At 69.0% G+C, this 111,829-nt stretch carries 100 protein-coding genes (2 of these 100 running past the window's edge); 46 read left to right on the top strand and 54 right to left on the bottom strand.

Annotated features, from left to right (window positions below; all coding sequences use genetic code 11):
• Positions 1-329: the beginning of a site-specific integrase gene (locus tag AC1RGU_RS22630; RefSeq protein WP_492697910.1), read on the bottom strand. The gene continues 802 nt to the left of window position 1, outside the view; the window shows 329 of its 1,131 coding nt (coding positions 1-329); its start codon is at positions 327-329; its stop codon lies beyond the left edge, outside the window.
• Positions 330-402: 73 nt separating this feature from the next.
• Between AC1RGU_RS22630 and ilvA the strand changes: the two genes are divergently transcribed.
• The gene (ilvA, locus tag AC1RGU_RS22625) at positions 403-1,968 is read left to right on the top strand and encodes a threonine ammonia-lyase, biosynthetic (protein ID WP_240531311.1); all 1,566 of its coding nucleotides are present in this window, start codon (positions 403-405) and stop codon (positions 1,966-1,968) included.
• 37 nt (positions 1,969-2,005) lie between these two features.
• On the opposite strand, the gene AC1RGU_RS22620 is transcribed toward ilvA, so the two are convergent.
• On the bottom strand, positions 2,006-2,635 hold the full coding sequence (locus AC1RGU_RS22620; RefSeq protein WP_492697911.1) for a type II secretion system protein N: 630 nt from the start codon (positions 2,633-2,635) through the stop codon (positions 2,006-2,008).
• A 50-nt stretch (positions 2,636-2,685) separates the two neighbouring features.
• Between AC1RGU_RS22620 and gspG the strand changes: the two genes are divergently transcribed.
• The 19 genes from gspG (at position 2,686) to AC1RGU_RS22525 (ending at position 25,532) form a co-directional block, all read left to right on the top strand.
• The gene (gene gspG / locus AC1RGU_RS22615) at positions 2,686-3,126 is read left to right on the top strand and encodes a type II secretion system major pseudopilin GspG (protein ID WP_492697912.1); all 441 of its coding nucleotides are present in this window, start codon (positions 2,686-2,688) and stop codon (positions 3,124-3,126) included.
• The gene (locus AC1RGU_RS22610; RefSeq protein WP_492697914.1) at positions 3,101-3,607 is read left to right on the top strand and encodes a prepilin-type N-terminal cleavage/methylation domain-containing protein; all 507 of its coding nucleotides are present in this window, start codon (positions 3,101-3,103) and stop codon (positions 3,605-3,607) included. The genes gspG and AC1RGU_RS22610 overlap by 26 nt, the downstream gene beginning before the upstream one ends.
• A complete protein-coding gene (gspI, locus tag AC1RGU_RS22605) occupies positions 3,604-3,984 on the top strand; it encodes a type II secretion system minor pseudopilin GspI (RefSeq protein ID WP_492697915.1) in 381 nt (126 codons plus the stop codon). Before AC1RGU_RS22610 ends, gspI begins: the two co-directional genes overlap by 4 nt.
• Positions 3,984-4,664, top strand: coding sequence for a PulJ/GspJ family protein (locus tag AC1RGU_RS22600; RefSeq protein ID WP_492697916.1), 681 nt, complete (start codon positions 3,984-3,986; stop codon positions 4,662-4,664). Before gspI ends, AC1RGU_RS22600 begins: the two co-directional genes overlap by 1 nt.
• Positions 4,661-5,695 (top strand): type II secretion system minor pseudopilin GspK, encoded by a 1,035-nt coding sequence (gene gspK, locus AC1RGU_RS22595; RefSeq protein ID WP_492697918.1) that lies wholly within the window; start codon positions 4,661-4,663, stop codon positions 5,693-5,695. Before AC1RGU_RS22600 ends, gspK begins: the two co-directional genes overlap by 4 nt.
• A 131-nt stretch (positions 5,696-5,826) precedes the next feature.
• Entirely contained in the window at positions 5,827-7,038 is a 1,212-nt protein-coding gene (gene gspL / locus AC1RGU_RS22590; RefSeq protein WP_159278469.1) for a type II secretion system protein GspL, read from the top strand.
• Positions 7,035-7,586, top strand: coding sequence for a type II secretion system protein M (locus AC1RGU_RS22585; protein ID WP_062472615.1), 552 nt, complete (start codon positions 7,035-7,037; stop codon positions 7,584-7,586). The genes gspL and AC1RGU_RS22585 overlap by 4 nt, the downstream gene beginning before the upstream one ends.
• A 23-nt stretch (positions 7,587-7,609) precedes the next feature.
• Positions 7,610-8,413, top strand: a complete 804-nt coding sequence (gspN, locus tag AC1RGU_RS22580; RefSeq protein ID WP_492697919.1) for a type II secretion system protein N — start codon at positions 7,610-7,612, stop codon at positions 8,411-8,413.
• A 7-nt stretch (positions 8,414-8,420) separates the two neighbouring features.
• Complete coding sequence (gene gspD, locus AC1RGU_RS22575; RefSeq protein WP_492697920.1) at positions 8,421-10,754, top strand: type II secretion system secretin GspD; 2,334 nt, start codon at positions 8,421-8,423, stop codon at positions 10,752-10,754.
• A gap of 27 nt (positions 10,755-10,781) precedes the next feature.
• Positions 10,782-12,173 (top strand): GspE/PulE family protein, encoded by a 1,392-nt coding sequence (locus tag AC1RGU_RS22570; RefSeq protein ID WP_062472610.1) that lies wholly within the window; start codon positions 10,782-10,784, stop codon positions 12,171-12,173.
• A gap of 9 nt (positions 12,174-12,182) precedes the next feature.
• Positions 12,183-13,427 carry a type II secretion system inner membrane protein GspF gene (gspF, locus tag AC1RGU_RS22565; RefSeq protein WP_492697922.1) on the top strand — a complete coding sequence of 415 codons (1,245 nt, stop codon included), beginning with the start codon at positions 12,183-12,185 and terminating at the stop codon, positions 13,425-13,427.
• Positions 13,428-13,449: 22 nt separating this feature from the next.
• Positions 13,450-14,349, top strand: a complete 900-nt coding sequence (locus AC1RGU_RS22560) for a 5'-nucleotidase (protein WP_070060017.1) — start codon at positions 13,450-13,452, stop codon at positions 14,347-14,349.
• A gap of 456 nt (positions 14,350-14,805) precedes the next feature.
• Positions 14,806-16,863, top strand: coding sequence for a LamG-like jellyroll fold domain-containing protein (locus tag AC1RGU_RS22555; protein WP_492697923.1), 2,058 nt, complete (start codon positions 14,806-14,808; stop codon positions 16,861-16,863).
• Between the two features lie 51 nt (positions 16,864-16,914).
• Positions 16,915-17,091 carry a hypothetical protein gene (locus AC1RGU_RS22550; protein WP_159273959.1) on the top strand — a complete coding sequence of 59 codons (177 nt, stop codon included), beginning with the start codon at positions 16,915-16,917 and terminating at the stop codon, positions 17,089-17,091.
• A gap of 32 nt (positions 17,092-17,123) precedes the next feature.
• Positions 17,124-19,343, top strand: a complete 2,220-nt coding sequence (locus AC1RGU_RS22545) for a phosphocholine-specific phospholipase C (protein WP_492697925.1) — start codon at positions 17,124-17,126, stop codon at positions 19,341-19,343.
• 15 nt (positions 19,344-19,358) lie between these two features.
• Positions 19,359-21,602 (top strand): phosphocholine-specific phospholipase C, encoded by a 2,244-nt coding sequence (locus AC1RGU_RS22540; protein ID WP_492697927.1) that lies wholly within the window; start codon positions 19,359-19,361, stop codon positions 21,600-21,602.
• 48 nt (positions 21,603-21,650) lie between these two features.
• Entirely contained in the window at positions 21,651-22,553 is a 903-nt protein-coding gene (locus AC1RGU_RS22535; RefSeq protein WP_492697929.1) for a LysR substrate-binding domain-containing protein, read from the top strand.
• A 127-nt stretch (positions 22,554-22,680) separates the two neighbouring features.
• The gene (locus AC1RGU_RS22530) at positions 22,681-24,096 is read left to right on the top strand and encodes a nucleobase:cation symporter-2 family protein (RefSeq protein WP_101491079.1); all 1,416 of its coding nucleotides are present in this window, start codon (positions 22,681-22,683) and stop codon (positions 24,094-24,096) included.
• Positions 24,093-25,532 (top strand): 8-oxoguanine deaminase, encoded by a 1,440-nt coding sequence (locus tag AC1RGU_RS22525; RefSeq protein WP_492697931.1) that lies wholly within the window; start codon positions 24,093-24,095, stop codon positions 25,530-25,532. The genes AC1RGU_RS22530 and AC1RGU_RS22525 overlap by 4 nt, the downstream gene beginning before the upstream one ends.
• Before the next feature lie 21 nt (positions 25,533-25,553).
• On the opposite strand, the gene AC1RGU_RS22520 is transcribed toward AC1RGU_RS22525, so the two are convergent.
• From AC1RGU_RS22520 to AC1RGU_RS22510, 3 genes are read right to left on the bottom strand one after another with little or no spacing between them, the layout of a single operon-like run.
• Entirely contained in the window at positions 25,554-26,852 is a 1,299-nt protein-coding gene (locus AC1RGU_RS22520) for a c-type cytochrome (RefSeq protein ID WP_492697933.1), read from the bottom strand.
• A gap of 7 nt (positions 26,853-26,859) precedes the next feature.
• The gene (locus AC1RGU_RS22515; RefSeq protein WP_492697935.1) at positions 26,860-27,582 is read right to left on the bottom strand and encodes a c-type cytochrome; all 723 of its coding nucleotides are present in this window, start codon (positions 27,580-27,582) and stop codon (positions 26,860-26,862) included.
• Entirely contained in the window at positions 27,582-27,770 is a 189-nt protein-coding gene (locus AC1RGU_RS22510; RefSeq protein ID WP_056573062.1) for a DUF2970 domain-containing protein, read from the bottom strand. The genes AC1RGU_RS22515 and AC1RGU_RS22510 overlap by 1 nt, the downstream gene beginning before the upstream one ends.
• A 99-nt stretch (positions 27,771-27,869) precedes the next feature.
• Here AC1RGU_RS22510 and AC1RGU_RS22505 point away from each other — a divergent pair, with 99 nt between their 5' ends.
• The gene (locus tag AC1RGU_RS22505; RefSeq protein ID WP_492697937.1) at positions 27,870-29,288 is read left to right on the top strand and encodes an aminotransferase-like domain-containing protein; all 1,419 of its coding nucleotides are present in this window, start codon (positions 27,870-27,872) and stop codon (positions 29,286-29,288) included.
• A 47-nt stretch (positions 29,289-29,335) separates the two neighbouring features.
• Here AC1RGU_RS22505 and AC1RGU_RS22500 read toward each other — a convergent pair whose 3' ends face one another.
• Entirely contained in the window at positions 29,336-30,859 is a 1,524-nt protein-coding gene (locus tag AC1RGU_RS22500) for a tripartite tricarboxylate transporter permease (RefSeq protein WP_492697939.1), read from the bottom strand.
• A 10-nt stretch (positions 30,860-30,869) separates the two neighbouring features.
• The gene (locus tag AC1RGU_RS22495; protein WP_354345540.1) at positions 30,870-31,292 is read right to left on the bottom strand and encodes a tripartite tricarboxylate transporter TctB family protein; all 423 of its coding nucleotides are present in this window, start codon (positions 31,290-31,292) and stop codon (positions 30,870-30,872) included.
• Positions 31,293-31,516: 224 nt separating this feature from the next.
• Between AC1RGU_RS22495 and AC1RGU_RS22490 the strand changes: the two genes are divergently transcribed.
• Positions 31,517-31,906: an energy transducer TonB gene (locus tag AC1RGU_RS22490; RefSeq protein WP_492697941.1), complete on the top strand. Its 390-nt coding sequence runs from the start codon at positions 31,517-31,519 to the stop codon at positions 31,904-31,906.
• 138 nt (positions 31,907-32,044) lie between these two features.
• Positions 32,045-32,785 (top strand): hypothetical protein, encoded by a 741-nt coding sequence (locus AC1RGU_RS22485; RefSeq protein ID WP_492697943.1) that lies wholly within the window; start codon positions 32,045-32,047, stop codon positions 32,783-32,785.
• Between the two features lie 14 nt (positions 32,786-32,799).
• Here the strand turns inward: AC1RGU_RS22485 and AC1RGU_RS22480 are convergent, their stop codons facing one another.
• Positions 32,800-34,068: an MFS transporter gene (locus tag AC1RGU_RS22480; RefSeq protein WP_492697945.1), complete on the bottom strand. Its 1,269-nt coding sequence runs from the start codon at positions 34,066-34,068 to the stop codon at positions 32,800-32,802.
• Between the two features lie 98 nt (positions 34,069-34,166).
• On the opposite strand from AC1RGU_RS22480, the gene AC1RGU_RS22475 reads away from it, so the two are divergent.
• On the top strand, positions 34,167-34,619 hold the full coding sequence (locus tag AC1RGU_RS22475) for a GNAT family N-acetyltransferase (RefSeq protein ID WP_492697947.1): 453 nt from the start codon (positions 34,167-34,169) through the stop codon (positions 34,617-34,619).
• 40 nt (positions 34,620-34,659) lie between these two features.
• Here the strand turns inward: AC1RGU_RS22475 and AC1RGU_RS22470 are convergent, their stop codons facing one another.
• The 6 genes from AC1RGU_RS22470 to AC1RGU_RS22445 form a co-directional block, all read right to left on the bottom strand.
• Positions 34,660-34,809 carry a hypothetical protein gene (locus AC1RGU_RS22470; RefSeq protein WP_167394971.1) on the bottom strand — a complete coding sequence of 50 codons (150 nt, stop codon included), beginning with the start codon at positions 34,807-34,809 and terminating at the stop codon, positions 34,660-34,662.
• 81 nt (positions 34,810-34,890) lie between these two features.
• Positions 34,891-35,724: a phosphonoacetaldehyde hydrolase gene (phnX, locus tag AC1RGU_RS22465; protein WP_492697949.1), complete on the bottom strand. Its 834-nt coding sequence runs from the start codon at positions 35,722-35,724 to the stop codon at positions 34,891-34,893.
• A gap of 40 nt (positions 35,725-35,764) precedes the next feature.
• Positions 35,765-36,898: a TIGR03364 family FAD-dependent oxidoreductase gene (locus tag AC1RGU_RS22460; protein WP_492697951.1), complete on the bottom strand. Its 1,134-nt coding sequence runs from the start codon at positions 36,896-36,898 to the stop codon at positions 35,765-35,767.
• Positions 36,898-38,607, bottom strand: a complete 1,710-nt coding sequence (locus tag AC1RGU_RS22455) for a putative 2-aminoethylphosphonate ABC transporter permease subunit (protein WP_492697953.1) — start codon at positions 38,605-38,607, stop codon at positions 36,898-36,900. The genes AC1RGU_RS22460 and AC1RGU_RS22455 overlap by 1 nt, the downstream gene beginning before the upstream one ends.
• Before the next feature lie 327 nt (positions 38,608-38,934).
• Complete coding sequence (locus AC1RGU_RS22450; RefSeq protein WP_070060031.1) at positions 38,935-40,008, bottom strand: ABC transporter ATP-binding protein; 1,074 nt, start codon at positions 40,006-40,008, stop codon at positions 38,935-38,937.
• Between the two features lie 22 nt (positions 40,009-40,030).
• Entirely contained in the window at positions 40,031-41,065 is a 1,035-nt protein-coding gene (locus AC1RGU_RS22445) for a putative 2-aminoethylphosphonate ABC transporter substrate-binding protein (RefSeq protein WP_062481319.1), read from the bottom strand.
• 207 nt (positions 41,066-41,272) lie between these two features.
• On the opposite strand from AC1RGU_RS22445, the gene AC1RGU_RS22440 reads away from it, so the two are divergent.
• Positions 41,273-41,833: a phosphonate degradation HD-domain oxygenase gene (locus AC1RGU_RS22440; RefSeq protein WP_492697955.1), complete on the top strand. Its 561-nt coding sequence runs from the start codon at positions 41,273-41,275 to the stop codon at positions 41,831-41,833.
• A gap of 113 nt (positions 41,834-41,946) precedes the next feature.
• Positions 41,947-43,758: an ABC transporter ATP-binding protein/permease gene (locus tag AC1RGU_RS22435; RefSeq protein ID WP_492697957.1), complete on the top strand. Its 1,812-nt coding sequence runs from the start codon at positions 41,947-41,949 to the stop codon at positions 43,756-43,758.
• On the opposite strand, the gene queC is transcribed toward AC1RGU_RS22435, so the two are convergent.
• The 4 genes from queC to AC1RGU_RS22415 all read right to left on the bottom strand — a co-directional run bounded on the left by queC (position 43,740) and on the right by AC1RGU_RS22415 (position 48,048).
• Positions 43,740-44,444, bottom strand: a complete 705-nt coding sequence (gene queC, locus AC1RGU_RS22430) for a 7-cyano-7-deazaguanine synthase QueC (RefSeq protein WP_095743689.1) — start codon at positions 44,442-44,444, stop codon at positions 43,740-43,742. The genes AC1RGU_RS22435 and queC overlap by 19 nt on opposite strands.
• Positions 44,445-44,494: 50 nt before the next feature.
• Positions 44,495-45,208: a hypothetical protein gene (locus tag AC1RGU_RS22425; protein WP_492697959.1), complete on the bottom strand. Its 714-nt coding sequence runs from the start codon at positions 45,206-45,208 to the stop codon at positions 44,495-44,497.
• Between the two features lie 69 nt (positions 45,209-45,277).
• Complete coding sequence (locus AC1RGU_RS22420) at positions 45,278-45,760, bottom strand: cyanophycin metabolism-associated DUF1854 family protein (RefSeq protein ID WP_095743688.1); 483 nt, start codon at positions 45,758-45,760, stop codon at positions 45,278-45,280.
• Entirely contained in the window at positions 45,760-48,048 is a 2,289-nt protein-coding gene (locus tag AC1RGU_RS22415) for a cyanophycin metabolism-associated ABC transporter (protein WP_492697961.1), read from the bottom strand. Before AC1RGU_RS22415 ends, AC1RGU_RS22420 begins: the two co-directional genes overlap by 1 nt.
• A 139-nt stretch (positions 48,049-48,187) precedes the next feature.
• Here AC1RGU_RS22415 and AC1RGU_RS22410 point away from each other — a divergent pair, with 139 nt between their 5' ends.
• The 5 genes from AC1RGU_RS22410 to AC1RGU_RS22390 all read left to right on the top strand — a co-directional run bounded on the left by AC1RGU_RS22410 (position 48,188) and on the right by AC1RGU_RS22390 (position 54,667).
• Positions 48,188-50,431, top strand: a complete 2,244-nt coding sequence (locus AC1RGU_RS22410) for a cyanophycin synthetase (protein ID WP_260685188.1) — start codon at positions 48,188-48,190, stop codon at positions 50,429-50,431.
• An 87-nt stretch (positions 50,432-50,518) separates the two neighbouring features.
• Positions 50,519-53,086: a cyanophycin synthetase gene (gene cphA, locus AC1RGU_RS22405; protein WP_307695525.1), complete on the top strand. Its 2,568-nt coding sequence runs from the start codon at positions 50,519-50,521 to the stop codon at positions 53,084-53,086.
• A 207-nt stretch (positions 53,087-53,293) separates the two neighbouring features.
• Positions 53,294-53,710 carry a hypothetical protein gene (locus tag AC1RGU_RS22400; RefSeq protein WP_492697963.1) on the top strand — a complete coding sequence of 139 codons (417 nt, stop codon included), beginning with the start codon at positions 53,294-53,296 and terminating at the stop codon, positions 53,708-53,710.
• Between the two features lie 47 nt (positions 53,711-53,757).
• On the top strand, positions 53,758-54,249 hold the full coding sequence (locus tag AC1RGU_RS22395) for a hypothetical protein (RefSeq protein ID WP_095747442.1): 492 nt from the start codon (positions 53,758-53,760) through the stop codon (positions 54,247-54,249).
• A gap of 148 nt (positions 54,250-54,397) precedes the next feature.
• On the top strand, positions 54,398-54,667 hold the full coding sequence (locus AC1RGU_RS22390; protein WP_062480564.1) for a hypothetical protein: 270 nt from the start codon (positions 54,398-54,400) through the stop codon (positions 54,665-54,667).
• A gap of 48 nt (positions 54,668-54,715) precedes the next feature.
• On the opposite strand, the gene AC1RGU_RS22385 is transcribed toward AC1RGU_RS22390, so the two are convergent.
• The 10 genes from AC1RGU_RS22385 to AC1RGU_RS22340 are packed head-to-tail and all read right to left on the bottom strand — an operon-like array spanning position 54,716 to position 67,259.
• Positions 54,716-55,633, bottom strand: coding sequence for a dihydrodipicolinate synthase family protein (locus tag AC1RGU_RS22385; RefSeq protein ID WP_369631308.1), 918 nt, complete (start codon positions 55,631-55,633; stop codon positions 54,716-54,718).
• A gap of 9 nt (positions 55,634-55,642) precedes the next feature.
• Positions 55,643-57,379 (bottom strand): IlvD/Edd family dehydratase, encoded by a 1,737-nt coding sequence (locus tag AC1RGU_RS22380; RefSeq protein ID WP_492697966.1) that lies wholly within the window; start codon positions 57,377-57,379, stop codon positions 55,643-55,645.
• Between the two features lie 10 nt (positions 57,380-57,389).
• A complete protein-coding gene (gene yjfF, locus AC1RGU_RS22375) occupies positions 57,390-58,412 on the bottom strand; it encodes a galactofuranose ABC transporter, permease protein YjfF (protein WP_492697968.1) in 1,023 nt (340 codons plus the stop codon).
• Positions 58,409-59,443 (bottom strand): ABC transporter permease, encoded by a 1,035-nt coding sequence (locus AC1RGU_RS22370; protein WP_354345578.1) that lies wholly within the window; start codon positions 59,441-59,443, stop codon positions 58,409-58,411. Before AC1RGU_RS22370 ends, yjfF begins: the two co-directional genes overlap by 4 nt.
• On the bottom strand, positions 59,440-60,960 hold the full coding sequence (locus AC1RGU_RS22365) for a sugar ABC transporter ATP-binding protein (protein WP_492697970.1): 1,521 nt from the start codon (positions 60,958-60,960) through the stop codon (positions 59,440-59,442). Before AC1RGU_RS22365 ends, AC1RGU_RS22370 begins: the two co-directional genes overlap by 4 nt.
• A gap of 4 nt (positions 60,961-60,964) precedes the next feature.
• Positions 60,965-62,173, bottom strand: coding sequence for a multiple monosaccharide ABC transporter permease (mmsB, locus tag AC1RGU_RS22360; protein ID WP_492697972.1), 1,209 nt, complete (start codon positions 62,171-62,173; stop codon positions 60,965-60,967).
• The gene (gene mmsA / locus AC1RGU_RS22355) at positions 62,160-63,686 is read right to left on the bottom strand and encodes a multiple monosaccharide ABC transporter ATP-binding protein (protein WP_487848138.1); all 1,527 of its coding nucleotides are present in this window, start codon (positions 63,684-63,686) and stop codon (positions 62,160-62,162) included. The genes mmsB and mmsA overlap by 14 nt, the downstream gene beginning before the upstream one ends.
• Before the next feature lie 32 nt (positions 63,687-63,718).
• Entirely contained in the window at positions 63,719-64,789 is a 1,071-nt protein-coding gene (gene chvE / locus AC1RGU_RS22350) for a multiple monosaccharide ABC transporter substrate-binding protein (RefSeq protein WP_487848033.1), read from the bottom strand.
• 12 nt (positions 64,790-64,801) lie between these two features.
• Positions 64,802-65,767, bottom strand: coding sequence for an ABC transporter substrate-binding protein (locus AC1RGU_RS22345; protein ID WP_062480580.1), 966 nt, complete (start codon positions 65,765-65,767; stop codon positions 64,802-64,804).
• A gap of 37 nt (positions 65,768-65,804) precedes the next feature.
• Positions 65,805-67,259 (bottom strand): aldehyde dehydrogenase family protein, encoded by a 1,455-nt coding sequence (locus AC1RGU_RS22340; protein ID WP_062480581.1) that lies wholly within the window; start codon positions 67,257-67,259, stop codon positions 65,805-65,807.
• A gap of 147 nt (positions 67,260-67,406) precedes the next feature.
• On the opposite strand from AC1RGU_RS22340, the gene AC1RGU_RS22335 reads away from it, so the two are divergent.
• The gene (locus AC1RGU_RS22335) at positions 67,407-68,366 is read left to right on the top strand and encodes a LysR family transcriptional regulator (protein ID WP_062480583.1); all 960 of its coding nucleotides are present in this window, start codon (positions 67,407-67,409) and stop codon (positions 68,364-68,366) included.
• On the opposite strand, the gene AC1RGU_RS22330 is transcribed toward AC1RGU_RS22335, so the two are convergent.
• Entirely contained in the window at positions 68,367-69,167 is an 801-nt protein-coding gene (locus tag AC1RGU_RS22330) for an SDR family NAD(P)-dependent oxidoreductase (RefSeq protein ID WP_492697974.1), read from the bottom strand.
• Positions 69,168-69,275: 108 nt separating this feature from the next.
• Between AC1RGU_RS22330 and AC1RGU_RS22325 the strand changes: the two genes are divergently transcribed.
• The gene (locus AC1RGU_RS22325; protein ID WP_492697976.1) at positions 69,276-70,220 is read left to right on the top strand and encodes an SMP-30/gluconolactonase/LRE family protein; all 945 of its coding nucleotides are present in this window, start codon (positions 69,276-69,278) and stop codon (positions 70,218-70,220) included.
• Here AC1RGU_RS22325 and AC1RGU_RS22320 read toward each other — a convergent pair.
• A complete protein-coding gene (locus AC1RGU_RS22320; protein WP_307638423.1) occupies positions 70,217-71,122 on the bottom strand; it encodes a LysR family transcriptional regulator in 906 nt (301 codons plus the stop codon). The genes AC1RGU_RS22325 and AC1RGU_RS22320 overlap by 4 nt on opposite strands.
• Before the next feature lie 236 nt (positions 71,123-71,358).
• Between AC1RGU_RS22320 and AC1RGU_RS22315 the strand changes: the two genes are divergently transcribed.
• Positions 71,359-71,604, top strand: a complete 246-nt coding sequence (locus AC1RGU_RS22315) for a DUF2798 domain-containing protein (RefSeq protein WP_070060049.1) — start codon at positions 71,359-71,361, stop codon at positions 71,602-71,604.
• Positions 71,605-71,611: 7 nt separating this feature from the next.
• On the opposite strand, the gene AC1RGU_RS22310 is transcribed toward AC1RGU_RS22315, so the two are convergent.
• The 4 genes from AC1RGU_RS22310 to AC1RGU_RS22295 all read right to left on the bottom strand — a co-directional run bounded on the left by AC1RGU_RS22310 (position 71,612) and on the right by AC1RGU_RS22295 (position 79,361).
• Positions 71,612-72,670: an aldose epimerase family protein gene (locus AC1RGU_RS22310; RefSeq protein WP_492697978.1), complete on the bottom strand. Its 1,059-nt coding sequence runs from the start codon at positions 72,668-72,670 to the stop codon at positions 71,612-71,614.
• Positions 72,667-73,617, bottom strand: coding sequence for an alpha/beta hydrolase family protein (locus AC1RGU_RS22305; RefSeq protein WP_492697980.1), 951 nt, complete (start codon positions 73,615-73,617; stop codon positions 72,667-72,669). Before AC1RGU_RS22305 ends, AC1RGU_RS22310 begins: the two co-directional genes overlap by 4 nt.
• The gene (locus tag AC1RGU_RS22300) at positions 73,614-78,401 is read right to left on the bottom strand and encodes a CapA family protein (RefSeq protein WP_492697982.1); all 4,788 of its coding nucleotides are present in this window, start codon (positions 78,399-78,401) and stop codon (positions 73,614-73,616) included. The genes AC1RGU_RS22305 and AC1RGU_RS22300 overlap by 4 nt, the downstream gene beginning before the upstream one ends.
• An 81-nt stretch (positions 78,402-78,482) precedes the next feature.
• On the bottom strand, positions 78,483-79,361 hold the full coding sequence (locus tag AC1RGU_RS22295; RefSeq protein WP_369631297.1) for a LysR family transcriptional regulator: 879 nt from the start codon (positions 79,359-79,361) through the stop codon (positions 78,483-78,485).
• Between the two features lie 143 nt (positions 79,362-79,504).
• Here AC1RGU_RS22295 and AC1RGU_RS22290 point away from each other — a divergent pair, with 143 nt between their 5' ends.
• Positions 79,505-80,479: a DMT family transporter gene (locus AC1RGU_RS22290; RefSeq protein ID WP_492697984.1), complete on the top strand. Its 975-nt coding sequence runs from the start codon at positions 79,505-79,507 to the stop codon at positions 80,477-80,479.
• Positions 80,480-80,482: 3 nt separating this feature from the next.
• On the opposite strand, the gene AC1RGU_RS22285 is transcribed toward AC1RGU_RS22290, so the two are convergent.
• The 3 genes from AC1RGU_RS22285 to AC1RGU_RS22275 are packed head-to-tail and all read right to left on the bottom strand — an operon-like array spanning position 80,483 to position 82,048.
• Entirely contained in the window at positions 80,483-80,866 is a 384-nt protein-coding gene (locus AC1RGU_RS22285; protein ID WP_307638430.1) for a PaaI family thioesterase, read from the bottom strand.
• A 46-nt stretch (positions 80,867-80,912) separates the two neighbouring features.
• Entirely contained in the window at positions 80,913-81,443 is a 531-nt protein-coding gene (locus AC1RGU_RS22280) for a GNAT family N-acetyltransferase (RefSeq protein ID WP_492697987.1), read from the bottom strand.
• Between the two features lie 2 nt (positions 81,444-81,445).
• Positions 81,446-82,048, bottom strand: coding sequence for a helix-turn-helix domain-containing protein (locus tag AC1RGU_RS22275; RefSeq protein WP_492697989.1), 603 nt, complete (start codon positions 82,046-82,048; stop codon positions 81,446-81,448).
• 159 nt (positions 82,049-82,207) lie between these two features.
• Here AC1RGU_RS22275 and putA point away from each other — a divergent pair, with 159 nt between their 5' ends.
• Positions 82,208-85,948 (top strand): trifunctional transcriptional regulator/proline dehydrogenase/L-glutamate gamma-semialdehyde dehydrogenase, encoded by a 3,741-nt coding sequence (gene putA / locus AC1RGU_RS22270; RefSeq protein WP_492697991.1) that lies wholly within the window; start codon positions 82,208-82,210, stop codon positions 85,946-85,948.
• 6 nt (positions 85,949-85,954) lie between these two features.
• Here the strand turns inward: putA and AC1RGU_RS22265 are convergent, their stop codons facing one another.
• The gene (locus tag AC1RGU_RS22265) at positions 85,955-86,347 is read right to left on the bottom strand and encodes a carboxymuconolactone decarboxylase family protein (RefSeq protein WP_062481171.1); all 393 of its coding nucleotides are present in this window, start codon (positions 86,345-86,347) and stop codon (positions 85,955-85,957) included.
• Between the two features lie 166 nt (positions 86,348-86,513).
• Here AC1RGU_RS22265 and AC1RGU_RS22260 point away from each other — a divergent pair, with 166 nt between their 5' ends.
• Positions 86,514-87,983, top strand: a complete 1,470-nt coding sequence (locus AC1RGU_RS22260; protein ID WP_492697993.1) for a YadA family autotransporter adhesin — start codon at positions 86,514-86,516, stop codon at positions 87,981-87,983.
• Between the two features lie 53 nt (positions 87,984-88,036).
• Positions 88,037-88,444, top strand: a complete 408-nt coding sequence (locus AC1RGU_RS22255; RefSeq protein WP_260685193.1) for an outer membrane protein assembly factor BamE — start codon at positions 88,037-88,039, stop codon at positions 88,442-88,444.
• Here the strand turns inward: AC1RGU_RS22255 and AC1RGU_RS22250 are convergent, their stop codons facing one another.
• A complete protein-coding gene (locus tag AC1RGU_RS22250) occupies positions 88,445-88,876 on the bottom strand; it encodes a YbaN family protein (RefSeq protein ID WP_492697995.1) in 432 nt (143 codons plus the stop codon).
• Between the two features lie 118 nt (positions 88,877-88,994).
• Between AC1RGU_RS22250 and AC1RGU_RS22245 the strand changes: the two genes are divergently transcribed.
• Positions 88,995-89,507, top strand: a complete 513-nt coding sequence (locus AC1RGU_RS22245) for a bacteriohemerythrin (protein ID WP_492697997.1) — start codon at positions 88,995-88,997, stop codon at positions 89,505-89,507.
• A 29-nt stretch (positions 89,508-89,536) separates the two neighbouring features.
• On the opposite strand, the gene AC1RGU_RS22240 is transcribed toward AC1RGU_RS22245, so the two are convergent.
• From AC1RGU_RS22240 to AC1RGU_RS22220, 5 genes are all read right to left on the bottom strand, one after another.
• The gene (locus AC1RGU_RS22240) at positions 89,537-91,048 is read right to left on the bottom strand and encodes a tripartite tricarboxylate transporter permease (RefSeq protein ID WP_070060062.1); all 1,512 of its coding nucleotides are present in this window, start codon (positions 91,046-91,048) and stop codon (positions 89,537-89,539) included.
• 33 nt (positions 91,049-91,081) lie between these two features.
• Positions 91,082-91,570, bottom strand: coding sequence for a tripartite tricarboxylate transporter TctB family protein (locus AC1RGU_RS22235; RefSeq protein ID WP_062481184.1), 489 nt, complete (start codon positions 91,568-91,570; stop codon positions 91,082-91,084).
• 138 nt (positions 91,571-91,708) lie between these two features.
• Positions 91,709-93,082, bottom strand: a complete 1,374-nt coding sequence (locus AC1RGU_RS22230) for a sensor histidine kinase (protein ID WP_492697999.1) — start codon at positions 93,080-93,082, stop codon at positions 91,709-91,711.
• The gene (locus tag AC1RGU_RS22225; RefSeq protein ID WP_159274070.1) at positions 93,079-93,762 is read right to left on the bottom strand and encodes a response regulator transcription factor; all 684 of its coding nucleotides are present in this window, start codon (positions 93,760-93,762) and stop codon (positions 93,079-93,081) included. The genes AC1RGU_RS22230 and AC1RGU_RS22225 overlap by 4 nt, the downstream gene beginning before the upstream one ends.
• Before the next feature lie 227 nt (positions 93,763-93,989).
• Positions 93,990-94,376: a hypothetical protein gene (locus tag AC1RGU_RS22220; protein WP_492698001.1), complete on the bottom strand. Its 387-nt coding sequence runs from the start codon at positions 94,374-94,376 to the stop codon at positions 93,990-93,992.
• 315 nt (positions 94,377-94,691) lie between these two features.
• On the opposite strand from AC1RGU_RS22220, the gene AC1RGU_RS22215 reads away from it, so the two are divergent.
• Both AC1RGU_RS22215 and AC1RGU_RS22210 read left to right on the top strand, forming a co-directional pair.
• Entirely contained in the window at positions 94,692-95,213 is a 522-nt protein-coding gene (locus AC1RGU_RS22215; RefSeq protein ID WP_492698002.1) for a hypothetical protein, read from the top strand.
• Between the two features lie 3 nt (positions 95,214-95,216).
• Positions 95,217-96,023 (top strand): DUF1266 domain-containing protein, encoded by an 807-nt coding sequence (locus tag AC1RGU_RS22210; RefSeq protein WP_492698004.1) that lies wholly within the window; start codon positions 95,217-95,219, stop codon positions 96,021-96,023.
• Positions 96,024-96,268: 245 nt separating this feature from the next.
• Here AC1RGU_RS22210 and glmS read toward each other — a convergent pair whose 3' ends face one another.
• Entirely contained in the window at positions 96,269-98,149 is a 1,881-nt protein-coding gene (gene glmS, locus AC1RGU_RS22205) for a glutamine--fructose-6-phosphate transaminase (isomerizing) (RefSeq protein ID WP_062481190.1), read from the bottom strand.
• 141 nt (positions 98,150-98,290) lie between these two features.
• Between glmS and AC1RGU_RS22200 the strand changes: the two genes are divergently transcribed.
• Positions 98,291-98,773, top strand: coding sequence for an Lrp/AsnC family transcriptional regulator (locus tag AC1RGU_RS22200; RefSeq protein ID WP_139705322.1), 483 nt, complete (start codon positions 98,291-98,293; stop codon positions 98,771-98,773).
• Between the two features lie 18 nt (positions 98,774-98,791).
• Here the strand turns inward: AC1RGU_RS22200 and otsA are convergent, their stop codons facing one another.
• From otsA to AC1RGU_RS22180, 4 genes are all read right to left on the bottom strand, one after another.
• Complete coding sequence (otsA, locus tag AC1RGU_RS22195) at positions 98,792-100,177, bottom strand: alpha,alpha-trehalose-phosphate synthase (UDP-forming) (protein ID WP_062481194.1); 1,386 nt, start codon at positions 100,175-100,177, stop codon at positions 98,792-98,794.
• Positions 100,174-102,096: a glycoside hydrolase family 15 protein gene (locus AC1RGU_RS22190; RefSeq protein ID WP_492698006.1), complete on the bottom strand. Its 1,923-nt coding sequence runs from the start codon at positions 102,094-102,096 to the stop codon at positions 100,174-100,176. The genes otsA and AC1RGU_RS22190 overlap by 4 nt, the downstream gene beginning before the upstream one ends.
• The gene (gene otsB / locus AC1RGU_RS22185) at positions 102,093-102,884 is read right to left on the bottom strand and encodes a trehalose-phosphatase (protein ID WP_492698007.1); all 792 of its coding nucleotides are present in this window, start codon (positions 102,882-102,884) and stop codon (positions 102,093-102,095) included. Before otsB ends, AC1RGU_RS22190 begins: the two co-directional genes overlap by 4 nt.
• A gap of 73 nt (positions 102,885-102,957) precedes the next feature.
• The gene (locus tag AC1RGU_RS22180; protein ID WP_492698009.1) at positions 102,958-104,229 is read right to left on the bottom strand and encodes a multifunctional CCA addition/repair protein; all 1,272 of its coding nucleotides are present in this window, start codon (positions 104,227-104,229) and stop codon (positions 102,958-102,960) included.
• Between the two features lie 165 nt (positions 104,230-104,394).
• Between AC1RGU_RS22180 and AC1RGU_RS22175 the strand changes: the two genes are divergently transcribed.
• The gene (locus AC1RGU_RS22175; protein ID WP_062477953.1) at positions 104,395-105,132 is read left to right on the top strand and encodes an OmpW/AlkL family protein; all 738 of its coding nucleotides are present in this window, start codon (positions 104,395-104,397) and stop codon (positions 105,130-105,132) included.
• Positions 105,133-105,148: 16 nt separating this feature from the next.
• Here AC1RGU_RS22175 and AC1RGU_RS22170 read toward each other — a convergent pair whose 3' ends face one another.
• The 3 genes from AC1RGU_RS22170 to AC1RGU_RS22160 form a co-directional block, all read right to left on the bottom strand.
• Entirely contained in the window at positions 105,149-105,835 is a 687-nt protein-coding gene (locus tag AC1RGU_RS22170; protein ID WP_159278522.1) for a glutathione S-transferase family protein, read from the bottom strand.
• 109 nt (positions 105,836-105,944) lie between these two features.
• Positions 105,945-106,508 (bottom strand): MgtC/SapB family protein, encoded by a 564-nt coding sequence (locus AC1RGU_RS22165; protein ID WP_492698011.1) that lies wholly within the window; start codon positions 106,506-106,508, stop codon positions 105,945-105,947.
• A 1-nt stretch (position 106,509) separates the two neighbouring features.
• Positions 106,510-108,540, bottom strand: a complete 2,031-nt coding sequence (locus AC1RGU_RS22160) for a lytic transglycosylase domain-containing protein (protein WP_070060072.1) — start codon at positions 108,538-108,540, stop codon at positions 106,510-106,512.
• Positions 108,541-108,549: 9 nt separating this feature from the next.
• Here AC1RGU_RS22160 and AC1RGU_RS22155 point away from each other — a divergent pair, with 9 nt between their 5' ends.
• Positions 108,550-109,167, top strand: coding sequence for a 5-formyltetrahydrofolate cyclo-ligase (locus tag AC1RGU_RS22155; RefSeq protein ID WP_095743648.1), 618 nt, complete (start codon positions 108,550-108,552; stop codon positions 109,165-109,167).
• A 6-nt stretch (positions 109,168-109,173) separates the two neighbouring features.
• Here AC1RGU_RS22155 and AC1RGU_RS22150 read toward each other — a convergent pair whose 3' ends face one another.
• Positions 109,174-110,157 carry a LysR substrate-binding domain-containing protein gene (locus AC1RGU_RS22150; protein WP_062477933.1) on the bottom strand — a complete coding sequence of 328 codons (984 nt, stop codon included), beginning with the start codon at positions 110,155-110,157 and terminating at the stop codon, positions 109,174-109,176.
• Between the two features lie 175 nt (positions 110,158-110,332).
• Between AC1RGU_RS22150 and AC1RGU_RS22145 the strand changes: the two genes are divergently transcribed.
• Positions 110,333-110,650 (top strand): DUF2917 domain-containing protein, encoded by a 318-nt coding sequence (locus AC1RGU_RS22145; protein ID WP_062477930.1) that lies wholly within the window; start codon positions 110,333-110,335, stop codon positions 110,648-110,650.
• A 93-nt stretch (positions 110,651-110,743) separates the two neighbouring features.
• Here the strand turns inward: AC1RGU_RS22145 and AC1RGU_RS22140 are convergent, their stop codons facing one another.
• Positions 110,744-111,160 (bottom strand): BLUF domain-containing protein, encoded by a 417-nt coding sequence (locus AC1RGU_RS22140; protein ID WP_095743647.1) that lies wholly within the window; start codon positions 111,158-111,160, stop codon positions 110,744-110,746.
• A 93-nt stretch (positions 111,161-111,253) separates the two neighbouring features.
• Between AC1RGU_RS22140 and AC1RGU_RS22135 the strand changes: the two genes are divergently transcribed.
• Positions 111,254-111,829 carry the 5' portion of a Crp/Fnr family transcriptional regulator gene (locus AC1RGU_RS22135; protein ID WP_174254419.1) on the top strand. Its footprint extends 195 nt past the window's final position, so the window shows 576 of its 771 coding nt (coding positions 1-576); it begins with the start codon at positions 111,254-111,256; the stop codon falls past the right edge of the window.

The following is a 111,829-nucleotide window of genomic DNA, read 5'->3' as shown; positions in this document are numbered from 1 at the left end:
CCTTGTTCGCCGAGGTGATCGATCAGGCGCTGCACGTCTGCGGTCGCGAACACAGCCACCGGCACATCGCCCAGCAACGGAACGATGTGCGCACGCAATCTGTTGCCCATGACCTGCCATGTGGGCCGTCCGATTTCGCCGCGTTGCACGCGCGCGGCCTCGGCCTGCATCAGTCCCTTCGAAAGGTCACTGACAGAAACTGATAACAAATTCTGCCCAACTGTTAGTGAATTAGCGGGCGTATGAATCGCGGGATAGGTGCGCGCAAAAAAACCGGAATCATTTGCAGCAGGAGCCTCGCGGAATAGGTTTATGACATTTGTGTCCATGCCATTCCCCGCATGCAATACCGATGCCTCTTATGATTGATGGTTAGCAAATGAAAACTCCCTGGAAAAGATCTTGCGCAATGCACCTGTTACTGCGGCGTTAACGCCCGCCGACTATCTCAGAAAAATCCTCAATGCGCGGGTCTACGACGTGGCTGTCGAGTCCGCTCTGGAGAAGGCACGCGCGCTCAGCGAGCGGCTTGGCAATACCGTGTTGCTCAAGCGCGAGGACCAGCAGCCCGTATTCAGTTTCAAACTGCGCGGCGCCTATAACAAGATGGCGCACCTGAGCAAAGCGCAATTGGCGAGCGGTGTGATTTGCGCATCGGCCGGCAATCACGCGCAAGGCGTGGCGCTCGGTGCGCGCAAGCTCGGCACGCGCGCAGTGATCGTGATGCCCGTGACCACGCCGCAATTGAAGATCGATGCGGTGCGTGGTTTCGGCGGCGAGATCGTGCTGCATGGCGACAGCTATTCCGACGCCTACCTGCATGCGCTCGAATTGCAGACGCAGCAGAACCTGACCTTCGTCCATCCCTTCGACGACCCCGACGTCATCGCGGGCCAGGGCACCATCGCGATGGAAATCCTGCGCCAGCACCAGGGTCCGCTCGATGCGGTGTTCGTGGCGATCGGCGGCGGTGGCCTCATCTCCGGCGTGGCCAACTACATCAAGGCCGTGCGGCCCGAGATCAAGGTGATCGGCGTCCAGATGAACGACTCCGACGCGATGATGCAATCGGTCGCCGCGCACCAGCGCGTGAACCTGCCCGACGTCGGCCTGTTCTCCGACGGCACGGCCGTCAAGCTGGTCGGCGAGGAAACCTTCCGCATCGCGCAGAACCTGGTCGACGGCTACATCTCGGTCGACACCGATGCGGTGTGCGCCGCCATCAAGGATGTCTTCGTCGACACGCGCAGCATCGTCGAGCCGGCCGGCGCACTGGCCGTGGCGGCGATCAAGCAGTACGCCGCCGAGCATGGCCGCCAAGGCGAGACCTACGCGGCGATCCTGTGCGGCGCCAACATGAACTTCGACCGGCTGCGCTTCGTGGCCGAGCGGGCCGAGGTCGGCGAGGAACGCGAGGCGCTTTTCGCGGTGACCATCCCCGAAGAGCGCGGCAGCTTCCGTCGCTTTTGCGAACTCATCAGCCAGCTGCCGGCCGGCGGCGCGCCGCGCAACGTGACCGAGTTCAACTACCGCATCAGCGATGCCGCCAAGGCCCACGTGTTCGTCGGCCTCACGACCTCTGCACGCGGCGAGTCGGCCACCATCGCGAAGGTCTTCATCGAACACGGCTTCGATGCGCTCGACCTCACGCACGACGAGCTCGCCAAGGAGCACTTGCGCCACCTGGTGGGCGGTCGCACGGGGCTGGCGCACGACGAGCGCCTGCTGCGTTTCGTGTTCCCCGAGCGTCCGGGTGCACTGCTCAAGTTCCTGAGCCTGATGCGGCCGAACTGGAACATCAGCCTGTTCCATTACCGCAACCAGGGCGCCGACTACGGGCGCATCCTCGTGGGCCTGCAGGTGCCGGCCGAGGAGTCGGCGGCCTTCGACAGCTTCCTCGAAACGCTGGGCTATCCCTGCGTCGAGGAAACGGCCAACCCGGCCTACCGCCTGTTCCTTCAGGCCTGACGCAAAGAAGAGAAGAGAAAGAAAAAGACCGCTGCGCTTACTGCGCGGGGGTCTGCGCCTGCGGCGGCGGCTCCATCGCGGCGCCCGCCGTGGCGGGAAGTTGCTGCTGCTGCGGCGGCATCACCATCGTCGGCATCGTGGCCGGCAACGGGCCTGCAGGCACAGCCGGCGACACCGTGGGCAAACCGGCAGGCGGCGTCGGAAGCCCCATGCTCAGCGGCGCACGCACCGGCAGCTGCAGCGTGAACGCCGCCGGCCCGTCGCGCTGGGCACCGAGCGTCGCCGCGCGCACGCCCACCGACTGCAGCACATAGCTCTCCCCGACCTTCGAGCCGACGCGGAACGGCCGCGGCGGCTTGCCGTCGATCGAGATCAGCGCCGCGCCCTGGTTCGACGGGTCCGCCACCACGCCCGACAGCGCGAAGCGGCTCGCGGCCTCCGGCGCCACGGGAGCGTTCGGCGTCACCGTGACCACGCCCAGCAACCGGGCCACCGCCTCGGCATCGGCCGCGACCGGTGCGCGCGGCATCGTGGCCGCCGCAGCCACGGCGTCGGCCGGAGAGGCCAGCCGCAGCGCCCAGAACACCGCGGCGCCCGCGGCCAACGCCCAAAGCCCCGTCGTTGCAAGTGGGGCATGCCAGCGGGCTGCGGAGTAAGGACTTGTCATGGCCGCGGATTATCATGCAGCGCGCTTACCGCCTCATGTCCCTGCAAGCTATGAACAAACTCCTTCGTTCCGTCTCCCGCACCGCACAACGCGGCTTCACGCTGATCGAACTCATGGTGGTGCTTGTCATCATCGGCGTGCTCGCTGCGCTGATCGTGCCGAACGTGATCGAGCGCGCCGACGACGCCCGCGTCACCGCCGCCCGCACCGACATCAACAACCTGATGCAGGCGCTCAAGCTCTACCGCCTCGACAACCAGCGCTACCCGACCGCCGAGCAGGGCCTGCAGTCGCTGCTGACCCGCCCCACCGCAGGCCCGGCCGCACCCAACTGGAAGCCCTACGTCGAGAAGCTGCCCAACGACCCCTGGGGCCATCCGTACCAGTACATGAACCCCGGCATCAAGGGCGAAATCGACGTGCTCTCCTTCGGCGCCGACGGACAGAGCGGCGGCGAGGGCAAGAATGCCGACGTCGGCAGCTGGCAGTAAGCGCATCGCCCCCGGCCGCGTGGTGGTGCCACCGCCTCGTGCAGCGCGCGGCTTCACGCTGCTGGAGCTGATCGTGGTGATCGCGATCATCGCCATCGCGACCGCCAGCGTGAGCTTCGCGATGCGCGACAGCAACGCCGCCGCGCTCGACCGCGAGGCCGACCGCCTCGCCGCCCTGCTCGAATCGGCCCGTGCCCAGTCGCGCGCCAGCGGCGTCATGGTGCGCTGGCGCCTTGTCGAAGGCGGCGGCTTCGTCTTCGACGGCCTGCCCGCCGACGCACTGCCCACCGGCTGGACCCACGCAGGCATCACGGCCCAGCCCATGCTGGGCGGCGACACGCCGGTGGCGGCGCTGCAGCTCGGGCCCGACCCCATCATTCCGGCGCAGCAGGTCATGCTGCACAGCGACGGCCCGCCCGCGCGCGTGCTGCGTGTCGCGACCGACGGGCTGCGGCCCTTCACCGTGTTCGCCGTGCCATGAGACAGCGGCTGCGGCGCCCCGCACGCCACCGCGGCTTCACGCTGGTCGAGGTGCTGATCGCGCTGGGCATCGTCGCGCTCGCGCTGGCGGCCGGCTCGCAGGCCACGATGTCGCTCACGCGCAATGCGCAGCGCCAGTCCGACCTCGTGCTGGCCGGCCTGTGCGCGGAAAACGAACTCGCCAAGGCGCGCCTGTCGCGGCAGATGCCGGCCGTCGGCGACTCGGGCTCCATCTGCCTGCAGGCCGGTCTCACCTTCCTCGTGACGACCACGACCGTGCCCACGCTCAACCCGAACTTCCGGCGCGTCGACGTGCAGGTGCGCGACGAGGGCAGCGCACCGCTGCTGCGCGTGTCGACCGTGGTGGGGCGCGTCTGATGACGAAGCCTTCGCGCGCACGCGGCTTCACGCTGATCGAGCTGCTGGTCGCCATCGCCGTCATGGCGCTGCTCGCGCTCGTGAGCTGGCGCGGCCTGGACAGCATGTCGCGCGCCACCACGCAGAACCAGCAGCGCGCCGACGCGGTGCTCACGCTGCAGGCCACGCTCGCGCAGTGGAGCGCCGACCTCGACGCCATCACCCTGCTCGCGCAGACCCGCCCGATCGACTGGGACGGCCGCGTGCTGCGCATGACGCGCCGCGGCAGCGACACCAGCACGCCGACCGTGCAGGTCGTCGCCTGGACGCTGCGCCCCGGTGCCGACGGCACGCGCTGGCGGCGCTGGCAGTCGGCGCCCTTCGCCACGCGCGGCGAATGGGTGCGGGCCTGGAACCTTGCGGCGGCCTGGGCCCAAGATGGCGCCGCGCCCACCGGCGGTGCCACCGATGTGGCGCTGATGCCGGTCAACAGCTGGCAGCTCGCGTACTTCCGCAACAACGCCTGGGTGCCGGCGGAGCCGCTGCCCGTGGCGGCGGCGAACCCGTCCAACCCGGCCGGCGCGCTCATCGCCATGCCCGACGGCGTGCGGCTGGTGCTGACCCTGCCGCCCGGCGACGGGCTCTCGGGCACGCTCACGCGCGACTGGGTGCGACCGACGCTCGGGGGGCCGCGCTCATGACCGCGCCGCAACGCCATCGCGTGGCAAGCACACGCCGCCAGCGCGGCGCCGCGCTGCTCGCCGCCATGCTGACCGTGATGCTGGTCGCCACCTTTTCCGCCGCCGCGCTCTGGCAGCAGTGGCGCTCGGCCGAGGTCGAAGGCGCCGAGCGCGCGCGCGTGCAGGCAGCCTGGGTGCTGATCGGCGCGCTCGACTGGTCGCGCCTGATCCTCGGCGAGGACGGCCGTGCCGGCGGCCCCGACCACCTCGGCGAGCCGTGGGCCGTGCCGCTCGAAGAGGCCCGCCTCACCAGCTTCCTGTCGGCCGAGAAGAACGTGGCGAGCGACAACCTCGAAGGCCTGCCCGACGCCTTCCTGTCGGGCCGCATCGTCGACGCGCAGTCCAAGCTCAACGTGCTGTCGCTGGTGGACGCCGGCAAACCGGTGCCGGCCAGCGTCGCCACCTTCACGCGCCTCTTCAACCTGCTCGGCCTGCCCGCCGGCGAGCTGACCCAGATGACCGCGCGGCTCGCGAGCGCGCTGCACACCGGCAGCACCGACGCCGCCTCAGGCGGTAGCGGCGGCGGCAGCAGCGATGCCAGCGCCGACACCGGCGCCGCCCCGCTGATGCCACAGGAAGTGGCGCAACTGGTGTGGCTCGGCCTCTCGCCCGCCACCGCCGCCGCGCTCGAGCCCTACGTGACGATCCTGCCGGAGCGCACCACGCTCAACCTCAACACGGCCAGCGCCGAGGCCATCAGCGCGAGCGTCGAATCGCTGGGCATCGCCAGCGCGCGCCAGCTGGTGGAGCGGCGCACCCGCTCCTTCTTCAAGAACATCGAGGAAGCCAACGCCGGCCTGCCCAGCGGCGGCTCGCGCTTCAACGCGGCCCAGCACGGCGTGGGCACCCAGTATTTCGAGGTGTACGGCCGGCTGCGGCTGGACCGCACCTGGGTCGAGGAGCACTCGCTGCTCTTTCGCAAGGGCCTGGCCGTGACCACCGTCTGGCGCACCCGTGGCGCGGGCGCCACCATGCCCCCGGCAAAACCCTGACGCCGCTTTCCTTTTCTCTGATCAAAACACCGTCAAACGCACGTAGTCTCTGCAAGATATGCTATTCAAACAATAGCAACAACTTGTAAGCCACCCTCCTACAATCACCGGCTTTTCCGACACCCCCCGACATGACCCCGCTGCTGCTCCTTGCCCCCCTCCCTCCGGCCGACGCCGCGGGCGAGTACGACTGGGCCCAGGCCGGTGAGGACGGCATCGCCCTGCGCGACCAGGGCCGCGCGCTGCTGACGCTGCTGCCGTCGGGCCCCGAGGTCACGCTCGGCATTCCGTCCTCGGCGCTCTCATGGCACCGCGTGACCTTGCCCAAGGGCAGCATGGGCAGCACCTCGAAGCTGCGCGCCGTGCTCGATGGCCTGCTCGAAGAGCACCTGCTCGACGACCCGGAAGCCCTGCACTTCGCGCTCGCGCCCGATGCCAAGGCCGGCGAGCCGGTGTGGGTCGCGGCCTGCAACCGCATCTGGCTGCGCAGCGTCGTGCAGGGGCTCGAAGCCGCCGGCCGGCGCGTGGTGCGCATCGTTCCCGAATTCACGCCGCAGCCGGCCGACGCGCCGCCGCTGCTGCAGGTCACGGGCGAGCCCGAGGCGCCGCAACTCACGGTCTGCGACGGCGACGGCGTGGTCTCACTGCCGCTGGCCGGCGCGGGCCTGGCCCTGTCGAACGGCCTGCCGCTGGACACCGCCGTCATCACCACCGAGCCCGCCGTCGCCGAAGCCGCCGAGCACCTGCTGCAGCGCCGCGTGCCGATCGTGCAGGCGCCCCAGCGCTGGCTGCACGCCACGCGCACGCCCTGGGAGCTCGCGCAGTTCGACCTCGCCGTGACGGGCCGCGCGCGCGCCGGCAAGAAGTTCGCCTCGGTGCTTCAAACGCTGCGCTTCGCGCCCGAATGGCGCGCCGCGCGCTGGGGCGTCGTGGTGCTGCTGCTGACCCAGCTCATCGGCCTGAACGCCTGGGCCTGGAAGGAACGCAACGCACTCGAGTCCAAGCGCCAGGCCACGCGCGCCATCCTGACGCAGACCTTTCCCTCGGTGAAGATCGTGGTCGACGCGCCGCTGCAGATGGGCCGCGAGGTCGCCGCGCTGCAACAGGCCGTGGGCGACGTGGCGCCGAGCGATTTCGAACCCATGGTCGGCGCCATCGCCACCGCCCTGCCGCCCGGCCGCTCCCCGAGCGCCATCGACTTCAGCGCCGGCCAGCTGCGCCTGCGCGGCCTCGGGCTGCAGCCGCAGGAGGTCACGCAGATCACCGCCGCGCTGTCGCCGCGCGGCTACCAGGTGCGCACCGAAGGCGATCTGCTGCTGGTGCAGGCCGAGGCCAACCGATGAACTTCAGCGAACAACTCAAGGCCCGCTGGGCCGTCCTCGGGATGCGCGAGCGCCGCCTCGTCATCGGCGCCGTCGCGCTGGTGGCACTGGCCTTGCTCTGGTGGATCGCGCTCGCCCCCGCGCTGCGCACGCTGGCCGCGGCCCCAGCCGAACACGCACGGCTCGACGCCCAGCTCCAGCAGATGGCCACCTTGCAGAACCGCGCGAAGGCGCTGCAGTCGCAACCGCGCCTGGCGCGCGACGACGCCCTGCGCGCGCTCGAAAGCTCGGTGCGCGACGGCCTGGGCGTCACGAACGCCCAGCTCATGACGGCCGGTGGCGATGGCGCCGCCACCGTCACGCTGCGCGGCGCGCCCGCCCAGAACCTGGCGCAATGGCTCGCACAGGCGCGCGGCAACGCCCACGCCGTGCCGCGCGAAGTGCACCTGACGCGCGCGCCCATCGCACCGCCGCCGCCGGGCGCCAAGCCTGCGCCCGCCACGCCCGACCAACCTCCGCAACCCCGCTGGGACGGCACGCTCGTGATGGCGCTGCCCGCCCCGCGCTGAAGCAGCCCCACGCACCGCACGGCATGGCGAGACGTCCCCCGGTCCCCGACCTCCAGCCGCGCCGCGGCAGCTGGCGCTGGGCTGTGCTCGGCGCCGCCACCGGCCTGCTGGTCGCGGTCGTGCTGTTCGCGCCGGCGCGCTGGCTCGCCTCGGCGCTGTCGGGCTGGACGCAAGGCCGCCTGCTGCTGGTCAACCCGCGCGGCACGGTCTGGAACGGCACCGCCGCCGTCGTGTTCGCCAGCGGCGCGGGCGGCACGCAGGCCGTCTCGCTGCCCGGCCTCTTGAACTGGCGCATGTGGCCGAACTGGCGCGGTCTGTCGGCGCGACTTGACCTCTCTTGCTGCGCAGCGCAACCGCTCGGCCTGCAAGCCAGCCCGCGCGCCAACGGCCTGCAGCTCGCCTGGCAGGACGCCCGCTCGCGCTGGCCCGCCACGCTGCTCACCGGCCTGGGTGCGCCCTGGAACACGCTCAAGCTCGAAGGCGCCCTCGACCTCAGCACCCGCGCCTTCGCCATGCAGTGGGACGGCCCCGCATTGCGCATCGAGGGCCAGGCCACGCTCGACGCCACCGATGTGTCGTCCGCCCTGTCGACCCTGCGGCCGATGGGCAGCTACCGCCTGTCGCTCGAAGGCGGCACGCGTCCCACGCTGCTGCTGAGCACGCGCGAAGGCAGCCTCGAACTGAACGGCAGCGGCGACTGGAGCGGCACCGCGTTGCGCTTCAACGGCGAAGCCAGTGCGGCACCGGGCCGCGAAGACGCACTTTCCAATTTGTTGAACATCATCGGGCGGCGCGACGGTGCGCGCTCGATCATCACCCTGGGTTGATCCGACCATGAAGAAGCCTCTGTCCTCGTCCGGCACCCGCCCCGGCCTCGTCGCGCTCGCGGTGCGCCTGCTGATCGCGGCGTCGTTCGTGCCGGTGCTGCCACCCGCCTACGCGCAGACCGGCGACGCCCCGCGGCGCGGCGAACCGATCACGCTGAACTTCGCCGCCGCCGACATTGAAGCCGTGGCCCGCACCATGGCCGTGGTCACGGGGCGCGACGTGGTGGTCGATCCACGCGTCAAGGGCACCATGAACCTGGTCACCGACCGCCCGCTGGCGCCGGCCGCCGCCTTCAACCAGTTTGCCGCCGCGCTGCGCCTGCAGGGCTTCGCGGTGGTGGAAGCCGACGGCCTGTACAAGGTGGTGCCCGAGGCCGACGCCAAGCTGCAGACCAGCACCGTCAACACCTCCATCGGCGGCGCCAGCGCGGCCGCGGGCAACCAGATCGTCACGCAGATCTTTCGCCTGAACTACGAGTCGGCCAACAGCCTGCTGCCGGTGCTGCGCCCGCTGATCCCGCCGAACAACACCATCAACGTGAACCCGGGCAACAACTCGCTCGTGATCACCGACTACGCCGACAACATGCGCCGGCTGGCGCGCATCATCGCGTCGCTCGACGTGCCCAACGCGTCCGACATCGAGGTCATCCAGCTCAAGCATTCGGTCGCCACCGACATGGTGCCGCTGGTCACGCGGCTGGTTGAAGGCGGTGGAGCGGGGGCGCCGGGCGCGGCCGCACCGGGCGGTGCCGACGCCTCGTTCCGCACCACGCTGATGGCCGACCCGCGCAGCAACTCGCTGATTCTTCGCGCCGCCAACCCCGCGCGCGCGCAACTCGTGCGCACGCTGGTCGAGAAGCTCGACCGTGCGCCAGCCGAAAGCAGCAACGGCGCGGCCGGCAACATCTACGTGGTCTACCTGAAGAACGCCGATGCGGTGCGCCTGGCCGCCACGCTGCGCGCCGCGATGGCCGCCAGCCAGCAGCAGTCGCAGGTGCCGGGCGCGCCCGGCGCCGCGGGCAGCGCCGGTTCGTCCGTGCCGCCGGCCAGCATGCCGATGACGCAGGCCAGCTTCGGCGGCAACAACACCCAGGGCGGCGGTTCGGCCGCCGCCAACGCGCCGCTGAACAACGCCAACCAGCCGTCCACCGGCGGCCAGATCCAGGCCGACCCGAGCACCAACTCGCTCATCATCACCGCGCCCGAGCCGCAGTACCGCCAGATGCGCGCAGTGATCGACAAGCTCGACGGCCGCCGCGCGCAGGTGATGATCGAGGCGCTCATCGTCGAAGTCAGCGCCAAGAAGGCCGCCAACTTCGGCGTGCAGTGGCAAAGCGCGCTGGGCAACAACGCCGTCATCGGCACCAACTCCAGCCTGGCCAGCGCCAACATCCTGGCGCTGACGCAGGCCCTGGCCACGCGCGACGTGGCCGGCATCCGCCCCTCCACCGGCCTGAACCTGGGCATCGCCGGCAAGATCGGCGGCCAGTACATCCTGGGCGCCATCGCCAACTTCTTCAACAGCGACGGCGACGCCAACGTGCTGTCCACGCCCAACCTGCTGACGCTGGACAACGAAGAAGCCAAGATCGTCATCGGCCAGAACGTGCCCTTCGTGACCGGCCAGTACGCCAGCACCTCGGGCTCGGTCGGCATCAACCCGTTCACCACGGTGGAGCGCAAGGACGTGGGCCTCACGCTGCGCGTGCGCCCGACCATCAACGAGAACGGCACCGTGAAGATGACCATCTTCCAGGAGACCTCCACGGTCGACCAGAACACGGCCAAGGACCCCAACGGCCCGACCACCAACAAGCGCTCCATCGAGTCCAGCGTGCTGGTGGAAGACGGCGGCCTCGTGATGCTCGGCGGCCTGCTGTCGGACAACTACGGCAACACCGTCGAGAAGGTGCCCGTGGCCGGCGACATCCCCGTGCTCGGCAACCTGTTCAAGAACGAGGTGCGCACGCGCGACAAGAGCAACCTCATGATGTTCCTGCGCCCCGCCGTGATGCGCGACGGCGCTTCGACCGAAGCTTTTGCCTACGACCGCTACGACGAAATCCGCGGCATGCAGCAGCGCACGCAGCCCAACACCGACAACATCATGCTGCGCGGTGTCGACTCGGCGCCCGTGCTGCCCGAGGCGCCGCTGGTGCGCATCAACCGCCTGAACAGCAACGACAGCGGCAAGAAGACCAGCGAGACCCGCATGGAAGGCACGCAGCTCATCCCGCCGCCGCGCCCCGCCACCGACAACCGCCGGCTCGCGCCCAGCCCGTTGCGCGGCGCGCTGCCGCCCACCGCCGACCCGACCAGCTCGCGCGAGCTGCCCTGAGCCCCGTTTCGCACACGCCCGCCACCCATGCGCTATCCCCTGCCCTACGCGTTCGCACGCAGCCAGCAACTGCTGCTCGAAGCCACGGACGACGGCCGCCACACGCTGTGGATGTCTTCCCACCCGGCACGCAGCGCGGTCGGTGAAGTGACCCGCAAGTACGGCGTGCAGGCCTTCGAGGTGCTCGACGACGGCCCGCTCGCGCAGCGCATCAGCGCCGCCTACGCCCAGGGCGAATCGAGCGCCGCCGCGGTGGTCAGCGAAGTGCAGAACGACGCCGACCTCTCGCGCATGATGCAGGAGCTGCCGGCCGTCGAAGACCTGCTGGCCAGCGCCGGCGACGCGCCCATCATCCGCATGCTGAACGCGCTGCTCACGCAGGCCGCGCGCGACGGCGCCAGCGACATCCACATCGAGCCCTACGAGCGCACGTCGTCGGTGCGCTTTCGCATCGACGGCACGCTGCGCGAGGTGGTGCAGCCCAACCGCGCGCTGCACGCCGCGCTGATCTCGCGCCTGAAGATCATGGCCGACCTCGACATCTCCGAGAAGCGGCTGCCGCAGGACGGGCGCATCAGCCTGCGCATCGGCACGCGCGCGGTCGACGTGCGGGTGTCGACGCTGCCCAGCGCGCACGGCGAACGCGCCGTGCTGCGCCTTCTGGACAAGAGCGAATCGAAGCTCACGCTCGAGTCGGTCGGCATGCAGGGCGACTCGCTGGCGCGCTTCGAAAAGCTCATTGCGCAGCCGCACGGCATCATCCTCGTGACCGGCCCCACCGGCTCGGGCAAGACCACCACGCTGTACGCCGCGCTGGCCCGGCTCGACGCGAGCCGCAGCAACATCATGACGGTGGAAGACCCCATCGAGTACGAGCTGCCGGGCGTGGGCCAGACGCAGATCAACGCGAAGATCGAACTCACCTTCGCCAAGGCCCTGCGCGCCATCCTGCGGCAGGACCCCGACGTGATCATGATCGGCGAAATCCGCGACTTCGAAACCGCGCAGATCGCCATCCAGGCCTCGCTCACCGGCCACCTCGTGCTGGCCACGCTGCACACCAACGACTCGGTGAGCGCCGTCACGCGCCTGACCGACATGGGCGTGGAGCCCTTCCTGCTGAGCTCGTCGCTGCTCGGCGTGCTGGCGCAGCGCCTCGTGCGCAAGGTCTGCACGGCCTGCGGCGGCGCGGGCTGCGAGGCCTGCGGCCAGACCGGCTACCAGGGCCGCACCGGCATCTTCGAGCTGCTCGTGGCCGACGACGAAGTGCAGGCCCTCATCCACGGCAAGGCCGCCGAGAGCGCGCTGTTCGAGGCTGGCGCACGCGGCGGCCTGCGCTCCATGCGCGAAGACGGCGAACGGCTGGTGCAGGCCGGCATCACCTCGCGCGCCGAACTGCTGCGCGTCACCCGCGAGTAACGTCCCGCGATGCCCGCCTATTCCTTCGAAGCCATCGATGCCAGCGGCCAGTCGCGCGAAGGCGTGCTCGAGGCCGACACCGCACGCGCCGCACGCGGCCTGCTGCGGGCGCAGGCGCTCATTCCGCTGTCGGTCAAGCCGGTCGGCGGCGGCGATGCGGCCGGCGGTGGCGGCAGCGCAAGCAGCACGCTCACGCGCTGGCTCGGCGGTGGCAAGCGGGTCTTCAACTCGACGAACCTCGCCGTGTGGACGCGCCAGCTCGCCGGCCTCATCTCGGCCGGCCTGCCGCTGGAACGCGCACTCACGGCCCTCACCGACGAAGCCGAATCGGAACCGCAGCGCAACCTCGTCGCCTCGCTGCGCGCCGAGGTCAACGCGGGCTCGCCCTTTGCGCGCGCGCTGTCGGCGCACCCGCGCGAGTTCTCGCCCATCTACACCGCCGTGATCGGCGCCGGCGAGCAAAGCGGCAACCTCGGGCTGGTGCTCGAACGCCTCGCCGACGACCTCGAAGAGCGCCAGGTGCTGCAGCAGAAGCTGATCGGCGCGGCGCTGTACCCGGCCATCGTCACGCTGGTGGCGATCGTGATCGTGATCTTCCTCGTGAGCTACGTGGTGCCGCAGGTGGCGCAGGTGTTCGCGGGCACCAAGCGCTCGCTGCCCTTCCTCACCACCGTGATGCTGTCGCTGAGCGCGGCCGTGCGCAACTACGGCTGGTGGATGCTGGGCGCCATCGTGCTCGCGGCCGTCGGTGTGCGCGTCGCGCTGGCGCAGGAAGCCTTCCGCCTCAAATTCGATGCCGCCTGGCTCAAGCTGCCGCTGGTCGGCAAGCTCGCGCGCGGCTACAACGCGGCGCGCTTCGCGAGCACGCTCGCCATGCTGGCCACGGCCGGCGTGCCCATCTTGCGTGCGCTGCAGGCCGCCTCCGAAACGCTGGGCAACCGCGCCATGCGCGCCGACGCGCTCGACGCGCTGGTGCTGGTGCGCGAAGGCGCGCCGCTGGCGTCCGCACTGGCGCAGAAAAAACGCTTTCCCGGGCTGGTGTCGATGTTCGCGCGACTGGGCGAGCAGACCGGCACGCTGCCCGTGATGCTGCAACGCGCCGCCAACCAGCTCGGCGCCGAAGTGCAGCGCCGCGCCATGCACCTGGCCACCATCCTGGAGCCGCTGCTCATCGTCGCCATGGGCGGCGTGGTGATGCTCATCGTGCTGGCCGTCATGCTGCCTATCATCCAGCTCAATCAGTTCGTCAAGTGACGACGGACGGGGAGCCCCTCACATGCCCGTAACGCTCGAAGACAAACTCGTGGTCGCGATCTCCTCGCGGGCCCTGTTCAACCTCGAAGAAGAAAACAAGATCTTCGAGGCCGGCGACAACGAGGGCTACATGAAACTGCAGCTCGACCGCATCGATGAACCGGCCGCCCCCGGCATCGCGTCGTCGCTGATCCGCAAGCTGCTGCGCTTCAACGAAGACGGCGTGCAGCGCGTCGAGGTGGTCATTCTTTCGCGCAACGACCCGGTGTCGGGCATGCGCATCTTCAAGTCGAGCGCAGCGGCCGACATCAAGCTGCAGCGCGGCGTGTTCACCCAAGGCCGCCCGCCCTTCGGCTACCTGCGCCCGCTGCGCGCGCACCTGTTCCTGTCGGTCAACGCGCAAGACGTGCGCGAGGCACTCGCCGCAGGCTTCCCCGCCGCACGCGTGCTGGTCGAGTCGGTCAAGGCCAGCGATGCGTGGCCGAACGAAGTGCGCATCGCTTTCGACGGCGACGCGGTGCTCTTCAGCGACGAGGCCGAGCGCGTGTTCCAGGCCGAGGGCCTCGATGCTTTCCAGGCGCACGAACTCAGCAAGGCCGACCTGCCCCTGCCCGAAGGCCCGTTCAAGCCGCTGCTGATGGCCTTGCACCGCCTGCAGATGGCGGGCAATGCACAGATGCGCATCCGCACCGCGCTGGTCACGGCGCGCAGTGCACCGGCGCACGAGCGCGCGATCCGCACGCTCATGAAGTGGAACATCCGCGTCGACGAAGCGATGTTCCTCGGCGGCCTGCCCAAGGGCGAGTTCCTGCGCGAGTTCGAGCCCGACTTCTTCTTCGACGACCAGACCGGTCACGTCGACGCGGCTTCGCGGCATGTGCCTGCGGGGCATGTGTCGAGCGGCATCAGTAACGAGCCCTGACGCTGTACAGGGCGCGATCACGCCGACGGGGCACCTTGCTCCGCGAATGTCCTCCGGCCTTCGGCCTCCTCCTTGATTTCGCTGCGCAAGGCACCCCATCGACGTGATCGATGGGCAGTGCAGTCGTTGATCGGCCGCACACCAGCAACGTGCCTCGTGCGCAGGGCACCGGGTGCTCCCCGCAGCGAAATCAAGGGGGAGGCCGCAGGCCGGAGGACATTCGCGGAGGGGAGTACCCGGTGTCCTGTGCACGCGCCACCGTCCGTCACTCGCAACCTCAAAGACCAGCGCGTTGTCACACGCGTTTCGTCCCACTGTCATCGCTCGTTCACTGCCGAGTAACGGGTTCTCCCTAGTCTTGTCGCCTGTCCGGTGCGCAGTGCCTTCGTGGCACTTTTTTTTCGCGCCGGCCTTTCACCTCCTTCGACAGACAACAAGAACCGAACGGCTTTTCCGATGCGTCCGAACTCCCTCACGCACGCCGCGCCTCTCACGCGCTGGCTGTTGCCCCTTGCGATTTCCGCCGCGCTCGCGGCCTGCGGCGGTGGAGGCGGCGGTGGCGTTGCCTTTCCCCCCATCAGCGGCACCCCGACGCCGCCCCCGAGCAGCACGCCCAACGAAGGCAAGAGCGGCCCCAAGGCGCTGATCGTCGAGATCGACGGCCTCACGCATGCGGTCTTGCGCGACGCCATCGCACAGAAGAAGGTGCCGGCCTCGCTTCAATCGCTGCAGCTCGCTCCCGCATGGACCGGCGGCACCGACGGCGCGCTCAGCGAGCAGCCCGCCACCGACGGGCCCGGCTGGGCCACGCTGCTGACCGGCACCTGGGTGCCGCGCCACGCAGTGCGCGCCGACACCACGGACCAACGCATCGACGCCAAGCTCGCGCCCTCGGTCTTCGCCTTCGCGAAGCAGAAGAAGGACGCGAGCTACCTCACCGCATCGGTCACCGCCAACACGCTGTATCCGAACCTGCTGCTCGCGGAAACCGGCACGCTCGACGCCGCCGTCGACTGCGCCGGTGCCGATGCCTGCGTGACCGCCAACACCACGCGCCTCATCGGCGCAGGCTACGACCTGCTCGTGGCGCAGTACAGCGCGCCCGCCGCCGCGGCCGCCAACGGCCTGCGCAGCGACAGCTACCAGCGCGCCGTCTCCGACACCGCAACGGCCGTCGGCCAGCTGCTCGCGCGCATCGCGCAACGCACGGCCAACGACGCGAAGGAAGACTGGCTCGTGATCCTCACGACCGGCCACGGCCTCGATGCCTTCGGCGGCGTCACCAGCCTGAAGGACGTCGACAACAAGACCGTCTTCATCGCCAGCAACAAGACCCTGCCCGCGTTGCCCGCCGTCGGCGCCACCTCGCCGGCCGACGACACCGCGCTGCGCCAGTCGGCCGCCGCGACCGACATCGCGCCCACGGTGCTGCGCCACCTCGGCGCGCTGCCCGCGACCGTGGCCTACAACCTCAACGGCCAGGCCCTGCAGGCCACCACCGCCGTGCAGCAACTCGCGGCCCGCACCAGCGCCGACCGCAGCAGCATCGAACTCTCGTGGACGCTCGCGGGCGACCTCGGCGGCCCGGTGCAGGTGCTGCGCGACGGCAAGCCCATCGCCACGCTGCCGGCCGGCGCCACGCGCTACACCGACCCCGTCAAGGCCGCGGCCGACGGCCTCTACGCCTTCCAGTACACGGTGGCCGCTGGTGGCGCCAACGTCTCGATCTCCGCGCAGATCGCCTACGTGAAGGTGGGCCTGGTCAACCTCTTCCCGCTCGACGCACTGCCCGCGCTGGACCTCAACGCCACCGCGACGCTCGCGCCCATGGCCGCGGATGCCGACAGTGGCTCGCTCGTGGCCGACGACAACTTCCAGCCGCCCTACCGCGTGCAGGCGCTGCGCGTGGACAGCCGCATCAAGAACGCGAGCGGCATGGCCGGCTACAAGCTGCTGCAGACGCGCGACGTGACCACGGCCCCCGCCGTGGCCGCCTTCACCTTCGGCTTCTGGCTGCGCACCGACGCCACCTGCAGCCAGGGCGTGAGCAACGGCGCCTCGGTCATCGCCAACAAGAACTACGACACCGGCGACAACGCCGGCCTGGCCCTCGGCCTGTTCAGCAACTGCGAGCTGCGCTTCAACACCGGCACCGGCAGCGGCCGCGGCGAGATCAAGGGCAAGCACTTCCTGAGCGCGGGCCGCTGGGCCTACGTGGCGATGGTCGTCGACAAGGCCGGCAAGAACATGAGCGGCTACGTGTTCGACCCCGTGAAGGGCACGCAGACCGGCAGCGTCGCGCTCTCGAATGCGCTGGTCACCGCGCTCGGCGGCCTGGGCAAGGGCATCGCCCTGAACGAAGACGCCACCGGCCTGTACTACCAGCGCTGGTCGGCTTCGCCGCGCGGCGCGATGGACTTCAACGACTTCGCGATCTGGAACCGCGCGCTCACCGCCGAAGAGCTCACGGCCATCTACACCTCGGGCCAGCCGCTGTCGGCACAGGCGCCCTGATTACTCCGATCACCCCCGATCTCCACGACATCACAAAGAGAGGATCACCCCATGCTGCTCCAAGCTTCCCTCCCCGCGCGCCTGCTGGCCGCCTTCCTCCTGGCCTGCACGCTGTCCGCCTGCGGTGGCAGCGACAACGGCGGCGGCGGCATTCCGCCCGTCATCACGCCGCCACCGCAGCCCCAGCCCGAGCCCGGCGTGAAGCCCGAAATGCGCTGCGCACCGTGACCCGCGACGTCATGACATCCCACGACAAGACCATGAATTCACGCCGCAAATTCCTCACGGGCACCGCCACCACCGGCGCGGCCGCCCTCGCCCTCTCGGCCTTCCCGCCGAGCATCCGCCGCGCGCTGGCCATTCCGGCCAACAACAAGACCGGCACCATCAAGGACGTCGAGCACATCGTCATCCTGATGCAGGAGAACCGTTCGTTCGACCACTACTTCGGCACGCTCATGGGCGTGCGTGGTTTCGGCGACCGCTTCACCATTCCGCTGCCGGGCGGTCGCAACGTGTGGCAGCAGGCCGACGAGACGGGCGCGCCCGTGCTGCCCTACCACCTGGACCAGACCAAGGGCAACGCACAGCGCGTCGCGGGCACGCCGCACGACTGGAACGACGGCCAGAACGCCTGGGACGGCGGCCGTGCGTACCAGTGGGTCAAGTACAAGAAGACCGGCACCGCGCCGTACACCCAGGCCATGGGCTACCTCGAGCAGGCCGAACTGCCGTACCAGTTCGCGTTGGCCAACGCCTTCACGCTGTGCGACGGCTACCACTGCAGCATGCACACCGGCACCAACTCGAACCGCATGTTCCACTGGACCGGCACCAACGGCCCCACGGGTGCGAACGTGGCCTCGGTCGCCAACGAGTGGGACGACAGCTACACGCCGCCCTCGACCACCGGCTACGAGTGGAAGACCTTCCCCGAGCGCCTGCAGGCCGCCGGCGTCAGCTGGATCGTGTATGAAAACATGCGCGACAACTTCGGCGACAACCCGCTGGTCGGCTTCAAGCAGTACCGCCAGGCCAGCGAGGCCTCGGGCAAGCCGATCAAGAACACCGGCCCGGTGCCGGCCTACGACCCGGCCAGCGACGACGCCGGCAACCCGCTGTACAAGGGCATCGCCAACACGATGCCCGGCGCCAACGTGGACGAGTACCTGAACGCCTTCCGCAACGACGTGAAGAACGGCAAGCTGCCGCAGGTGTCGTGGATCATCGCGCCCGCCACCTACTCGGAGCACCCCGGGCCGTCGAGCCCGGTGGAAGGCGGCTGGTACATCCAGGAAACGCTCGATGCCCTCACCGCCGTGCCCGAGGTGTGGAGCAAGACCGTGCTGCTCATCAACTTCGACGAGAACGACGGCTACTTCGACCATTACCCCTCGCCCGCCGCGCCCTCGCTCAACCCCGACGGCTCGCCCGCCGGCAAGACGACGCTGCCCGAGGCCGACATCGCCTTCGAGCGCTTCACGCACCCCAAGCCGCCGGGCACCACCAGGCAGCCCGCGCCCGACGGCCGCGTCTACGGCCCCGGCGTGCGCGTGCCGATGTACGTGATCTCGCCCTGGAGCCGCGGCGGCTGGGTCAACTCGCAGGCCTTCGACCACACCTCGGTGATCCGCTTCATCGAGGCCCGCTTCGGCGTGAAGGAGCCGAACATCTCGCCGTTCCGTCGCGCGGTGTGCGGCGACCTGACAAGCGCCTTCAACTTCGCCACGCCCAACAACGAAGTGCTGCCGACGCTGGCCGGCCGCACGAGTCGCACGCAGGCGAACGACAAGCGCGCGGCGCAGGAAGCCCAGGCGCAGGTCCCGATGCCCGCCACGCCGCAGCTGCCGCGCCAGGCCGCCGGCACGCGCCCCTCGCGCGCCCTCCCCTACGAGCTGCACGTGAGCGCGCGCAACGACGCCACCAGCGGCAAGGTGCGGCTGCTGTTCGCCAACACCGGCAAGGCCGCCGCCGTCTTCCACGTGTACGACAAGCTCAACCTGGAACGCCTGCCGCGCCGCTACATGGTCGAGGCCGGCAAGACGCTGGACGACACCTGGAACGCGATGCTCGACAACACGGGCTTCTACGACCTGTGGGTGCTCGGCCCCAACGGCTTCCATCGCCATTTCCGCGGCGACCTGAACAGCCTGCGCGCCGGCGATGCGCCCAACCCCGAAGTGCGCGTGTGCTACGACATCGCCAACGGCAATGTCTACCTGCAGATGCTCAACGGTGGTCGCAACGCCTGCAAGTTCACCGTGCGCCCCCGGGCCTACCGCACCGACGGCCCGTGGACCGCGACCGTGGCCGGCGGCACCTCGGCCGAGCAGCACTGGGACCTGGCCGCCAGCGGCGCCTGGTACGACTTCGAAGTGACCTGCGACGCCGACACCAGCTACTACCGCCGCTTCGCGGGCCGCGTGGAAACCGGCCGGCATTCGGTGAGCGACCCCGCCATGGGCACGGCCGCCGCCTGAGGCGAGGGTGACACCATGACCTCCCGCCGCAACTTCCTCACCGGCACCGCTACCACCGGTGCCGCCGCGCTCGCGCTCTCGGCCTTCCCGCCGAGCATCCGGCGCGCGCTGGCCATCCCGGCCAACAACAAGACCGGCACGATCAAGGACGTCGAGCACGTCGTGATCCTGATGCAGGAGAACCGTTCGTTCGACCACTACTTCGGCACGCTGGCCGGCGTGCGTGGCTTCGGCGACCGCTTCCCCATTCCGCTGCCCAAGGGCCTCAACGTCTGGCAGCAAAGCGATGCCAACGGCAACGTGGTGCTGCCGTACCACTTCGACAGCCGCAAGGGCAACGCGCAGCGCGACGGCGGCACGCCGCACGACTGGGACGACAGCCAGCAGGCCTGGGGCGGCGGCCGCATGAACGAATGGGCGCGCTACAAGACGCCCAAGGCCATGGGCTACCACAAGCAGGCCGAGATCCCGTTCCAGTTCGCGCTGGCCGATGCCTTCACGCTGTGCGACGCGTACCACTGCGCGATGCACACCGGCACCGACGCGAACCGCTCGTTCCACATCACCGGCACCAACGGCCCGACCGCGCAGAACGTGGCCTTCGTCAGCAACGAGTGGGACTGGCTGGACGCCACCCCCAGCAAGGTCGACACCGGCTACACGTGGAAGACCTACGCCGAGCGCCTCGAAGACGCCGGCGTGAGCTGGATCTGCTACCAGAACATGCCCGACGAATGGGGCGACAACATGCTGGGCGCGTTCCGCCAGTTCCGCCGCGCCAACCGCGCGTCGCCCTACCCGGTGACTAGCGGCTACTACAAGGCGCCGTTTTCCGACACGGGCCAGAAGCTTCCCTTCCACGCCTACGACGCGGCCAGCGACAACCCGGGCAACCCGCTGTACAAGGGCATCGCCAACACGCTGCCCGGCGACAAGCCCGAGGACTACCTGGACGCGTTCCGGCGCGACATCAAGGCCGGCCGCCTGCCGCAGGTGAGCTGGATCAACGCGCCCTCGGCCTACTGCGAGCATCCGGGCCCGTCCAGCCCGGTGCAGGGCGCATGGTTCCTCCAGGAAATCCTCGATGCGCTCACCGCCGTGCCCGAGGTCTGGAGCAAGACCGTGCTGCTGGTCAACTTCGACGAGAACGACGGCTACTTCGACCACATGCCCTCGCCGTCAGCGCCTTCGCTCAACGCCGACAAGACGCCGGCCGGCAAGACCACGCTCGCCGCCGACGCCCTGAAGCCCGAGTACTTCACGCAGCCGGCACCCGACGGCAGCACCTCGCAGCCGAAGCCCGACAACCGCGTCTTCGGCCCCGGCCCGCGCGTGCCGCTGTACGTGATCTCGCCCTGGAGCCGCGGCGGCTGGGTCAGCTCGCAGGCCTTCGACCACACCTCGGTGCTGCGCTTCCTCGAAACGCGCTTCGGCGTGAAGGAGCCCAACATCTCGCCGTTCCGTCGCGCGGTGTGCGGCGACCTCACGAGCGCCTTCAACTTCGCCACGCCGAACACCGAGGCCCCGCCCCAACTCGCAGGCAAGTTGAGCCGAACCGATGCCGACAAGGTGCGCAACGACCAGCAGGCGCTGCCGCTGGTGCCGCTGCCGACCGACCCGCAGCTGCCGCGCCAGGCCACCGGCACGCGCCCGTCGCGTGCCCTGCCCTACGAGCTGCACACGAGCGCCAGGGCCGACACCCTCGCTGGCACCGTGAAGCTGGTCTTCTCGAACACCGGCAAGGCCGCCGCCGTGTTCCATGTGTACGACAAGCTCAACCTCGACCGCCTGCCGCGCCGCTACATGGTCGAGCCCGGCAAGACGCTCGACGACAGCTGGACCGCGGCGATCGACAACAGCGGCTTCTACGACCTGTGGGTGCTCGGCCCCAACGGCTACCACCGCCACTTCAAGGGCGACCTCAACCGCCTGCGCGCCGGCGGCGTGGCCGCGCCCGAGGTGCGTGTCTGCTACGACATCGCCAACGGCAACGTCTACCTGCAGATGCGCAACGACGGCAAGGCCGCCTGCAAGTTCACGGTGCGCGCCAAGGCCTACCGCGACGACGGCCCGTGGAACGCGACGGTGAACGGCGGCGCGCAGTCCGAACAGCACTGGGAACTCGCCGCCAGCGGCCAGTGGTACGACTTCGCCGTCACCTGCGACAGCGACCCGGCCTTCTACCGCCGCTTCGCCGGCCGCGTGGAAACCGGCAAGCACACGGTCAGCGATCCGGCGATGGGCTTGCCCGACCTCTGAAGACGTGGGCATGATCCCCCCGCGCCCGCCAGCGGCGCGGGGGAATTCATGCACGCCAAGGTCATCCGGTACTTCGTCGAAGTGGTTCGCGCGGGCTCGATCCGCAAGGCGGCCGAGCAGTTGCACGTGGTGCCCACGGCCGTCAACCGCCAGATCCTCAACCTCGAGGAAGAACTGGGCGCGCCGCTGTTCGAGCGCATCCACAACACGCTCAAGCTCACGCCCGTGGGCGAGATCGTGCTGGCGCATGCGCGCGGCACGCTGCGCGAGTTCGACCTCGTGCGCCAGCGCATCGAGGACGTGCGCGGCCTGCGCCAGGGCGAGGTCACGCTGGCCACCACGGCCGGTCTGGCCGACGCCTTCCTGCCGGCCGTGGTGCAGCGCTTTCGCGCGGCGCATCCGGGCATCCAGCTGAAGCTGCTGGGCCTGCCCATCGCGGCCGTGCTGCGCAGCGTGGCCGAAGGCGATGCCGACCTGGCGCTGGCCTACGACGTGCCCGGCACGGCCGGCTTTCGCACGCTGTTCAGCAGCGAATGGCCGATCGGCGCGGTGGTGCCGCCGGGCCATCCGCTCACGGCGCATGCGACCACACTGCTGGTGGAGTGCGTGGGCTACCCGCTGATCCTGCCCGCGCCGTCGCTGTCGATCCGCCCGATCCTCGATGCCGCGTTCGAGCGCTCAGCCATCCGCGTGTCGCCGGTGGTCGAGACCACCTCGACCGCGCTGATGCGCCGGCTGGTGCGCGACGGCGGCGGCATCACGCTGCTGAACCGCCTGGACGTGGACGAGGAGCGCAACGACGGCAGCCTGGTCTTCGTGCCGCTGCGCGACCCCACGCTGCGCGCCCAGACGCTCACGCTCGAGACCCGCGCCGCGCAGGCGCCGAGCGCGGCGGCCGAACTGTTCGCGAACCATGTCGTGGCCTGCCTGGACGACCTGCTGGCGCCCTAATGCCGCTCTGAAGGCCCTTCGATGACCGTCCACTTTTTGTGCACAGGGCGCGTCATTTATTGACTTTGCATGTGCAAAGACATCGCTCCTAGACTGCCGCGCCGGTTCATCGGCAGGAAAGGTTCCCATGTTCTCGAACGATAAAAAGACCCCCGCAGGAGACGGCGAAGGGGTCGACCAGAAGCTTCCGCTCGCCCGTTGCGGCGCATTGAGCCTGCAGCACGTGCTCGTGATGTATGCGGGCACGGTGGCCGTGCCGCTCATCGTGGGCGGTGCGCTCGGCCTCTCGAAGGCCGACATCGCCTTCCTCATCAACGCCGACCTGTTCGCCGCCGGCATTGCCACGCTGGTGCAGGCCATCGGCTTCTGGCGCTTCGGCATCCGCATGCCGGTGATGATGGGCGTGACCTTCGCGGCCGTCGGGCCGATGATCGCCATCGGCATGGACCCCTCGCTCGGCCTGCCTGCGATCTACGGCGCGACCATCGTGGCGGGCGTGTTCGGCATGCTCGTCGCGCCGCTCATGGGGCGCGTGCTGGGCGTGTTTCCGCCGCTCGTCACGGGCACGGTCATCACGTTGATCGGCGTGTCGCTCATGGGCGTGGCCATCAACTGGGCCGCAGGCGGCCAGCCCACCGCGACCCGCATGATCGACGGCGTGGCGCACGCGGTGGCCAACCCGGCCTACGGCGAGCCGGTGAACCTGGCGATTGCCGCGGCGGTGCTGGCGGTGATCATCGCGATCACGCGCTTCGGCAAGGGTCTCATCGCCAACATCGCGGTGCTGCTGGGCATCGTGTTCGGCGTGGGCGTGTCGCTGGCGCTCGGGCGCATGCATTTCGACGGGCTCGAGGAAGCGAGCTGGATGGCCGTGACCACGCCCTTCCACTTCGGCCTGCCGCGCTTCGAGCTCACGGCCATCGCCTCGATGTGCATCGTGATGCTCATCACGCTGGTCGAATCGACTGGCATGTTCCTCGCGCTGGGCGAGATCACCGGCCGCAAGGTGACGACCGACGCGCTCACGCGCGGGCTGCGCGCCGACGGGCTGGGCACCGTCATCGGCGGTGTGTTCAACACCTTCCCCTACACCTCGTTCTCGCAGAACGTGGGGCTGGTCACGGTGACGGGCGTGCGCTCGCGCTACGTGGCGGCGGGCGGTGGCCTGATGCTGATCGCGCTGGCGCTGTTTCCGAAGATCGCGCACATCGTGGCCTCGGTGCCGCAGTTCGTGCTCGGCGGCGCGGGCATCGTGATGTTCGGCATGGTGGCGGCCACGGGCGTGCGCATCCTGGGTGCGATCGACTACGCGCAGAACCGCCACGCGCTGTATGTGATCGCCATTTCGATCGGGCTCGGATTGATCCCCACGCTGTCGCCGAACTTCTTCCAGCACTTCCCCGCCTGGACCCATCCGCTGACGCACAGCGGCATCGTGCTGGGCACGCTGGCCGCGGTGCTGCTCAATCTTTTCTACAACGGCGTGCTGTCGAAGGAACGGTCCTTCGCGATGGCGGCGCGCACTTCGCACGGCTCCGAATGACTTTTCAACATCCCTCTTCTTCCGCGCAACCGCAGCGCCCGCCGCTGCTGATCGTCCGGCACGCCGACGTGCTCGTCACCATGGACGCCGCCCGGCGCGAGATCGCCGACGGCGCCGTGGTGATGGACGGCCCCGCTGTCGCCTGGGTGGGCGCCACGACCGAGCTGCCGGCGCCCTACCTCGACGCGCTGCGCAGCGGCCAGGCCGAGGCCATCGACATGCACGGCCATGCCGTGATGCCCGGGCTGGTGAACACGCACCACCACATGTACCAGAGCCTCACGCGCGCCGTGCCCGAGGCGCAGGACGCGGAGCTCTTCGGCTGGCTCACGAACCTGTACCTGCTGTGGGCGCGGCTCACGCCCGAGATGATCCGCGTGTCGACGCAGACCGCCATGGCCGAGCTGATGCGCTCGGGCTGCACCACCACCAGCGACCACCTCTACCTGTTCCCGAACGGCTCGCGGCTCGACGACTCGATCGAGGCGGCCGACGCCATGGGCATGCGCTTCCACGCGGCGCGCGGCAGCATGAGCGTGGGCCGCAGCGCCGGCGGGCTGCCACCCGACGAGGTGGTGGAGACCGAGGCGGCGATCCTGCGCGACAGCGAGCGCCTCATCGACCGCTGGCACAACCCCGCGCGCCATTCGATGCGCCGCATCGTGCTGGCGCCCTGCTCGCCGTTCTCGGTGTCGCGCGACCTGATGCGACTGTCGGCCGAACTGGCGCGCGAACGCGGCGTGTCGCTGCACACGCACCTGGCCGAAAACGACAACGACGTCGCCTACTCGCGCGAGAAGTTCGGCATGACGCCGGCCGAGTACGCCGAAGACCTGGGCTGGGTCGGCCACGACGTGTGGCACGCGCACTGCGTGAAGCTGGACGACGCCGGCATCGCGCTCTTCGGGCGCACCGGCACCGGCGTGGCGCACTGCCCTTGCTCGAACATGCGGCTGGCCTCGGGCATCGCGCCCATCGGGGCGATGCGGCGCGCGGGCGTGCCGGTGGGCCTGGGCGTGGACGGCAGTGCGTCGAACGATGGCGCGCACATGCTGGGCGAGGCGCGCCAGGCGATGCTGCTGCAGCGCGTGGGCTACGGCCCCGCCGCCATGACCGCGCGCGAAGCGCTGGAGATCGCCACGGTCGGCGGCGCCCGCGTGCTGGGGCGCGACGACATCGGCGCGCTGGCACCGGGCATGTCGGCCGACCTCGTGGCCTTCGACATGCGCGGCGTGGACCACGCGGGCGCCTGGCACGACCCGGTCGCGGCGCTGGTGTTCTGCACGCCGGTGGCGGCCGCGCTGAGCGTGATCGACGGCGTGGTCCGCATCCGCGACGGGCGCTTCACGGGCTTCGAGCTGGCGCCGCTGCTGGCGACGCACCGCGACCTGGCGCGCACGCTGTACGACAGCGCGCGGCATCCGCACACCGCCTGAAAAAGCGGTGCGCCGTGCGCGTCAGCGGCGCATCGTGTCCAGCTGCGTGACCGGCGCGGCGTTGTTGCCCCACGACCCGCGGATGTAGGTGAGCACCTCGGCCACCTCGGTGGCGTCGAGCGCGTGCCCGAACGGCGGCATGCCGTAGGGGCGCGGGTTGCCGGCCGTCGCGGGCAGGAAGCCGCCGTGCGCGACCACCTGGATCAGGTTGGTGGGCCGCGCCATCGTCACCGCGCGGTTGCCGGCGAGCGGTGGGTAGGCGCCGGCCGCGCCCTGGCCCTGGTCGCCGTGGCAGTAGGCGCAGCGCTGGTCGTAGATCTTCGCGCCGCGCACCATCGCGCCGGCGTCGCGCCGCACCGGCGCGGCGGGGGCCTTCTGGGCTGCGGGCGCATCCTGCTTCACGGCCTCGGGCAGGTCCTTCAGGTAGATGGCCATGGCGCCCAGGTCAGCGTCGCTCAGGTACTGCGTACTGCGGAACACGACGTCGGCCATCGGGCCCATCACCGAGCCCCGCGGGGCGGTGCCGGTCTTGAGCAGCGCCACGACGTCGGCCGCGGGCCAGTCGGCCACGCCCGCTTCATGCGGGTCGGCCAGCGAGGGCGCGTACCAGTTCTCGACCGCGATCAGGCCGCCAGAGAGCCCCAGCTTGGTTTCGGTCGCGCCCAGCGAGTTGCGGCTGCCGTGGCAGGCGATGCAATGGCCCAGCCCGCCCACGAGGTAGGCGCCGCGGTTCCATTCGGCCGGCTTGTTCGCGTTCGCCACGAAGGGCTGCGGCTTGAACGAGAGCGCGCGCCACACCGCGAGCGCGGCCTGCGTGTCGTACGGGAAGCGCAGGCGGTGCGCCTTGTTTTCCGTGGTGGCGGGCGCCACGCTGCGCAGGTAGGCGTACAGGGCGTCGGAGTCTTCGCGCGTGACCTGCGTGAAGTTCGGGTACGGGAAGGCCGGGTACAGCAGGCGCCCGTCCTTGCTGCGGCCGTTGTGCATGGCGCGCCAGAAGTGCGCGCTGCTCCAGCCGCCGATGCCGTGCGTCGCATCGGGCGTGAGGTTGGTCGCGTAGATGGTGCCGAACGGCGTTTCGAGCGGCACGCCGCCCGCGTAGGGCTGGCCGCCGCGCGTGGTGTGGCAGCCGGCGCAGTTGCCCGCCAGCGCGAGGTAGCGCCCGCGCTCGACGAGTTGCGGCGTGGCGTCGAAGGCTTCGGCGCGCTCGGGCAGCGGGTCTTCGCCGCGCAGGTTCAGCGCCAGCACGACGCCGGCCAACACGGCCGCCAGGGTGACCAGGCCCAGCAGGGCCCAGCCGAAATGTCTCAGTCGCGCGGTCATCGGGTTCTCAGGGTTTCGCCGCGGTGGGCATGCCGCCGCAGGTCACGGGCAGCGGTGCGGGCAGCGAGGCCGCCGGGCGGGTGTCGGCCGGCATCGGCTGCACGGCCAGCCAGCTGGCCACGGCGTTGATGTCGGCGGTGGTCATGCGCTGGCCGATCTGCGCCATGCAGTCGGGCGCGGGCGCATGGCGCTCCTTGGTGAGCCAGGCGCCGAGCTGCGACGACACATACAGCCGCGGCAGGCCCAGCAGGCCCGGAATGGCCGGCTGCACGCCCGTGAGCGCGGCGCCGTGGCACTGCACGCAGGCCGGGATCTGGCGCGCCGCGTCGCCTTCGAGCGCCAGCTGGCGGCCGCGCCGCAGCTGCTCGGGCGAGGCGTCGCTCTGCGGCGAGACCGCCGCGTACGGCAACGACAGGTTCGCGAAGTAGTCGGCCATCTCGCGCAGGTAGTCGTCCGACAGGTGCTGGACCATGTAGGTCATGTCGCTGTTGAAACGGCGCCCGTCGCGAAAACTCACAAGCTGGTTGAACAGGTAGCCCGCCGGCTTGCCCGCCAGGCGCGGGAAGAAGCCGGCGTTGGTGGTGGCGCCCTCGCGCCCGTGGCAGGCGATGCAGGCGGCCACGCGCTGCTCGATGGTGTCGGGCACGGTGGTGGCGGCCTGCGCGGCGATGGGCGCAAGCGGCAACAGCAGCGCCAGGGCCAGCGCTGCCCGGTGGAGCAAGGCCTTCATCACGTGCCTGCCGCGAAATGCGCCAGGGCCAGCAGGCCCGCGATCAGCAGCAGGGCCATGCACAGCCCCACGCCGATCAGCGGCAGGATGCCCAGCTGGGCGGTCCGCTTGTCGGCGTCGGCCCGGCGGCCGCCCAGCCCGATGAAGCTCCAGAGTACGGCGCGCACCGCGCGCATCAGATTGAACATGGGTCCACTGTCGCGCAAACGGGTCAAAAAAAACAGATGCAGATCCAGCTCGATTCACCATATCAGATTAGAGTCCCCGCGAATGACAACGGCCCACCGATGAAGCGTTATGAAGCCCTGGCCTCGGACATCGAGGCCTCGATCCGCAACGGCACCCTCAAGACCGGCGACCGCCTGCCCTCCGTGCGCCACACGGGCAGCAGCCGCGGCGTGAGCGCCTCCACCGTGTTCCAAGCCTACTACCTGCTGGAGGCGCGCGGGCTGGTGCGCGCGCGCGACCGCTCGGGCTATTACGTGGCCGGCGGCGGCCTGCGCGACGCGCCGCCCGAGACCACCCTGACCTCGCGCCCCGCCGAAGGCCCGCGCGCGCTCGAGGTGAGCGACCAGGTGTTCGACATCCTCGAAGCCAGCATGTCGCGCCAGGTCGTGCCCTTCGGCTCGGCGTTTCCGAGCCCGCTGCTGTTTCCGCTGGCGCGGCTGGGCCAGTTCATGGCGGCCAGCGCCAAGTCGCTCGACCCGTGGCGCACCGTGGACGACCTCACGCCCGGCAGCGCGGCCCTGCGCCGGCAGATCGCGCTGCGCTACCTGGCCGACGGCCTGCCGGTGCCGGCCGAGGAGATCGTGGTCACCAACGGCGCGCTCGAGGCGCTCAACCTGTGCCTCTCGGCCGTGACGCGGCCGGGCGACGCGGTGATCGTCGAGTCGCCCACCTTCTATGCCGCGCTGCAGGCGCTCGAACGCATGGGCCTGCGCGCCATCGAGGTGCCGACGCACCCGGGCGAAGGCATCGACCTCGACGCGCTGGCGCAGGCCATCGCCGCGCACAAGCCGACCGCCTGCTGGCTCATGACCACTTTCCAGAACCCGCTGGGCAGCCTCATGCCCGACGCGAAGAAGAAGGCGCTGGTCGAACTGCTCGCGCGCCACGAACTGCCGCTGATCGAAGACGACGTGTACGCCGAGCTGTACTTCGGCGAGCGCCGCCCGCCGCCGGCCAAGGCCTTCGACACGCAGGGGCTGGTGCTGCACTGCTCGTCGTTCTCGAAAAGCCTCGCGCCCGGCTACCGCATCGGCTGGGCCTCGGCCGGGCGCTTCGCGCGCAAGGTGGCGCGCCAGAAGCTCACGACCACGCTCAGCACCTCGGTGCCCGCGCAGCTGGCGCTGGCCGACTACCTCGAGAAGGGCGGCTTCGACAAGCACCTGCGCAAGCTGCGCCAGACGCTGGCGATGCAGCAGGCCAGCTTCACGCAGGCCGTGGGCCATTACTTTCCGGCCGGCACGCGCGCCACGCGGCCGCTGGGCGGGTACTTCCTGTGGGTGGAATTGCCGCCGCAGGTGGACGCGCTGGAAATCCATCGCCAGGCGCTGGAGCGCGGCATCAGCGTCGCGCCCGGCCCGATCTTCTCGGCCACGCGTGCGTTCTCGAACTGCCTGCGGCTGAACTACGGCCACGCGTGGGACGCGCACAGCGAGCAGGCCCTGCAGACGCTGGGGCGGCTGGTGGCACAAGCGAGCTGAAACGACAACGCCCGCCGAAGGGGCGGGCGTTGTTCGGGCCTGTCGACCTACTCTTGCGGTTCCAGCGCGACTGCAGCCCGCGCCCCGTTCTTCCTGCGCGCCTGCAGCACGAACGCCACCAGCTGCCACACCACGAAGATCGCGATCAGCCCCAGCAGCGTGCCGCTGATGGGCCGCGAGACGAAGGTGCCGAAGCCGCCGCGGCTGAGCAGCATCGCGCGGCGGAAGTTCTCCTCGAGCATCGGCCCGAGGATGAAGCCCAGCATGAGCGGCGCGGCGTCGAGCTCCAGCCGCATGAACATGTAGCCCATGAAGCCGAACGCGGCGGTGATGAACACGTCCTGCAGGTTGTTGTTCACGCTGTAGGTGCCGATGCAGCAGAAGAACAGGATCGACGGGAACAGCACGCTGTACGGAATCTTGAACACCGAGAGCCAGTAGCGCACCAGCGGCACGTTCAGCACCAGCAGGAACACGTTGCCGATCCACATGCTGGCCACCAGGCCCCAGAACAGCTCGGGGTGGCTGGCGATCATGTTCGGGCCCGGCTGGATGCCCTTGATGATGAAGGCCGCCAGCATCAGCGCCATGACCGCGTTCTCGGGAATGCCGATGCTCATGAGCGGAATGAAGCTCGTGCGCGCCGCCGCCTCGTCGGCCGCCGCCTGGCCGGCCACGCCCTCGATGCAACCCGTGCCGATCTCGTGCTTGTACTTGCTGACCTTCTTGTCCAGCGCGTACGCCGCGAACTGCGCAATGGTCGGGCCGCCGCCGGGCAGGATGCCCAGGATGGAGCCGACCACGCTGCCGCGCAGCGCGCTGGGAATGATCCGCTTGAACTCCGCCCAGGTCGGAATGAGGTTGATCTTGCCGTTGAAGGGCGAGCGCTCCTCGCGCGAGTCGAGGTTCTTGGTGATCTCGGCGATGCCGAAGCAGCCCAGCGCAATGCTCACGATGCCCACGCCGTCGGTCAGGAACGGCATGTCCATCGTGAAGCGCGCCATGCCGCTGTTCACGTCGGTACCGATGGTGCCCAGCAGCACGCCGATCATGCACATCGCCAGCCCGTTCAGCAGGCTGCCCGTGGTCACGAAGCTCACGCACACGAAGCCCACCAGCATCATCGCGACGTAGTCCGCCGGGCCGAACAGGAACGCCACCTCGCCCAGCGTCGGCGCCAGGAACGACAGCACCAGGATCGCGACCGTGCCGCCGATGAAGCTGGAGAAACCCGCCGTGAACAACGCCAGGCCCGTCTGGCCCTTGAGCGTCATCGCGTAGCCGTCGATGCAGGCCACGATGCTGCTGGCGTGCGGGATCTTCATCGTGATCGCGCTCACGCTGTCGCCGTACTGCGCACCATAGTAGATGCCGGCCAGCATGATCAGCGCGCCGGTGGTGGGAATCGAATACGTCAGCGGCAGCAGCAGGCTGATGGTGGCCAGCGGCCCCAGGCCCGGCAGCAGGCCGACCAGCGTGCCCACCGTGCAGCCGATGGCGCAGTACATCAGGTTGTGCAGTGTCAGGGCGTGCGAGAAACCGAACGCCAGGTTGTTCAGGACTTCCGTCATGGTCGTGGCCTCAGAAAAGCGGCAGGTTCAGGCCGAGCAGCTTCTGCAGCGCCAGCGCCATGGCGATCAGGCCCGCCGAGATCTTCACGTTGCGCAGCCACGAGTTGGAGCTGCCCGCGAAGGCCGAACAGAACACCATGAAGACGATGCCCGCGATCATGTTCACGTACATCGAGATCAGCGCGAACCCGCACAGGCTCGACAGGATGAGTCCGATGTTCTTGAAGTTCAGGTCCAGCGTCACCGGCGCCACCACGAACGACCGGACCACCGTGGCCACGCCGATCAGCAGCAGCAGGCTGCTCACCATCACGGGGAACAGGCCCGGCCCCGCCCGGCTGAAGTCGCCGATGGGATAGCGCAGCGCGGTCAGGCCGAAGGCCAGCGCGATCGCCATGAGGAACAGACCTCTGACAAGGTTTCTATTTTTCATTCATACGCTCACGGAATGTTGTGATTCGAATGCGCCCGCGACCGATGCAACCGGTGCGGGCGTGTCTCCGTCCGGAGGGAGTCGCCGGACGGATCGATGCTCTTTTTGCAAGCTGATCGGAATCTGACGCAGCCGCGAGGGGAACTACGTACCGGGCGCGAAGGCGGCGAACGCGCCCGGGTCACAATGCGCGGGGTCTCCTTTCGAAGGATTGCGGAACACCGATGAAGACACCACGCCACGCTCCCCGACACGCGCTCCTGGCGGTCGCCACCACCGCCGCGCTGCTCGCCGCCTGCGCGGCACCGCCGCCGCCGGCGCCCGGCGAATGGTCGCCGCAGCCCCCCAACCCGAACGCGCCCTATCCGGCCGAATCGCGGATGAACGGGGAGCAAGGCATGGTGCTGCTGCGCGTGCGCACCACGCCGGCCGGCCTGCCCACGAGCGTCGAGGTGAAGGAATCGAGCGGCCATGCACGGCTGGACCGCTCGGCCGTCGAGACCGTCCGCACATGGCGCTTCAAGCCGACGCCGGACGATGGCACGGTGGTGTGGCGGGAGGTGCCGATCCGGTTCTTCATCACGTCGCCGCCGCAGCAGCCGACGATGAATTAGGAAGCGGGGCATGCCGAGACAGCGACGTCTCGCGGCCCAACGCCTATCGGCCAGGGCCAGTCATCAGCGGCACCGCATTGGTTTTACGATGACATTCAACGCTGATCTGACGCACTAAGCGAACAACTAGGACCGGGCATGCCCATCTCTCTGGCCATCGAAGAAAATTTCAATGAATTCGTCCGTAGATTTGGAGGAACAGTTGTCTCAGATGTCCTAGGACCATCGCCAAATCACCCGAATGCCGACTACTACTTCCCACAGAATTCTGTGGTGGCCGAGCTCAAATGCCTAGAAGACGACAAGAGCGAAGACGAGCTACTACAGGCCAAGATTCAAACACTGTTTGACAAGTGGATGGCAGATGGGACCATTCCGACGTACTACGGTGAATCTGTCCGAATCGAATCCAAGACGCTGCCCCCCATCTGTCAACACGCACTACTTGAGGTCTACAAAACACCGATTCAGCGCCGAGTACTCAAAGCGAATAAGCAGATCAAAGCAACCGCTGAGCGACTCGGGTTGCAAAACTATCAGGGGCTTCTTCTCGTAGCCAACGATGGAAACTATGCGCTGGAAGCAGATGCAGTGATTTATCTGATCTGGCGAATACTGGGGCAGAGTTTTCGGAACATCACGAATGTCGTGTACTTCACTGTGAACATGCCGGCGACTCACCCATCGACGTCGAAGCCATGCCTTGTCATGGCGAGAGCCCAGCGGAATCATCTTGAATGCATAGATCCCATCTTCATGCAGAACCTAACTTCAGGATGGATCAAGTATTTCGAAGAACTAGTAGGTGAGCCCGTTGAAGAAAGGCGCATTGATGGTCTGGGGGATCTTGCTCTTCTGCGCTATCAACCGCGAGCCTAGGCCCGCCAAGAACATCAAGCAGCCACCGCCACCCCACCCCGCCGCATCCGGCGCACCCTGAACAGCAGGAACGCCGCGATGCTCACGTTGACCAGGTTCCATCCGATGCCGTTCAGGAAGGCCGCGTGGTAGCTGCCCGTCAGGTCGAACACCTTGCCCGACATCCAGCCACCCAGCGCCATGCCGAACAGCGTGAACATCAGCACCGTGCCCACGCGCGCGCCGGCTTCCTTGGGCGGGAAGTGCTCGCGCACGATGATCGCGTACGAGGGCACGATGCCGCCCTGGAACAGGCCGAACAGCGCCGAGATCACGTACAGCGGCACCAGCCCGTCGAAGGGCAGGAACAGCAGCAGCGCCACGCACTGCAGCACGCCGCCCAGCATCAGCGTGCGCAGCCCGCCGATGCGGTCGCAGATGGCGCCCGACACCAGCCGGCTCACGATGCCGAAGCCCAGCATCAGCGACAGCATCATCGCGCCCTGCGCCGGGCCGTAGCCCAGGTCGCCGCAGTAGGCCACGATGTGCACCTGTGGCATCGCCATGGCCACACAGCAGGCCACGCCCGCCACGCACAGCAGGCCCTGCGCCGTGCCCATGCTCAGGCCGAAGGGCCGCGTCATGTCGCGCACCAGCGTGCTGCCCGCCACCTGCGACACCGGCGCCACCTCGGCCAGTGCCGGCGGCCGTGCGCGGAAGAACAGCGCCAGCAGCGCCATCGTCAGGCCGCAGAAGATGCCCATGCCGATGTAGGTCTGGCGCCAGCCCACCTGCTCGACGAAGTGCTGCGCGATGGGCGGCCACACGGCGCCCGCGAGGTAGTTGCCGCTGGCGCACACGGCCACCGCGATGCCGCGCCGCTTGACGAACCACAGCGAGGTGTCGGCCACCAGCGGCGCAAAGGCCACCGAGCTGCCGAGCAGGCCGACCAGCAGCGCCTGCGCGATGGTGAAGGACACGATGCCTTGCGACAGGCCCGTGGCGATGTAGCCGGCGGCCAGGAAGACCGAGCCCATCAGCAACGGCTTCATCACGCCGATGCGGTCGGCCAGCTTGCCCATGAGCACGCCGCCGAAACCGAAGCCCAGCATCAGCAGCGTGTAGGGCATGGAGGCATCGGCGCGCGCCACGCCGAACTCGGCCTGCACGGCGGGCAGCATGACCGACACCACGTACATGCCGCTGCTGCCGACCGTCATGACCAGCAGCGTGAGCGCCAGGCGCACCATGGCGTAGCGCGAGTCGGGCTGGTGGACGATAGCTGTCTCTGGGGTCGTCTTCATTCTTCTTGTCTCCGCGCGTGCATCGGGTGGCGCACGTCGTGTGGCATTCTCGCGGAAGGCCGCGCCGCCTGCTGCGCGCGCCCTCGAGCACCCGACGCATGCCCATCACCTACAGACAAGCCATTCCCGAAGACACGCCCGCGTGCCTCGACCTGCGCGGCCGCACGCGAGAGAACGCCTTCTCCATCGACGAGCTCGAGGCGCTCGGCATCACCCTGGAGAGCTGGCAGGCCGGCATCGCCGACGGCTCCCTGCCCGGCTACGTCGCGCTCGTCGACGGCGAGCTGGCGGGCTATTGCTTCGGCGAGCGGGACACCGGCGAGATCGCCGTGCTGGCCCTGCTGCCGGCGTACGAAGGCCGGGGCATCGGCAAGGCGCTGCTCGAGCGGATGGTCGAGGCGTTCGTGCGGCTCGGCTTCCAGCGGCTCTTCCTGGGCTGTTCGCCCGACCCGCAGGTGCGCTCGCACGGGTTCTACCGGCACCTGGGCTGGAAGCCCACGGGCGAATTCGATGCAGCGGGCGATGAAGTGCTGGCGTACGTCCCGTCCTGAGACGTTCGCCGCGGCCGGTGCGCTGAACGCTCCGGCAGCCTCAACCCACGAACGGCGCAGGTGCCATCACCACCACGACGCTCGACGACAAGAAGGCCTTCGGCATCGGAATGCCGGGCTTGCGCTTGCCGTCGCAGGCCGCGGTCAGCAGGCCGAGACAGAGCAGAAGAACAAAGGCTGTGCTTCGCATGCGGCGCATGCTAAGCCCGCGAAGTGACGCGTCAAGTCGGACGGCAGCGCCAGCCACCGTCGGTAAAGCGAGCTTTCTGCTTCAGCGCAAAAGGACTTCCGGCCGCTCGCCGGCCTGCAGGCGGCGCTCGATGTCTTCGAGCACGTTCGGCAGGTCGGCCACGCTGTCGATCACATAGTGCGCGCCGGCGGCCCGCAGCTCGGCGGTGGCGCGGGCGCGGCGCGCCTGCTGGCTGTCGGCGTCGAGCGCCTGCCACTCGGCCAGCGTCAGGCCGTTGACGTTGCCGCTGACCGACACGCCGACCGCCCAGGTGCCGGCGTTGAGGCCTTCCTGCAGGCCCACGCCGGTGTCGTCGACCTTGACGACGGCGTGCGGCGGCCACACGCCGAGGTCGGCGAAGCAGCGGTACATCATGAGCGGCGACGGGCGCCCCGCCGCGAGGTCGCCCGCGCACACGAGGTTGTCGGGCGCATAGCCGCCGGCCGCGGCGATGGGCGTGACGACGTCCATGATCGGGCGGTTGTAGCCGGTGGTGGAGCCGATCTTCAGGCCGCGTTCGCGCGCCGCGTGGACGGCCTCGATCGCGCCCGGAATGAAGTCGGTGTGGTCGCGCACGCTGGCCGCGTTCATCGGCGTGAACACCTCGTACAGGCGGTCGACGTCGGCGTCGCTAAAGGCATGGCCGTGCTTCGCCTCCCACTGCGCGGCGATGCGCGGCTGCGTGCCCAGGGCCTTGATGTGGTCCCACTTGGCCATGCCCATCGGGGCGCGCGCCTCGTCGATGGTGATGTCGATGCCGGACTGTGCGAACAGCTTCACGAAGGCGCCCATGGGCGCGCAGGAACCGAAGTCGAGGATGGTGCCGGCCCAGTCGAAGACGACGGCTTGCAGCCTGATATGAGGGTGGGCGTTCATGGCGAGGGAAGAAGAAAGATGAAGAAGAAGGCGGCGACGCTCACCACGCGTCGAACACATCGGCGGCAATGCCGAAGCCCGTGCTCGCGCCGCTGCCGCTGGTGACCAACACCACGCGCGTGGCGTCGTCGGGCGCGTCGATCACGCAGGGCGTGGTTTTCGACGACGGGTACACGCCGGTCCAGCGTTCGGTGACCTGCGCGGTCTCGAGGTCGAGCGTGCTGCGCAGGTGGCGCAGGATGAGCTGGTCGACCGCCTCGATGGCGAAGGGTTCGGGCGCGTCGCCGTAGTGGTGCGAGTCGCCGACCACCAGCGAGCCGTCGGCGCTCTGCACCACGATGAGGTGGATGCCGTGGTCGAGCGAGGCGCGCTCTTCCTGCATCAGCCGCTCGCGCAGCGCCGCCGCTTCGGGCAAGCTGCTGTAGCCCTCGTAGCGCACCAGGCTCAGGTCGGTCATGACCGCGCCTGGCAGGCGAAAACCCGCCTCGGGCTGCACGCGCAGCATCTGCAGGCGGCACAGCGTGAGGTCGTGCGTGGCGATGCGGCCGGCGAACAGGCCGTGCAATTCGGTGTTGGTGCAGACCACCACGCGCTCGCCGCGCAGGGTGCCGCGTGAAGTGCGCACGCGCGGGGTTTCCACCTCGTGCACGGTCTCGCCGAAGCGGAACACGACGCCGTGCACCTCGGCCAGCCAGCGCGCGAGCAGGCCGACGGCGGTGCGCGATTCGACGCGCAACTCGTGCGGGCTGAACAGCACCGAGCGCGCCTGCGCAAGGTTGAGGCCGGGCGCGCGCGCCTGCGCGTCGGCGGCGTCGATGAGCGCGCAGGCCTCGGCCATCGGCGTGCGCAGGAAGGCTTCGAGCACGGCATGCGCTTCGGGCCGGTACGCCGCGAGCCAGAGGTGGCGGTGCACGATGTCGATGCCGGCCTGCGGCGCAACGGCCTGCCACACGTCGCGCGAATGCATGGCGCGGCGCCACATGTCGCCCGGCGCCTGGCCGGTGACGGTGATGAAGCCGAAGTTGCGGATCGATGCGCCCAGGCACGCGGCATCGCGTTCGACCACGCACACGCGCAGGCCGCGCTGCGCGGCGGTGTAGGCATGGGCCAGGCCGACGATGCCGGCGCCGACCACGATCACATCGAAACTCTCGACGGACATGCTGGGGTTCATCAACGTTGTCTCCAGGCTTGCGTGCGCTTCAGCGCCCAGTGCCCGGCCAGCGCGAACAGGCCGCGGCCGACGGCGGCCGTGAGCATGATGAGCGAGGCCATGGCGGCGGCGGGCGCCACGTCGCCGGCGTCGTCCATGTTGAGCACGGCGATGGCGGCCAGCGTGGTCTGCGGCGAATAGAGGAACACGACGGCCGACACGGTGGTCATCGCATTGACGAAGAAGTAGCCGGCCACGTTGAGCACCGTGGGCAGCGCCACCGGCAGGTGCACGCGCCACAGCGTGCGCCAGAACGGCACGCCCATCGATTCGGACACCAGCTCGTACTCGCGGTCGAGCTGGCGCAGCGCGGTGAGCGAGGTGAGGTGCGCCACCGAGAAGAAGTGCGCCACGGTGCAGATCACGAGGATCGCCATGCCGCCGTACAGGCCGTGCAGCGGGTTCGCGGCCGAGTTGAAAGAGAAGATGTAGCCCACGCCGAGCACGAGCCCCGGCACGGCGAGCGGCAGGTTGGCCAGCAGGTTCAGCAGCTCGCGCAGCAGGCCGAAGTGGCGCGGCTTCTCCACGAAGTAGGCCGACACGAAGGTGGCGAGCGCGCCCGCCACGGCCGCGCACAGCGCCAGGCGCAGCGAGTTGCCGTAGCTGCCCCAGCCGCCGCCGTCCATGTTGCTGAAGTCGTAGTTCTTCAGCGAGGGCGTGAGCTTGTAGGGCCAGTAGCTGGCGAGCGAGGCGAACACGGCCATGCCGATCATCACGACGATGGCGATGGCGGTGAGCGTGCAGAACACGAGCAGTGCGCGGTCGCGCGATTTCACGGGCTCGGGCTGGTAGGGCGTGGCGCGCGCCGACAGCGCGGCGGCCTGCTTGCGACGCACGCGCCGCTCGACGAGGAACGACAGCACGGCCGGAATCAGCAGCACGAGGCCGACCACCGCGCCCATCTGGAAGTTCTGCTGGCCGACCACCTGCTTGTAGATGTCGGTCGCGAGCACGCCGGTCTGGCCGCCCACGACCTTGGGCACGCCGAAGTCGGTGATGACCAGCACGAACACGACCATCGCGGCCACGATGAGGCCGTAGCGCGACGAGGGCAGCGTGACGGTGCGGAAGATGCGCCAGCGCGAGGCGCCCAGGGTCTGCGCGGCTTCGTACAAACGCCCGTCGGACGTGGCCATGGCGGTGGTGAGGATCAGCAGCGCATGCGGCAGCGTCCAGAACACCGAGCCGAGCACGATGCCCAGCGGCCCGTAGATCGACAGGTCGCCCAGCAGCCCCTTGAACAGGCCCTGGTTGCCGAACAGGTAGATCAGGCTGATGGCCGGCAGCAGCGAGGGCGCCAGCAGCGGCATGAGCGCCACGGCGCGCAGCAGGCCCTTGGCGGGCATGCACGAGAGCGTGAGGCCGTAGGCGTACACGTAGGCGATGGCGGTGCACAGCACGGCGCTGATCACCGCGAGCAGCACGCTGTTGAAGGCCGACCGCACGAGCGCGGGGCTCTCGAGGTAGCGCGCGAAGTTGGTCAGGCCGACGAAGCTGCCTGCGCGGTCGTAGAAGCTCTGGCCGACCAGCGCGCCGACGGGGAGCGCGACGATCACGACGAGCAGCAGCACGACGAGCAGCACGGCGGCGCCGGTGAGCCAGCGTTCGCGGTCGAAGTGATTCGAACGCGGGATCGCGATCGGGGCGAGGGCTTCGGAAGGGGTGCTCATGTTGTTGTTCTTTTGGTGTCGTTGTTCAGGGCGTGTGCACAGGCCACCGGGTACTTCCCTCCGCGAATGTCCCCCGGGCTTCGCCCTCCTCCTTGATTTCGCTGCGGGAAGCACCCAGTGCCCTGCGCACGATGGGCGCGGTCGTTGTGCTGTTCGATCAACAGCCGCACTGCCCAACGCTCACGCCGATGGGGTGCCTTGCGCAGCGAAATCAAGGAGGAGCCCGAAGGGCGGGGGACATTCGCGGAGCAAGGCACCCCGTCGGCGGGAGCGCGCCCCGAAGGACTGCGCACCACGCGACAAGGACCCCGCACACGCGACGTCATTTCATTGCGCCAGAACCGACAGCGCGTTCAACGGCAGCTGGATGTGCACCATGCTGCTCGGCACCAGCGGCTCTTCCCCGCCGCTGCGCGCATCGGCGGGCAGTTCGGCCTCGATCTCGATGCCCAGCGGCTCGCAGGCCAGGCGGGCCGAGGTGCGGTTGCCGAAGAACTCGGTGTCGAGCAGGCGCGCGGCGAAGCTGTTGGTGCCGAGTTCGGAGCCGAAGCGCTTCACCACCACATGCTCGGGCCGGATGCCCACGGTGGCCTGCGAACCCACGCTGAGGCTGCCGGGCGCGCAGAACAGTTCGCTGTCGCGCACGCGCACCTTGCCGTCGGCCAGCACGGTGGCGGGCAGCATGTTCATGCGGCCCACGAAACCCGCCACGAAGCGGGTGCGCGGCTTGCGGTACAGCTCGTCGGGCGTGCCGGCCTGCTCGATGCGGCCGTTGTGCATCAGCACCACGCGGTCGGCCATCGACAGCGCTTCTTCCTGGTCGTGCGTGACCATGATGGTGACGATGCCCAGGCGCTTTTGCAGCGCGCGGATTTCGCTGCGCAGCGTGGCGCGCACCTGCGCGTCGAGCGCGGACAGCGGCTCGTCGAGCAGCAGCAGGCGCGGGTTGGGTGCCAGGGCGCGCGCCAGCGCGATGCGCTGCTGCTGGCCGCCCGAGAGCTGCACGGGGTACTTGTCGGCATGCGCGGTGAGGCCGACGAGGTCGAGCATTTCGCGCGAGCGCTTGGCCATCTCGCGCGCCAAGGCGCCCGTGGGGTGCAGGCCGTAGGCGATGTTCTGCGCCGCCGTGAGGTTGGGGAACAGCGCGTACGACTGGAACACCACGCCGAAGCCGCGCGCCGCCGGCGGCAGGCCCGCGATGTCCTGGCCGCCGAGCAAAATTTGCCCGCTGTCGGCGCGCTCGATGCCGCACACGATGCGCAGCAGCGTGGTCTTGCCGCAGCCCGAAGGACCGAGCAGGCAGACGAACTCGCCGGGCTCGATGTCCAGGTCGATGCCGTCGAGCACGCGCGTGGCGCCAAAGGACTTGCCGATGCCGCGAAGAGAAAGAAAGCTGGTCATGTGCGGCTGCCCGGAACCCCGATCACATCGGCTTCTTTTCGGCTTTGGCGTCGTAGCGCTTCGACCATTCCGTCAGGATGCGGTCGCGGTTGGCGGCAGCCCAGTTGAAGTCGTTCTTGGCCAGCAGCTTCTCGACGTCGCCCGGCACGAACTCGAGCTTTTCCTGGATGCCCGGCAGTGCGAGCACGGCGAAGTTCTTCGCGTACAGCTCGTTGGCCTGCTTCGTCACGGCCCAGTCGGCCAGGGCCTTGGCGGCGTCCTGCTTCTTGCTGGTCTTGATGATGCCGGTGGCTTCCATGTCCCAGCCCAGGCCTTCCTTGGGCAGCACGATGTCGATGGGGGCGCCGTCGCGCTTGGTCTTGTTGGCGCGGTATTCGAACGACATGCCCAGCGCGAACTCGCCGGCGCCGGCCTGGCGGCAGGGCTTGCTGCCCGACAGGCTGTACACGCCGATGTTCTGGTGCAGCGCGTCCATGTACTTCCAGGCCTTGTCCTCGCCCATCATCTGGATCCAGCCCGACACCATGAGGTAGCCGGTGCCCGATGCCGCGGGGTTGGGCATGGTGATCTGGCCCTTGTAGACCGGGTTGGTCAGGTCGGCCCAGCTGGTGGGCTTGGGCAGGTTCTTCTTCGTGGCTTCGGCGGTGTTGAAGCAGATGGCCGACGACCACACGTCCATGCCGACCCACTTGGGCGGGTTGGCGGTGTCGCGCATGGTGGGCTTGATGGCGTCCAGGCCCTTGGGGGCGTAGGGCTGGAGCATGCCTTCCTTGTCCAGCAGCATCAGCGAGGTGGCGGCCAGGCCCCACACCACGTCGGCCTGCGGGTTGGCCTTTTCGGCCAGCAGCTTGGCGGTGACGATGCCGGTGGAGTCGCGCACGAACTTCAGCTCGATGGCCGGGTTCTCCTTTTCGAAGGCGGCCTTGTAGGCCTGCACCTGGTCGGCTTCGAGCGCGGTGTAGACCAGCAGCTCGGTGCGGCCTTGGGCCGAGGCGGCGAAAGCCAGCGAGAACAAGGCGGCGGGCACGGCGGCCCACATCAGACGACGATGCAGCATGGGAGATTCCCTCGAGGTAAGAACAGGCGGTGTACGCAAAAAGAAAACACGGCCGGGGCCGTGAACGCAGCGATGCTCGCAGCGCTATGTGACAAAGGTTTGTCACACGGCCGTACCCGCGCCGCGGCGTTTGCACTTTCGTCACACGGCTGTCATCGAGCGACGCGAGCCTGTACAGGCTGTCGCACACCGTTCTTTTGCAATCCCATGACACTCGACCTCGCCGAGATCGCTCGCCTGTTCGCCGAACGCGGCGGCCTGGCGTACGCGGGCGAGCCGGTGTCGCAGCTCGAACACGCGTTGCAATGCGCCTGGCTGGCCGAACAGGCGGGCGCCGGCGACACGCTCGTGACGGCCGCATTGCTGCACGACCTGGGGCACCTGCTGATCGCCGAGCACCAGACGCTGTCGCGCTCGCCCACCGAACTGGGCATTGACGATCGCCACCAGTACATCGCGCTGCCGCTGCTGCGCGGCGCCTTCGACGTGGCGGTGCGCGAGCCGATCCGCCTGCATGTGGACGCCAAGCGCTACCTGTGCGCGACGCGGCCGGACTACGTGTCGATGCTCTCGCCCGATTCGGTGCGCAGCCTGGCGCTGCAGGGCGGCGTGATGGACGACGAGGCGGCGCAGCGCTTTGCGGGCCTGCCGTGGTCGGGAGACGCGGTGCGGCTGCGGCTGTGGGACGAAGCGGCCAAGGCCGAGGGGCTGCGCACGCCGCCGCTCGCGCATTTCCTGGCGACGGCGGCGCGCGTGATGCTGCGCTGAGGGCCGGCGGGACGAAGGGACGGCGGGCCGACTTTCAGCCCCGTTTAAGAAACATTTGTCTACGATGGTTTCCTCACGAGGTCCGGCGCCCCTGCGCCTGCGAGGAAATCCGCATGTCATCTGTTCCATCCCCCACCATCGCGGCGCGTGCCGGCGCGTTCGTCCAGGTCCTGCGCCGCGTGCTTCGGCTCGCGGCGCCCTACTTCAGCTCGGACGAAGAAAAATGGCGGGCGCGCCTCATGTTCACGGGCATCGTGGCGCTGAACCTGGCGTACGTGTATGCGCTGGTGCTCTTCAACCAGTGGTACGGGCGCTTCTATGACGGGCTGCAGAACAAGGACGCGGTGGTGTTCTGGCGCGAGATCCGCGTGTTCGCCGTGCTGGCCTTCTTCAACATCGCGATCCAGGTGGCGAAGTTCTACCTGACGCAGCTGCTGCAGCTGCGCTGGCGCTCGTGGATGACCCGCCACTACCTCGGCCGCTGGATGGCCGACCGCGCCTTCTATCACCTGGAACTGGCGCGCTACGCGCACGCCGACGGCGCCACGCCCGACAACCCCGACCAGCGCATCCAGGAGGACATGCAGATGTTCACCAACGCGACCATGACGCTGTCGATGGAGATCCTGAACGCGGTGGTCACGCTGCTGAGCTTCATCGGCATCCTGTGGGGCCTGTCGGGCACCTTCGACCTGTCGCTGGGCGGCAGCACCTACCAGGTCGCGGGCTCGATGGTGTGGCTGGCGCTGGTCTATTGCGTGGTCGGCACGGTCATCACGCACTTCATCGGCCGGCCGCTGATCGGCCTGAACTTCCGCCAGCAGCGCTTCGAGGCCGACTTCCGCCACCACCTGGTGCGCGTGCGCGAGTACAGCGAAGCGATCGCGCTCGACCGCGGCGAGACGGTGGAGCGCGGCCAGCTCGACACGCGCTTCGGCGCCGTGCTGCGCAACTACCTGCAACTGATCAAGAAGCAGAAGAACCTGGTCACCTTCACCGCGATGTTCGGGCAGGCGTCGGTGATCTTTCCGTTCATCGTGTCGGCACCGCGTTTCTTCAGCGGCGCCATCCAGCTGGGTGCGCTGATCCAGATCTCGACCGCTTTTGAAAAGGTGCAGGATTCGCTGAGCTGGTTCGTGACCAACTACGACCGCGTGGCCGTCTGGCGCGCCACCACCGACCGCCTGATCAGCTTCGACGACGCGATGCGCGCCCACGCCACGCGCGAAGACGGCCTGCAGCGCGAAGAAGGCGCCGCCGCGCTGGGCACCAGCGACCTCACGCTCGCGCTGCCCAATGGCACGCAGCTGCTGGCCGGCGCCGCGCTGGCGGTGCGCCCCGGCGACAGCGTGCTGCTGCAAGGCCCCTCGGGCAGCGGCAAGTCGACGCTGTTCCGCGCCTTCGCGGGCATCTGGCCGTTTGCGCGCGGCAAGGTGCAGGCCCCGGCCGACGCGGTCTTCATGCCGCAGCGCCCCTACCTGCCTGACGGCAAGCTGCGCGAGGCGCTGACCTACCCGCACCCGGCCGCCGGCTTCAGCGACGACCAGCTGCGCCAGGCCCTGGCCGATGCGCTGCTGCCCGACCTGTTGAACCGACTCGACGACAGCGACGCCTGGAGCCAGAAGCTCTCGGGCGGCGAGCAGCAGCGGCTGGCCATCGCGCGGGTGCTGCTGAAGAAGCCAGCGTGGCTCTTCGCCGACGAAGTGACCAGCGCGCTCGATGCACCGGCCGAAGCCGTGCTCTACCAACGGCTGGCCGACACGGTGCGCGCGGGTGGCGGTGCGATGGTGTCGATCGCGCACCGCCCCGCCGTGGGCGACTTCCATGGCCAGCGGTGGACGCTGGTGCCGCAGGACGAAAGTGCAGCCGGCGGCGCGCGCTACCGGCTCGATACCTCTACAGCTGCTCAGGCCGCAGCGACGTAACGCTCCCAGCCCTTCTTGCGCAGATCGCAGGCCGGGCACTCGCCGCAACCGTAGCCCCAGGCCTGGCGGTGTTCGCGGTCGCCGAGGTAGCAGGTGTGGGTTTCTTCCACGATCAGGTCGACCAGCGGCTGGCCGCCCAGCCGGTGGGCCAGCGCCCAGGTCTCGGCCTTGTCGATCCACATGAGCGGCGTCTCGATCACGAGGCGGCGCTCCAGCCCGAGCGACAGCGCCAGCTGCATGGCCTTCATGGTGTCGTCGCGGCAGTCGGGGTAGCCCGAGAAGTCGGTTTCGCAGACACCGGTCACGATCACCTGCAGCCCGCGCCGGTAGGCCAGCGCGCCCGCGAGCGTGAGGAACAGCAGGTTGCGCCCCGGCACGAAGGTGTTGGGCAGGCCGTCGGCCTGCATGGCGAAGGCGACTTCCTCGGTGAGCGACGAGCCGCCGAGCTGGGCCAGCGCGGCCAGCGTGAGCACGTGGTCTTCCCCCAGGCGCGGCGCCCATTCGGGAAAGCGCTCGCGCATCTTGGCGAGCACGGTGCCGCGCACGTCGAGTTCGACGCGGTGGCGCTGGCCGTAGTCGAAGCCCAGGGTTTCGACCCGCTGGTACTTGGACAGGGCCTCGGCCAGGCAGGTGGCCGAGTCCTGGCCGCCGGAGAAGAGAACGAGGGCGGTGGTGTGCAGGGGCATGGGGGCCTCCGGAAAAATAGGGAAAGGAAAACGGTCGGCGCGCCGCCAGGTCAATCTTCGAGCATCGCGCCGCTGCCGCCGGCAGGGCCGCGCACGCCGATGGACTCGACCTCCGCGATCCGCTCTGCCGGGAAGAACTTGCACAGGCAATGCTCGATGTCGATGTACTCCCCGGCATGGATCACGGCCAGCATGTGGGCCAGGATCTGCTGGTAGACGGCCACGACGTGGTCGATCAGCACCGCGTCGAAGCTCCACAGACGGCTCATGTACTGCCCTGGAATGCCGGCAACCGCCTTGACGTCGCCCGGCGGGCGCCGCTGGGCGAATACCACCTTGCCCGAAAAACGGGCATCGGCATAGCGGCCGATGTCGGCGCGCTCGGTGAGCTGGTAACGGCCGCTGACCTTGAAGACGCGGGACACGTCGGACAGCAGGCCCTCGGAGCGCAGGAAGCCGAACACGACATCCAGGCACAGGGTCTCGGTCACGTTCTTGACGATGCTGAGGTCCTGCGACGCGGCAATCTGCTGCACCTCGCGGTCGCCCGTGAAGTCGAGCACCCGGTCCGCCGCCCGTGCCAGCACGGCGCGCTGGAGGTCGTTGTAGGGCACGGCGCCCATTTCCACCAGGTAGATGCGGGCGTCCGGGTCCTGCAGGCGGATGCTGGCCAGGGTGTAGAGCGTCTGCGCCAGGCGTTGGTCGCTGTCGAAAACCCCGATCTTCGTGTTGAGCGCACTGGAGACGAGGTAGAGGTTGACCATGGCGGGCGATTTTATTTTTGATTCCGCGCTCGGCGCGCCACGCGCCGGCGGCGGCGTTCTCTGGTGCTTCTAGAGAAAGCGCTCCAGCAGCTTGCGCGACGCGCGATCCAGCGCCTTCGCGTCGGGAATGCGGAACTGCACGCCGTGCGCGCTCGCGATCAGCAGCGCGCCGCCTTCGAGGCGGCGGATGTCTTCCTCGGCCTTGAGCACGAAGCTGGTGTCGCCGCGGTCGGTGCTCACGGTCCAGGTGCTGGGCACGCCGAAGCTCGACACGCCGTGCAGCTTCAGCAAGGTGGGCGCGAAGTCGCGCACGGCGAGTTCTTCGGTCAGCAGCGCCTGGGTGGGCGCGGGCAGCTGGTCGACGCGGTCGACCCACACGAGTTCGCGGCCTTCGCTGCCGACCAGCGACACGCCCTCGTTGGGCGCGCTGAGCGGAAAGGCGCGCACGGGCGTCACGCCCACGTGGTGCTCGCCCTGCGCGTCGGTCAGCACGAGGCGGCCGAAGGTGTCGCGTGCGAGTTCGAAGCTGATGTTGGTATTGGTGCTGCTCATCACACGTCCCCTGCCGGATGGGCGGCGTGGCTCACGGCCAGCGGCGCCTGGGCGTTGGCGCGCTCGTCGGCGGCGCCTTCGCTCACATCGTCTTCGTCGCCCTGGCGCAGCTGCGCCTGGTACAGGCGCCAGTAGGCGCCCTGCTTGGCCATGAGCGCGTCGTGCGGCCCGACCTCGACCACCTCGCCGCGGTCCATGACCACGAGGCGGTCGGCCTTGCGCAGCGTGGACAGGCGGTGGGCGATGGCGATGGTGGTGCGGCCCTGCACGAGGTTGTCGAGCGCCTTCTGGATTTCCTTTTCGGTCTCGGTATCGACGGCCGAGGTGGCCTCGTCGAGGATCAGGATGCGCGGGTCGATGAGCAAGGCGCGCGCGATGCTGATGCGCTGGCGCTCGCCGCCCGACAGGCCCTGCCCGCGCTCGCCCACCAGCGAGTCGTAGCCATGCGGCAGGCGCAGGATGAAGTCGTGCGCATGGGCCGCGCGGGCCGCCGCCACCACCTCTTCGCGCGTGGCATCGGGCTTGCCGTAGGCGATGTTCTGCGCGATGGTGCCGAAGAACAGGAACGGCTCCTGCAGCACCAGCCCCACGTGGCGGCGGTAGTCGGCCACGGCGAAGCGGCGGATGTCGGTGCCGTCGACCTTGATGGCGCCGTCGGTCACGTCGTAGAAGCGGCAGATCAGGTTGACCAGCGTGCTCTTGCCCGAGCCGCTGTGGCCCACGAGGCCGATCATCTCGCCGGGCTCGATGGTCAGGTCGAGGTCGTGGATCACGGCGCGCGAGCCGTAGCGGAAACCGAGGCCGCTCATCTCGATGCGGCCCTGCACGCGCTCCACCTTCACCGGGTTGGCCGGCTCGGGCACGTTGCTCACGTGGTCGAGGATGTCGAAGATGCGCTTGGCGCCGGCCGCGGCCTTCTGCGTGACCGAGACGATGCGGCTCATCGAGTCGAGCCGCGTGTAGAAGCGGCCGATGTAGGCGATGAAGGCGGTGAGCACGCCCACCGTGATGCTGCCGCGCGCCACCTGCCAGATGCCGAAGGCCCAGACCACGAGCAGGCCGATTTCGGTCAGCAGCGACACGGTCGGCGTGAACAGCGACCAGGTGCGGTTGAGCTTGTCGTTGACCTGCAGGTTGTAGGCGTTGGCGACGCGGAAGCGCTCGGCTTCACGGCGCTCCTGCGCAAAGGCCTTGACCACGCGGATGCCGGGGATGGTGTCGGCCAGCACGTTGGTCACTTCGGACCAGACGCGGTCGATCTTCTCGAAGCCGGTGCGCAGGCGGTCGCGCACGACGTGGATCATCCAGGCGATGAAGGGCAGCGGCACCAGCGTGACCACGGCCAGCAGCGGGTTGATCGAGATGAGGATGGCCGCCGTCATGACGATCATCAGCACGTCATTGGCGAAATCGAGCGCGTGCAGCGACAGGAAGACGTTGATGCGGTCGGTTTCGGAGCCGATGCGGGCCATGAGGTCGCCGGTGCGCTTGCCGCCGAAGTAGTCCAGCGGCAGGGTCAACAGGTGCTCGTAGGTGGTGGTGCGCAGGTCGGCGCCGATGCGCTCGGACACCAGCGCCAGCAGGTAGGTGCGCGCCCAGCCCAGCCCCCAGCCGACCAGCGCCGCGATCAGCAGGCCGCCCAGGTAGAGGCCGACCCGGCCGGAATCGATCTTCTGCCCGTTCTGGAACGGGATCAGGATGTCGTCCATCAGCGGGATGGTCAGGTACGGCGGCACCAGCGTGGCGGCGGTGGAGATCAGGGTCAGGACAAACCCGAGGATCAGCTGCTTGCGGTACGGCCCGGCAAAGCGGCCCAGGCGCAGCAGCACCCAGGTCGAGGGCGGGGTCTGGAGTTCGGTGTCGGTGCCGTCGACGTCGAGAAGTTCGGGCGCCTCTTCTGTCGCCTTCGCGACAGCGGGCGCGGCGCGCTGGCCGAACAGCTTGAGCAGCTTCAGCGCCGCCGGCTGGCCGGCCAGGGTGTAGCGCCAGCGGGCAAGCTGTCCGGCGGGGCCGATGAGGTCGAGGGTTCCGACGCCGGCGTGGTCGGAAAGACGCATTTCCAAGGCCTGATCGGTGAGTGGCCACTCACGCCACTCGCCACCCGGCTCCAGGGCGACGAGCCGCTGGTCGGTCAGGGCGACGAGGCCCGTGGCGAAGCGAAGTTGGTCGTCGAGGTCAACCGCAAGTGTTACCGAAACGTTTTCAGCGCCTGCGAGTCGGCTTTTCAGCACGCCTGAGACCGCCTCCGTTTCGCCCGCCTGGGCGCCGACTGGATCGTGATGTTGCATTGTGTTTATTTGACTCTTGCCCGTCGCGGGCCGCTGGGACCGCGTCATGGCGTCCTTGGTCGGGCGCCGATTCTGACCGATCGCCATGGGTGCGCTTGAAGGCGCCGTGGTGCTCGGCCAAAGCACATCGAACGTTTGCATGACCCGTTTCGACGACATCCAATTGCTGCGCATCAACTATTTGCGCGGTCCCAACCTCTGGACCTACCGTCCGGTGCTCGAAGTCTGGCTCGACCTGGGCCAACTGGAAGACTTCCCCTCCAACAAGATCGACGGTTTCACCGACCGGCTGACCACCCTGCTGCCGGCGCTCATCGAACACCACTGCGGCGTGGGCGAGCGCGGCGGGTTCATCCAGCGCCTCACCGAAGGCACCTGGTCGGGCCACGTGCTGGAGCACGTCGTGATCGAACTGCTGAACCTGGCCGGCATGCCGACCGGCTTCGGCCAGACCCGCAGCACCTCGGAGCATGGCGTGTACCGCATGGTGTTCCGCGCGCGTGACGAGCAGGTCGCCCGCGTGGCACTCACCGAAGGCCACCGCCTGCTGATGGCGGCCATCAACAACGACCCGTTCACCGCCGCCGACGTGCAGACCGCCGTCGAAGCCGTCAAGGCCAAGGTCGAGGACTGCTACCTCGGCCCGAGCACCGCGGCCATCGTGTCCGCCGCCACCGACCGCGGCATTCCGCACATGCGCCTGAACAGCGGCAACCTGGTGCAGCTGGGCTACGGCGCCAACCAGCAACGCATCTGGACCGCGGAAACCGACTACACCAGCGCCATCGGCGAATCGATCGCCAGCGACAAGGAACTGACCAAGTCGCTGCTCGCGAGCTGCGGCGTGCCCGTGCCGCACGGCCAGGTCGTCGAGTCGCCCGAGGAAGCCTGGGAAGCCGCCGAAGACATCGGCCTGCCCGTGGTCGTGAAGCCGTCGGACGCCAACCATGGCCGCGGCGTGTCGCTCGAACTGACCACGCGCGAGGAAGTCATGGCCGCCTTCGCGGTCGCCGAGCCCGAAGGCAGCGACGTGATGGTCGAGCGCTTCATCCGCGGCCACGAACACCGCCTGCTGGTGGTGGGCGGCGAGGTGGTGGCGGCCGCGCGCGGCGAGATCATCACCGTGACCGGCGACGGCACCAGCACCGTGGCCGGGCTGATCGACAAGCAGCTCAACAGCGACCCGCGCCGCGGCGCCGAAGAAGAATTCCCGCTCGACGTGATCGTGCTGGCCACCGACGCCAAGCTGCAGCTGGAGCTCAAGCGCCAGGAACTGGACGGCAACTCGGTGCCGGCCGCCGGCCGCGTGGTGACGATCCAGCGCAACGGCAACATGGCCTACGACTGCACCGACCTCGTGCACCCCGAGGTGGCGCATGCCGCCGTGCTCGCCGCCCGCGTGGTCGGCCTGGACATCGCGGGCATCGACATGGTCGCGCAAGACATTTCCAAGCCGCTGGGCCCGCAGGGCGGCGCGATCGTCGAGGTGAACGCCGGCCCCGGCCTGCTGATGCACCTGAAGCCGGCCATCGGCTCGCCGCGCCCCGTGGGCCGCGCCATCTGCGACCACCTGTTCCCGAACGACGCGCCCGGCCGCATCCCCGTGGTGGGCGTGGCCGGTTCGCGCGACACCGCCGTGCTCGCACGGCTGGTGGCCTGGCTCATCAACCTCGGCGGGCGCCACACCGGCCTGGCCTGCCGCGACGGCCTGTTCCTGGAACGCCGCCGCGTCGATGCACGCGACAGCGCCAACTGGGACGCCGGCCACCGCCTGCTCGTGAACCGCGCCGTCGAGGCCGTGGTGATCGAGAACGGCGCCGAGACCATCCTGCGCGACGGCCTGGCCTACGACCGCTGCGAAGTCGGCATCGTGACCGACCTCGAAGGCTGCGAAGCCCTGGCCGACTACGACATCACCGAGAGCGACCAGATGGTCAAGGTGCTGCGCACCCAGGTCGACGTGGTGCTGGGCGAAGGCACGGCCGTGCTCAACGCCGACGAGCCGCGCATCGCCGCGCTGGCGCCGCTGTGCGATGGCGCCGTCATCCTCTATGCGGCCGACCCGCAGGCCGCCGCGCTCGCCGCGCACCAGGCCGAAGGCGGCAAGGCCGTGCTGGTGCGCCAGGACCGCGTGGTGCTGGCCAACGGCACGAGTGAATCGTTCCTGCCCGGCCTGGGTCGCCTGACCATCTGGCGCGCGACCCACGTCGGCGTGAGCCTCGAAAGCCTGCTGGCCGCCGTGGCCGCCGCCTGGGCCATGGGCATTCCGCTCAACCTGATCGGCGCCGGCGTCGAGGCCTTCGAAGCCGACCTGCAGGCGGCCCTGGCCTCGCTGCAGCTGTCGCAGGCCTCGCCCCTTTCGCCCCAACTACAACTGGCATGACACGATGCGCCGCCCCGCCACCCGCGGGGCCGGCGCCCCGGTCACACCGCAAGATCACCGCAACCGCGCGCCCCGTGCCGTAGCCCCATGAAAGTCACCCGCATCCGCGCCCTGCGCGGCCCCAATCTCTGGAGCCGCCACACCACCATCGAGGCCGTCGTGGCCTGCGAAGGCGACGAGAACGCCGTCGGCAAGCTCGACGGGTTCGAAGCCCGCCTGCGCGCCCGCTTCCCGACCATCGGCGAGCTGCACCCGATGGTGCTCGGCCAGCCGCTGGCGCTGGCCCACGTGCTCGAGAACGCCGCCGTGGCGCTGCAGGCCCAGGCCGGCTGCGCCGTCAACTTCGGCAACACCGCGCCCACGACCGAAGAAGGCGTGTACCAGGTCACGGTGCAGTACACCGAGGAAGACGTGGGCCGCCGCGCCCTCGCCCTGGCCGAAGCGCTGATCCAGGCCGCGCTGGCCGACACCGCCTTCGACGCCGACGCCGCCATCACCGAACTGCGCGACCTCGACGAGTCGGAGCGCCTGGGCCCGAGCACCGGCTCCATCGTCGACGCCGCCGTGGCGCGCGGCATTCCGTACCGCCGCCTCACCAGCGGCAGCCTGGTGCAGTTCGGCTGGGGCTCCAAGCAGCGCCGCATCCAGGCCGCCGAGATCGACAGCACCAGCGGCGTGGCCGAATCGATCGCGCAGGACAAGGAACTCACCAAGCAGCTGCTCAACGCCGCCGGCGTGCCGGTGCCGCTGGGCCGCCCCGTGAGCAGCGCCGACGACGGCTGGGCCGCCGCGGAAGAAATCGGCCTGCCGGTCGTGGTCAAGCCGCAGGACGGCAACCAGGGCAAGGGCGTGACGGTGAACATCACCACGCGCGAGCAGCTGACCTCGGCCTACGACTCGGCCGCCGTGTACGGCGAAGTGATGGTCGAGAAATTCCTGCCCGGCTTCGACTTCCGCCTGCTGGTGGTGGGCGACCGCCTCGTGGCCGCCGCGCGGCGCGACCCGCCGCAGGTGATCGGCGACGGCAGCTCCACCGTGCGCCAGCTGGTCGACACCGTGAACCTCGACCCGCGCCGCGGCGAGGGCCACGCCACCTCGCTCACCAAGATCCGCCTGGACGACATCGCCATCGGCCGGCTCGAGTCGCAGGGCCTCACGCCCGAGAGCGTGCCCGAGCTGGGCCAGCGCGTCGTGCTGCGCAACAACGCCAACCTCTCGACCGGCGGCACCGCCACCGACGTCACCGACACCGTGCACCCCGAAGTGGCCGCGCGCGCCGTCGATGCGGCGCAGATGGTCGGCCTGCACATCTGCGGCGTCGACATGGTCTGCGAGAACGTGCTGCGCCCGCTCGAGGAACAACACGGCGGCGTGGTCGAAGTGAACGCCGCGCCCGGCCTGCGCATGCACATCTCGCCCTCGTTCGGCCGCGGCCGCGCGGTCGGCGAGGCGGTGATGGACACGCTCTTCGCCCCCGGCGACGACGGCCGCATTCCCGTGGTGGCCGTCACCGGCACCAACGGCAAGACCACCACCGCGCGCCTGATCAACCACATCATTGCCTCCAGCGGCCTGCGCACCGGCATGACGAACACCGACGGCGTGTACGTCAACGGCCGCCAGACCGACAGCGGCGACTGCAGCGGACCCAAGAGCGCGCGCAACGTGCTGATGCACCCCGACGTCGACGCGGCCGTGTTCGAAGTGGCCCGCGGCGGCGTGCTGCGCGAAGGCCTGGGCTTCGACCGCTGCGAGGTGGCCGTGGTCACCAACATCGGCAGCGGCGACCACCTGGGCCTGAACTACATCACCACGGTGGAAGACCTGGCGGTGCTCAAGCGCGTGATCGTGCGCAACGTGGCGCCCGACGGCTACGCGGTGCTCAACGCGGCCGACGTGAACGTCGCCGCCATGGCGGCCGGCTGCCCCGGCAACGTCATCTTCTTCACCGCCGACCGCATGCACCCGGTGATGGCCACGCACCGCGCGCAGGGCAAGCGCACCGTGTACGTCGACCAGGACACGCTGGTGGCCGCCGAAGGCTCGTGGCGCGAACGCATCGCGCTGCGCGACGTGCCGATCACGCGCGGCGGCACCATCGGCTTCCAGGTCGACAACGTGATGGCCTCGGTGGCCGCCGCGTGGGCCGTGGGCCTCGATTGGGACACCATCCGCAGCGGCCTGTCGAGCTTCATGAACGACGCGGCCGGCGTGCCCGGGCGCTTCAACGTCATGGACTACCGCGGCGCCACCGTGATCGCCGACTACGGCCACAACACCGACGCCATGAAGGCGCTGGTGTCGGCGGTGGACACCATGCCCGCCAATAAGCGCTCGGTGGTCATCAGCGGCGCGGGCGACCGGCGCGATTCCGACATCCGCGACCAGACCGCGATCCTCGGCCAGGCCTTCGACGACGTGATCCTGTACCAGGACGCAGCGCAGCGCGGCCGCGCCGACGGCGAGGTCATGGCGCTGCTGCGCCAGGGCCTGCAGGGCGCATCGCGCACGCGCCAGATCGACGAGATCCGCGGCGAGTTCGTCGCCATCGACACCGCGCTCGCCCGGCTGCAGCCGGGCGACCTGTCGCTGATCCTCGTCGACCAGGTCGAAGAGGCGCTGGCCCACCTCGCGCAGCGCATCGCGCAGGGCTGATCCACCCGCCCCGCAGCGCAGGAGGCCCGCCCTCCTTGCGCTGACGGACGTGTCCCACACGCAGGGGCGCGTCCGGCCCGCTCCACGGCGTGCGGCTTGTCCCACAGCCCGGCCCGGGCGCCCGGCCCACACTGGGGACCGGTCGCGCCCTGCGTGCTTTTGTCTTCCTCATGTCCGCTCGCACGGCGCGCCTTTCCAGGAGCCCCGATGACGACCCATTCCCTCCGTTCCACCGTGTCGACCGCCGCCCTCGTGGCGTTCGGCGGCTTCTTCATGGCCGGCGCGCCGCTGGCCTCGGCCCAGGCGCCCGGCAGCGACGCGCGGATGCAAAAAGAACGTGCCACGTGTGACGGCGTGCAACAGGACCGCGCCGCCTGCCTGCGCGAAGCCGGCGCCGCGCGCCAGGAAGCCGGTCGCCACGGCCTGACCACCCCCGGTGCGGAACGCGAAGACGCCAACGCCCTCGCACGCTGCCGCGAACAACCCGTGGCCGACCGCGCCGATTGCGAAGCGCGCATCCGCGGCGGCGCGCGCACCTCCACCGAAGGCAGCGTGATGGGCGGCGGCGTGATCCGCGAAACCGTCACCCCGCTGCCGCCGCAGCCCGTGCAGCCGGCGCGCTGATCGCGCGAGGCCGGCCTTCACCCCGATACGCCAACAAGGAGCACACCATGCCAAACAATGCGCGTTCGATGATCTTTGCCCTGCTCGCACTCAGCGGGCTGGCCACCACCACCATCGCCACGGCCGCCCGTGGCGACGGCGGCGGCAGCACCTACCAGCAGGAGATTGCGGTCTGCGGCCACAACCAGCAGGACCGTGCCGCCTGCATCCGCGAAGCCGGGGCCGCGCGCCAGGCCGCGGCGCGCGGCGGCCTCACCTCCGCGCCCGACTACCGCGCCAACGCCGTGGCCCGCTGCGGCCTGCAGCCGCCGGCCGAGCGTGCCGACTGCGAGGCCCGCGTGCTGGGCAGCGCAGGCAACATCCGCAGCAATGTCGATGGCAGCGTGATGGGTGGCGGCGTGATCCGCGAATCGGTCTCGACCCGCGTGGTGAACATACCGGCCGCCACGCTGCCGCCGCCGATGGCCGCCCCGATGCCGGCACCGATGCCTGCGGAACCGATGCCGATGCCCATGCCACGCCCTGTTCCGGTGCAGTGACCCGGTGCGCATCGCCCGGAATGCGCCTCGGTGATAACACCGACGACACGTTCGCGGGCGATGCCCTCGTTTGTCATCAAATCGTCACAAAATACAGGCATGTGCTAGCTATAGTTCCCGGTCCCTGCCAACCGAGGAACACTTTCCCATGAATGCCATCAAGGTCGCTCGCCGATTCATTGAAACGGACCCGGCCAACGAATCGGCCAAGATCCTTGCCCAACTCGTGCTGGCGCTCGAAGCCGAACGCAGCTTCGAGTTGATCACGCTCTACAGCCTCGACTACAAGAGCTTCCAGCTTGCGATGGACATCCTGAAGGAGTGGCGCCTGGACCGCTACTACGCCAGCAAGTCCAAGCTGTTCGATCTCTCGCTGCAAGTCACCGAGCTCGAAGCGGGCAACAGCGCCGCTTCCTGAGCCCGTCCCCTGGCGGTCCGGTACCTGGCGTACCCGGGCCCGCCTGTTTCATTTTCCCCAGCGCAACACCAACGGATCGAGCCGCCGCGCGGTCTCGATGAGGCCGGCGCGCGTCTCGGGATGCAGCGCGGGCAGCGGATGCCGCGGCGCCTCGCAGGCGATCACGCCGCCTTCCTTCATGAGCGCCTTGCAGGCCAGCAGGCCCGCCTGGCGGTTCTCGCAGTTGATGAGCGGCAGCCACCGCTGGTACAGCGCGAAGGCCTGGTCGCGGTCGCCTGAACGGTGCGCCTCGATGATCGGGCGGATGCCGTCGGGATAACCGCCGCCGGTCATCGCACCGGTCGCGCCGGCGTCGAGGTCGGACATCAGCGTGATCGCTTCTTCACCGTCCCACGGCCCTTCGATGGCATCGCCACCCAAACGGATCAGCTCGCGCAGCTTCGACGCGGCGCCGGCGGTTTCGATCTTGAAGTACGCGACCTGCTCGATCTCTTTCGCCATGCGCGCGAGGAACGGCGCCGACAGCACCGTGCCGCTCGCGGGTGCGTCCTGGATCATGATCGGAATCGTCACCGCATCCGAGAGCCGCGCGTAGAACTCGTAGATCTGCGGCTCGGGCACGCGGAAAGTCGCGCCGTGGTACGGCGGCATCACCATCAGCATGGCCGCGCCCATGTCCTGCGCGCGCCGGCTGCGCTCGGCGCAGACCTGGGTGCTGTAGTGCGTGGTGGTCACGATCACCGGCACGCGGCCCTTCACGTGCTCGAGGATGGTGCGCGTGAGCACCTCGCGCTCCTCGTCGGACAGCACGAACTGCTCGGAGAAATTCGCGAGGATGCACAGCCCATCGGAGCCCGCGTCGATCATGAAATCGACGCAGCGCTTCTGGCTTTCGAGATCGAGCGCGCCCTGTTCGGTGAAGGTGGTGGGCACCACCGGGAAGATGCCGCGGTATCGGGGGGTCATGGCGTGTGATCAGTGGGAGTGGCGGGGAACGGCGGCGCCGCGGCAGCCGACCAGGAAATCGAAGTCGCAGCCTTCGTCGGCCTGCAGCACGTGGTTGACGTAGAGCTTCTGGTAGCCGCCGCCGCGCGTGCTCATGGGTTGCGCATCGGAGGCGGACAGCGACGCGAGGCGCGATGCGAGTTCCTCGTCGCTGATGTCCAGGTGCAGCCGCCCCGCATCGCAATCGAGCTCGATCCAGTCGCCGTCGCGCACCGCCGCGAGCGGCCCGCCGTCGGCGGCTTCGGGCGCGACGTGCAGCACCACCGTGCCGTAGGCCGTGCCGCTCATGCGCGCGTCGGAGATGCGCACCATGTCCTTCACGCCCTGGCGCAGCAGCTTCGGCGGCAGCCCCATGTTGCCGACCTCGGCCATGCCGGGGTAGCCCTTGGGGCCGCAGTTCTTCAGCACCATCACGCAGCTCGCGTCGATGTCGAGGTCTTCATCGACGATGCGTGCCTTGTAGTGCTCCAGGTTCTCGAACACCACGGCGCGGCCGCGGTGCTTCAGCAGCTCGGGCGTGGCGGCCGAGGGCTTGAGCACCGCGCCGCGCGGCGACAGGTTGCCGCGCAGGATGCGGATGCCGCCGTCGGCGATGAGCGGGTTGTCGAGCGGGCGGATCACCTCGTCGTTGAGGCTCGGCGCCTCGCGCACGTTGTCCCAGAGCGACTGGCCGTTGACGGTGAGCGCCCCCGGGTGCGGCAGCAGCCCGTGCTCGCCGAGGCGGCGCAGCACGGCGGGCAGGCCGCCCGCGTAGTAGAACTCTTCCATGAGGAAGCGCCCCGAGGGCATGAGGTCGACGATCGTCGGCGTGTGGCTGCCGATGCGCGTCCAGTCTTCCAGTTCGAGCTCGACGCCGATGCGCCCCGCGATCGCCTTCAGGTGGATCACCGCGTTGGTCGATCCGCCGATGGCCGCGTTCACGCGGATCGCGTTCTCGAAGGCCTCGCGCGTGAGGATCTTCGACAGCGTGAGCCCGTCCTTGGCCATCTGCACCGCGCGCGCGCCCGACATTTGCGCGAGCACATAGCGCCGCGCATCGACCGCCGGAATCGCCGCGTTGTGCGGCAGCGAGGTGCCCAGCGCCTCGGCCATGCAGGCCATGGTAGAGGCCGTGCCCATCGTGTTGCAGGTGCCCGCCGAGCGCGACATGCCGCCCTCGGCCGAGAGGAACTGGTGCAGGTTGATCTCGCCGGCCTTCAGCGATTCGTGCAGCTGCCACACGGCCGTGCCCGAGCCGATGTCCTTGCCGTCGAGCTTGCCGTTGAGCATCGGCCCGCCCGTGACCACGATGGCCGGAATGTCGCAGCTGGCCGCGCCCATCAGCAGCGCCGGCGTGGTCTTGTCGCAGCCCGTGAGCAGCACCACCGCATCGACCGGGTTGCCGCGAATGGCCTCTTCGACGTCCATGCTCGCGAGGTTGCGCGTGAGCATCGCGGTGGGCCGCAGGTTCGATTCGCCGTTCGAGAACACCGGGAACTCGACCGGGAAGCCGCCCGCCTCCGAGATGCCGCGCTTGACGTGCTCGGCGATCTTGCGGAAGTGCGCGTTGCACGGCGTGAGTTCCGACCAGGTGTTGCAGATGCCGACGATGGGGCGGCCGTCGAACTCGTGGTCGGGGATGCCCTGGTTCTTCATCCAGCTGCGGTACATGAAGCCGTTCTTGTCGGCGGAGCCGAACCATTCGGTCGAGCGCAGTTTCTTTGTCATGGGGAAATGGTCAGCGGCGCGGGGCGCGCGAGGTGAAGAAACGTTGGAGCAGGCAGAACACGAAGAGCAGCGCGCCGACCACGATGCGCGTCCACCACGAGCTCAGCGTGCCGTCGAAGGAAATCAGCGTCTGGATGATCCCGAGCATCAGCACGCCGAAGAGCGTGCCGGCCACGTAGCCCACGCCGCCCGTGAGCAGCGTGCCGCCGATCACCACCGCCGCGATGGCGTCGAGCTCCAGCCCGAGCGCGTGCAGGCCATAGCCCGAGAGCATGTAGAAGGTGAAGATCACGCCGGCCAGCGCCGAGCTGAAGCCCGAGAGCGTGTACACGCCCACGAGCGTGCGCCGCACCGGCAGGCCCATGAGCATCGCCGAATGCTCGCTGCCACCGATGGCGTACACCGCGCGGCCGAAGGGCGTGCAATGCGCGATGAAGATCGCGGCCAGCAGCACGGCGATGGCGATCACCGCGCTGACCGACACCGAGGCCTCGCCCCAGATGGGAATGCGGATCTGCGAGACCTCGGAGTAGAAGTCGTTGGTGATGCTGATCGAGTCGATGCTGATGAGGTAGCACAGCCCGCGCGCGAGGAACATGCCCGCCAGCGTGACGATGAAGGGCTGCAGCCGGAAGCGCTCGATGAGCAGGCCCATGAACGCGCCGAAGGCCGTGCCCATCGCGAGCACCAGGGGAATCACGATGGCCGGGCTCCACCCGTACTTCTCGACCAGCGAGGCCGACACCATCGTCGTGAGCGCGATCACCGAGCCCACCGACAGGTCGATGCCGCCCGAGAGGATCACGAAGGTCATGCCGACCGCGACGACGATCAGGAACGCGTTGTCGATCAGCAGGTTGAGGAACACCTGCGCCGAGAAGAAGCCGTCGTAGAACACGGAGCCCAGCGTCGCCATCAGCACGAACAGCGAGATGGTCGCGGTGAGCGGCAGGTACTTCGGATTGAGCCTTGCCTTGCTCCCGCGCGCGGGAGCGGGTGGCGCCGAGGGTGCGGCCTCGATCACTGCATTCATGCCCTGCTCCCGTCATGCACCGGCCGCTGCACCAGCGTGCGAACCTCTGCCCGGAACTCCGGCGACTGCATCAGCATCACCACGAACACCACCACCGCCTTCACCACGAGGTTGATCTCCGGCGGCACGCCCAGCGAATAGATCGCGTAGGTCAGCGTCTGGATGATCAGCGCGCCGATCACGCTGCCCACGAGGCTGAAGCGACCGCCCGTGAGCGCCGTGCCGCCGAGCGTGACCGCGAGGATCGCATCGAGCTCCAGCAATTGGCCCGCGTTGTTGCCGTCCGCGCTCTTCACGTTCGAGCTGATCAACAGGCCCGCCACGCCCGCGCACACGCCGCAGAACGCATACGCACCGACGACCAGCCGCCGCGCCTGGATGCCCGCCACGCGCGCGGCCGTCGGGTTGATGCCCACCGCCTGGATGAACAGGCCGAGCGCCGTGCGCGTGATCGCCAGGTACAGCAGCGCGAACACCGCCGCCACGATGAACAGCGAGAACGGCAGCCCCAGCAGGTAGCCGCTGCCGAGGAAGAAGAAGGGCTTGTAGTAGATCGTGATGATCTGCCCGTCCGCGACCAGCTGCGCGATGCCGCGCCCCGCCACCATGAGGATCAGCGTCGCGATGATCGGCTGCATGCCGACCTTGGCGACCAGCAACCCGTTCCACAGGCCGCACAGCAGCGCGACACCGAGCGCCGCGAGGATCGCGAGCGGCATCGGGAAGCGGCTCACGTCGCTGGACACCGAGCCGCCGATCATCCAGGCCGCGACCGCCGCCGCGATGGCCACCACCGCGCCCACCGAGATGTCGATGCCGCGCGTGGCGATCACCAGCGTCATGCCGAGCGAGACCAGCACCAGCGGCGCCGCGCGGTTCACGATGTCGATGAGGCTGCCGTAGAGATGACCCTCGCGCCATTCGAGGTGCAGGAAGCTCGCGTTGAACGCGGTGTTGATCGCGAGCAGCAACAGCAGCGTGATGACCGGCCAGGCGAGCCGGTGGCTCATGAGGGACGAAAAGCGGTTCATGCTGCAGCGATCATTTCGTAGACCTCGTCTTCGGTCGAACCACCCGGCAGTTCGCCCACCTTCTGCCGGTCGCGCAGCACCACGATGCGATGCGCCACGCGCACCACCTCGCTCATCTCCGACGAGATGAAGATCACCGCCATGCCCGCACGCGCGAGCCGCAGGATCTCTTCCATGATCTCCTGCTTGGCCGCCACGTCGATGCCGCGCGTGGGCTCGTCCAGGATCAGCAAGCGCGGCTCGGTCGCGAGCCAGCGCGCGATCATGGCTTTCTGCTGGTTGCCGCCCGAGAGCAGGCCGATGGGGGTTTCGACACTCGCGGTCTTGATGCCCAGTGAGGCGACGAAGCGCTCGGCCATCGCGGTCTGCTCGGCGTGGGAGAGAAATTTCCGCGTGCCCAGGCGGGCCTGCAGCGCGAGCGCGATGTTCTCGCGCACCGACAGCTCGGCCACGATGCCATCGGTCTTGCGCTCTTCGGGACACAGCGCGAGGCCTTCACGGATCGCATCGGCCGGATTCGAAAAGCTGACGGAGCGGCCGTCGATCTTCAGCACGCCACGGTCCGGCGATTCGAGGCCGAACAGCAGGCGTGCCAGTTCGGTGCGGCCCGCGCCGAGCAGGCCGGCGATGCCGACGACCTCGCCGGCACGCACGCGCAGATCGGTGGCCTGCAACTGCCCGGCTTGGCCCAACCCTTCAGATTGCAGCAGCGCGGGCGCCGCTTCGTCGAACGCGGGCAGCGCGGCAGGTCGTGCCGACTGCGCAGCCAACTCACGACCCAGCATCGCCGCGATCAAGGCTTGCGGGCCAAGGTCCGCCGCCTTCCATTCGCCCACCCAGTTGCCGTTGCGCAGCACGGTGATGCGGTCCGACACCGCGTACATCTGGTTCAGGAAGTGCGTCACGAAGACGATGGCCAGGCCCTCGCCGCGCAAACGCCGCAGCACCTCGAACAGCTTCTCCACCTCGTCATCGTCCAGGCTCGAAGTCGGCTCATCGAGGATCAGCACCTTCGACGACACGCCGAGCGCCCGTGCGATCGCCACCATCTGCTGCACCGCGACCGAATAGCTCGACAGGAGCCGCGTCACGTCGATGTCGAGCCCGATGCGCGCCAGCAGCTCCGAAGCCCGGCGGTTCACCGCCGCCCAGTCGATGCGAAAGCCCTGCAGCGCACCGCAGCGTGGATAGCGCCCCGCGAACACGTTCTCCGCCACCGAGAGGTTCGGGCACAGGTTCACCTCCTGGTAGACCGTACTGATGCCCAGCTTCTGCGCTTCCAGCGGCGAGGCGGGACGGATGGCCTCGCCACCCAGGAACATCTCGCCGCCACTGGACGGCAGCACGCCCGTGAGCACCTTGATGAGCGTCGACTTGCCCGCGCCGTTCTGCCCCATCAGCGCATGGATCTCGCCCGGGTAGAGCTTGAGCTGCACGCCGTTGAGCACCGGGATGCCGGCGAACTGCTTGTGGATGCCCCGCAACTCCAGCACGGGGGTGACGCCGCTGTCGGTCATGCGTTCACTTGTTCTTGTTGTAGACGTCGATGAACACCGCCGCCAGCAGCACCAGCCCCTTGATGACCTGCTGGTAGTCGATGCCGATGCCGAGGATCGACATGCCGTTGTTCATCACGCCCATGATGAAGGCGCCGATCACCGCGCCCATCACCCGGCCCACGCCGCCCGAGGCCGAGGCGCCGCCGATGAAGCAGGCAGCAATCACATCGAGCTCGAAACCCAGGCCCGCCTTGGGTGTGGCCGTGTTGAGCCGCGCCGCAAACACGAGCCCCGCCAACGCCGCCAGCGCCCCCATGTTCACGAAGGTGAGGAACGCGAGCCGCTGCGTCTTCACGCCCGACAGCCGCGCGGCCTTCTCGTTGCCGCCCAGCGCATAGATGCGCCGGCCGATGGTGGTGCGGTTGGTGACGAAGTCGTACACCACGATCAGCACCGCCATCACCACCAGCACGTTGGGCAGGCCCTTGTAGGTAGAGAGCAGGTAGCTGAAGAAAAGAATGATCGCCGCGAAGAACAGGTTCTTCACGAGGAAGAAGGCGTACGGCTCCTGCTCCATGCCATGCGCCTTGAGCTTGGTGCGCCCGCGCAGCTTGAAGAACACCAGCGCCGCGGCCGCCAGCGCGCCCACGATCAGCGAGGTGGTGCGCAGCGTGTCGCCACCGAGCGGATCGGGAATGAAGCCCGAACTCAGGCGCTGGAACTCGACCGGAAACGGCCCCACCGACTGCCCCGCCAGCAGCGCCAGCGTGAGCCCCTTGAACACCAGCATGCCCGCGAGCGTGACGATGAACGAGGGGATCTTGCGGAACGCGACGAACCAGCCCTGCGCGGCGCCGATCACCGCACCGGCCGCGATGCTGATGATCGCGGTCGGCACGAAGTGCCACTCGTACTCCACCATCAGCACCGCCGCGAGCGCGCCGATGAAGCCGCAGACCGAGCCCACCGACAGGTCGATGTGCCCGGCCACGATCACCAGCAGCATGCCCAGCGCCATGATGACGACGTAGCTGTTCTGCAGCAGCAGGTTGGTGAGGTTCAGCGGGCGCAAGAGCGTGCCGTCGGTCAGCACCTGGAACAGCACCATGATCGCGACCAGCGAGATCAGCATGCCGTATTCGCGCAAGTTGTTCTTCAGGAAGCCCACGTGGAGCTTCGGGGCGGCGGTGGGTGCGGCGCCCTGCACCGCGTTGGCTTCAGGCGGCGACATGAACAGAACTCCCTGCGCTCACGATCGCATGCATGATGCGCTCCTGCGACGCCTCGGCCGCCGTGAACTCGGCCACGAAGCGGCCCTCGTTCATCACGTAGATGCGGTCGCACATGCCGAGCAGCTCCGGCAGTTCGGAAGAAATCATGAGAATGCCTTTGCCCTCGCTCGCAAGCTGGTCGATGATGGTGTAGATCTCGTACTTGGCGCCCACGTCGATGCCGCGCGTGGGTTCGTCCAATATCAGCAGCTCGGGCTTCGTGAAGAGCCACTTGCTCAGCACCACCTTCTGCTGGTTGCCGCCCGACAGGTTGACCACCAGCTGCTCGACGCCCGAACAGCGGATGTTCAATGCCTTCTTGTAGTCGTTGGCCACCTTGAACTCGCGGCCGTCGTCGATCACCGCGCGTTCGGAGATCGCATCGAGGTTCGCGAGGCTGATGTTCTTGCGGATGCCTTCCTCCAGCACCAGCCCCAGGCCCTTGCGGTCTTCGGTGACGTAGGCGATGCCGTGGTCGATGGCCTTGCGCACCGTGCTCACGTCCACCGGCTTGCCGTGCATGAGCACCGAGCCGCTGATGCGCTGGCCGTACGACTTGCCGAACACGCTCATCGCCAGCTCGGTGCGCCCCGCGCCCATGAGGCCCGCGATGCCCACGATCTCGCCCTGGCGCACCTGCAGGTTCACGCCCTTGATCTGTTCGCGGTCGGCATGCAGCGCGTGGTGCACGCGCCAGTCGCGCACCTCCAGCACCGTCTCGCCGATCTTCGGCGAGCGCTGCGGGTAGCGGTGTTCCATGTCGCGGCCCACCATGCCGCGAATGATGCGGTCTTCGCTGATCGGCGCGCTGCGGCAGTCCATCGTCTCCACCGTCGCGCCGTCGCGCAGCACGGTGATGGAATCGGCCACCTTGGCGATCTCGTTGAGCTTGTGCGAGATGAGGATCGACGCGATGCCCTGGCGCTTCAGTTCGAGCAGCAGCGCGAGCAGCGCATCGCTGTCGTTCTCGTTCAGGCTCGCGGTGGGCTCGTCGAGGATCAGCAGCTTCACCTCTTTGGCGAGCGCCTTGGCGATTTCCACCAGCTGCTGCTTGCCGACACCGAGGTCGGTCACCAGCGTGGTGGGCAGTTCCTTCAGGCCCACCTTGGCGAGCAGCTCGCGCGTCTTCGCATAGGCGGCGAACCAGTCGATCACGCCGCCGCTCGCGATCTCGTTGCCCAGGAAGATGTTCTCGGCAATCGACAGCAGCGGCACCAGCGCCAGCTCCTGGTGGATGATGATGATGCCCAGCTTCTCGCTGTCGGCGATGCCCTTGAAGCGGCGCAGCTCGCCCTCGAAATGGATCTCGCCGGTGTACGAGTCGCACGGGTAGACGCCGCTCAGCACCTTCATGAGCGTCGACTTGCCCGCGCCGTTCTCGCCGACCACCGCGTGGATCTCCCCCGCGCGCACGGCGAGGTTGACGTTGCTCAGGGCCTTCACGCCCGGGAACGTCTTGGTGATCCCGCGCATCGCGAGGATCGTGCGCGCTTCGCCGGCCTGGCTCACTTGACCTGGCTTTCCTTGTAGTAGCCGCTGTCCACCAGCACCTGCTTCCAGTTGGCGCCGTCCACGCTCACCGGCTTGAGCAGGTACGAGGGCACGACCTTGATGCCGTTGTTGTAGGTCTTGGTGTCGTTCACCTCGGGCGCCTTGCCCGAGAGCATGGCGTCGACCATCGCGACCGTCACCTTGGCCAGCTCGCGCGTGTCCTTGAACACGGTGGAGCTTTGCTCCTTGCGCAGGATCGACTTGACCGACGGAATCTCCGCGTCCTGCCCCGACACCACCGGCATCGGCTGCGAGCCCGAGCCGTAGCCCACGCCCTTGAGCGACGACAGGATGCCGATCGACAGGCCGTCGTACGGCGACAGCACCGCATCCACGCGGTCCTTCGTGTAGTAGGCCGACAGCAGGTTGTCCATGCGCGCCTGCGCCACCGCGCCGTCCCAGCGCAGCGTGCCGACCTTGTCCATGCCCATCTGCTTGCTGCGCACCACGAGCTTGCCGCTCTTGATGTACGGGTCGAGCACCGACATCGCGCCGTTGTAGAAGAAGAAGGCGTTGTTGTCGTCGGGCGAGCCGCCGAACAGCTCGATGTTGAACGGGCCCTTGCCGCTCTTCAGGCCCAGTGCGGTTTCGATGGATTGCGCCTGCAGCACGCCGACCTGGAAGTTGTCGAAGGTGGCGTAGTAGTCGACGTTCTTCGAGCCCTTGATGAGCCGGTCGTAGGCGATGACCTTCACGCCCTTGTCAGCCGCCTTCTGCAGCACGTCGGACAGCGTGGTGCCGTCGATGGCGGCAATGACCAAGACCTTCGAGCCCTTCGTCACCATGTTCTCGATCTGCGCGAGCTGGTTCGGAATGTCGTCGTCCGCGTACTGCAGGTCGGTCTTGTAGCCCTTGTCCTTGAAGTACTTGACCATGTTGGCGCCGTCGGCGATCCAGCGCGCCGACGACTTGGTGGGCATCGAGATGGCGATCAGGCCCTTGTCCTGCGCGTGGGCCAGCGGCGTGAAGCCGACGACGGCGAAGGCGAGACCCGCGAGCGAGGCCTTGAGGAAGTTGCGTTTCATGTCGGTCGGTCCTCAGTACTTGCGGTTGGGAAACTCTTTGGCCGCGACTTCCATGGGGAAGATGCCTTCTTCGGTCACGATGCGCTTGGGCAGCGTCTTGCCGGCCTTGATGTCCTTCACCGCACTCATGAGCTGCGGCCCGAGCAGGGGGCTGCATTCCACCGACACGTTGAGCTTGCCGGCGATCATGGCTTCGAAGGCGCCCTTCACCCCGTCGATGGAGATGATGGTGATGTCCTTCGCGGGCTTCATGCCGGCCTCTTCGATGGCCTGGATCGCGCCGATGGCCATGTCGTCGTTGTGCGCGTAGAGCACGTTGATCTTCTTGCCCTCGGCCTTGAGGAAGGCTTCCATCACCTCCTTGCCCTTGGCGCGCGTGAAGTCGCCGGTCTGCGAACGGGTGATCTTGAACTTCGGGTCGGCCTTGATGATTTCCTCGAAGCCCTTCTTGCGGTCGATGGCGGGGGCCGAGCCCACGGTGCCCTGCAGCTCGACGATGTTCACCTCGCCCTTCTGGTCCTTCATCTTCTCGACCAGCCAGCGGCCGGCCTTGCGGCCTTCCTCGGTGAAGTCGGAGCCCATGAAGGTCACGTAGAGCGAGTCGTCCTTGGTGTTCACGGAGCGGTCGGTCAGCACGACCGGGATCTTCGCGGCCTTGGCTTCGCGCAGCACGGTTTCCCAGCCCGACTCGACCACGGGCGAGAACGCGATCACGTCGACCTTCTGCGCGATGTACGAGCGGATGGCCTTGATCTGGTTCTCCTGCTTCTGCTGCGCGTCGGAGAACTTGAGCTCGATGCCCGCCTCCTTGGCCGAGGACTTGATCGACTCGGTGTTGGCCGTGCGCCATTCGCTTTCGGCGCCCACCTGCGCGAAGCCGAGCACGAGTTTCTTCTGCGCGAGGGCGGACACGGGCAGCATGCTGCCCAGGGCTGCGGCGGCGAGCGCGGTGTTGAGGGTGCGGCGATTCATGGTCATGGTTGTCTCCTTCTTGATGCGTCTGTGATGTGTTCGGTCAGGCCAGCATGTAGCCGGTCTTCACCGTCGTGTAGAACTCCGCGGCGTGGCGCCCTTGTTCGCGCGGCCCGTAGCCCGACCCTTTGCGGCCGCCGAAGGGCACATGAAAGTCCACCCCCGCGGTCGGCAGATTGACCATCGTCATGCCGACCACGGCATGGCGCCTGAAGTGCATCGCGTGCTTGAGCGAATTGGTACAGATGCCCGCGCACAGGCCGAAGGGCGTGTCGTTGCACAGCGCGAGCGCTTCGTCGTAATCGGCGGCGCGCAGCACGCAGGCCAGCGGCCCGAAGATCTCTTCGCGCGCGATGCGGTGTTCGGGTTGGGCCAGGAAGAGCGCGGGACTCATGTAGTGGCCGGCGGTGGCGCGCTGCAGCGCCTCGCCGCCCCACACGTGCTCCGCGCCCTCTTCGCGCGCGATGTCGATCCACGCGAGGTTCTGCGCCAGCCGCTCTTCGTCGGCCACGGGGCCGATGTCGATGCCGCGTTCCAGCGCGTGGCCGATCTTCAGCGTCTTCAGGCGCTGGCGCAGCTGCGCCACGAAGGCGTCATGCACGGCGGCTTCGACGATGAGGCGGCTCGATGCGGTGCAGCGCTGGCCGTTGGAAAAGTAGGCGCCCTGCACCGCGCAGTCGACGGCGCGGTCCAGGTCGGCGTCGGCCAGCACCACCAGCGCGTTCTTGCCGCCCATCTCCAGCTGCACCTTGGCGCGCCGTGCGGCCGCGGCCTGCAGCACGCGTTCGCCGTTGGCGGCCGAGCCGGTGAAGCTCAGCGCATCGACCAGCGGGCTGTCGACCAGCGCCTGGCCCGCTTCGCGGCCGCTGCCCATCACGAGGTTGAACACGCCGGCCGGCAACGTGGCGCGGCCGATGATGTCGGTGAGCGCCCAGCCGCAGGCCGGCACCAGTTCGGCCGGCTTGAAGACCACGCTGTTGCCGTGCGCCAGCGCCGCGGCGATCTTCGAGGCCGGCACCGCGAAGGGCGTGTTCCACGGCGTGATGAGGCCCACCACGCCGACCGGCTCGCGCGTCACGTCGACCTGCACGCCGGCGCGCACCGAGGCCACGTTCTCGCCACCGCCGCCGCGCAGGGCCTCGCCCGCGAAGAACTTGAAGATCTGGCCCGCGCGCGCCACCTCGGCCACGGCCTCGGGCAGGGTCTTGCCGACCTCGCGCGCCAGCAGCAGGCCCAGCTCGTCCTTGCGTGCGAGCAGCTCGGCGCCGATGCGGTCGAGCACGTCGGCGCGCCGCTGCGGCGTGCTGTGGCTCCAGTGCACGAAGGCCTCGCTGGCCGCGCGGATCGCCAGCTCGACCTGGCGCCGGTCGGCACGTGCGTACTCGGCCACCACTTCGCTGGTGTCCGATGGATTGACGCTGACACCGGTGGTCGCGCTGGTTTCCCAGCGGCCGTTGATGTACTGGCGCACGCTCTGCCGAAGCTCGCCGTGGATCACCGTGGCGTTGCCTTGTCTCTGTTGTTATGGGACTGGGGCGGAAGTCTAGGAATGATTTCGATATCGATCCAATCGTTTTTTAGACAAAATGCATATCAATCGGTGGATTCTGGAAAACCCCGTCAGACCTTCGTTCGCAGCCTCTTCATGAACACCTACAACCACTGGTTCATCCGCGCCCGCCTCAAGACCCGCCAGTTGCTGTTGCTGGTGGCGCTGGCCGAGGAAGGCAACATCCACCGCGCGGCGCAGGTGCTCAACATGACGCAGCCCGCCGCCTCGAAATTGCTGAAAGACCTGGAAGACGTGCTCGAGGTGCCGCTGTTCGAGCGGCTGCCGCGCGGCATGCGCCCCACCTGGTACGGCGAGACCATGATCCGCCACGCCCGCGTGGCACTGGCCAGCCTGAACCAGGCGCACGACGAGCTCACCGCGCTGAAGGCCGGGCGCCTCGGCCAGGTGAACGTGGGCGCCATCACCGCGCCGGGCCTCACGCTGATGCCGCCGGCCGTGGCGATGGTCAAGCGCGAGCAGCCCGACCTGCGCGTGTCACTGGAGATCGAGACCAGCCCGGTGCTGCTCGAGCGGCTCGAGCAGGGCAAGCTCGACATCCTCGTGGCGCGGCTGTTCGCCGAGCACGACAAGTCGCAGCTGCGCTACGAGGCGCTCACCGAGGAGCCCGTGTGCGCGCTGGTGCGCCCCGGCCATCCGCTGTTGGGCGTGAGCGGCCTCACGCTGCGCGACGTGGTGGGCGCCGGCTGGATCGTGCCGCCCGCGGGCAGCGTGCTGCGCCACCGCTTCGAGCTGATGTTCCAGGAGGAAGGCCTGGCGCCGCCGGGCAACATCATCGAGAGCCCGGCGCTGCTGTTCATCACGCGCATGCTGCAGCAAAGCGACATGGTCGCGGTGCTGGCGACCGACGTGGCGCGCTACTACGCGGCGCACGGCATCGTGTCGCTGCTGCCGCTGGACATGCCCTGCCACATGGACGCCTTCGGCATCATCACGCGCACCGACCGGCTGCTGTCGCCGGCCGCGAAGGTGATGATGAAGGCCTTGAAAACGGCGAGCATGAGCGTCTACGGACGCAAGCTCGAGATGGACTGATCAGGTCCAACCCGCATCGACGGTGAACTCTTGCGCGGTGCACATCTTTGCGTCGTCCGACGCGAGGAACAGCACCATGCGCGCGATGTCTTCCGGCATCAGCTTGTCGGGCAGGCACTGGTTGCGGTGCAGCGCCTTCTCGCCCTCCTCGTCGAGCCACAGTGCCACCTGCCGTTCGGTCATCACCCAGCCGGGCGAGACGGTGTTGATGCGGATGCGATCGCGGCCCAGCTCCACCGCGAGCCCGCGCGTGAGGCCGTTCACCGACGACTTGGCAATCGCGTAGCAGGGGTAGCCCGAGCCCTTGGTCTGCCAGCCCGTGGAGCCGAGGTTGATCACCGAACCGAAGCCCAGGCGCTTCATGCCCGGCACCACCGACTGGATCGCGAACAGCGCGGGCCGCTCGTTGATGGCCATGCGGTTGTCGTAGTAGTCGGGCGTGACCGATGCGAGCGTGTGGCGGTCGTCGCTGGCCACGTTGTTGACCAGCACCGCGAAGTCGCCGAGCTCGGCGGCCGCGTCGGCCATGGCCTGCTGCAGCGCGCCGATGTCGCGCACGTCGCAGGCGCGCCACCACGGCGCGGCGTGGCCGGCTTCGGCGATCTGCGCGGCGAGCGCCGCGCTGGCAGCTTCCGCGATGTCGACAAAGGCCACGCGCGCGCCCTGCGCCGCGAAAGCAGCGACGATGGCCGCGCCGATGCCGCTGCCGCCGCCGGTGACGAACACGGTGCGGCCCTTCAGGCTGGGATGAATGGAAAGCTGAGGGGAATTCAAGGACAAGGTCTCCAGGGGGCATCTCATGACATTGCAAAACACATATCAATCTATGAAGTTATTTTCAATTTCTATTATCAATATGCCTTGATACGATCCGCCGCGTCAAGGCGACATGACCTACAGAAAGAACAAATGACCATGCAAGAGACAAGCGCCCCTTCTTCGCCGCTCGCAGCGCCCCGCGTGCTCGGCACCCCCGAATGCCTCTGGCCGGCCGCCGCCGACCTCGGCGAAGGCACGCTGTGGTCGGTGCGCGAGCAGGCGCTGTACTGGATCGACATCCTCCAGCCCCGCCTGTTCCGCTACGACCCGGCCACGGGCGCGCAGCGCACCTGGCACTTCGACGAAGAGATCACCGCGATTTCCGAGCGCGCGTCGGCGCCGGGCCTGTTCCTCACGCTGCGCCGCGGCTTCGCGCTGTTCGACACCACCGCGCCCGGCGACACCACGAAGCCGCGCTACCTGCACCAGCCCGAACCCGAGCGCATCAACAACCGCTTCAACGACGGCAAGTGCGACAGCCGCGGCCGCTTCTGGGCCGGCAGCATGGACTTCGACTGCACGGCGCCCACCGGCGCGCTCTACCGCTTCGACGCCGACGGCCACTGCACGCGGCACGACGACGGCTTCGAGGTGACCAACGGGCCGACGTGGTCGGGCGACGGCCGCACCATGTACTTCAACAACACGGCGATCAACACGATGTACGCCTACTACTTCGACATGGACGCTGGCGCGGTGTCGAACAAGCGCGTGTGGCACCGCTTCCCGAAGGGCGACGGCCTGCCCGACGGCATGACCACCGACGCGGCCGGCCGCCTGTGGATCGCGCACTGGGACGGCGCGTGCATTACCTGCCACGACCCGGTGAGCGCCGTCGAGCTGTGCCGCATCGCGCTGCCCGCGAGCAACGTGACCAACTGCGCCTTCGGCGGCGCGGATATGCAGACGCTCTACATCACGACGGCGCGCAACGGCCGCACCGAAGCACAACTGAAGAGCGAGCCGCTGGCCGGCGGGCTCTTCTCGGTGCGCATCGACAGCCCGGGCGTGCCGGCGGCGTTGTTCGCCGGCTAGGCGCCCTCGCGCGGCTGCAGCGACGGCAGGTGCGCCGCCGCGAAATCGGCGAACAGCCGGGCCCGCGCGAAGCTGCCACGGGACGAGGGCCACACCGCGTGGACCGGAATCCTCGGCGACTCGAACTCGGTCAGCACCAGTTCGGCCTGCCCGCTGTCGAGCAGGTCGCGGATCTGCCACAGCGGCGTGAAGAACAAGCCCAGCCCGCTCAGCACGGCCGCATAGATCGCGGCGGTGTTGTCGGCCCGGAAGCGCCCCGTCACCTTGACGCGCTGCAGCGTGCCGTCGACCGTGAAGGGCCAGTGCGCGTCGCTGCCGTGCGTGGTGCGCACCACGCACTGGTGATCGGCGAGGTCTTCGGGCCGCTGTGGCCGTCCGTGCCGCGCGAAGTACGCCGGCGAGCCGAACACCACCAGCCGCAGCTCGCCGAGCGGCTTGGCCGCCAGTTCGGAATCGGGCAGCTCGCCGATGCGGATGGCCAGGTCCAGCTCGCCTTCGATCAGGTCCACGAAACGGTCGGAGGCCGTGAGTTCGACCTCCATGTCCGGGTAGCGCTGCATGAACGCGCCGATCAGCGGCACCACGAAGGCCGGCGCGAACTGCACCGGCGCGGCCACGCGCAGCAGGCCCCGCGGCGAGGCGAGCTGGCTGCTGGCCTCGACGGCCGCCGCATCGAACTCCGCCAGCGCGGCCCGCACGCGGCGGTGGTAGGCCAGCCCCACTTCGGTGACCGACGACTGCCGCGTGGTGCGGCGAAGGAGCTGCACGCCCAGGCTGCGCTCGAGCACGCTCAGCGAGCGGCTGATCGACTGCACCGAGCGCCCCAGTTGCCGCGCCGCCGCGCTCTGGCTGCCGTGGTCGACGATGGCCACGAAGGCCCGGATGTCCTGAATCTGGTCCATGGATTCTCTCGGTCTGGATGAAGGTCTATGGCGGCGCGCGTGGATTCCCGATGGCGCCTGCCGTTCGTATCTTCGAGGTCTCGCGGTCGCAGGCCGCATTGCCACAAACGAAGGAATCATTCCATGAAACAACGACACGGACCCCCCGTGCGGGTGGTCGGCACCGACAACGCAGAGGGGCTGCAACCTCGTCCGCGCACATTGAACAACAACGACATCCAGGAGCTTGCCCCATCATGACCACCCGAAAACTGCCGGCCCGTTATGCGGGCATCGCCATGCCCTTCCTGCTGTCGATCTTCATGTCGTGCATCGTGGCGGGCATCTCCACGCTCAAGAGCGTGGGGCTGGCCTCGGGCCTCTTCCAGATGTGGATGGCCGCATGGGGCGTGTCGTGGCTGGCCGCGTTTCCCTCGCTGCTCGTGGTGCTGCCGGTGGTGCGTCGGATCGTGGCGGCGACGGTGCAGAGCCCGCAGCGCTGATCCGTGGTCAGCCGATGCCGAAGCGGTGCTCGGTCGCGCTGGCGAACACCTCGCCGGGCCGCAGCACGGTCGACGCAAACGCCTGCCTGTTCGGCGCGTCGGGAAAGTGCTGCGTCTCCAGGCACAGGCCGTCGCCCTGGCGCAGGCTCGCGCCCGCGCTGCCGAGCAGGCTGCCGTCGAGGAAGTTGCCCGAATAGAACTGCACGCCGGGCTCGGTCGTGTGCACGTCCATCACGCGGCCCGAGGCCTCGTGGGCGAGGCGCGCCGCAAACGCCAGGCCCGTGCCGCTGCGATCGCCGTCGAGAACCCAGTTGTGGTCGTAGCCGTGCGCGCGCAGCAGCTGCTCGTGGCTGTCGCGGATGCGCGCGCCGATGCGCGTCGGCGTGCGGAAATCGAAAGGCGTGCCCGCCACCTCGCCCAGCCCGAGCGGAATGAGCGTGGCATCGACCGGGCAGTAGCGGCTCGCGGGCAACGTCAGCACATGGTCCATCACCGAACCGCTGCCCGCGAGGTTGAAGTAGTCGTGGTGGCTCAGGTTGAGCACCGTGGGCCGGTCGGTGGTGGCGCGGTAGTCGATGCGCCAGGTGTTGGCGGTGGCACTCAAGGTGTAGCGCACCGTCAGCTGCACCTCGCCGGGGTAGCCTTCTTCGCCGTCGGCGCTGGTGTAGCGCAGCTCGAGGGCGAGTTCATGAGGCACCGGCACGATCTCCCAGTAGCGCTTGCCGAAGCCCGTGGTGCCACCATGCAGCGTGTTCACGCCGTCGTTCAGGCCCAGCTGGTGAGCGGTGCCATCGAGCGTGAAGCGGCCCGCCGCGATGCGGTTCGCGTAGCGGCCGACGATGGTGCCGAAGTGCGGGTGCGGCTTCAGGTAGTCATCGAGCGAGGGCAACCCAAGCACCACGTTCGCGCTGCGCCCTTGCCGGTCGGGCACGTGCAGCGCGGTGACGATGCCGCCGAGGTTGATGGCGCTCAGGCGCAGGCCGTGGCCGTTGTCGAGCGTGTATTCGGTGACGGGCCGGCCGTCGGGCATGGCGCCGAAGGGGCGCGAAGTGAGGGGTTCGATCATCGGGCTTGCGACTGCAGCGCCTCGCGCGCGCACTGCGATGCGGTGCGCAGGCCGATGCGGTCTTTCAGGTCGTGGAAGGTCGGTGGCTCGGCGTCGTGCGTCATCACTTCGACGCGGTGGCCGGCCTTGCCCACCGCGTCGGCAAAGCGCTGCTGCAGCGCGAACGGCGTGTTGCGGTCGCCGGGGTTGCCGATGAGCACGATGCGCCGCTGCGGGTCGCGCGGGATGCCGGCCACATGGTCCAGCGGGTCGTAGACCTGCGTGCTGCCCGTGGTGTCGGTGCGCCCGTTCTTCGAGCGGCCGAGCAGCCGTGCGCGCTCCAGCAGGTCGAAGGCACCCGAGGTGAGCACCGCGCAGGCCACGCGCGTGCGTCCGAGCGTGAGCAGCGCGGCGCCGGCCGTGGCGCCGCCGCTGTGGCCGAAGAGCACCACGCGCTGCAGCCGGTGGCGCTGCATCAGCGCTTCGAGCGCCGCATCGAGCGCATGGAACTCCACCGCCTCGCGCCGCTGGCGGTGGTCGCCCGACGAGCCGTAGGTGCCGGGGCGCGCCATGAAGATCCACGGCATGCCCGCGCGGTCGCTCGCGGCTTGCGCGTCGAGCGTGCGCAGTGGTTCGGTGTTGCCGGGAATGCGCGTGGGCGACAGGTTCATCACGCTGTCGCGGTCGCCCGAGAACTGCACGATGGCGATGCGCGCGTCGTCGATGTCGCGGCTCGCGAAGTAGCGGATGCACGACGGCCCCTCGACCGCCTGCACCCAGAGAAAGCCCGGGCGGTCGGGGCAGTTGGCGCGCACGGCGGGCTGGTTCCAGTGCAGCAACGCGCCCTCGGCCGAGGCGGACGCCACCGGCTCGCGAGGCGCTGCGGCCTTCGGCGCATCGGCACGCTGCGCGCAGGCCGTCTGCACGAGGACAAGGAGCACACAGGCCAGGCGCGCGCGCGGGGTCATAGCTTCTGCAGCAGTTCGGAGATGAGGCCGAAGTCCGACTGCTGGCGGTCGCCCTTCACCAGCACCAGGTCGCCGTCGCGCAGGAATTCGCCGAGGTAGCCGGTGAGCTGCGCGGCGTCTTCGAAGTGCGGGCCGAGCAGCTCGGCCGGCACCTCCTCGCGCAGCCAGCGCATCTCGGCGCCGTGCGTCACCAAGTGCTGGATGCCCGAGGCCAACAGCGGCGCGGCGAGGCTGCGGTGCATCGCTTCGGCTTCCTTGTCGAGGTTGATGATGCGCCCGAGCACGCCGATCTTGCGCGTCACCGGCCCGTGCGCCGCATGCTGGCAGGTGCGCACGAACTCCATCGCGTTGCGCATCGACATGACCTCGGCGTTCCAGCTGTCATCGATGAGCGTGGCCTGCACGCCGCCCTGCGTGCGCAGCGGGCGCAGCTGCATCACCGAAGCCGGCAGGCGCACGAAAGGCATGCGCGCGCACGCGGCCTCGGCATCGAAGCCCAGCGCCAGCAGCGCCGCAAAGGCCAGCGCCGAATTGCGCACCAGCCCGGCGCTCGCGATCGGGAACAGGTACTCGACCGTGCGCCCCGGCAGCGCGATGCGCACGCGGCAGCCGCCGTCGGGCTCGGGCCGGGTGTCGACGATGCGGATGTTGGCGTCGGGGCTGCTGCCCACCACCCAGATGGCGCCTGCCGTGCGCGCGGCCGCCCGCACCACCTGCATCAGGCAGGGGATGTGGTCGGGCACGATGGCCACGCCGCCGGGCTCCAGGCCCAGGAAGATGCGCGACTTGAACTCGGCCGTCTGCTCGAGCGTGACGGTCTGGCGGGTCTGCGACAGGCCGATCTCGGTGAGGATGGCCACGTGCGGGCGCGCCACGAGCGAGATCGGGCCGCGGTCCATCCACAGCGCGCTCTGCGCCATCTCGAGCACGCACACGTCGGTGTCGGCCGCGAGGTTGGCCAGCATCGCCGGCACGCCCACGCGCGAGTTGTAGTTGTCGATGGTGGTGTGCACGCGCGCCGCCTCGGGCAGCAGGTCGCGCAGCATGGCGATCGTGGACGACTTGCCGACCGTGCCGGTCACGCCCACCACGCGCCCCTGGAAGCGCGCACGCGCGGCCACGCCCAGATCGATCATGGCGCGGATCGGGTCGTCCACCTGCAGCAGCGGGAACGACGGGTCGAGACCGTCCACCGGGTGCGCGACCACGGCGCCCGCGAGCGCGTGCTGCAGCACGGGCACGTCTTCATGGCGGTCGGGGTTGTCGGCGCGCGGCTTACTGTAGTTCTCGTGCTTGGCGAGCGTGCGGTAGTCGGACGCGATGAACAGCGCCGGCTTCGGCAGCCGCGCCATGTGCGTCGGTCCGCGCACCACCGCGTTGACGAACCAGCCATCGGGCGGCGGCACCAGCCACTGCCCGCCGGTGACGCGCTGCAGGTCGTCGGCGGTCCACACGGGCGGCGGCTGCGCCGGGGCACCGGGGCGCAGCGCCGCGAGCACGGGCGCGGGGCGCTCGGGCAGCGGCGTCGGAAACTTCGGCACGCGCAGGCCGCACCACACGGGCAGCCGGCGCGCGCCCGGCAGGTCGGGCATGCTGCCGCGCACGCGCACCTCGATCTGCAGCACGTCGTTCTCGAGCAGGCCCAGGCGCGGCGCGCGCAGGCCGTAGCGGTCGCGGTAGATGCGACCCGGCGTCCAGCGGCTGGTGGGCCACATCCAGTCGCAGGGGTCGTGGTCCATGGCCTCGCCCCAGGCCGGCATGGTGCTGCTGCGCATCGGCAGCGCGCGGAACTGCACGCGCAGGTCGGCGCTCACGGGCGCATCAGCGGTCCAGAACGATTCGACCCACAGCAGGCGCCGCCCGATGATCTGCGTCGGCGCGAGGCGGATGCCCACGAGGCGCAGCGGGCCGAACTGCAGCGGGCGCATCCTGGCGTCCTCGGGCACGGCATCGACCGACCACTCGGGCCGGGGCGCGAGCACGGGGCCGACCAGCGCGGGCGGGCGCGAGGCCGACAGCGGCGCCAGCGGCGGGCGCCCGGCCGGCGCGGTGCGTTCGGGCGGCGACAGCTGCAGCGCGCAACGCCCGTCGGGCCGCGCCGTCATCTCGGTGCCGAGCGCGCGGCACAGCTCGGCAAAGCGCGCGCTCGCGGCCTGCGCCGCCTCGCCCGCGAGCTGCTGCGAGAAACCGAAGCCCACGCCCACCGGCGTGAACACCACCTCTTCCACGCCGTGCGGTCCCAGGCGCAGCGAGAACACGCCGGAGTCCGCGAGATCGTTGCGGATCGCATCGAACAGCAGGTCGCCCGCGTCGTGCAGGATCGGCCGGCCCTGGTAGACCTCGATGCCCTGCAGCACATGCGCCGAGGTGCCGAGCACCGCGTCGGCGCCGGCTTCGACGATGGCATGGCCGACGGCGATCTCGGCGCGCGACGGCGCGGTCTCCAGGTTCTCACCCCAATGCACCGCCACCAGCACCACGTCGGCCTCGTGGCGCGCGGCGGCGATGCGCGGCGCGAGCGTGGCGCGCCAGGCGGCCGGGTCGTCGAGCGACAGCCAGGCTGCGCCAGGGAGCTTCGCGGTGGCGGCGAAGCGCGGCTGCGTGGCGTCGAGCGAGAACAGCGCCACGCGCAGCCCACCGGCCTGGCGGAAGGCGGGGCTCAGTGCCGAGTCGAGATCAGGCCCGGTGCCAGCGAACGCGATGGCGGCGGCGTTCAGCAACCCGTGCTGCTCCAGCAGCGCCTCGGGGCCGTAGTCGCCGCTGTGGTTGTTGGCCGTGGCGACCATGTCGATGCCGGCCTCGGTCAGCACCGCGAGCATCTCGGGCCGCGCACGGTAGTAATAAGGGCCGCCCTCGTCCTTCTCGACGCCCTGCTCGCCCGTGGTGGCGACCACGCATTCGAGGTTGACGATGCGCAGGTCGGCCTCGCGCAGCGCGGCGATGTCGCCCAGCATGCGGGCGGGGCCGCCGAGGTCGTGCATGCGGTAGTGCTGGCGCCGGCCCAGGTTGACGTCGCCGCCCCACAGCACGGTGCCCTCGGTGCCGCGCGGCGCGGTGGGCTCGGCCGTGGCCTGCGTGAGTTGCGCGCTCTGCTGCTGCGCCTCGCGCGCTTCGAGCAGCCGGTGGTAGGCCACGTAGCCCGACAGGTAGTGCTCCACGTCGTCGATACGCACGCGAAAGCTGTGATGCTTGATGAAGAACGAGCCCGCGATGCGGTCGGGATGGCGGAAGAACATCGCCAGCTCGGGCCAGAAGTGGCCGTTGGCGAGGTAGCGCGCGCGGTGCTCCAGCGCGCGGTCGAACTTGTGGCGATCAAGCCCCGCGAGCAGCGGGCGCAGCGCCGGGTCGGCTTCGAGTCGCAGCACCATCTCGCGCGCGGCCATCATCAACTCGAGCAGCGTGGGGAAGGTGGTGATGCGCTCCAGCACGAAGTCCAGGTGGCCCGCCATGTTCTGCAGGCCGAACTGGTAGTAGCGCGTCTCGGGCTTGAAGCGCGTGAGTTCGTTGACGCAGTAGCTCAGCCAGTGGTCGTGCGCGCGCCAGTGGCCCGCCGCGATGAAATGCTCGAAGGCCTTCTCGACCACCGCGAGCCAGCGCGCGTCGCGCGTGAGGCCGTACAGCCGCATCAGCCCGAAGGCCGCTTCGCCGTCGTAGTAAATGATGCGGTAAGGCTCCTTCACGTCGAGCCCCGGGTGGTTGAGCACGTGCACGAAGCGTCCGGTCTCGGGGTCCTGCATGGAGCGGATGCCCAGCGCCAGCTGCTCCATCAGCGGCTGGTACTGCGCATCGCCGGTGAGCTCGGTGTACTTCACCAGCGCCAGCAGGCACACGGCGTTGCCGCCGAGCTTGATCTCGTTGCCGATGTCGACCAGGAACGCGGCCTGCGTGCCGTCGGCCAGCGTGGCGCGGCGGATGAGGCGCTGGCTCAGGAAGGCCAGCGCGCGGTCGATGGCGGCCTTCTGCACGTCGCTTCGCGTGAGCTCCCAGCCTTCGAGCATCGCGTAGGTGGAGCTGGCGTGGCGCAGCGTGTTGTAGGTGGGAATCGCACGGTCGAAGCAGGGGAACCAGCCGTAGTGGAACTCGCCCGTGGGCTTGACCTGCTCGGCCAGGTAGTCGCTCGCCGAGTCGACCAGCGTGCGCACCTGCGCCGCGTTCCAGTCGGTGAGCGTGCGAAAGCCCGCGGCCTGTCCTTCGGCCGTGAGCGGCCAGGCGCCGTCGGCGTCGACGTACACGGCGCGCGTGGTGAAGCACCACACGGGCGCGGCGTCGTCGGTGGGAAAGTCGCGCTCGTCGCCGAAGCGGCGCTTGGTGTGCGTGCGCAGGTTGCCGCTGTTGGGCTCCGCGTGGTCGACCGTGCCGTTGTAGAGCACGGCGCTGCCGTGCATCTCCTGCGCGAGCAGCGCGGTCTCGAAGCGCGCGTCGAGCGCAATGCCTTCGTTGAAGTAGTTGCGCTTGGTCTGCGCCAGCCGCGCCTTCAGTTCGCCCCAGGTCATGGGCGTGGCGTGCTCGACGATCTCCGCGCGCAGCCGTTGCGCGGGCCGCTCGGCGCGCTGGGCCTTCACCGCCAGCGCCTCGGCGGCGGCCTGCCACGCGGCCTCGGTGTCGGGGCCGCGGCCCATGACGACGCGGGCGCGGCTTTCGCCCTCGCCCATCGCGAGGAACACCACGCAGCCGGCCTCGTCGGTGGCGGGCGGGGCCGGGGGCAGCACCCCGTCCGGGGTGGCCAGGGCCTGCCTGGCGCGGTTCAACAGATCGGCGAGGGGAACGGGAGCTTGGTGAGTCATGCGCCGCGAATGATGACAGGCCACGGCGCGGCCTGCCACTGCGGAAATCCGGGGCGGCGTCAGACCCGGATCAGGCCCGGGTCACGCCCAGGCATCGAACACCGCGCCGCGCACGGCCTCGACCGCCGCCGAGCGCTGGCCGCCGGCCGGCGCGATCCAGCACAGCCAGGTGTGTGAGCGCCAACCGTTCCAGATCTTCAGTTCGCCCTGGCGCTCGCCCTGCTCGGCCTGGTCCAGCCGCATCAGGCCCGCGCCCATGCCGCTGGCGACCATGCTGCGGATGGCGCTCTCGCCGTCGGCGGTGACGCCCTGGCGGTAGTCGCGCCCGGCCGAGGCGAAGAGCTTCTCGAGGTGCGCGCGCAGGATGCACGAGGGCGGCGTGCCGACCCAGGTCAGGTCGGTGAGCTGCTCGAGCGTGAGCTCGGGGTGCGCCTGCGCCACCGCCAGCGGCAGGCCCACGGCCAGGTCGACCACGCCCAGGCGCCGCAGCTCGAAGCCTTCGAGCCGCTCGGCATCGCTGAGCACATAGGCGCAGTCGAGTTCGCCGCGCTGCACGGCCGCCAGGGTTTCGTACGACAGCCCCTGCTTGAGCTGCAGCGTGACCTGCGGGTGCTGCTGCGCCAGCGTGACCAGCACGCTGCCCAGGCGCAGCGCCACCGGATCGACCACCGTGCCGAAGCGCACCACGCCCTGCGCCGCGCCGCGCAGCTGGTCGGCGGCCGACTGCATGCGCATCGCCGAGGCCAGCGTGCGCTCCGCCTCTTCGAGCAGGCGCTGGCCGGCCGCGGTGGGCGACATGCCGCGCGGCGTGCGCTCGAACAGGCGCACGCCGAGTTCGTCTTCGAGCGCCTTGAGCTGCGCGCTGGCGGCCGGGGCGCTGGTGAACACGCGTTCGGCGGCGCGGGTCAGGTTGCCCTCCTTCGCGATGGCAACGAAGGTCTTCAGTTGGTACAGCTCCATGACCGCGGATTGTGAGCGCGTGCGACGCAGCAGTCCGTTCGCTTTTTCGGAAGCCCCTGTCCAAAGAAACGAATGGCCTTCGCGGTGGGCCGTCCCCATCCTTCAGGCCACGCGCTCCCTCTTTTTTCTTGAAAGGCTTTCCCGTGTCCTCCCCTTCCTCACGCCTGCCGGGCATCGCGGCCCTGCTCTTCGCCACCGCCAGCTGGGGCAGCCTGTTCCTCGTCGGCAAGGGCGTGCTGCAGCACGTGGCGCCGGTGTGGCTCACGCTCATCCGCTACACCCTGTCGGCGCTGGTGTTCGCCGCGCTGCTGGGCCTGCGCGGCAGCGGCGGCTGGCACAAGCTGCGGCAGCACGCGGTGCCGCTGGCGCTGCACGGCTTTGCGGGCTTCGGCGTGTTCAGCATCCTGCTGTTCGTCGGGCTCTCGCACTCGGTGCCCTCGCACGGCGCGGTGCTGATTGCGACCACGCCGATCACCACGCAGCTGCTGCGCTGGTGGCTCGACGGCGTGCGCCCGACGCGCACGACGCTGCTGACCGCCGCGCTGGCGCTGGCCGGCGTGGCGACGGTGGCCGGGCTGCTGTCGCCCGGTGGCGCAGGCCTGTCGCATGACACGCTGCTCGGCGACGCCATCGCCTTCGTCGGCACGCTGGGCTGGGTGGTCTACACGCGCGGCGCGGCGCGCTTTCCGACGCTGGACACGGTGGACTACACCGCGCTCACGGTGCTGGCTTCGTGGCCGCTGCTGCTGGCCGTGGCGGTGGGCATGACCGCGCTGGGCGCCTCGCCCGCGCCCGACGCGCAGGGGCTGCGCCTGTCGTGGCAGGTGCTGCTGTACGTGGGGCTGGTGCCGTCGGCGCTCGCGGTGCTGGCCTTCAACCACGGCGTGCGCGCACTCGGCACGGTCACGGGCACGGCCTTCCTGAACTTCGTGCCGGTGTCGGCGTTGCTGATGGGCGTGGCGCTGGGCAAGCCGCCCGCCACCCACGAGATCGTCGGCGTGGCGATGGTGGTGGTGGCGCTGCTGCTGCATGTGGCGGCAGCGAAGCGGGCGGCGACGCCGGTGGCCCCGGTCCGCGTGCCGGCGCCAGGTCAGCGCACCTGCGGCGTCACGCCATGAACCTCAGCCCTCGGCGCGGCTGCGCCGGAAGATCGCGTAGTTGCCGTTCGCCATCCCCACGAGCACCTCGCCCACGTACAGCCGCGACTCCAGGTTGGCGACGGTGCGCCCGCGGTTGAGCAGCGTGGTCCTGCAGACGACCTGGCCTTCGAACACGGGCTTGAAGTAGTTCATCTTGATCTCGATGGTGGCGCAGATCTCGCCCGCCTCGAGCGTGGGGTACAGCGCCGTGCCCATGCCGGTGTCGGCCAACGCATAGAGCACGGCGCCGTGCACGACCTCGTGCGGGTTCAGGTGCTGCGGCGCGACCACCAGCGTCATGGTGCTGGCGCCGGCGGTGGCTTCCTCGCAGTGCAGGTCGATCAGTTCGGCGAAGGGGTGTTTCATGGCGACGGGAAATGAACGGACCGGCCGACTGTAGACCGCACGGCCGTCAGTCGCCGAGCGCGCGGTAGAAGTAGGTGGTGCCGCACGGCGTGCCGTCGGGCAGCAGCGCGTAGCCGGGGATGGTGCCCACGCGCTGCCAGCCGCAGCGGGTGTACAGCCGCTCGGCGTCGGGGCTGGAGGTGTCGAGCACCAGCAGGGTCTTGCCGTGGTCGCGCGCGCGCTGTTCGGCGCCCTTCATCAGCAGTGCGCCGAGGCCGAGCCGGCGTGCGCGGCGGTGCACCAGCATCTTCGCGACCTCGCCGCGGTGCGGCTGGTTCTCGGGCTGCGCCAGCACCAGCTGCACGGTCCCGACGATGCCTGCGTCGTCCTCGGCCACGAGCAGCTCGCGCTCGCCGCGCGCCACGCCGTCGGCCACGTGGCGCCAGAAGGCCCGCGCGCGTTCGGGCGTGAGCGGCTGCATGAAGCTCACCGAGGCGCCGCCGTCGACGCAGTCGATGAGCACGTCGGCCAGGGCGTTCAGCTCGGCCTCGGTGGCGGAAGAAAGGGCGCGCAGGCGCGGGGTGGTGGTGGCAGTCATGGTCATTTCCGGTTGGCGTGGGAAGGCGCGCTGGTGATGACGACCGCGTAGCGCGCCGTCTCGCGGGTGGGGTTGAAGTAGCTCGTCGGCTGGTCGAGCACGAGCGCGAGGCAGTCGCCGGCTTCGAGTCGGTGCTGGGCGTCGCCGACCGCGAGTTCGATGCAGCCTTCGAGCACCCACACCTGCTGGTGGATGCGCGGCTCACGCGCGCCGGTTTCGTAGGCCACGCGCGCGCCGGGCGGAAACAGCACCTCGACGATCTGGATCGGCGAGGCGTCGCCGCCGGCCGAGACGTTGCGGCGCAGGTAACCCGAATGCGGATCGCGCCATTCGAGCTGGTCGGCGCGGCGCGACACCGGGCTGGCGGCCGGCGCGTCGGACTCGAACAGCGAGGCCAGCGGCACGCCCAGGCCGGTCGCGAGTTTTTCGAGCAGCACGGCCGTCGGACTGCTCTCGCCGCGCTCGATCAGAGAGATCATGGAGCGGCTGACGCCGCAGTGCGTGGCCAGGGCGTCGAGCGAGAGATCGCGCGCGGCGCGCAGGGCGCGCACACGCTGGGCGATGCGGTCGTTGAGGCTGGGGGTCGAAGCCGATTCTTCTTTCATATTGGATGAAATATCCAATTAAATAGAAACTCAGTCAACCCCGGGCTGAAAGCTGGCCGTCTCGGACGCAGAGACTTGCTCGTCGAAGTGACTGTTCTTTGGAGAAATATTCATGCCGATCGCTGAAATCATCCAACACATCACCACCACCGACGCACCATGAGCGCCAACGATCCCGCCCCCCTGCCCTCGGCCTTCGCCACCTTCGCCGACGGCCCCGCCGCGCCTTCCGCGCTGCGCGCCCGCATCACCGCCGCCTGCCGCCCCCCCGAAGCCGAGGCACTGCAGCCGCTGCTCGACCAGGCCCGGCTGCCGGCCGGCCAGGCCGACGAAGCCCACGCCCTCGCCCACCGCATCGCCCACCAGCTGCGCCAGCGCAAGCACGGCGGCGGTCGCTCCGGCCTCGTGCAGGGCCTGCTGCAGGAGTACGCGCTGTCGTCGCAGGAAGGCGTGGCGCTGATGTGCCTGGCCGAGGCGCTGCTGCGCATTCCCGACGCCGACACGCGCGACGCGCTCATCCGCGACAAGATCGCGCAGGGCCAGTGGCAGGCGCACGCGGGGCACAGCCCGTCGGTGTTCGTCAATGCCGCCACCTGGGGCCTGCTGCTCACGGGCAGGCTGGTGGCCACGCACAGCGAGACGGGCCTGTCGGCCACGCTCACACGGCTGATCGGCAAGGGCGGCGAGCCGCTGATCCGCAAGGGCGTGGACATGGCGATGCGCATGATGGGCGAGCAGTTCGTCACCGGCGAAACCATCGCCCAGGCGCTGGCGCATGCGCGCACGCTCGAGGCGCAGGGCTTTCGCTATTCGTACGACATGCTCGGCGAGGCCGCGCTCACGGCCGACGACGCGCGCCGCTACCGCGCGGCCTACGAAGACGCCATCCATGCCATCGGCCGCGCCTCGAACGGGCGCGGCGTGTACGGCGGGCCGGGCATCTCGATCAAGCTGTCGGCGCTGCACCCGCGCTACAGCCGCGCGCAGTACACGCGCGTGATGGCCGAGCTGTACCCGGTGCTGCGCGACCTGGCGCTGCTGGCGCTGCACTACGACATCGGCCTGAACATCGACGCCGAAGAAGCCGACCGGCTCGAACTCTCGCTCGACCTGCTGGAGCGCCTGTGCTTCGAGCCCGCGCTCGCGGGCTGGCAAGGCATCGGCTTCGTGGTGCAGGGCTACCAGAAGCGCTGCCCCTTCGTGATCGACTGGGTGATCGACCTCGCGCGCCGCAGCGGCCACCGGCTCATGGTGCGCCTCGTGAAAGGCGCCTACTGGGACAGCGAGATCAAGCGCGCGCAGCTCGACGGGCTGGCGGGCTACCCGGTCTACACACGCAAGGCCTACACCGACGTGTCGTACCTGGCCTGCGCGCGCCGCCTGCTCGACGCGCCCGACGCGGTGTACCCGCAGTTCGCCACGCACAACGCCCACACGCTGGCCGCGATCTACACGATGGCCGACCCGTCGCGCTACACGCCGGGCCAGTACGAGTTCCAGTGCCTGCACGGCATGGGCGAGCCGCTGTACGAGCAGGTGGTGGGGCCGCTCGGGCGGCCCTGCCGCATCTACGCGCCGGTGGGCACGCACGAGACGCTGCTGGCCTACCTGGTGCGGCGGCTGCTGGAGAACGGCGCCAACACCTCGTTCGTGAACCGCATCGCCGATGCGTCGATTCCGCTCGACACGCTGGTGGAAGACCCGGTCTCGACCGTCGAGCGCATGGCTGCGCAGGAAGGCGCGATGGGCCTGCCGCACGCGGCCATTCCGCTGCCGGCCGCGCTCTACGGTGCGCAGCGCGCGAACTCGCAGGGCCTGGACCTCGCGAGCGAAGACACGCTGCATGCGCTCGCGGCCACGCTGCAGGCCAGCGCGAGCGAGCCGTGGCGCGCCACGCCGATGCTCGCCGCGCCGCGCGCCGAAGACGAAGCCAGTCGCACCTGGGCCGAGGTGCGCAACCCCGCCGACCGCCGCGACCTCGTCGGCCAGGTGCAGGACGCGGTGCCGGGCGACGTGGCCTCGGCCATTGCGCAGGCCGAAGCCGTCGCCGCCGCGTGGGCTGCCACGCCGCCCGCCGAACGCGCCGCCGCGCTCGAGCGCGCCGCCGCCCTGCTCGAAGCGCAGCAGCCGCGCCTGCTCGGCCTCTTGATGCGCGAGGCCGGAAAGAGCGGCGCCAACGCCATCGCCGAGGTGCGCGAGGCGGTCGACTTCCTGCGCTACTACGCGGCGCAGACGCGCACCGACTTCGCCAATGCCACGCACCGCCCACTCGGGCCGGTGGTGTGCATCAGCCCGTGGAACTTTCCGCTGGCGATCTTCACCGGCCAGGTGGCCGCCGCGCTCGCGGCCGGCAACCCGGTGCTGGCCAAGCCGGCCGAGCAGACGCCGCTGGTCGCCGCCGAAGCGGTGCGCGTGCTGTGGGAGGCCGGCGTGCCGCGCGCGGCGGTGCAGCTGCTGCCGGGGCGCGGCGAGACGGTCGGCGCCGCGCTGGTCGGCGACGCGCGCGTGCAGGGCGTGATGTTCACGGGCTCGACCGAGGTCGCGCGCCTGCTGCAGAAGACGCTGTCGACGCGCCTGGGTACGCACGGCGCGCCGGTGCCGCTGATCGCCGAGACCGGCGGACAGAACGCGATGATCGTGGACTCGTCCGCGCTCGTGGAGCAGGTGGTGGCCGACGTGATGGCCTCGGCCTTCGACAGCGCCGGCCAGCGCTGCTCGGCGCTGCGCGTGCTGTGCGTGCAGGAAGAAGCGGCCGACCGCCTCGTGGCGATGCTGCAGGGCGCGATGGCCGAGAGCTGCATCGGCAACCCCGCGCGGCTCGCGGTGGACGTGGGCCCCGTCATCGACGACGAGGCGCGCGATGGCATCGAACGCCACATCGCCGGCATGCGCGGGCGCGGCCGGCGCGTGTTCCGCCAGGGCCGCGAGTTCGGCCACGACACGCGCCACGGCACCTTCGTGCTGCCCACGCTGGTCGAGCTGGAACACCTGGGCGAGCTGCAGCGCGAGGTGTTCGGCCCCGTGCTGCACCTGCTGCGCTACCGCCGCCGCGACCTGGGCGCGCTCATCGGCCGGATCAACGGCAGCGGCTACGGCCTCACGCTGGGTGTGCACACGCGCATCGACGAGACCATTGCGCAGGTGGTGGCGCAGGCGCAGGCCGGCAACGTCTACGTGAACCGCAACATGGTCGGCGCCGTGGTGGGCGTGCAGCCCTTCGGCGGCGAAGGGCTGTCGGGCACCGGACCGAAGGCCGGCGGGCCGCTGTACATGGCGCGCCTGCTGTCGGCGCGGCCCGACGACGTGCTGGCGCGCGCCGTGGCGGACGACGCACCCGTCTCCCCGTCGACCGGCCTCGCGGCGCTCGAAGGCTGGGCGCGCGACATAGGCCGCGACGCGCTGGCCGCGCAGTGCCGCCGCTTCGCCGGCCTGGCGCACGTGGGCCGCGCACGCACGCTGGCCGGCCCGACCGGCGAGCGCAACGTCTACACGCTGCAGCCGCGCGAGGCCGTGCTGTGCCTCGCCGATGCGGAAGCCGACCGGCTCGTGCAGCTGGCGGCCGTGCTGTCGGTCGGCAGCACCGCCATCTGGCCCGCCGATGCGCCCGGCGCGCACGCGCTGCTGGCCGCACTGCCCGACGAGGCGCGCCACGCGGTCGTGCTCGCCAACGACTGGCGCGCGCCCACTGTGGTCTTCGACGCCGTGCTGCACCACGGCGACGCCGGCCACCTCGCCACCGTGTTGCAGCAGGTGGCGGCGCGGCCCGGCCCCATCGTCGGCGTGCGCGGCTTCGCGCCCGGCGACACGGGTATCCCGCTCGAAAGCCTGGTGCTGGAGCGCGCGCTGAGCGTCAACACCGCCGCGGCCGGCGGCAATGCGAGCCTGATGACGATCGGTTGAGCGGGCTTACTTGTCGAACGCCGGGTCGATCGGCACGCGGTAGCCGTTCACCAGCCGGTTCGTCTCGTTCGCCATGCCCACCACAGCCATCAGCTCGGCGAACATGGCCGGCGTCATGCCGGCCTTTTCCGCGCCCGCGTGGTGGCTCGCGATGCAGTAGCCGCAGTTGTTGGTGACGCTCACCGCCAGATAGATCATTTCCTTCACCACCGGGTCGAGCGCGCCCGGCGCCATCACCTCCTTGAGGCTGGCCCAGGTGCGCTTCAGCGTGGCCGGGTCGTTGGCCAGGTACTTCCAGAAATTGTTGACGTCGGGCACGTTGCGCGACGCCTTGATGTCGTCGAACACCGCGCGGACCTCGTCGGAAGCGGCGGCGTGCTCGATGGGCTGGGGTTTCATGCGATCTCCTGAAGTGTGAATGCGCGATGGAAAGCAACATTTGCTTTCGGTACCTTCACATTTATTGTGAATTAGGTCCTAGGTTCACGCGCCCTGCGGTTCATACAGTCGAAGCGTCACACATCAAGCGCGCCATCAGGCGCCATCTCAGGGAGAAGAGAGAACCATGGAACACGTCACACAGCACGTGGGGGGCGGTGCGCGCGCCGCATTCGTCTGCAAGAAGAAAACCAGGGGCATCGCGGGCGCCGTGCTCGCACTGGCCGCCGGCCTCGCAGGCCCGTCGGCCTGGGCCGACGTGAGCCTGGGCGGCACCAGCTACACCACTGGCTCGGGCGCGGTCTGCAGCTCGGGCGGCGCCGGTCCCACATGGGCCTGCCAGGTGCCCAACGGCAGCGGCGGCTTCGCGCTCATCACCGGCGTGCCGACCGACCCCGTGAACGGCGGCCCCGATGCCGCGGCCTTGCAAGGCATGGTGAACGGCAACCTCGGCGGCGACGCGCTGCTGCTCGGCGGCACGGCTGCCAAGGCCACCGGCTTCGGCAGCGTGGCGGCGGGCTCCGACGCGCGCGCCACCGAAACCTACGCCACCGCCATCGGCTCCACCACCGTGGCCGCGGGCGTCAGCAGCACGGCCGTGGGCAACGTGGCCCAGGCCTTCGGCACCAACGCCACCGCCATCGGCGCCAACAGCACGGCCGTGGCCACCAGCAGCGTCGCAGTGGGCGACCGCGCCACCGCGAGCGACATCAATTCGACCGCGCTCGGCGCCAACACGCAGGCACGCAAGAAGAGCAGCCTGGCGGCCGGCGACAAGGCGATTGCCGACGGCATCAACGCCGCCGCGCTGGGCGCGAACACGCAGGCGCTGGCTGACAGCGCCGTGGCCGTGGGCGACCGCGCCACCGCGGGCGCCGAGTCGGCCGTGGCCGTGGGCCGCCAGAGCACCGCATCGGCCGCCTCGGCCGTCGCCATCGGCACCGGCGCGACAGCGAGCGCCGTCAATGGCGTGGCACTCGGCGCTGGCGCCGTCGCCGATCGCGCGGGCATGGGCGGCCAGCAAGAGCGCTTCTCGAACGTCGCCGTGGGCTCCACGCAGGGCGCGGTCTCGGTCGGCAGCGCGGGTGGCGAACGGCAGATCACGAACGTGGCGGGCGGCACGCAGGCCACCGACGCGGTCAACGTGCGCCAGCTGCAGGCCGTGCAGGCCGGCGCGGTCAACTACGTGACCAACGTGGACGGCAGCGTGAACCACAATCAGATCGTGCTGGGCAACGGACAGGCGCCCAACGGCACCACCGTGTCCAACGTGGCGCCCGGCGTGGCCGGCACCGACGCCGTGAACGTCAACCAGCTGAACGCCCAGGGCGCGCAGTGGCGCGACGCCATCCGCGTGAACCAGCGCGACGCCAACGCCGGCACCGCCGGTGCGATGGCCATGGCCGGCATGCCGCAGGCCTACATGCCGGGCAAGAACATGATCGCGGCCGGCATCGCCGGCTACGAGGGCCAGAGCGCGCTCGCGGTCGGCTTCTCGAGCATCTCGGACAACGGCAAGTGGGTGATGAAGTTCACCGGCTCGGCGAACTCGCGCGGCCGCGTCGGCGTCTCGGCCGGCGCTGGCTACCAGTGGTGAGCCGCATGAACCACAGAACCGCCATCGCTCCAGGCCCCACGCATTCTTCCTTCATGACACGCACCTTTTTTCTGCCCACCGCCGCGCTGCTGGCCTTGCTCACCCTCGCCGGCTGCACCTCGTACGTGAGCCGCGGCCTCGACAGCGACGGCAAGGCCACCGAACTCGTCTGGCCCGGCGCCGACCAGCAGCAGACCTGGCAGACCGAAGGCAGCTTTCCGAACCGCGAGAACCTGCGCGCCATCGGCCCCGGCGCCACCAAGGACCAGCTGTACGCGCTCATCGGCCGCCCGCACTTCGACGAAGGCATGGCCGCCGTGCGCGAGTGGGACTACGTCTTTCACTTCCGCTCGGGCGGCGGTGCGACGAGCTGCCGCTACAAGGTGATCTTCGACACGGCCTACAAGGCGCGCAGCTTCCACTGGAACCCGGCGATCTGCGCGGAGCTGGCCAAGGGCTGATCAGCCGCCCTGCGGCGGCTCCGGCCGCCGCCACAGCCACGCCAGCACGACCGCCATCGAGCCGATGGCGACGCCCGCAAGCCACGGCTTGTGCGCCGTCAACACGATCACCACCGCGCAGAACGCCATCGCCGCGGTGGCGCTCCACTTGGCGCGCCGGCTCACGGTGCGGCCGTTCTCCCAGTTGCGCAGCAGCGGGCCGAAGAGCCGGTGGTTCAGCAGCCAGCGGTGCAGTCGCGGCGAACTGCGCGCCGCGGCCCAGGCGGCCATCAGCACGAAGACCGTGGTCGGCATGCCCGGCGCGACCACGCCGATGGCGGCCAGCACCAGGCACAGCGCGGCAAAGGCCATCAGCAGCCAGCGCACGACCAGCGGCAACGGCCGGGGCTCCACGGCAGCGGGCGGGTTCTGGGGGTCTTCGGCGGGCGTCACGGGCCGATTGTCTTTCTTTCTCTTTCACCGCACCGACGCGCTTGATTCAGATCAACCGCGCGCCGCTTTCGGCTGCCGATACTGGACTTTTACATCCACCTGCAAAGTTCTGAAGACCATGGCCCACCTTGTATGGAAGACCGAGCTCAATACGGGGATCCATGAGATCGACACGCAGCACCAGCGCATCGTGCAGTACATCAATGCGCTGGACGATGCCCGCCGCACGAACGACCGCAAAGTCGTGGGCCGGATCATCGAGGAGACCATCGACTACACCGCCTCGCACTTCGCGTTCGAGGAGGCCATGATCGAGGACGCGGGCTACCCCTTCACCGGCCCGCACCGGAAGGTGCACGAGATCTTCGTGCGCCGCGTCACCGAGTTCCGCACGCGCTTCGAGCACGGCGAAGAGGTGATGGCCGAGCTGCACGACATGCTCTCGCGCTGGCTGTTCAACCACATCCGCCATGAGGACGGCGCGTACGTTCCGACCGTGAAGGCCCATCTGCACACGACGGATTCGTCCGCGGAAGTGCTGGTGCATGCGCAGGTGCGCAAGGCGGTGCAGCAAGGCGGCGCCGCGGGGCAGGTCAAGATGGGCTGGATGCGGCGCTTGTTCGGCGGGTGACGCGGCCATGACGACGCGCCACCGCCGCATCACTCCTCGACGAAAGCCTCTTCGCGCTTGGCCTTCACCGAAGGCAGCAGCACCACGATGAGCAGCAGCGCCGCGGCGGCCAGCAGCCCCGCCGACAGCGGGCGCATGACGAACACGCTCCAGTCGCCGCGCGACAGCAGCAGCGCGCGGCGCAGGTTCTCTTCCATCATCGGCCCGAGGATGAAGCCCAGCAGCAGCGGCGCGGGCTCGCACTTGAGCTTCAGGAACAGGTAGCCCACGATGCCGAAGATCGCGACCATCCACACGTCGAAGGTGTTGTTGTTCTCGGAGTACACGCCCACCGCGCAGAACAGCACGATCGACGGGAAGAGCCACTTGTAGGGAATGGTCAGCAGCTTGATCCAGATGCCGATCATCGGCAGGTTCAGCACGATGAGCATCAGGTTGCCGATCCACATCGAGGCGATGAGGCCCCAGAAGAGTTCCGGGTTGCTGGTCATCACCTGCGGGCCTGGCTGGATGTTGTGGATGGTCATCGCGCCGACCATCAGCGCCATCACGGCATTGGGCGGAATGCCCAGCGTCAGCAGCGGAATGAACGAGGTCTGCGCGCCGGCGTTGTTGGCCGACTCCGGCCCCGCCACGCCGCGGATGTTGCCCTTGCCGAAGGGCACCTCGCCCTGCTTGAGCTTGATGCGCTTCTCGATGGTGTAGGCCGCGAAGGCCGACAGCAGCGCGCCGCCGCCCGGCAGGATGCCCAGTGCGGAACCGAGTGCCGTGCCGCGCAGCACGGCGGGCGTCATGCGCCGGAAGTCTTCCTTGGTGGGCCACAGGCCCTTGACCTTGGCGGTGAACACCTCGCGCTCGTGCTCGGGCACGGCCAGGTTGGCGATGATCTCGCCGTAGCCGAACACGCCCATCGCGATCGCGATGAAGCCGATGCCGTCGGTGAGCTCGGGAATGTCGAAGCTGTAGCGCGCCACGCCCGAGTTGACGTCGGTGCCCACGAGCCCCAGCGCCAGCCCGAGCAGGATCATCGTGATCGCCTTGAGCAACGAGCCCGAGGCCAGCACCACGGCGCCGATCAGGCCCAGGATCATCAGCGAGAAGTATTCGGCCGGGCCGAACTTGAAAGCCAGCTCGGTCAGCGGCGGTGCGAAGGCCGCAAGGATCAAGGTGCCGACGCAGCCTGCAAAGAACGAGCCCAGGCCCGCCGCAGCGAGCGCCGGACCTGCACGGCCCTTGCGCGCCATCTGGTAGCCGTCGATCACGGTCACCACCGACGACGATTCGCCCGGCAGGTTGACCAGAATGGCGGTGGTCGAGCCACCGTACTGCGCGCCGTAGTAGATGCCGGCCAGCATGATCAGCGCCGACACGGGCGGCAGCGCGTAGGTGGCGGGCAGCAGCATCGCGATGGTGGCCACGGGGCCGATGCCCGGGAGCACGCCGATCAGCGTGCCCAGCAGGCAGCCGACGAAGGCATAGACAAGGTTCTGCGCGGTGAAGGCCACGCCGAAGCCGATCGAGAGGTTGGTAATCAGGTCCATTGTTCTCTTGGATTTCTTGTTGTTCTGCGCGGGTCAGCCGGCGATGAAGGTGGGCCACACCTGGAACTGCAGCTTCAGCGCCACCACGAAGGCCAGGTAGCTGCCGAGCGCGAGCACGGTGGCGAGAAGGGTCACGCCCTTCCAGCCGAAGCTGTCGCCCGCCAGGCTCGCGATGAAGGTCAGCGCATAGATCGCGACGATGAGCCCCATCGACGGCAAGCCGATGCTCGGCAGGCCGCCGAGCAGCACGCCGAACACCAGGTTGGCGCCGATGATGAACAGCAGCGGCTTCCATGCGATGCGGCCCACGGGTTCGCCGTCGGCGGTCTCGACCGTGAGGGCCTTGAACGTGATCAGCACGCCCATGCACGCGATGAGGATGCCCACGATGAGCGGAAAGTAGCCGGGGCCCATGCGGGCGCCGGTGCCCACGTTGTAGGTCGTGGCGCCCCATGCGAAGGCCACGCCGAAGGCGCTGAAAAGCACGCCCGAGCAGAAGTCTCTCTGACTCTTGATTCTCACCGTTGATGTCTCCTGGAACTGCGTTGATCGGCACAGGATGTGCGTCAGCGATCCTAGGAATTCAGCGCCGCGGTGTGTATGAACAAAGCATTGCCATTCGGCAATGTTCGAGGCGCGAGGAGACGAAGAAGGCGCCGCTCAGGCGTCCGCCGTCGGCAGGTCGATGCAGGCGCGCAGGCCCGGGCGGGCATCGCCGAACTGCAGGCGACCGCCGTGCAGCGCGACCACCGCCTGCACGCTCGCGAGCCCCAGGCCGTGACCCGGCGTGCTGTGGTCCAGCCGATGGAAGCGCACGCCCAGGCGCTCGTACTCGGCGCTCGGAATGCCGGGGCCGTCGTCCTGCACGAACAGCTGCGCACGCCCGTCGACCGTGTGCGTGCCGATGCGCACGGTGGCGCCGGCCCCGCCGTACTTCAGCGCGTTGTCGAGCAGGTTCGCCGCCGCGCCCGCGAGCAGGTCGCGGTCGCCGAGCGCGATGGCGCGGTCGGCCGGCTCGCGCAGCAGCGCGATGCCCCGCACCTCGGCCACCGCCTCGTACAGCTCCGCCACGTCGTCGGCAATGACGTGCAGCGCCACCGGCGCGAACTGCTGGCGCCGCGCACCGGCCTCGACCTCGGCGATCTGCAGCAGCTTCTCGAACATCACCGCCAGCTCCTCGAGCTCGCGGATGGCGGTGGCCACAGGATCGCGCTGCGGATGGTGGGCGTCGCCGAGCCCCGCCTCCACCGCACGCAGGCGCACCAGCACGCGCGTGAGCGGCGTGCGCAGGTCGTGCGCGATGGTGTTGGACACATGGCGCACGCCGTCCATCAGCGACTGGATGCGGTCGAGCATCGCGTTGATGTCGCCTTCCAGCAGCGCGAACTCGTCCTCCTGGCCCGAAGGCGCCACGCGCTCCTGCAGCTCGCCCGCCGCGATGCGCGCGGCCGTGCGCCGCACCGCGCCCACGCTGCGCTCCAGTTCCTGGCGGAAGACGAAGGTGCCGCCGATGAGCAGCAGCACCGCCACGATGCCCGCCGCCGCGCTGGCGCTCGCCACCAATGATTCGATCGACTCCTGGTCGCGCAGGTCGTGCCCCACCACGAGCATGCCGCCGTCGGGCAGCGGGCGCATCACGAGGTAGGCGATGACGGTCTGGCCCGCGCGCACCACGCGGCGGTGCACGCCGTCGCCGGCGTCGGGCGCCAGCGAGGGCATCTGGTCGAGGTTGCCCGCGCGCTTGTGGCCCTCGCGGTCGGTGAGCAGGTAGATCTCGTTGTCGGAGTTGCGGCCGTCGGAGAGCGCATGGGCGATCTCGCCCGCCACGCCTTCGGCGCCGCGCGCTTCGTAGCGCACCACCAGCTGCTGCATGCTGGCGGCCACCTGCCGCACCATGCGCTGCTGCAACACGCCCACGGTCTGCATGTAGACGATGGCCAGCGCGGCCAGCATCGTGATGGCCACGAGCAGGCCGTAGTAGAAGGCGAGCCGGAAGCCGACCGAGCGCCACAGCTGGCGCAGGGCCCGGGTCATTGCGGCGCGGCCAGCGTGTAGCCCACGCCGCGCACGGTGTGGATCAGCGTCGGCGCACCGCCCGCATCGAGCTTGCCGCGCAGGCGGCTCACCTGCACGTCGATCACGTTGGTCTGCGGGTCGAACTGGTAGTCCCACACGGCCTCGAGCAGCATGGTGCGCGTGACCACCTGGCCCGGATGCATCATCAGGTAGGCCAGCAGCCTGAACTCGCGCGGCTGCAGCGCGATGGGCCGGCCGCCGCGCTCCACGTGGCGGCGCGCCAGGTCGAGCGTGAGGTCGGCCAGCTGCAGCGTGCGGATCTCGGGCCCGCTGCGCGAGCGCCGCACCAGCGCCTCGGCGCGCGCCGCGAGTTCGGAAAAGGCGAAGGGCTTGGCCAGGTAGTCGTCGCCGCCGGCCTTGAGTCCGCGCACGCGCTCGTCGAGCGCACTCAAGGCGCTGAGCACCAGCACCGGCGTCTTCTTGCCGAGGGCGCGCATCGTGGTGAGGATCGACAGGCCGTCCACGTCGTTGGGCAGCATGCGGTCGAGGATGACCAGGTCCCACGTCTCGCCCGTGGCGCGCGCGAACGCATCCGCGCCATCGCGGCTGATCACCGCCACATGGCCGAGCGAGCGGAAGCCTTCGGCGATGTAGCGCGCGTTGTCGGCATCGTCCTCGACGATGAGGCAGTTCCAGATGACGGTGGGGCCGAGCACGTCAGTCGGTGCGGCCACGGCAAGAAATACCCATGGATGGCGGTGCGGTTGTGCTCACGTTGCGGCCTCTGGAATGCAGGGGCGTGCGACACAAATCCTAGCCCAGCTGGAAGCGGGAAAGGCCCACGTTTCATTACCGTTTGTCCATGAATGCCGCGCAGTCGCGTGTGCGAGAAGCTGATTTGGACCCATCAAGTCGAAGACCACACTCACTCTCCGTTCACCAGAGACACCCCGTCCGCCGGCTTGCGCATCCATTTCGCAACGTCCACGCCCAACCCGTGAATCACTGCATCCATGGCGCTGCATTCGGTCGTCTCCGCCGTGATATCAGCGTACGGGGTGTGCACCTGGCGCAGGGCTTTGAATTGCGCAGGGGGCAGTCCCGGTCGTTCAAGCACCGCATGGATGACCACGATCGTGGGGCCGCCGGCGCTGACGGTCACGATGTCCATGATGTCGATCTTCAGCAAAAGGGCGGCCTCCCTGCCGGGCCCCGGCACAGGGCGCACAACCTCATACCGCGCCTTCAGCTGATCTTGCACGGCCTGACGCAGCGGGTCCGGCACGCCGCACGCGTCATCGGCTTCGGACATCCGGCGGCCCTGGCCATGCCCGTACACGACAGGCGGCAGCACCACCGTGGTGGAGGCAGCAGGCGCGGGTCGCGTTCGCTCGGGCGGCTGGGAATCGTGTGAACCGCAAGCAGCCAGAAGTGCGCTTACCGCCATCGCGATGCACGTGTTGCGCACGAAGGCAGGCGAAGCCTCTGCAGGCGCATTGGAGGTACAGCAGGCCGGCGGCGCCAAGACGCGATTTGTTACATTAGTCCGGGGGTTGGAGGAATTTTGCAGGACCGACTACCTACCGGGCGATCGCCCGGCCAAATCAACTATAAGGAAAAATGCTACATGCACACCATCAATTACAAGATGGAGTACTCGATTCTCGAGTACGTTTTCGGCCTGATTGGCCCGGCAATTATCATTGCCGCCATTTTTTATCCGATTGCGGATCTAAAAATAGGCACCCTTCGGCTTCACCTGCCGACCGGCGTGGCCAATGGCGTTCTCATGTTGATCGGGGCATACGTCACGTATCTTACGGTCGGAACACTTTTCAAGAAGCGCGCAGCCAACAGCCAGGGCGCCAGCATTGTTCTTGATGAAAAGGGCATGTCTTTCACGACCGTCAAGAAATTCTCGGGCGTACTGACCACCGTGGGCTATGACGCCATCAATCAAGTCACCATCACGGACATCCCGGAAACCTCCACATCGAGTGCGGAGAAAACAATAGAAATCAGCACGCCGTCGATGGCACCCAAGAAGCATGAATTCGATGCCATTCACATGGTGAAGGATTCAGACTTTGAAGTTCTTGTGAATGCGCTCAAGCATCGCGCCATCAATGCCACCTTCAAGCAAATCTGACCCATGGGTTTCTTGAAGAAGTTGTTCCAGATAGTTTCTGGCAAAAAATACAGAAACTGCCCCGATGGGGCCGCAGCGGATCCGGCGGCGCAGCGCGCACTTCAAGCGGGGCTCATCAACTCCGAACAGATCATGGCGTATTGCGACAGCTACGCAACGGGGCTGTCTGACGAAACTCTCTCCGAGGGACTTGGCTCGCACTGGGGCATACGCTCGCCCCAGGAGGCTGCTGAAACCCTGGCGTCACTCGGTCGCCATGGCCATCGCTTTTTTTACGACATTGTTTTTCGTATTTACAGCGATGGTGCTTCAGGAGAGGAGCGCCAGGAGGTTCTCGAGGCCTTGATCGCCAGTGGGCGCTACGGTTCCCCGGAAACGGTGCGCGAGCAGATTGCTGCGCAGGGGCCGAGTGAGGAAAAAGACCTCGTTTTTTCCGCTTTGGCCCAGGCAATGGAGATGCTGGAGAATTTGCGATCCGTTTTTCGTCTTCTCGAAGACAAAGTCAATGGCTCGTACCTTCCCAAGGATTACAGCGCCGGCATTCTCGCCTGGGATCTGGGCCGCCTCGTCACGGTTGCAAGAATGTCATTGGACTGCAAATACATCGAGCAGGCCGAATTCGATCGAGTTCTTGCCCATGCAGACAAAGAATTGCGCTCGAATTTTTCGTCCTGGCCGCAGTTTGCAAAGAGCTACATCATCGGCCGGGCCAGCTGGGCGGGTCAGAATATGACGCTGGGCGGAATCATCGGTATTGCCGAAGATCTCATGACCGATGCGCGGAGCCCTTGGGTGCTGTCGCCTCTGTGAGTTGCATTCGACGCTAGCGCTGGAAAAGATCCAGCTCGTCGGATCGCTCCATGTTGATTTCCGTGGACGTTTGATCCACCTGTCCGTCGCGAACTGACCGGCCGCAATGTCTTGCGGCCGTTGTTCGCATGGAGGACTGGATTACTCGTAAACGGAAATCAACAAATTCAAAGTATTTACGACGCTATTTGCGCGTTCAAGACTTTATTTGGCGAGATCATCAGGATCGCGCCGCCCGCGCACTCTCACTCCACCGTCACGCTTTTAGCGAGGTTGCGCGGCTTGTCCACGTCGGTCCCGCGCGCGCACGCCGTGTGGTACGCCAGCAGCTGCAGCGGCACCACGTGCAGCAGCGGCGACAGCGCGCCGTAGTGCTCCGGCATGCGGATCACGTGCAGGCCTTCGCCGCTGGCAATCTGCGTGTCGCCGTCGGCCAGCACGTAGAGCACGCCGCCGCGGGCGCGCACTTCCTGCAGGTTGCTCTTGAGCTTTTCGAGCAGGGCGTCGTTCGGCGCCACGGCGACCACGGGCATCTCGCTGGTGACGAGCGCGAGCGGGCCGTGCTTGAGTTCGCCGGCGGCGTAGGCCTCGGCGTGGATGTAGGTCACTTCCTTGAGCTTGAGCGCGCCTTCGAGCGCGATCGGGTAGTGCAGGCCGCGGCCCAGGAACAGGGCGTTGTCCTTGCGCGCGAAGTCTTCGGCCCAGCCGATGATCTGCGGCTCGAGCGCGAGCACCGACTGCAGCGCGACGGGCAGGTGGCGCATTTCCTTCAGGTAGCGCGCTTCGTCGAGCGCGCTCAGGCGGTTCTTGGACTGCGCGATGGCCAGCGTGAGCAGGAACAGGCCCGCGAGCTGGGTGGTGAAGGCCTTGGTCGAGGCCACGCCGATTTCGACGCCGGCGCGCGTGATGTAGGCCAGCTTGCACTCGCGCACCATGGCGCTGGTGGCGACGTTGCAGATGGTCAGCGTCTGTTCCATGCCCAGCGAGCGCGCGTGCTTGAGCGCGGCCAGCGTGTCGGCGGTTTCGCCCGACTGGCTGATGGTGACGACCAGCGTCTTGGGGTCGGGCACGGAGTCGCGGTAGCGGTACTCGCTGGCGATCTCGACCTGGGTGGAAATCTTCGCGATGCTCTCGAGCCAGTACTTGGCGGTGCAGCCGCTGTAGTAGCTGGTGCCGCAGGCCAGGATGAGGATCTTGTCGATGTCCTGGAACACGCGGTGCGCGCTCGCGCCGGTGGCGCCATCCTGCCCGATGCCGTCGAACAGCTCGGGCACGATGCCCTCGACGCCTTCGAGCGTGTCGCCGATGGCGCGCGGCTGCTCGAAGATTTCCTTTTGCATGTAGTGGCGGTACGGGCCCAGCTCGGCCGCGCCGCTGTGGGCGTGCACGGTGCGCACGGTGCGGGTGACGGGCTTGTGGTTCTTGTCGACGATCCAGTACTTGCCGGGCTGCAGGTCGACCACGTCGCCTTCTTCGAGGTACACGATCTGGTCGGTCACGCCGGCCAGCGCCATCGCGTCGCTGGCCAGGAAGTTCTCGGTGCCGTCCTTGCCGGCGCCCAGGATCAGCGGCGAGCCGGCGCGCGCGCCGATCACGCGCTGCGGTTCGTCGCGGCAGATGACGGCGATGGCGTAGGCGCCGTGCAGCTGCAGCACGGCGGCCTTGACGGCTTCGAACAGGTCGCCGTTGTAGAGGCTGTCGACGAGGTGGGCGATGACCTCGGTGTCGGTCTGGCTCTCGAACACGTAGCCCTTGGCTTCGAGCGCGGCGCGCAGCGGCTCGTGGTTCTCGATGATGCCGTTGTGCACGAGCGCGATGCGGCCCGGGCGCGCGGCGGGCGCGTCGGCGCCGACGCCGTGGCTGAAGTGGGGATGGGCGTTGTGCACGGCCGGTGCGCCGTGGGTGGCCCAGCGTGTGTGGGCGATGCCGGTGAGGCCTTCGACCTTGTCGTCGCGCACCTGCGTCAGCAGGTCGGCCACGCGCGAGGTGGTGCGTGCGCGGCTCAGGCCGCCCGCATGCACCGCGACGCCGCAGGAGTCATAGCCGCGGTATTCGAGCCGCTGAAGGCCCTGGACCAGGACCGGAACGATGTCGCGATGGGAGGCTGCGCCGACGATGCCGCACATGGGGTGTACCTTGTCTTGAAGAACAGAAGGGCTCGATGGTAGGTAGACGCCCAAGAAATATGGCGTCTAAATTTCCTCAGTTTCGGACTTTTATTTCACCAAAACCCATAGATGGAGTTTTATTCCATAATTTTAACTCATATGGAATCAATCTCTCTCGACGCCATTGACCTCAAGCTGCTCGACGCGCTCCAGAACGACGCCTCGCAGACCAACCAGCGCCTGGCCGCCGAGGTGGGCATCTCTCCGCCGACCTGCCTGCGCCGCGTGCAGCGGCTGCGCCAGGAAGGGCTCATCGAGCGCCAGGTCGCCCTGCTCTCGCCCGACCGCCTCGCCACGGTGCTGGGCCACGGCCTGCAGGCGGTGGTGGAGATTTCGCTCGACCGGCAGGACGCCGCCGCGCTCGACGCCTTCGAGGCCCGCGTGATCGCGGACGACGCCGTGCAGCAGTGCTGGCGCGTGTCGCCGGGGCCCGATTTCGTGCTGGTGGTGGTGGCGCGCGACATGCCCGGCTACGGCGCGCTGACGCAGCGGCTGTTCACGGCCGACGCCAACGTGCGCAACGTGAAGGCGTTCTTCAGCCTGAAGCGCGCGAAGTTCGGGGCCCGCGTGCCACTGGGCTGACGCAGGCTCCGGTCGCGATCAGCGCTCGCTCGCCGCCTCGCGCAGCGCTTCGAGGAACGTGCGGCGCCACCAGTGGATGTCCTGCGCCCGGATGCGCGACAGCAGCTTCTGGTGCCGCTCGCGCCGCTCTTCCAGCGGCATCTGCAGCGCCTGCTGCACCGTCTCTGCCGTGCCGTGCGTGTCGTACGGATTCACCAGCAGCGCTTCCTTCAGCTGCTCGGCCGCACCGGCAAAGCGCGACAGCACCAGCACGCCGGGGTCGGCCGGGTCCTGTGCCGCGATGTACTCCTTGGCCACGAGGTTCATGCCGTCGCGCAGTGGCGTCACCAGCCCCACGGCCGCCGCGCGGCACAGGCCGGGCACGCGGCGGCGCGCGACCATGCGGTGGATGTAGCGCACCGGCATCCAGTCGAGTTCGCCGTAGTCGCCGTTGATGGCGCCGCACAGCGATTCGAGTTCCTTGCGGATGTCGGCGTAGGCATCGACCGTCTCGCGCGTGGGCGAGGCGATCTGGATCAGCGTGGCGCTGCGGCGGTTCTCGGGGTAGTTGGCCAGCAGCTCGCGGAACGAACGCACGCGCTGCGGGATGCCCTTCGAATAGTCGAGCCGGTCGATGCCCAGCAGCAGCCGGCGGCTCGAGTACTCGCGCTTCATGGTCTCGTACATGTCGCGCGATTCCTTGGCGTGCGTGAGCGCCGCGAACTCGTCCACGTCGATGCCGATGGGGAAGGCGTTGCAGCGCACCGTCTGCCCGTAGGCGCGGTACATGTCGTTGCCCAGGTACTCGCCATGGGCCTCGTTGCGCACGTAGTGCTCGAAGTGCTGCACGTCCTGCTGCGCCTGGAAGCCGATCAGGTCGTACGAGAACAGCGAACGCATCAGCCATTCGTGCTGCGGAATGGCCGCGATGATGATCTGCGGCGGCAGCGGAATGTGCAGGAAGAAACCGATGCGCTGCTTGCAGCCCATGGCGCGCAGCTCGGCGGCCAGCGGCATCAGGTGGTAGTCGTGGATCCAGATGATGTCGTCATCCTTCAGCAGCGGCATCAGCTTGCGCGCGAACAGCTGGTTCACGCGCCGGTAGCCGCCGATGAAGCCGGCATCGAAATGCGCCAGGTCCAGGCGGTTGTGGAACACCGGCCACAGCACGTCGTTGCTGTAGCCCAGGTAGTAGCTGTCGTGGTCGTCGCGGCTCAGGTCGAGCGTGGCCAGCGTCACCTTGCCGGCCTGCTGCTTGTGCAGCTCACCTTCGCCCGTGGGCCCGCCCTCGACGATCTGCCCGCTCCAGCCGAACCACAGGCCGCCGCTTTGCTGCAGGCTCTCGCCCAGGGCCACGGCCAGGCCGCCGGCGGCGGGCTTGCGCGGGTCGGCCACGCGGTTCGAAACAACGACGAGACGACTCATATGCACGAATCCCAGGGAGCGGACAGGCGCACGGCCGCATTGATGATGCCGACCATCGAATAGGTCTGCGGAAAGTTGCCCCACATCTCGCCCGTGACCGGGTGCGTGTCTTCCGACAGCAGGCCCAGCGGGTTGCGCGCGGCGAGCATGGTTTCAAAAATCTGTCGCGCCTCGGCCTTGCGGCCGATCTTGGCGAGCGCGTCGATGCGCCAGAAGGTGCAGATGTTGAAGGCGGTCTCGGGCTTGCCGAAGTCGTCGGCCGCTTCGTAGCGGCGCATGTAGGGGCCGTCGCACAGCGACTTTTCCATGGCGTCGACGGTGGAGATGAAGCGCGGGTCGCGCGCGTCGATCAGGCCCACCTCGACCATCAGCAGGATGCTCGCATCGAGCTCGTGCCCGCCGAAGCTTTCGGCAAAGGCCTGGCGCTCTTCGCACCACGACTTGGCAAGAATTTCTTCCTTCATGCGTGCCGCATGGCCGTGCCAGTACGCGGCGCGTTCGGGCAGCTCCAGCGTGCGCGCGATCTTGGCGAGCCGGTCGCAGGCGGCCCAGCTCATCAGCGCCGAGCTGGTGTGCACGCGGGCGCGCGTGCGCAGCTCCCACATGCCGGCGTCGGGCGTGCCGTACACGCGCACGGCCTGCTCGCCCACGGCTTCGAGGTGCGGAAACTCCGCCACGCCTGCGCGGCTCAGCAACCGGTGGTCGTGGAAGGCCTGCGCCGCGCCGAGCACGATGTTGCCGTACACGTCGTGCTGGAAGTGCTCCTGCGCCTGGTTGCCCACGCGCACCGGGCCCATGCCGCGGTAGCCGGGCAGGCCCTCGACGAAGGACTCGGGCAGCTCGCGCTCCAGCCCGATGCCGTACAGCGGCTGGATGTGCTCGCCGTGCGAGCCGATCACCACGTTGCCGAGCCAGCGCAGGTAGTCTTCCATCGTGCCCACCTCGCTCAGCGAGTTGAGCGCGCGCACCACGAAGAAGGCGTCGCGCAACCAGCAGTAGCGGTAGTCCCAGTTGCGCTGACTGCCCGGCGCCTCGGGGATGCTGGTGGTCATGGCGGCCACGATGGCGCCGGTGTCCTCGTACAGCGAGAGCTTGAGCGTGATGGCCGCGCGGATCACCGCGTCCTGGTACTCGAAGGGAATGGCCAGGCGCTTGCTCCAGGTGCGCCAGTAGGCGATGGTTTCCTGCTCGAACTTGCGCGCGGTGTCGGCAATGCCTTCGAGCAGCGTCTCGTCCACGCCGAACATGAAGTTGTACTCGCGCGAGATCACGAAAGGCTGGCGCGACAGGATGTGCGAGATCGACGCGTCGGTGTTCAGCCGCAAGGTCACGTCGGGCCCGACGTAGCGGATGTGGTTGCTGCCGCGCGTGACCTCGGTCGGCGCCGAGGCGCCCCACTGGAAGCGCGGGTCGAGCGCCACGCGGATGCGCGGCGCGCCGGCGATGGGGCGCACGCGGCGCACCATCATGAGCGGACGGAAGTAGCGCGAGCGGCTGTGAAAGCGCGGCGCGAAGTCGGTGATCTCGATGCCCTGCCCTGCGCTGTCGAACAGCTGCGTGCGCAACACGGCGGTATTGGGCTCGTACCACTGCTTGCTGGAGGCGAAGTCCTCGATCTCGATGGCCCAGGCACCGGCTTCCTCGCCGGGGTGCAGCAGCGCGTTGAAGACCGGGTCGCCGTCGAAGCGCGGCAGGCAGCACCAGACGGCGCGGGCGCGCGCGTCGATGAGCGCGCTGTAGGCGCAGTTGCCGATCACGCCCACATTGAGCGACGGCTCGGCCGGCGGCGCAAAGCCGCGCGGCAGGGCTGCCGCCACTTTCGCGGCGTCGACGGGCGCCTGGTCGTCCGGGCCCGCCGCGCCGGCCAGGGCGTTGCCCGCGCGGTCCTCGGGGGCCACCGGCAGTTGTTGTTCGCTCATGCGGGGCTCCTCGGTGATGCTTTGTGGTGATCGGGTGCGGCCAGCAGGTCGCGCGCCTGCACCAGCCATTCGTAGACCGCGCGCGGCGATTCGAGCCGGTGCAGCGCCAGGCTCGGCCCGGCGCCGACCTTGATCGCGACGCCGCCGCGCGGCTGCACGACGGCAAAGCCGCTCTCGTCGGTGGTGTCGTCGCCCGCGAAGACCGGCGTGCGGCCCGCGAACGGCGCTTCGTTCATGAAGGCTTCGATGGCGAGGCCCTTGTTGACGCCCGAAGGCTTCACTTCGAACACGAACTTGCCGTGCATGAGCTCGAGCTGCGGACGGCCTTCGATGGCGCGCGCCATCGCGTCGCGGCACACGGCCTCCAGCTGCGGCGCGAGCCGGTAGTGCAGCGCGATGGCGCCGTGCTTGCGCTCGACCAGCAGGCCTTCGTGGATGCGCGCGAGCTCGTTGGCCACGTCCAGGATGGGCACGAGGTCGGGCGGGCGCTGCTCCTGCATGCCGCCTTTGGCATCGCGGCGCTGCACGCCGTGCTCGCCGGCCGCGGGCAGCCGCAGCGGCGCGAGAAAGCGGTCGATGGCATCGATCTGGCGCCCCGACACCACGGCGAGCGCGCCGCCGAGCAGGTCGCGCAGGTCGCTCAGCAGGGGCACGAGGGCGGGCGGCACCTCGATGGCTTCAGGCGTGGCGGCGAGGCCGACCAGCGTGCCGTCGAAGTCGAGAAAAAGGGCGGCGTCCCGGCCCGGCGGAGGTGGCAACTGGGCGTTGCTGCTGGAGGACTTTGGCATTGGGAAAAACCATAGCACGGCTCGCACGCGGCGCGTGTCGGCCAAAGTCCCGGCGTGCGCCGATGGCGGGGATTCAGTCGGCCGTGGCGGGCAAGGAGGCCTTCACCGCCGCGATGCGCGCACGGTGGATCGCCTCGCCGATGCGCGGCCCCGTGGCGCCGGCCTGCTGCGCCTCGCGCGCCACCACGTCGGTGGCCACGGCCTGGGCCGCCGCGAGCACCGCGAGCAGGCGCGGGCGCTGCGGGTAGGCCGTGTCCTCGAAACCGAGCCGGCCGCGCGCGTCGCATTCGCAGGCCAGCAGCGCCTCGGCGAAGCGCGCCGGCTTGCGGAAGGCGTCGCAGCGCTCCAGCAGGCGCACCAGCGGCGTTGCGTCGAGCGCGCCGCTGCGGTGGATGTTGCCGTGCTCGCGCGCCACCATCTCGGCCAGCTCGCGCAGCTCCACCGGCACGCGCCAGCGTTCGCACACGGCCTGCAGCAGGTCGACGCTGCGCAGCTCGTGGTTGATGTGGCGCGGCAGCATGTCGGCGGGCGTGGTGCCCTTGCCGAGGTCGTGCATCAGGCAGGCGAAGCGCACGGGCAGCGTGGCGCCCAGCCGCGCGCTGGTGTCGAGCACCATCATCAGGTGCACGCCGGTGTCGATCTCGGGGTGGTGCTGCGCCGGCTGCGGCACGCCCCAGAGCCGGTCGACCTCGGGCAGCAGCACGGCGAGCGCGCCGCAGTCGCGCAGCACCTCGAACATGCGCGAGGGGCGCGTTTCCATCAGGCCGCGCGCGAGCTCCTGCCACACGCGCTCGGGCACCAGCGCATCGACCTCGCCGGCCGCGACCATCTCGCGCATGAGCGCCATGGTTTCGGGCGCGACGGTGAAGTCGTCGAAGCGCGCGGCAAAGCGCGCCACGCGCAGGATGCGCACCGGGTCCTCGCGGAAGGCGTCGGTGACGTGGCGCAGCACCTTGTCGCGCAGGTCGCGCTGGCCGTGGAAGGGGTCGGCCAGGGTCTCGGGGCGAGGGTCGAAGCTGCCGTCGGCGCCCACATGCTCGGCGGGCAGCGCGATGGCGTTGACGGTCAGGTCGCGCCGGGCCAGGTCCTGCTCCAACGTGACGTCGGGCGCCGCATGCACCACGAAGCCGCGGTAGCCCGGCGCGCTCTTGCGCTCGGTGCGGGCCAGCGCGTACTCCTCGCGCGTGCGCGGATGCAGGAACACGGGGAAATCGCGCCCCACGGGCAGGTAGCCACGCGCCACCATGGCCTCGGGCGTGGCGCCCACCACCAGCCAGTCATGGTCGGACACGGGGCGGCCCAGCAGCCGGTCGCGCAGTGCACCGCCGACGAGAAAAATGTTCATGAGTGCAGTGTAGGGATACTCTCCCTGCACAAAAAGAACGGTCGTTCGATAATCGCCGGGCGATGCGAACGACCGTTCGTAAATTCGTGTCGCGCGAAGCACCGGTCGCTGGCCGGTGCCCCCGTGCGCGGGGCTGTTTTCAACACCCAAGGAGCATTCACAGCTATGAAGAAACTCACAACAACAGCATCGTTGGCATTGGCGGCACTCGGGGTCCTGGCATCGGGCAGCGCCCTGGCGCAGAACGCGGGCGACTGGGTCGTCGGCACCGGCTGGTTCCACCTGTCGCCGCAGGATTCGAGCAAGCCGCTGACCGTGACCTCGCCCGTGCACAGCGTGCTGGCCGGCTCGGGCGCGAGCGTCACCAACTCGGACACGCTGGGCCTGAACGTCGCGTACTTCATCGACCCCCACTGGGCCGTCGAGGGCGTGCTCGGCGTGCCGCCCAAGTTCAAGCTCAACGGCAGCGGCACGCTGGCGCGCGTGGGCGAACTCGGCCAGGCCCGCCAGTGGAGCCCGACCGTGCTGGCCAAGTACTACTTCAACGAAGGCAACGACGCCTTCCGTCCGTTCGTGGGCCTGGGCGCCACCTACGTCTGGTACAGCGACGTGAAGCTCACCTCGAACCTGCAGGGCGCGCTGGCCAGCCAGTTCCACGTGCGTCCGTCTTCGGTGAACACCACCGCCAAGCTCGACAGCTCGTTCGCGCCCGTGCTCAACGCCGGCGTGGCCTACCAGTTCGACAAGCACTGGGGCGTGTCGTTCTCGGTGTCCTACATCCCGCTGAAGACCAAGGCCAAGCTCACCACGACCAGCATCACCGGCCTGCCGGTGGCGCGCAGCGAGGCGAGCCTGAAGCTGAACCCGATCGTCACCTACCTGGCGGCGACGTACCGGTTCTGACGAAGTCCGACGGGCCTCAGTCGCGCGAGGTGCGGTAAGGCTCGTCGAAAGCCACGAAGGTTTTTTCAGCCAGGGCGCCGTCGATCCACGCGGCGACGCCCGGCAGGGCCGCCACGCGTGCGATGTACGCGTCGATGGCCGGCGGCACCGGCAGGCCGTAGCCGCGGATGCGCATGCCCACCGGCGCGAAGAAGGCGTCGGCGATGGTGAAGGCGCCGAACAGCATCGGGCCGCCGTGGCGGTCGAGCAGCTCGGTCCACATCTGCACGATGCGGTCGAGGTCTTCCTGCACGCCGGGCTGCTCGGCCAGAAGCCGCGCGCCCACCTCGGGCAGCGAGGCCTCGATGTTCATCGGGCAGTTGCCGCGCAGGTTGGTGAAGCCCGAGTGCATCTCGGCGCAGATGCTGCGCGCGCGGGCCCGCTCGGCCACGCCCTGGGGCCACAGCTGCTTCTCGGGGAAGCGCTCGGCCAGGTACTCGGCGATGGCCAGCGTGTCCCAGATGGCCAGGTCGCCGTCGACCAGCACCGGCACCTTGGCCACGGGGTTGATGGCGCCGATCACGTGCTTGAACTGCGAGGTGGCGTCGAACGAGTCGAAGCGCACCATCACCTCCTCGAAGGGAATGCCGGCCTGCGTCATGAGCACCCAGGGGCGCATGGACCACGACGAGTAATTCTTGTTGCCGATGTAGAGCTTGGACATCTATCTGGGTCTCCGGGTCAGTGCGGGAATGCGGGGCAAAGCCGTCGATGCTAGCCGGGCGGCGCGCTGCGATTGATGACGAAGGCGGCGCGAATTGATGCGGGCCGCTTCAGCGGTCGCCGTCCTGGCGGGATTCTGGCGGGACGATCACGCGCGGACCGGAGGCGTCTGCGTTCGCCGAGGGCTTCACGACGCGCTCGATCAGGCCCACGAGGCGCGGCACCAGCGACAGCACCGCGAGCGCCAGCAGCGCGCTGAACACGGCCGTGACCTCGCGGCCGAGCCCGCAGGCCATGCCGATGGCGGCGGTCATCCACAGCCCGGCGGCGGTGGTGAGGCCCTGCACGTGGGATTCGTCCTTGCCCTGCTTGAGGATGGTGCCGGCGCACAGGAAGCCGACGCCGGCCACCAGCCCCTGGATCACGCGGCTCATGTCGGCCGGCACGATGCCGGTCTGCTGCGGGATCAGCACGAACAGCGCCGAGCCGATCGCCACCAGCATGTGCGTGCGCACGCCGGCCGCCTTGCCCTGCTGCTCGCGCTCGAAGCCGAGGAAAAAGCCCAGCACGGCCGCCAGCAGCAGCCGCACCGAGATGCGCGTGAGCTGCGCGACGTCGCCCGCGTCCGAGAATTCGGACGCGACGGTGTCGAGCACCTCGTCGCGCCAGCTCATGTCAGGGCAGGTCCTTGTTGGGCTCGGGCTCGTTGGCGTTGCGCGGGCCCACGCGGCCCAGGCGCTCCTTCAGCGACTGCGGCTTGCCGCTGATGATGGCGGCGTAGTTGGTGGTGTTGGCCAGCACCTTCTTCACGTAGTCGCGCGTCTCGTTGAAGGGCACGTTCTCGGCCCAGATGGCCGCGTCGATCACCGGGCCGTTGCGCCAGTTGCGCGGGCGGCCCGGGCCGGCGTTGTAGGCCGCGGCGGCCAGTGCCATCGAACCGTCGAAGTCGTCGAGTGCGAGCTTCAGGTAGTTGGTGCCGATGGTGATGTTGGTTTCGCGGTCGTTGATCTGGCCGGGCGTGAAGTCGGTCAGGCCGATCTTGCGGGCGGTCCAGCGCGCCGTGGCGGGCATGACCTGCATCAGGCCCGAGGCACCGACGCCCGAGCGCGCGTCCATGATGAAGCGGCTTTCCTGGCGGATCAGGCCGTAGACGTAGGCCGGGTCCAGGCCGATGTCCTGGCTCTTGCGCAGCACCGTGTCGTGAAAGGGCATGGGAAAGCGCTGCTCGACGTCGATCACGCCCTTGGTGCGCTCGCTGGTGTTGATGCAGCGGTCCCACACCTCGCGCTGGCAGGCCAGGTCGGCGGCGGCCAGCAGGGCGCGGTCGTCCATGCCACCCTTGTCGTGCAGGTTGGTGGCGTAGTTCCACTCGCGCGTGCCTTCGGAACGCAGGCCCATGCCGATGGCCTGCAGGCCGCGCTGCAGGCCCGGGTTGGTGCGCGCGGCATTCTTTTCTTCGGGCGTGAGCGGCGCGGGCCGCGTGGCGGCCACGACGCGCTGGCCCAGTTCTTCGAGCGCCAGCATTTCATAGAAGCCGCGCGTGCCGGCGATGCTGGTGTACAGCTCGCGGGCCTGGGCGCGGCGCTCGTCGCCGCCGGCGCTGCTGAGCGCCCGGGCCTTCCAGTAGACCCAGGTGGGGTCTTGCTGGGCGGCGTCGCTCATGGCGTTGATGGCGGGTGCAACGTCTTTCCACTGGCTGGCGCGCAGTGCGGCGCGCACGCGCCAGCCGAGCATGTCGTCGGACAGGTCGCTGTTCTTCGTGACGTTGCCGAAATAGCTCACGGCCATCGGCGAGAGCTTGTTCGCGGCCGCGCGGCCGATGGTGCCCCAGACCCAGTTGCGCTCTTCGGCGGAGAGCATCGGGCCCCACTTGCCGTCGAGCTGTGCGGCGCCCTGGTCGGGGTCGGCGACCGCGATCTTGATGAGCGCGAGCACGACCAGTTCCTTGCGCGACTTGGCGGCGACGAAGGCGCGGCCCGTGAGGAACTTGGCGGCGCTGGCGTTGACCTCTTCGAACAGCGGCAGCGCGTCGGGCGCGGCGATGGTGACGGCACCACGCGCGGCGGCGGGCCGGTTGGCCTCGATGGCCAGGCGCGCCTTCTTCCAGGCGTCGTTGGTCGTCATCAGGCGGGCCGCGACCATGCGGTCGGCGGCGGTGAGGCAGCCGTCGTCGCTGTCCTTTTGCGCAAACCAGTTGCGGCGCACCTCGTCGGCCTGCGCCTGCGTGGCCGTGCCGGTGCGCAGCGTGTCGACCAACACCGCGTAGCAGCGCACCTGGGCGTCGTCGCCCATGCGGAAGCCGGCGATGTTGGCGGCAAAGCCGTCCCAGTCGCGGCGCTGGCCGAGCAGCAGCAGCCAGTCGTTGCGCAGGCGGTCTTCCTGGTAGGTGTTGGGATAGCGCGCGTAGAAGTCCTGCACCTCGTTGGGCGCGGCCTCCTGCAGGCGGGCCTTGAGCTCCCAGTAGGCGGCCCAGGGCTCGAGTGCGTGGCCGCGGGCCTGCGGCAGCAGGGCCGTGAGGCGGGCCTTGTCGCCGCGCTGGAAGGCCTGCTTCATCTGGACCAGCACGTCGTCGTTGGTGTTGTTCTGCGCGGCGGCGGGCTGTTGCGACAGCAGCGCGGCGAGTGCGAGAACGGCGGAAAAAACCAGGGCGGGCGCGCCGCGACGCTGACGAGCGCGCGCGGATGCCAAAATGCTTGGGAACTGCATCGGGGGATTATGGACAAGTCAAAGGATGCCGACACCTCGGCCACGGCGAGTTTTCTGAAGGGTCAACTGCGAAAGGCACTCATCGAGCAACGCCTGGCGCTGCCCGACCGCCTCGCGCGGGCCGACCTGTTGCAGCGGGTGATGCGGATCTGGCTGGTCGGCCGGCCCGACACCGTGATCGGCGCCTACTGGCCGATCAAGGGCGAGTTCGACCCGCTGCCCGCACTGCATCGCTGGAAGGAAGACGGCGAACTCATGGAAGAAACGCAGCGCCGCCGCATCGGACTGCCGGTGATCGACAAGGTTCACAAGACACTCACCTTCCATGCCTGGTACCCGGGCTGCCAGATGGAAGAAGACGCCTACGGCATTCCCAAGCCCAAGGACACCGAGCTGATCGTGCCGACCCTGCTGTTCGTGCCCTGCGTGGGCTACAGCGCGGGCGGCTACCGGCTGGGCTACGGCGGCGGCTTCTACGACCGCACGCTGGCGGCGCTGGAGCCCCGGCCGTTCACCGTGGGGCTGGGCTTCACGAACGGTTTCCTCGAAGACTTCGAGCCCGAGGCGCACGACCTGCCGCTCGATGCCATCCTCAACGACAACGGCGTGGTCTGGCCGACCTCCTGAGCCGGCTCAGTCGAGGTTGTCCACCGTGTCGGGGTCGGGCACCTCGCCGATGGTCTGGCGCGTGGTCACGGCCTGCGCCTCCAGCCAGTCGGAAAAGGCCTTGATCTCCGGCCGCAGCGCGTTGCGCGGCCCCGAGATGAGCCAGTAGGCCATCGGTGAATCCAGCCGGTGCTGCGGCAGCACCTCGATCAGGTCGCCGTTGGCCAGGCTTTCGGCAATGAGCGAACTGCGAGCCAGCACCAGGCCCTGGCCCGTGAGCGCGGCCTGCACCATCTGGTACGCATAGTTGAAATAGAGCCAGCGCTTGGGCTGCGCGCGCTCCAGCCCGTTCACTTCGAACCAGCGCCGCCACGTGAGCCATTCCAGGTGCGTGCGGTGCGCGTCGCCCGCCTCGATGAGCGTGAAGCGGGCGATGTCGGCCGGCGTCTTGATCGGCGGGTTGCTCTTGATGAGCCACGGGCTCGCCACGGGCGTCAGCGTTTCGCCGAACAGCCGCACGGCGCCGGGCGGCATGCCTTCGGGCGGGCCGTAGCGCAGCGCGATGTCCACGTCGGCCACGTCGAGGTCGACCGCGATGTCGCTGGCGTCGATGCGGATGTCGATCTCGGGGTTGTCGCGCTGGAAGGCTTCCAGCCGCGGAATCAGCCACATCGAGGCGAACGAGGCAAAGGTGGTGAGCGCCACGCTCTTGCGCCCCGCGCTCTGGCGAATCTGCCGCACGGCCATGTCGATGCGCGGCAGCGCCTGCTGCACCGACAGCAGCAGCTGCGCCCCGGCGCTGGTCAACTCGACCGCCCGCGTGTGGCGCAGGAACAGCGACACGCCCACTTCCTCTTCGAGCGACTGGATCTGCCGGCTCACGGCCGACTGGGTGAGCGCCATTTCCTCGGCCGCGGCGCGGAAATTGAGGTGCCGCGCGACCGCCTCGAAGGCCCGCAGGTGCCCCGCCGAGATGGGCCGGGAGCGCAGGTGGGTTTGCGAATGTTGCATGGGTATGACTTTGGTGTGCGTTCCCGGCGCCCAGTTGATTGATGCGGGAATCGCATCAGTAGGCTACCTCGTTTTCATTGGACCTCCAAGGCCGCAAAAACGATCATTCATTCCCGAACTGCGCCAACCTCTCTGTCTGTCAAAGGCGCTTCGGATCAGCCAAGGAGTCCTCATCATGTCCACCGCCGTCTGCACCAACGAATCGCTCGCTTCCCTGTCCCGTTCCACCCGCACCGCGGCCATTCCGCCGGCCGTGCGCCGTGGCGCCTGGCAGATTGCGCCCGGCGAGGCGATGAGCCTGAAGGCGCGGTCGGCGAGCGTGCTGCGCGTCAAGCAGGGCCGCGTGTGGGTCACGCCCGACGCCACCGCCCATGGCCCCAGCGAAGACATCGTGCTGGCCCCGGGCGAGTCGCTCACCGTGGCCGCCGGCCAGCGCATCGTCATGGAAGCCTGGGATGGCTACGGTGCCACCTACGTGTGGGACCCGGTCTGACCGACCGCCTGCACTCCCGGCTCTTCTGAACAAAGGCGGCTTCGGCCGCCTTTTTCTTTGCCCGTCGTTTTCAGTTTTCCGTCAGTCAGCCGGTCAGGTGCTGATGTCGAAGCTGGCGCGCAGCGCCAGGAAGTGCGCCAGCGCCGCCTCGCCGCGCAGGGCCCGCAGGCCCGAGACCGGGTCGGGGCCCTCGCATTCGGCCAGGCCCATCGCAAACCCGCTGTAGCGCCGGGCGGCCAGCGGGCCGTCGTGGACCACCACGAGCGCCACGTGGCGCGGATCGCGCTGCAGCCGCGCCATCAGCGCCTGCACCGCCTCGCGCGGCCCCTCGAAGTGCTGGCAGAAGCACTGGCCGTCGAACACCAGCAGGCCGGAGATGCCGTCCTCGGCGTTGCGCGCGCGGGCCTGCGTGACGATCGCGCCCACGGTGGCGGGCGGCAGGTCGGGGGCGAGCAGGCTGCAATAGAGGAATTCGTACAGGGATTCTGCAGAGGCTTGTTCTTGTGTCATGCGGTGCAAAAAGGGGACATCGTTTCGAGTCTAGGGGGCCATCCTGCACCCCGAAATGTCAAAAGACATAGCCCCGCCAGCCTATAGTGCGGCGTGAAGTTCGAGGACTACCCCGTTGCTGCCTCCCCGCCGCAGGGTGCGAACCCCTGCGAACACTGCGCGCTGCGGCGCCTGGAGGCCTTCCTGCCGGTGACGGCGCAGCAGCTGGAGGCGATCCAGTCCTTTCGCACCGGCACCCGGCGCGTCGAGGCGGGCGGCACCATCGTCGACGAGCACCGCGCCAGCCCGCAGCTGTTCACGCTCTACGCAGGATGGGCCTTCCGCTACAAGACCCTGAGCGACGGCCGGCGGCAGATCTTGGGTTTTCTGCTGCCCGGCGACTTCATCGGCCTGCAGGACGAGTTCGCCGACGGCCAGACCCACGGCGTCGAGGCCGTGACCGACGCCACGCTGTGCGCCTTCGCCCGCGAGCGGCTGTGGGCACTGTTCCAGACCCAGCCCCGGCTTGGCTACGACATCACCTGGCTGGCCGCGCGCGAGGAAAAGCTGGTGGACGACCACCTCGTCACCGCCGGGCGCCGCAACGCCGGGGAGCGCGTGGCCATGCTGCTCATGCACCTGTACCGGCGCGCCCAGCGCGTGGGCATGGTGCGCGACGGCTGGGTGGAG

The organism is Variovorax sp. GW823-FHT02B07, assembly GCF_058797695.1.
The sequence above is the reverse complement of the archived record's forward strand: the minus strand, read 5'-3'. Positions and strand labels throughout refer to the sequence as shown.

Excerpts from the sequence above, each read along its gene's own strand:
- AC1RGU_RS22620 (WP_492697911.1), bottom strand. The coding sequence starts at position 2,635 with ATGACAAGTCCTTACTCCGCAGCCCGCTGGCATGCCCCACTTGCAACG.
- gspG (WP_492697912.1), top strand. The coding sequence starts at position 2,686 with ATGAACAAACTCCTTCGTTCCGTCTCCCGCACCGCACAACGCGGCTTC.
- AC1RGU_RS22610 (WP_492697914.1), top strand. The coding sequence starts at position 3,101 with ATGCCGACGTCGGCAGCTGGCAGTAAGCGCATCGCCCCCGGCCGCGTG.
- gspI (WP_492697915.1), top strand. The coding sequence starts at position 3,604 with ATGAGACAGCGGCTGCGGCGCCCCGCACGCCACCGCGGCTTCACGCTG.
- AC1RGU_RS22600 (WP_492697916.1), top strand. The coding sequence starts at position 3,984 with ATGACGAAGCCTTCGCGCGCACGCGGCTTCACGCTGATCGAGCTGCTG.
- gspK (WP_492697918.1), top strand. The coding sequence starts at position 4,661 with ATGACCGCGCCGCAACGCCATCGCGTGGCAAGCACACGCCGCCAGCGC.
- gspL (WP_159278469.1), top strand. The coding sequence starts at position 5,827 with ATGACCCCGCTGCTGCTCCTTGCCCCCCTCCCTCCGGCCGACGCCGCG.
- AC1RGU_RS22585 (WP_062472615.1), top strand. The coding sequence starts at position 7,035 with ATGAACTTCAGCGAACAACTCAAGGCCCGCTGGGCCGTCCTCGGGATG.
- gspN (WP_492697919.1), top strand. The coding sequence starts at position 7,610 with ATGGCGAGACGTCCCCCGGTCCCCGACCTCCAGCCGCGCCGCGGCAGC.
- gspD (WP_492697920.1), top strand. The coding sequence starts at position 8,421 with ATGAAGAAGCCTCTGTCCTCGTCCGGCACCCGCCCCGGCCTCGTCGCG.
- AC1RGU_RS22570 (WP_062472610.1), top strand. The coding sequence starts at position 10,782 with ATGCGCTATCCCCTGCCCTACGCGTTCGCACGCAGCCAGCAACTGCTG.
- gspF (WP_492697922.1), top strand. The coding sequence starts at position 12,183 with ATGCCCGCCTATTCCTTCGAAGCCATCGATGCCAGCGGCCAGTCGCGC.
- AC1RGU_RS22560 (WP_070060017.1), top strand. The coding sequence starts at position 13,450 with ATGCCCGTAACGCTCGAAGACAAACTCGTGGTCGCGATCTCCTCGCGG.
- AC1RGU_RS22555 (WP_492697923.1), top strand. The coding sequence starts at position 14,806 with ATGCGTCCGAACTCCCTCACGCACGCCGCGCCTCTCACGCGCTGGCTG.
- AC1RGU_RS22550 (WP_159273959.1), top strand. The coding sequence starts at position 16,915 with ATGCTGCTCCAAGCTTCCCTCCCCGCGCGCCTGCTGGCCGCCTTCCTC.
- AC1RGU_RS22545 (WP_492697925.1), top strand. The coding sequence starts at position 17,124 with ATGAATTCACGCCGCAAATTCCTCACGGGCACCGCCACCACCGGCGCG.
- AC1RGU_RS22540 (WP_492697927.1), top strand. The coding sequence starts at position 19,359 with ATGACCTCCCGCCGCAACTTCCTCACCGGCACCGCTACCACCGGTGCC.
- AC1RGU_RS22535 (WP_492697929.1), top strand. The coding sequence starts at position 21,651 with ATGCACGCCAAGGTCATCCGGTACTTCGTCGAAGTGGTTCGCGCGGGC.
- AC1RGU_RS22530 (WP_101491079.1), top strand. The coding sequence starts at position 22,681 with ATGTTCTCGAACGATAAAAAGACCCCCGCAGGAGACGGCGAAGGGGTC.
- AC1RGU_RS22525 (WP_492697931.1), top strand. The coding sequence starts at position 24,093 with ATGACTTTTCAACATCCCTCTTCTTCCGCGCAACCGCAGCGCCCGCCG.
- AC1RGU_RS22520 (WP_492697933.1), bottom strand. The coding sequence starts at position 26,852 with ATGACCGCGCGACTGAGACATTTCGGCTGGGCCCTGCTGGGCCTGGTC.
- AC1RGU_RS22515 (WP_492697935.1), bottom strand. The coding sequence starts at position 27,582 with ATGAAGGCCTTGCTCCACCGGGCAGCGCTGGCCCTGGCGCTGCTGTTG.
- AC1RGU_RS22510 (WP_056573062.1), bottom strand. The coding sequence starts at position 27,770 with ATGTTCAATCTGATGCGCGCGGTGCGCGCCGTACTCTGGAGCTTCATC.
- AC1RGU_RS22505 (WP_492697937.1), top strand. The coding sequence starts at position 27,870 with ATGAAGCGTTATGAAGCCCTGGCCTCGGACATCGAGGCCTCGATCCGC.
- AC1RGU_RS22500 (WP_492697939.1), bottom strand. The coding sequence starts at position 30,859 with ATGACGGAAGTCCTGAACAACCTGGCGTTCGGTTTCTCGCACGCCCTG.
- AC1RGU_RS22495 (WP_354345540.1), bottom strand. The coding sequence starts at position 31,292 with ATGAAAAATAGAAACCTTGTCAGAGGTCTGTTCCTCATGGCGATCGCG.
- AC1RGU_RS22490 (WP_492697941.1), top strand. The coding sequence starts at position 31,517 with ATGAAGACACCACGCCACGCTCCCCGACACGCGCTCCTGGCGGTCGCC.
- AC1RGU_RS22485 (WP_492697943.1), top strand. The coding sequence starts at position 32,045 with ATGCCCATCTCTCTGGCCATCGAAGAAAATTTCAATGAATTCGTCCGT.
- AC1RGU_RS22480 (WP_492697945.1), bottom strand. The coding sequence starts at position 34,068 with ATGAAGACGACCCCAGAGACAGCTATCGTCCACCAGCCCGACTCGCGC.
- AC1RGU_RS22475 (WP_492697947.1), top strand. The coding sequence starts at position 34,167 with ATGCCCATCACCTACAGACAAGCCATTCCCGAAGACACGCCCGCGTGC.
- AC1RGU_RS22470 (WP_167394971.1), bottom strand. The coding sequence starts at position 34,809 with ATGCGAAGCACAGCCTTTGTTCTTCTGCTCTGTCTCGGCCTGCTGACC.
- phnX (WP_492697949.1), bottom strand. The coding sequence starts at position 35,724 with ATGAACGCCCACCCTCATATCAGGCTGCAAGCCGTCGTCTTCGACTGG.
- AC1RGU_RS22460 (WP_492697951.1), bottom strand. The coding sequence starts at position 36,898 with ATGAACCCCAGCATGTCCGTCGAGAGTTTCGATGTGATCGTGGTCGGC.
- AC1RGU_RS22455 (WP_492697953.1), bottom strand. The coding sequence starts at position 38,607 with ATGAGCACCCCTTCCGAAGCCCTCGCCCCGATCGCGATCCCGCGTTCG.
- AC1RGU_RS22450 (WP_070060031.1), bottom strand. The coding sequence starts at position 40,008 with ATGACCAGCTTTCTTTCTCTTCGCGGCATCGGCAAGTCCTTTGGCGCC.
- AC1RGU_RS22445 (WP_062481319.1), bottom strand. The coding sequence starts at position 41,065 with ATGCTGCATCGTCGTCTGATGTGGGCCGCCGTGCCCGCCGCCTTGTTC.
- AC1RGU_RS22440 (WP_492697955.1), top strand. The coding sequence starts at position 41,273 with ATGACACTCGACCTCGCCGAGATCGCTCGCCTGTTCGCCGAACGCGGC.
- AC1RGU_RS22435 (WP_492697957.1), top strand. The coding sequence starts at position 41,947 with ATGTCATCTGTTCCATCCCCCACCATCGCGGCGCGTGCCGGCGCGTTC.
- queC (WP_095743689.1), bottom strand. The coding sequence starts at position 44,444 with ATGCCCCTGCACACCACCGCCCTCGTTCTCTTCTCCGGCGGCCAGGAC.
- AC1RGU_RS22425 (WP_492697959.1), bottom strand. The coding sequence starts at position 45,208 with ATGGTCAACCTCTACCTCGTCTCCAGTGCGCTCAACACGAAGATCGGG.
- AC1RGU_RS22420 (WP_095743688.1), bottom strand. The coding sequence starts at position 45,760 with ATGAGCAGCACCAATACCAACATCAGCTTCGAACTCGCACGCGACACC.
- AC1RGU_RS22415 (WP_492697961.1), bottom strand. The coding sequence starts at position 48,048 with ATGCAACATCACGATCCAGTCGGCGCCCAGGCGGGCGAAACGGAGGCG.
- AC1RGU_RS22410 (WP_260685188.1), top strand. The coding sequence starts at position 48,188 with ATGACCCGTTTCGACGACATCCAATTGCTGCGCATCAACTATTTGCGC.
- cphA (WP_307695525.1), top strand. The coding sequence starts at position 50,519 with ATGAAAGTCACCCGCATCCGCGCCCTGCGCGGCCCCAATCTCTGGAGC.
- AC1RGU_RS22400 (WP_492697963.1), top strand. The coding sequence starts at position 53,294 with ATGACGACCCATTCCCTCCGTTCCACCGTGTCGACCGCCGCCCTCGTG.
- AC1RGU_RS22395 (WP_095747442.1), top strand. The coding sequence starts at position 53,758 with ATGCCAAACAATGCGCGTTCGATGATCTTTGCCCTGCTCGCACTCAGC.
- AC1RGU_RS22390 (WP_062480564.1), top strand. The coding sequence starts at position 54,398 with ATGAATGCCATCAAGGTCGCTCGCCGATTCATTGAAACGGACCCGGCC.
- AC1RGU_RS22385 (WP_369631308.1), bottom strand. The coding sequence starts at position 55,633 with ATGACCCCCCGATACCGCGGCATCTTCCCGGTGGTGCCCACCACCTTC.
- AC1RGU_RS22380 (WP_492697966.1), bottom strand. The coding sequence starts at position 57,379 with ATGACAAAGAAACTGCGCTCGACCGAATGGTTCGGCTCCGCCGACAAG.
- yjfF (WP_492697968.1), bottom strand. The coding sequence starts at position 58,412 with ATGAATGCAGTGATCGAGGCCGCACCCTCGGCGCCACCCGCTCCCGCG.
- AC1RGU_RS22370 (WP_354345578.1), bottom strand. The coding sequence starts at position 59,443 with ATGAACCGCTTTTCGTCCCTCATGAGCCACCGGCTCGCCTGGCCGGTC.
- AC1RGU_RS22365 (WP_492697970.1), bottom strand. The coding sequence starts at position 60,960 with ATGACCGACAGCGGCGTCACCCCCGTGCTGGAGTTGCGGGGCATCCAC.
- mmsB (WP_492697972.1), bottom strand. The coding sequence starts at position 62,173 with ATGTCGCCGCCTGAAGCCAACGCGGTGCAGGGCGCCGCACCCACCGCC.
- mmsA (WP_487848138.1), bottom strand. The coding sequence starts at position 63,686 with ATGCGCGGGATCACCAAGACGTTCCCGGGCGTGAAGGCCCTGAGCAAC.
- chvE (WP_487848033.1), bottom strand. The coding sequence starts at position 64,789 with ATGAAACGCAACTTCCTCAAGGCCTCGCTCGCGGGTCTCGCCTTCGCC.
- AC1RGU_RS22345 (WP_062480580.1), bottom strand. The coding sequence starts at position 65,767 with ATGACCATGAATCGCCGCACCCTCAACACCGCGCTCGCCGCCGCAGCC.
- AC1RGU_RS22335 (WP_062480583.1), top strand. The coding sequence starts at position 67,407 with ATGAACACCTACAACCACTGGTTCATCCGCGCCCGCCTCAAGACCCGC.
- AC1RGU_RS22330 (WP_492697974.1), bottom strand. The coding sequence starts at position 69,167 with ATGAGATGCCCCCTGGAGACCTTGTCCTTGAATTCCCCTCAGCTTTCC.
- AC1RGU_RS22325 (WP_492697976.1), top strand. The coding sequence starts at position 69,276 with ATGACCATGCAAGAGACAAGCGCCCCTTCTTCGCCGCTCGCAGCGCCC.
- AC1RGU_RS22320 (WP_307638423.1), bottom strand. The coding sequence starts at position 71,122 with ATGGACCAGATTCAGGACATCCGGGCCTTCGTGGCCATCGTCGACCAC.
- AC1RGU_RS22315 (WP_070060049.1), top strand. The coding sequence starts at position 71,359 with ATGACCACCCGAAAACTGCCGGCCCGTTATGCGGGCATCGCCATGCCC.
- AC1RGU_RS22310 (WP_492697978.1), bottom strand. The coding sequence starts at position 72,670 with ATGATCGAACCCCTCACTTCGCGCCCCTTCGGCGCCATGCCCGACGGC.
- AC1RGU_RS22305 (WP_492697980.1), bottom strand. The coding sequence starts at position 73,617 with ATGACCCCGCGCGCGCGCCTGGCCTGTGTGCTCCTTGTCCTCGTGCAG.
- AC1RGU_RS22300 (WP_492697982.1), bottom strand. The coding sequence starts at position 78,401 with ATGACTCACCAAGCTCCCGTTCCCCTCGCCGATCTGTTGAACCGCGCC.
- AC1RGU_RS22295 (WP_369631297.1), bottom strand. The coding sequence starts at position 79,361 with ATGGAGCTGTACCAACTGAAGACCTTCGTTGCCATCGCGAAGGAGGGC.
- AC1RGU_RS22285 (WP_307638430.1), bottom strand. The coding sequence starts at position 80,866 with ATGAAACACCCCTTCGCCGAACTGATCGACCTGCACTGCGAGGAAGCC.
- AC1RGU_RS22280 (WP_492697987.1), bottom strand. The coding sequence starts at position 81,443 with ATGACTGCCACCACCACCCCGCGCCTGCGCGCCCTTTCTTCCGCCACC.
- AC1RGU_RS22275 (WP_492697989.1), bottom strand. The coding sequence starts at position 82,048 with ATGAAAGAAGAATCGGCTTCGACCCCCAGCCTCAACGACCGCATCGCC.
- putA (WP_492697991.1), top strand. The coding sequence starts at position 82,208 with ATGAGCGCCAACGATCCCGCCCCCCTGCCCTCGGCCTTCGCCACCTTC.
- AC1RGU_RS22265 (WP_062481171.1), bottom strand. The coding sequence starts at position 86,347 with ATGAAACCCCAGCCCATCGAGCACGCCGCCGCTTCCGACGAGGTCCGC.
- AC1RGU_RS22260 (WP_492697993.1), top strand. The coding sequence starts at position 86,514 with ATGGAACACGTCACACAGCACGTGGGGGGCGGTGCGCGCGCCGCATTC.
- AC1RGU_RS22255 (WP_260685193.1), top strand. The coding sequence starts at position 88,037 with ATGACACGCACCTTTTTTCTGCCCACCGCCGCGCTGCTGGCCTTGCTC.
- AC1RGU_RS22245 (WP_492697997.1), top strand. The coding sequence starts at position 88,995 with ATGGCCCACCTTGTATGGAAGACCGAGCTCAATACGGGGATCCATGAG.
- AC1RGU_RS22240 (WP_070060062.1), bottom strand. The coding sequence starts at position 91,048 with ATGGACCTGATTACCAACCTCTCGATCGGCTTCGGCGTGGCCTTCACC.
- AC1RGU_RS22230 (WP_492697999.1), bottom strand. The coding sequence starts at position 93,082 with ATGACCCGGGCCCTGCGCCAGCTGTGGCGCTCGGTCGGCTTCCGGCTC.
- AC1RGU_RS22220 (WP_492698001.1), bottom strand. The coding sequence starts at position 94,376 with ATGTCCGAAGCCGATGACGCGTGCGGCGTGCCGGACCCGCTGCGTCAG.
- AC1RGU_RS22215 (WP_492698002.1), top strand. The coding sequence starts at position 94,692 with ATGCACACCATCAATTACAAGATGGAGTACTCGATTCTCGAGTACGTT.
- AC1RGU_RS22210 (WP_492698004.1), top strand. The coding sequence starts at position 95,217 with ATGGGTTTCTTGAAGAAGTTGTTCCAGATAGTTTCTGGCAAAAAATAC.
- glmS (WP_062481190.1), bottom strand. The coding sequence starts at position 98,149 with ATGTGCGGCATCGTCGGCGCAGCCTCCCATCGCGACATCGTTCCGGTC.
- AC1RGU_RS22200 (WP_139705322.1), top strand. The coding sequence starts at position 98,291 with ATGGAATCAATCTCTCTCGACGCCATTGACCTCAAGCTGCTCGACGCG.
- otsA (WP_062481194.1), bottom strand. The coding sequence starts at position 100,177 with ATGAGTCGTCTCGTCGTTGTTTCGAACCGCGTGGCCGACCCGCGCAAG.
- AC1RGU_RS22190 (WP_492698006.1), bottom strand. The coding sequence starts at position 102,096 with ATGAGCGAACAACAACTGCCGGTGGCCCCCGAGGACCGCGCGGGCAAC.
- otsB (WP_492698007.1), bottom strand. The coding sequence starts at position 102,884 with ATGCCAAAGTCCTCCAGCAGCAACGCCCAGTTGCCACCTCCGCCGGGC.
- AC1RGU_RS22180 (WP_492698009.1), bottom strand. The coding sequence starts at position 104,229 with ATGAACATTTTTCTCGTCGGCGGTGCACTGCGCGACCGGCTGCTGGGC.
- AC1RGU_RS22175 (WP_062477953.1), top strand. The coding sequence starts at position 104,395 with ATGAAGAAACTCACAACAACAGCATCGTTGGCATTGGCGGCACTCGGG.
- AC1RGU_RS22170 (WP_159278522.1), bottom strand. The coding sequence starts at position 105,835 with ATGTCCAAGCTCTACATCGGCAACAAGAATTACTCGTCGTGGTCCATG.
- AC1RGU_RS22165 (WP_492698011.1), bottom strand. The coding sequence starts at position 106,508 with ATGAGCTGGCGCGACGAGGTGCTCGACACCGTCGCGTCCGAATTCTCG.
- AC1RGU_RS22160 (WP_070060072.1), bottom strand. The coding sequence starts at position 108,540 with ATGCAGTTCCCAAGCATTTTGGCATCCGCGCGCGCTCGTCAGCGTCGC.
- AC1RGU_RS22155 (WP_095743648.1), top strand. The coding sequence starts at position 108,550 with ATGGACAAGTCAAAGGATGCCGACACCTCGGCCACGGCGAGTTTTCTG.
- AC1RGU_RS22150 (WP_062477933.1), bottom strand. The coding sequence starts at position 110,157 with ATGCAACATTCGCAAACCCACCTGCGCTCCCGGCCCATCTCGGCGGGG.
- AC1RGU_RS22145 (WP_062477930.1), top strand. The coding sequence starts at position 110,333 with ATGTCCACCGCCGTCTGCACCAACGAATCGCTCGCTTCCCTGTCCCGT.
- AC1RGU_RS22140 (WP_095743647.1), bottom strand. The coding sequence starts at position 111,160 with ATGACACAAGAACAAGCCTCTGCAGAATCCCTGTACGAATTCCTCTAT.